Source organism: Enterobacter sp. CC120223-11 (assembly GCF_900215375.1).
Taxonomy (GTDB): domain Bacteria; phylum Pseudomonadota; class Gammaproteobacteria; order Enterobacterales; family Enterobacteriaceae; genus Scandinavium.
The window spans coordinates 57,672-147,275 of sequence record NZ_OBEF01000012.1 but is presented as its reverse complement, the minus strand read 5'-3'; the positions used below and the strand labels follow the sequence as shown (position 1 = coordinate 147,275).

Here is an 89,604-nt window from a genome sequence, read left to right as displayed (position 1 = left end):
CAAATTTTGGAGCGGGAAACGAGACTCGAACTCGCGACCCCGACCTTGGCAAGGTCGTGCTCTACCAACTGAGCTATTCCCGCAAATTTGTTGCTGTCGTAACGCGTAATTCTCTGTCGTTACGGGAGGCGCATTATACGAGAAATCCTTTGAGCTGCAACCCCCCTACAACCGATTTTTTTTGATTTTTGCTTAAGTGCTGAATTATTCGGCAAACTGCTTATTTTTACGGCGAATGCCCGGCAGTTCTACGTTTGCCGGGCCTGTGAAGCCATTTAACGCCGTTACAGCTTAATAAAATGCTCGCGGTAATAAGACAGCTCGGCCACGGATTCACGGATATCGTCCATTGCCTGGTGCGTGCCCTGCTTTTTAAAGCCGTCGAGAATTTCCGGCTTCCAGCGACGCGCCAGCTCTTTCAGCGTGCTGACGTCCAGATAACGGTAGTGGAAGTAGGCTTCCAGCTCCGGCATGTACTTAAACAGGAAGCGGCGGTCCTGGCCGATGCTGTTGCCACAGATAGGTGATTTACCTTCCGGCACCCACTGCTTCAGGAACTCAATCGTTGCCAGTTCAGCGGCGCGTTCGTCCTGAGTACTCGCCTTCACGCGATCGACAAGGCCGCTGCCGGTATGGGTACGCACGTTCCAGTCATCCATTAGCGCCAGCTGTGCATCCGACTGATGAACGGCAATGGTCGGCCCTTCTGCCAGGATATTGAGGTTCGCATCAGTCACCAGCGTGGCGATTTCAATAATGCGATCGCGCTCGGGATCGAGGCCTGTCATTTCCAGATCGATCCAAATGAGGTTGTTTTCATTTGCACTCATGCTATTTTCCACCCTTCTCGCGTCACAACGACAGTGACTATATTCATCTAAAATAGCGTGTATCATAGAGGTTTTGCCCCTTTTGGGCGACCAGGAGTCAGCACGATTGAGTAAAAATAAACTCTCCAAAGGTCAGCAGCGTCGGGTTAAGGCCAATCACCAGCGCCGTCTCAAAACCACTGCGGAGAAGCCCGATTTCGATGACAACCTGTTTGGCGAAACGGCTGAAGGCATTGTCATCAGCCGCTTTGGCATGCATGCCGATGTTGAATCCGCCGAGGGCAGCATTCACCGCTGCAACATCCGTCGCACTATTCGTTCCCTGGTAACGGGCGACCGCGTGGTCTGGCGTCCGGGTAAAACTGCAGCCGAAGGCGTAAAGGTCAAAGGTATCGTTGAGGCGGTGCATGAACGCACCTCCGTGCTGACGCGACCGGACTTTTACGACGGCGTGAAGCCGATCGCCGCGAACATCGATCAGATCGTTATCGTTTCTGCGATCCTGCCTGAACTGTCACTGAATATTATCGACAGATATCTCGTCGCCTGCGAAGCGCTGAGCGTTGAGCCGATCATCGTCCTGAACAAAATCGATCTGCTTGACGATGAGGGCATGGCCTTCGTCAATGAGCAGATGGATATCTACCGCAAAATTGGCTACCGCGTGCTGATGGTTTCCAGCCACACCCAGGACGGCCTCAAGCCGCTGGAAGAAGCGCTCACCGGGCGGATCAGCATCTTTGCGGGCCAGTCTGGCGTGGGCAAATCCAGCCTGCTGAACGCCCTGCTCGGCCTGCAGGAAGAAATTCTCACCAACGATGTCTCTGATAACTCGGGCCTCGGTCAGCACACCACGACCGCCGCACGCCTGTACCACTTCCCGCACGGCGGCGATGTGATTGATTCTCCTGGCGTGCGCGAATTTGGTCTCTGGCATCTGGAGCCGGAACAAATCTTCAATGGCTTTGTCGAATTCCACGACTATCTGGGCGCCTGCAAATACCGCGATTGCAAACACGACAACGATCCGGGCTGCGCCATCCGCGAAGCGGTGGAAAAAGGTGAAATCGCCGAAACGCGCTTTGAAAACTATCACCACATTCTCGAAAGCATGAAGCAGGTGCAGGTAAAAACGCGTAAAAGCTTTTCTGAAACCGACGACTGACAATTAAGCTGAACGTCGCTAGAATCAGCCCCTTTTTTGAAAAAGGCTCCGCCGAGAGCCTGAAACAATGAATATGGCCTGGAGGCTATCTTGTTAAATTCATTCAAACTTTCGCTGCAATACATTCTGCCGAAACTGTGGCTGACGCGCCTCGCGGGCTGGGGCGCAAGCAAACGAGCGGGCTGGCTGACAAAGCTGGTCATTGACCTGTTCGTGAAATACTACAAGGTCGACATGAAAGAGGCGCAGAAGCCGGACACCGCCAGCTACCGCACCTTTAACGACTTCTTTGTGCGCCCGCTGCGCGACGACGTGCGCCCGCTCGATACCGACCCGAGCGTACTGGTGATGCCAGCCGACGGGGTAATCAGCCAGCTTGGCAAAATTGAAGACGACAAAATTTTGCAGGCCAAAGGCCATAACTACAGCCTGGAAGCGCTGCTGGCGGGCAATTACCTGATGGCGGATCTGTTCCGCAACGGCTCTTTCGCCACCACTTATCTTTCCCCGCGCGACTACCACCGTGTACACATGCCTTGTAACGGTATTCTGCGTGAAATGATCTACGTGCCTGGCGATCTGTTCTCCGTCAATCACCTGACTGCGCAGAACGTCCCGAACCTGTTTGCCCGTAACGAGCGCGTTATTTGCCTGTTTGATACCGAATTTGGCCCAATGGCGCAGATTCTGGTGGGCGCCACCATCGTGGGCAGCATCGAAACCGTCTGGGCGGGCACCATCACGCCGCCGCGTGAAGGCGTGATCAAACGTTGGACGTGGCCTGCAGGCGAAAGCGAAGGCTCCGTGGCGCTGCTGAAAGGCCAGGAAATGGGCCGCTTCAAGCTGGGCTCCACCGTAATCAACCTCTTCGCGCCGGGCAAAGTGCAGCTGGTCGAAAAACTGGCGAGCCTGTCAGCAACTAAAATCGGTGAACCGCTGGCGCTCTCCACCGAGACGATCGTCACCCCGGAAGCTGAAGTTGTTCCCGCAGTAGAAGATGAAATCGTTGCTGCGGAAGTGATTACGCCGCAGGCTGACGATAAAACCGACCAGGTCTAACCACAAGGATCGCTGACGTGCGCCTGATTATCACTTTTCTGATGGCCTGGTGCCTCAGCATGGGGGCGTACGCAGCAAGCGCCCCCGACGCCAAACAGATCTCACAGGAGCTGGAACAGGCAAAAGCGGCCAAGCCCGCCCAGCCAGAAGCCGTCGAGGCGCTCCAGTCCGCGCTGAACGCGCTTGAGGAACGCAAAGGTTCTCTCGAGCGCGCCACGCAATATCAGCAGTCCATCGACAACTTCCCCAAGCTCTCACAAACTCTGCGCACGCAGCTTGCTCGCCTGAGCGATGAGCCACGCCAGGTGCCAACGGCCCTGACGACGGACGCACTTAATCAGGAGATCCTGCAGGTCAGCAGCCAGCTGCTGGAGAAGAGCCGTCAGGCGCAGCAGGAACAGGAGCGCGCCCGTGAAATCGCCGATTCCCTGAATCAGCTCCCGCAGCAACAGACCGACGCCCGCCGTCAGCTTAATGACGTTGAACGCCGCGTCGGCACCGCCACGGGCAACACGGCCCAGGCGCAAAACCTCAGTCTGCAGGCGGAATCCGCCAAGCTGAAAGCGCTGGTGAATGAACTGGAGCTTGCGCAACTTTCGGCGAACAACCGCCAGGAGCTGGCGAGAATGCGCTCGGAGCTGGCGCAGAAGCAGAGCGAACAGCTCGACACCTATCTGCAAGGCCTGCGCAATCAGCTCAACAGCCAGCGCCAGCGCGAAGCCGAAAAAGCGCTGGAAAGCACCGAATTATTAGCCGAAAACAGCGCTAACCTGCCGCCGGACATCGTGAAGCAGTTCACCGTCAACCGTGAACTCTCCCAGGCGCTGAACCAGCAGGCGCAGCGGATGGACCTGGTTGCTTCCCAGCAGCGTCAGGCCACCAATCAGACGTTGCAGGTGCGTCAGGCACTCAATACCCTGCGCGAGCAGTCGCAATGGCTGGGCTCCTCGAATCTGTTGGGCGAGGCACTTCGTGCCCAGGTCGCCCGTTTGCCGGAAATGCCGAAGCCGCAGCAACTCGACACTGAGATGGCCCAGCTGCGCGTGCATCGCCTGCGCTATGAAGATTTACTCAGCAAGCAGCCGCAGCTGCGTCAGGCCAACGGGCAGCCGCTGTCGGCGGAAGAAAACCGCATTCTGGATGCCCAGCTACGCACCCAGCGTGAATTGCTGAATTCTCTGCTGCAGGGCGGCGATACGCTTATCCTTGAGTTGACCAAACTGAAGGTGGCGAACGGCCAGCTGGAAGACGCGCTGAAGGAGATTAACGAAGCGACCCACCGCTATCTCTTCTGGACGTCAGACGTCAGCCCGATCACCTTCGCCTGGCCGCTGGAAATTGTGCAGGATCTGCGCCGCCTGATTTCACTGGATACCTTCAGCCAGCTCGGCAAAGCCTCGGTGATGATGCTGACCAGTAAAGAGACGCTGATCCCGCTGTTTGCCGCGCTGATTCTGGTGGGTTTCAGCATCAGCTCCCGCAAACACTTCACCCGCTTCCTCGAGCGCTCCAGTAACCGGGTGGGCAAAGTCACCCAGGATCACTTCTGGCTGACGCTGCGCACGCTGTTTTGGTCGATACTTGTCGCCTCACCGCTGCCGGTGCTGTGGATGACGCTCGGCTACGGTCTGCAGGAAGCCTGGCCTTATCCGCTTGCCGTCGCCATTGGCTACGGCGTGACAGCCACCGTACCGCTGCTGTGGGTGGTAATGATTTGCGCGACGTTTGCCCGGCCAAATGGCCTGTTTGTGGCCCACTTCGGCTGGCCTCGCAACCGCGTGGCGCGGGCGATGCGCTATTACCTGATGAGTATCGGGCTAATCGTGCCGTTGATAATGGCGCTGATCATGTTCGAGAATCTCAACGACCGCGAATTTTCGTCATCACTCGGCAGGCTCTGCTTTGTGCTGATCTGCGGCGCGCTGGCGATTGTCACGCTCAGCCTCAAGCGCGCAGGCATCCCGCTGTTCCTCGACAAAGAGGGCAGCGGCGACAACATGATTAACCGGATGCTCTGGAGCCTGCTGGCGGGTGCACCGCTGGTCGCCATTCTGGCCGCACTGGTGGGCTATCTGGCAACGGCTGAAGCCCTGCTGGCACGGCTGGAAACCTCCGTCGCCATCTGGTTCCTGCTGCTGGTTGTCTACCACGTGATCCGCCGCTGGATGCTGATTCAACGCCGCCGCATCGCTTTCGATCGTGCCAAACACCGTCGTGCCGAAATGCTGGCTCATCGTGCACGTGGTGAAGAAGATCCTCACCACACCACCAGTCTGGAAGGAACGCCGGAAGTAGACATCGCCGAAGTCGATCTCGACACGCTAAGCGCCCAGTCGCTGCGGTTGGTCCGATCGATTCTGATGCTGATCGCCCTCGTGTCGGTGATTGTACTGTGGTCAGAAATCCACTCGGCGTTTGGCTTCCTGGAAAACATCTCGCTGTGGGATGTGACCTCTACGGTGCAGGGCGTGGAGAGTCTGCAGCCGATTACGCTTGGCGCGGTGCTGATAGCCATTCTGGTGTTTATCATCACCACCCAGCTGGTACGTCACTTCCCTGCTTTGCTCGAGCTGGCGGTGCTGCAGCACCTCAGCCTGACGCCGGGCACCGGCTACGCCATTACCACCATCACCAAATATCTGCTGATGCTGGTCGGTGGCCTGGTGGGCTTCTCGATGATCGGGATTGAGTGGTCGAAGCTGCAATGGCTGGTGGCCGCCCTCGGTTTTGGCCTCGGCTTTGGTATGCAGGAGATCTTCGCCAACTTTATCTCCGGCCTTATCATTCTGTTCGAAAAACCGATCCGTATCGGCGACACGGTGACGATCCGCGATTTGACGGGCAGCGTCACGAAGATCAACACCCGTGCGACAACGATCAGCGACTGGGATCGCAAAGAGATCATCATGCCGAACAAGGCGTTCATCACCGAGCAGTTCATCAACTGGTCGCTGTCGGACTCCGTCACCCGCGTGGTGCTGAGCGTGCCGGCACCGTCCGATGCCAACAGCGAAGAGGTCACGCAGATCCTGTTGTCCGCTGCAGAACGCTGCTCGCTGGTTATCGACAACCCGGCGCCGGAAGTCTTCCTGGTGGATTTGCAGCAGGGCATTCAGATTTTCGAGCTGCGTATTTATGCCGCTGAGATGGGCCATCGTATGCCGCTGCGCCATGAAATTCACCAGCTGATTCTGGCGGGCTTCCGTGAACACGGCATTGATATGCCGTTCCCGCCTTTCCAGATGCGTCTGGAAAGCCTGGACGGGCGTAAGACGAGCAAAACGATGACGTCAGCAGGACGCGGGCGTACGGTGGGGAGTTTGTAATATTCAGGGGAGTGCGGCCTGATGCTCTCTCCCCCAGCCCCTCTCCCACAGGGCGAGGGGTGAAAATACTAAAAAACCCTCTTGATGAGGGTTTTTGCAGTTTACCTAGGCCCGATCGACCGTGAAGGCAATCACGTCACTTATTTGCTCTGCGCCCAGCGCCAGCATGACCAGGCGATCCACACCCAACGCCACGCCGGAGCAATCCGGCAAACCTGCCTTCAGGGCTTCAAGAAGATTCACGTCAATCGGCTGCTGCGGTAAATCACGGGCGGCGCGCTTGCGGTTGTCCTGCTCAAAGCGCTGCTGCTGCTCGCGGGCATCGGTCAGTTCGTGGAAACCGTTCGCCAGCTCCATGCCTTTGTAATAAACCTCGAAACGCTCCGCGACACGGTGATCTTCAGTGCTGATCTGCGCCAAAGATGCCTGACTTGCCGGGAAGTGATAGACGAAGGTCGGGCGATCTTTGCCGATGTGCGGCTCCACGCCAAACGCGAACAGCATCTGCAGCAGGGTGTCGCGATCTTCTTCGGTATCGGCAATGTTGCTGAGATCGAGCTTCGCCGCCGCTTCGCGCAGCAGTGTTTTATCCGCTGACAGTGGATCGATTTCCAGATGGCGCTGGAACGCCTGCTGATAAGAGAGGCTTTCCGCGGGCTGGCACTCGAGCACCTGCTGCAGCAAATCATCCACTTCGTTGATCAGGCGATACATGTCGTAGTGCGGGCGATACCACTCCAGCATGGTGAATTCCGGGTTGTGGTGACGCCCCATCTCTTCGTTACGGAAGCTTCTGCACAGCTGGAATACCGGACCACAGCCTGCGGCGAGCAGCCGTTTCATATGGTATTCGGGGCTGGTCATCATGTAGAGATTGATTCCCTGAGAGTGGCCCGGGCCGACAAAACGCGTCTCAAACGGCACCAGATGAATATCGGTGACCGTCGCCTGACTCATGCACGGCGTTTCCACCTCCAGCACGCCGCGGTCGGTAAAGAAGCGGCGGATCTCCGCCATAATGGCCGCGCGTTTTAACAGGTTGGGGATGGAGGCGCTCGGCTGCCAGGTGGCCGTTTCGCTCATGGTAACTCTCTCCGAATACAAACAAAGGCCCGAAGTCTACCCGCAAGCGCAGCACGAGACAAATTTTGCCCGGCAAAATCCGCCGTTTCCGGGGGAAAGCCAATTCCGTGACGCAGTCCATCAATTTCGATGATAAATGCGCAGACGGATCAGCAAAAAAATCGAACGCGTCAAATTTCCCCCCAGATCATAAGGCTATACTGCGATACCCATAAAGGAGCAGTGGAAAACGCTTTCGTCACCCCTCACCCCAACCCGGTGAACTACCTTTAGTCAGGCGGGTGATGAAATAACAACAATTCTGGAGGAATGTCGTGCAAACCTTTCATGCCGATCTGGCCGTTATAGGCGCTGGCGGGGCGGGATTACGGGCTGCCATTGCCGCAGCACAGGCCAATCCCAATGCCAAAATCGCACTGATTTCAAAAGTCTATCCCATGCGTAGCCATACCGTTGCCGCAGAAGGCGGTTCAGCGGCGGTCGCACAGGATCATGACAGCTTTGAGTACCATTTTCACGATACCGTTGCCGGGGGTGACTGGCTCTGCGAGCAGGACGTCGTGGACTACTTCGTCCACCACTGCCCGACAGAAATGACCCAGCTTGAGCAATGGGGATGCCCATGGAGCCGCCGCGAAGACGGTTCCGTGAACGTGCGCCGCTTCGGCGGAATGAAAATCGAACGTACCTGGTTTGCCGCGGACAAAACCGGCTTCCATATGCTGCACACCCTCTTCCAGACTTCCCTGCAGTTCCCGCAAATTCAGCGCTTTGACGAACATTTCGTCCTCGACATTCTGGTGGACGACGGCCAGGCCCGCGGCCTGGTGGCGATGAATATGATGGAAGGCGAACTTATCCAGATCCGCGCCAACGCGGTGGTCATGGCGACCGGCGGCGCGGGCCGCGTGTATCGCTATAACACCAACGGCGGCATCGTTACCGGCGACGGTATGGGCATGGCGCTGAGCCACGGCGTACCGCTGCGCGATATGGAATTCGTCCAGTATCACCCAACCGGTCTGCCAGGTTCCGGCATCCTGATGACCGAAGGCTGCCGCGGCGAAGGCGGCATTCTGGTCAACAAAGACGGCTACCGCTATCTGCAGGACTACGGCATGGGCCCGGAAACCCCGCTCGGCGAGCCGAAAAACAAATACATGGAGCTTGGCCCACGCGACAAAGTCTCGCAGGCTTTCTGGCACGAGTGGCGCAAAGGCAACACCATCCCCACGCCGCGCGGCGATGTGGTGTACCTCGACCTGCGTCATCTGGGCGAGAAAAAGCTGCTCGAGCGTTTGCCGTTCATCTGTGAACTGGCGAAAGCCTACGTCGGCGTGGACCCGGTCAAAGAGCCGATTCCGGTCCGTCCAACCGCGCACTACACCATGGGCGGGATTGAAACCGATCAGCAGTGTGAGAGCCGCATCAAGGGGCTGTTTGCCGTCGGCGAATGCTCCTCTGTCGGCCTGCACGGAGCGAACCGCCTGGGTTCCAACTCGCTGGCTGAGCTCGTTGTCTTCGGTCGCATGGCGGGTGAACGCGCCATGGAGCGTGCGTCAACGGTCGGCGAAGCCAACGGCGCCGCGCTGGATGCCCAGGTCGCCGATGTCGAAAAACGCCTGAAGGCACTGGTGAACCAGGAAGGCAACGAAAACTGGGCGAAGATCCGTGACGAAATGGGTATGTCGATGGAAGAAGGCTGCGGCATTTACCGTACGCCGGAGCTGATGCAGAAAACCGTCGACAAGCTGGCGGAATTGCAGGAACGCTTCAAGCGCGTGCGCATCACCGACACCTCCAGCGTCTTCAACACCGATCTGCTGTACACCATCGAACTGGGCCACGGCCTGAACGTCGCCGAGTGTATGGCGCATTCTGCCCTTGCGCGTAAAGAGTCTCGCGGCGCACACCAGCGTCTCGACGAAGGCTGCACCGAGCGCGATGACGTTAACTTCCTCAAGCACACGCTGGCGTTCCGCGACGCCGATGGCACCACGCGTCTTGACTACAGCGACGTGAAAATCACCACGCTGCCGCCGGCAAAACGCGTGTACGGTGCCGAAGCGGAAACAGCCGAGAAGAAGGAGACGACCCATGGCTGAGATGAAAAACCTGAAAGTCGAGATCGTGCGCTACAACCCGGAAGTGGACACGGCCCCGCACAGCGCGTTTTATGAAGTCCCTTACGATGAGCAAACGTCGCTGCTGGACGCGCTCGGCTATATCAAAGATAACCTTGCGTCGGACCTGAGCTACCGCTGGTCCTGCCGCATGGCCATCTGCGGCTCCTGCGGCATGATGGTCAACAAGGTGCCGAAGCTCGCCTGTAAAACCTTCCTGCGCGAGTACGAGAACGGCCTGAAAGTTGAGGCGCTCGCTAACTTCCCGATTGAGCGCGATCTGGTGGTCGACATGACCCACTTTATCGAAAGTCTGGAAGCGATTAAGCCGTATATTATCGGCAACCCGCGCACGCCGGATCAGGGTCCGAACACGCAGACGCCTGCGCAGATGGCGAAGTACCATCAGTTCTCCGGCTGCATCAACTGTGGCCTGTGCTACGCCGCCTGCCCGCAGTTTGGCCTCAATAAGGAATTTATTGGCCCGGCAGCCATAACCCTGGCGCATCGCTACAACGAAGACAGCCGCGACCACGGCAAAAAGGAGCGCATGGCGCAACTGAACGGCAAGAATGGCGTCTGGAGCTGTACCTTTGTCGGCTACTGCTCGGAAGTCTGTCCGAAGCACGTCGACCCGGCCGCCGCCATTCAGCAGGGCAAAGTGGAAAGCTCGAAGGACTTTCTTATTGCGACCCTGAAACCACGCTAAGGAGTGCATCATGACGACAAAACGCAAACCCTACGTGCAGCCAATGACCTCCACGTGGTGGAAAAAACTGCCCTTCTACCGTTTCTACATGATTCGTGAAGGGACGGCGGTGCCCACGGTCTGGTTCAGCATCGTATTGATTTATGGCCTGTTCGCGCTGAAGCACGGCGCTGAATCCTGGGCCGGGTACGTCGGCTTTCTGCAAAACCCGATCGTGGTGATCCTCAATCTCATCACGCTCGCTGCCGCGCTGCTGCACACCAAAACCTGGTTCGAACTGGCACCAAAAGCGGCAAACGTGATTGTAAAAGGCGAAAAAATGGGGCCAGAGCCGGTTATCAAGGCGCTGTGGGCGGTGACGATTTTGGCCACCCTGGTTATCCTGTTTGTCGCACTGTTCTGGTAAGGAGACCGAGATGATCAATCCAAATCCAAAACGTTCAGATGAACCCGTCTTCTGGGGCCTGTTTGGCGCAGGCGGCATGTGGGGCGCGATTATTGCGCCAGTGATGGTGCTGCTGGTCGGCGTGCTACTGCCGCTTGGCCTGGCACCGCATGATGCCTTCAGCTACGAGCGCGTGCTGGCCTTTGCCCAGAGCTTTATTGGCCGCGCGTTCCTGTTCCTGATGATCGTCCTGCCGCTGTGGTGCGGCCTGCACCGTATCCACCACGCTATGCACGATCTGAAAATCCATGTGCCGAACGGCAAATGGGTGTTCTACGGCCTGGCAGCTATCCTGACCGTTATCACGCTGGTTGGGGTGATTTTCATCTAAACCTGAGATGCCCGGCACACGCCGGGCATATTTATTTCCGCGGCCCGCACATTTTTCTCGCACGGTTCTACACTTACAAAAAATCCTGCAAGGACATTGCCATGCGTCTGCTGCCCATCATTGCGACTGTTGCTGCTGCGTTTTTGGTTGTTGCCTGTAGTAATCCTGTGCCGCCGTCCGGCGTCACCGTCGTTTCCCCTTTTGATGCCAATCGTTACCTCGGCACCTGGTATGAAATTGCCCGCCTGGACCACAATTTTGAAAGCGGCCTGGAGAAAGTCACCGCCACCTACAGCTCGCGCAGCGACGGGGGCATCAACGTGCTGAATAAGGGCTGGAATCCCGACCGCGGGATGTGGCAGAAGACCGACGGTGTGGCTTATTTCACAGGATCGCCCGACAGGGCCGCGCTGAAAGTTTCGTTCTTCGGCCCGTTCTACGGTGGCTATAACGTCATGGCGGTCGATAAAGAGTACCGCCACGCGCTGGTCTGCGGGCCGGATCGCGACTACTTGTGGATCCTCGCCCGCACGCCAACCATCTCCCCGGAAATGAAGCAGCAGATGCTGGACATCGCGACCCGGCAGGGTTTCCCCGTGCAGAAGCTGATTTGGGTGAACCAGACCTATCAGTGAGCGCTGAGCTTCAGGCCGATAATGCCGCAGACAATCAGCGCGAGGCTAAAAATTCGCGCTGCGCTGGCGGATTCGCCCAGCAGCAGAATACCGGTGATGGCGGCACCGACTGCACCGATACCGGTCCAGATAGCGTAGGCCGTACCGACCGGCAGCGTTTTCATCGCCCATGACAGCAGCGCGATGCTGGCTATCATTGCCGTCGCCGTAATCACGCTCGGTACGAGGCGCGTAAAACCATGGGTGTATTTCAGGCCGACAGCCCAGACCACTTCAAGAAGACCGGCAACCACCAGAATTAACCAGGACATTTTTGACTCCGTATTGGGGTCGTCCCCGGCTTTTGAGATACGCTTGCGGGTCGTCCCACAAGGTGATGAAGAGACTCTATTCTAGCTTCCCGCCTCGGGGATGCAAGAAATTTAGATTAAGTCACTTTTCTACGCTGATAGGGTGAATTAGGCGCATTTAACTGCGGAGATCGCCTTTTTATCCGCAGGTAACCTTCTCTATGATGGCTTCATGGCGTCTTGCCCCACAACTATGAAGTACTCATCGACCCGGCATGTATAAAATCCTGATTATTGATCGCTGTTGCTTTACCCGCCTCGGGCTGGAGAAATGGCTACAGCAGGTCAATGGCGATCCCTCGTCGTTTTTAGTCACCCATCTGAACAGCCTGTTACTGGCGAAAGCCCACATTGAAAGCTGGATGCCGCATCTGGTTATTGCCGATTTCGCCGGCTTTCAGGACGATATTCAGCAATCACATTTTCTGCCCGCACTGCTCGCCACCTGTGAACAACGCTCGCGCCTGATACGCTTTCAGAGTGGGCCACTGGCGTTCAAAAATGTCGGGCGGGAGGTCGCAAAGAAAGCTTCGCTCGAGGATCTGGATAGTCACATCATGGCGGTCTTAAACAGCGGCCCCGTGATTCACCCGACACGCTCCGCCACGCCTCTGCTGACGCGTCAGGAAGAAAAAGTGTTATCGCTGTGGATGGAGGGTGCCAGCAATCAAGCCATTGCCAGCGAAATGCAGATTACGGGGAAAACAGTCTATACCTACAAGCGTAATATTCGCGTGAAGCTCAACGTTGAAAATCGCTTTTCGCCTTTTATTCCGACAGCCGAGTGCGTGGAATAGCGGTACGGCCAGCAAGCCGTACCGAACAGCTTTAGTTCTGGGCTTTGGTTGCTGCACCTGAAATAGCCTGACCCCCACTGGAAATGTCTTCGCCCATACCCTTCGTCGTATTACAGGCAGTCAGAGCCGAAGAAAGCACCAGGAGAGTAAAAAACGCAGCAATGGTCTTCTTAATCATGATGTCATCCTTTTATTGCCAGAGAATAATTGTGTTGTAGCAACATAAGCATAGACAAGATCCCCGCGTATGGACGGAAAGGATCGACTTTTAAGACGATGGGAAATTATTTGCTGGCAGCGTGGGAGATTGAGTTGCCAAGATGTTCGACATCCTGACCAAAGCCGTGAAAGGTATTACAGCCGGAAAGCAGTACACTGCTGAACAGCAGCGCAAAGAAGAGTTTGAATAAACGGTTCATCATCCCTGCCCTTAAAGAAAAAACGGCACAGCATTATTGCCGTGCCGAATTTTATAGCATGAATTACTTCACGCGAGAAACGTATTCGCCAGAGCGGGTGTCAACTTTGATCACTTCGCCAATCTGCACGAACAGTGGAACTTTAACCACAGCGCCGGTGCTCAGGGTCGCTGGCTTGCCGCCGGTACCTGCGGTATCGCCTTTCAGGCCTGGATCGGTTTCAACGATTTCCAGCTCAACGAAGTTCGGTGGGGTGACGGCGATTGGGCGACCGTCCCACAGGGTCACGATGCACTCAGCCTGATCCAGCAGCCATTTGGCGTTGTCGCCGACGGCTTTCTCATCGGCAGCCAGCTGCTCGAAGGTTTCGTTGTTCATGAAGTGATAGAACTCACCGTCGTTGTAGAGGTAAGTCAGGTTCATGTCCACTACGTCTGCGCCTTCGGCGGAGTCGGTGGATTTGAAGGTTTTCTCAACGCGAGTACCGGTCAGCAGACGGCGCAGCTTAACGCGTGCGAACGCCTGGCCTTTGCCTGGTTTTACGAACTCGCTGGCTTCAACCGAGTACGGTTCGCCATCCATCATGATTTTAAGACCGGCACGGAAATCGTTGCTAGAATAAGTCGCCATAAGGCCCTCTAAATTTGTTAACTGGTAGCTAAGCCACAAAATGGCGCATATTGTAACCCTAAACACCCCATCCAGAGAAGATTGGTTATCGCAACTTGCCGATGTAATCACCGATCCCGATGAGCTGCTGCGTCTCTTAAATGTAGACGCTGATGAAAATTTGTCCGCTGGACGCGAAGCGAAGCGTTTATTCCCCCTGCGCGTGCCGAGAGCATTTGCCGCTCGCATGGAGAAAGGCAACCCGAACGATCCCTTGCTGCTGCAGGTGCTGACTTCACAGCAGGAGTTTGTTGCCGCTCCCGGTTTCAGCACCGACCCACTGGAAGAACAGCACAGCGTGGTGCCCGGCCTGCTGCACAAATACCGCAACCGTGCCCTGCTGCTGGTGAAAGGTGGCTGTGCGGTCAACTGCCGCTACTGCTTCCGCCGCCATTTCCCTTACGCCGATAATCAGGGCAACAAACGCAACTGGCAGGCGGCGCTGGATTACATCAGCGCTCACCCGGAACTGGATGAGATTATCTTCTCCGGCGGTGATCCGCTGATGGCGAAAGACCATGAATTGACCTGGCTACTCGACGCGCTGGAGGCCATTCCGCACATCAAACGCCTGCGTATCCACAGCCGCCTGCCGATTGTTATTCCGGCGCGCATTACGGATGTGCTGACGGAGCGTTTTACACGCTCTTCATTGCAAATCCTGCTGGTGAATCACATCAATCATGCCCAGGAAATTGATGATGAATTCCGCCAGGCAATGCGCAAACTGAAAACGGCTGGCGTAACGCTGCTGAACCAGAGCGTGCTGCTGCGAGGGGTGAACGACAATGCGCAGACGTTAGCCAACCTCAGCAATGCCCTGTTTGATGCTGGTGTGATGCCTTACTACCTGCACGTGCTCGATAAAGTGCAGGGCGCGGCGCATTTCATGGTGAGCGATGATGAAGCCAGAGCCATTGTGCGCGAGTTGCTGACGCTGGTTTCAGGCTATATGGTTCCCAAACTGGCCCGCGAAATTGGCGGCGAGCCGAGCAAAACGCCGCTGGATTTGCAGCTGCGGCAGAGCTGATGTCAGTGTACCGCAGATAACAAAACGCCCTCACAATGGAGGGCGTCATTATCACGATCGAGCGAAGTCACTCAGTTCGGGCATTTATAAACCTGGCCGATCATTTCGCTGTCGGTCGGAACGAAGCTGGACAGCATTCCCTGAGTCGGGCTGCTGACGCCGTAAATCACGTTGCCGCCCATGGCTGCCGCCTGGTTGCGCAGTGCGTTCGCCGCTCCGCGCATTGAACCGCCCTCTTCACCCTGCTGACCAGAGAGCCAGTTGCTCTGCTTGCCCGTTGCGGTGCCGACCAGCTGGCATTCAGTGCCCGGCTTATCTTCAACAAAGCGAACATTCTGCCCGCCCGCGGTCAGTTCATTACTGGAACTGCAGCCTGCCAGTACTAAAGCGGCACCGACGATCCCTGCACAGACTTTTACGCGCATGTTATTCCTCGTTATTAATGGGCTGGACACGACTTGTCCGTTTGAACGTTATACTAAAAAGATGACCAAAAGAAAAACCCCCGTGGCATGTTCTGCCACAGGGGTTTATTAATACATAACGTTTCCCTAAATCATTCTGGTTGCAGGAAGGCGGAAAGTTCGTGAATCCCCAGGAGCTTACTCAAGTAAGTGACTGGGGTGAGCGAACGCATCCAACGCGACTGCAGCCTGAAGGATGACGGGAAATTACATCATGCCGCCCATGCCACCCATACCACCCATACCGGCTGCGCCTAAGTCAGGTGCGTCGCCTTTTGGCAGGTCGGTAACCATGCACTCGGTGGTGATCATCAGACCAGCAACAGAGGCCGCATACTGCAGTGCAGAACGGGTCACTTTGGTTGGATCCAGGATACCCATGTCGATCATGTTGCCATACTCTTCGGTAGAAGCGTTGTAACCGTAGTTACCTTCACCGGCTTTAACGGTGTTAGCAACAACAGACGGCTCTTCACCGCAGTTCAGCACGATCTGACGCAGAGGCGCTTCCATCGCACGCAGGGCAACTTTGATACCCACGTTCTGATCTTCGTTCACGCCACGCAGGTCGCTAAGCTTGGAAGCTGCACGGATCAGCGCAACGCCGCCGCCTGCTACCACGCCTTCTTCGACCGCAGCACGGGTCGCGTGCAGGGCATCGTCAACGCGCGCTTTCTTCTCTTTCATTTCAACTTCAGTCGCCGCGCCAACTTTGATAACGGCTACGCCGCCAGCCAGTTTAGCAACGCGTTCCTGCAGTTTTTCACGGTCGTAGTCAGAAGTTGCTTCTTCGATCTGCTTACGGATCTGAGTCACACGACCCTGGATCGCCGCTTCTTCACCCACGCCATCGATGATGGTGGTGGTGTCTTTGTTGATCAGAACACGTTTCGCCTGACCCAGGTCTTCCAGCGTCGCTTTTTCCAGCTCCATACCGATCTCTTCAGAGATAACGGTACCACCGGTCAGAGTGGCGATGTCCTGCAGCATCGCTTTACGACGGTCGCCGAAGCCAGGTGCTTTAACCGCAGCCACTTTCACGATGCCGCGCATGGTGTTAACAACCAGAGTCGCCAGCGCTTCGCCTTCAACGTCTTCCGCGATGATAACCAGCGGCTTGCCTGCTTTCGCCACGGCTTCCAGAACTGGCAGCATTTCACGGATGTTAGAAATTTTCTTATCAGCCAGCAGGATGAACGGGCTTTCCAGCTCAACTGCACCGGTTTCCGGCTTGTTGATGAAGTACGGAGACAGGTAGCCGCGGTCAAACTGCATACCTTCAACCACGTCCAGTTCGTCTTCCAGACCGGTACCGTCTTCAACGGTGATCACGCCTTCTTTACCGACTTTATCCATCGCTTCAGCGATCAGTTTACCTACGGTTTCGTCGGAGTTAGCGGAGATAGTACCAACCTGTGCAATCGCTTTGGTGTCAGAGCATGGCACGGACAGGGTTTTCAGTTCTTCAACGGCCGCAGCGACAGCTTTGTCGATACCGCGCTTCAGATCCATTGGGTTCATGCCTGCCGCAACGGCTTTCAGACCTTCAGTGATGATCGCCTGAGCCAGTACGGTTGCAGTGGTGGTGCCGTCGCCCGCTGCGTCGTTCGCTTTGGAGGCCACTTCTTTCACCATCTGTGCGCCCATGTTCTCGAACTTGTCTTCCAGCTCGATTTCACGCGCTACGGATACGCCATCTTTGGTGATGGTCGGTGCACCGAAAGATTTATCCAGAACCACGTTACGGCCTTTCGGGCCCAGGGTCACTTTCACTGCATCTGCCAGTACGTTTACGCCGCGCAGCATTTTCACACGGGCGTCGTTACCGAATTTTACGTCTTTAGCTGCCATTGTTCTTTCCCTTAAATTCGTTTGTCAGTGTGCGAATGGATTACGCTTCAACAATTGCCAGGATGTCGCTTTCGGACATGATCAGCACTTCTTCGTTGTCGATTTTCTCGGACTTCACGCCGTAGCCGTCGTTGAAGATCACGATGTCGCCCACTTTAACGTCCAGCGGCTGCACGGAGCCGTTATCCAGGATGCGGCCTTTACCGACAGCGATGATTTCGCCACGAGTTGATTTGCCTGCTGCGCTTCCGGTCAGCACGATGCCGCCCGCAGATTTGGATTCAACTTCTTTACGTTTGACGATCACACGATCATGTAACGGACGAATACTCATTGATAGCTCTCCTTTGAGAAAGTCTTTATCAGTTATGGTGACGCCGGGCCGCGGTCGGTTTTCCGGCTAGTGACCAGAGAGATGGGGGTGGGGGCAAACCCCTTCAAGGGGCAAAATCAAAAAAAATTTTGAAATGGGCATTCGTCACAAAAGGTCGCCAACAACATCAATGCTACGATGATCGCTTTTGTGCAACAGGGTGAGGCGATGAGCGGTTTAAAACAGGAGCTGGGGCTGGCGCAGGGGGTAGGTTTATTGTCCACCTCGCTGCTGGGCACCGGCGTTTTTGCGGTTCCGGCGCTGGCCGCGCTGGTCGCGGGCGACAACAGCCTGTGGGCATGGCCCGTACTGATTCTTCTGGTGTTCCCGATAGCCATCGTCTTTGCGCTGCTGGGCCGCCATTATCCGAGCGCGGGCGGCGTGGCGCATTTCGTCGGCATGGCGTTTGGCCCTCGCCTGGAACGCGTCACCGGCTGGCTGTTTCTCTCGGTGATCCCGGTGGGTTTGCCTGCGGCGCTGCATATTGCCACCGGGTTCACTCAGGCGCTGTTTGGCTGGCACGACGAGCAGTTGCTGCTGGCAGAGCTCGGCACGCTGGCAATCGTCTGGTGGGTTGGCTCTCGCGGCGCCAGCACCAGCGCCAACCTGCAAACCCTTGTCGCTCTTCTTATCGTCGGGCTGATCGTCGTGCTTTGGTGGGCCGGCGGCATCACCCTTTCGGCGATCCCTTTCCCGCCGGTCGCAGAGGTTGACAGCTCACAGCTTTTCGCCGCGCTGTCGGTGATGTTCTGGTGTTTCGTCGGGCTGGAAGCCTTCGCACACATGGCCTCTGAGTTTAAACAGCCGGAGCGCGACTTTCCGCGTGCCCTTATGATTGGCCTGATGCTTGCCGGGGCAGTGTATTGGGCCTGTACCGTGCTGGTGCTGCATTTCCACGCCTTCGGCGCAGAGAAAGCCGCAGCGGCGTCGCTGCCTGAAATCGTCGTGATGCTGTTTGGCGTGAAGGCGCTGTGGGCGGCAAGCGTGGTGGGCTTTCTGGCCTGCTTCGCGAGCCTTAATATCTATATTCAAAGCTTCGCCCGCCTGGTGTGGTCCCAGGCGCAGTATCGTCCGCACGGTCGTCTGGCTCAGCTCACGGGCAGACAGATTCCGCTCAACGCGCTGAATGCGGTACTCGGCTGCTGCGTACTGAGCACGCTCTGTATTTATGCACTGAATATCAATCTCGAGGCGCTCATCATCTACGCCAACGGCATTTTCATTATGATCTATCTGCTGTGCATGCTGGCGGGCTGCCGGTTACTAAAAGGTCGCTTCAGGGCGCTGGCGATAGTGGGCGGAATATTGTGCCTGTTGCTGTTGGCAATGATCGGAGTGAAAAGCCTGTATGCCATCGTGATGCTGGCAGCACTGTGGCTATTTTTGCCTGAGCGGAAGAACAGCTGATGGTCGGATGCGGCCTATAAATGACCGCATAACTTCACGGGCCCGGCAAGCGGAGCGCCACCGGGCTGCAAGATTAATCGTGACGATTGTCTTTATCTTCTAAACGCTCAGGCCGTTCATCCTTACGCTGATACTCCCCTTCAAAGGTATCGCCGCCGACATCAGGCGAGGTGAAACCACCGCCCGGCGTGCGCGCAAAGCGCAGGTGCGGCATCAGCTTCAGCGTCAGGTGCTTTTGCACCGGCGGCAACAGCAGAAGCAGGCCGAGGAAATCGGTGAAGAAGCCTGGGATCACCAGCAGCAGGCCGGAAATAATCAGCGACACGCTCTTAATCATCTCTGCCGCCGGGCTTTCACCCGCCTGCATTTTCTGCTGCATCAGCAGGAAGTTTTTGAAGCCCTGATTACGAATCAGCGACATCCCGATTACCGAGGTGAAAATCACCAGCATCAGCGTCAGGAAGACGCCCAGCACGTGCGCAACCTGAATAAAAATCGAGATCTCGATGTAAACGTATAAAAAGATGGCAATGAGCGGTATCCAGCGCACTGGTTTCTCCTGTTGAAAACCGCCGCTCGTGGCGACGGTTTGAATGAGTTTGCGATTCGCGTGTTCAGGAGATGGAGGCTATTTCACCGTTTTCAATCCACCACATCACGCTTTTTTCCCGCACGGTTTTTGCGGTGATTCATTTCACAGATTAATAAATCTAATTCCTGTGGGCACATTTTAAGTGATCCAGATTACGGCAATTCGCTATGATCAGCATATGATCGTGGGCATCGGGCCGATTAAGGAAATTATCGTCGGTCAAAAAACACACATGACCTTACTCATCCTGTGTGTACGGTGAAATCATTGGCAGATTAATCAAGAAGGTTCACATGTTAAACAACATTCGTATCGAAGAAGACTTGTTGGGTACCAGGGAAGTTCCAGCGGACGCGTATTACGGTGTCCACACTCTGAGAGCGATTGAAAACTTCTACATCAGCAACAGCAAAATCAGCGACATTCCGGAATTCGTTCGCGGGATGGTGATGGTGAAGAAGGCCGCTGCGATGGCGAACAAAGAGCTGCACACCATTCCAAAAGGTGTCGCTAACGCCATTATCGCCGCATGTGATGAAGTCCTGAATAACGGCAAATGCATGGATCAGTTCCCGGTTGACGTCTATCAGGGCGGCGCGGGCACCTCCGTGAACATGAACACCAACGAAGTGCTGGCCAATATTGGCCTCGAGCTGATGGGCCATCAGAAGGGTGAATATCAGTATCTGAACCCGAACGATCACGTCAACAAATGCCAGTCCACCAACGACGCCTACCCAACCGGTTTCCGCATCGCGGTATACGCTTCCGTGGTAAAACTGATTGATGCCATCAATCAGTTAGGCGACGGCTTCCAGCGCAAAGCGGTCGAATTCCAGGACATCCTGAAGATGGGCCGCACCCAGCTGCAGGACGCGGTGCCAATGACCCTCGGTCAGGAATTCCATGCCTTCAACGTGCTGCTGAACGAAGAGACGAAAAACCTGCTGCGCACCTCTGAACTGCTGCTGGAAGTGAACCTCGGCGCGACGGCCATCGGTACTCGCCTGAATACCCCGGACGGCTATCAGCAACTGGCGGTACAGAAGCTGGCGGAAGTCTCCAACATGCCGGTGGTGCCTGCCGAAGACCTGATCGAAGCCACCTCCGACTGCGGCGCGTATGTGATGGTTCACAGTGCCCTGAAGCGCCTGGCGGTGAAGCTGTCGAAAATCTGTAACGACCTGCGCCTGCTCTCTTCCGGCCCGCGCGCTGGCCTGAACGAAATCAACCTGCCGGAGCTGCAGGCGGGTTCTTCTATCATGCCAGCCAAGGTGAACCCGGTTGTACCGGAAGTCGTCAACCAGGTGTGCTTCAAGGTTATCGGCAACGATACGACCGTCACCATGGCCTCCGAAGCGGGTCAGCTGCAGCTGAACGTGATGGAGCCAGTGATTGGCCAGGCGATGTTTGAATCCATCCACATCCTGACCAACGCCTGCTACAACCTGCTGGAAAAATGCATCAACGGCGTGACCGCCAACAAAGAAGTGTGTGAGAGCTATGTCTACAACTCCATCGGCATCGTCACCTACCTCAACCCGTTCATTGGCCACCACAACGGCGATATCGTCGGCAAAATTTGTGCGGAAACCGGCAAGAGCGTGCGTGAAGTAGTGCTGGAGCGCGGCCTGCTGACCGAAGCAGAGCTGGATGATATCTTCTCGCCACAGAACCTGATGCACCCGGCCTACAAAGCTAAGCGTTTTACCGATGAAAGCGAACAGTAATAATTCAGGTTAAAATCAGGCAAGGCACGTCGGCTGACGTGCCTTTTTTCTTTTCTGGAACATCAAAAAAATAACATTTAAGTATCCAACATCTAACAATCAAGGGAAGCGATCATGATAGTCATCGAACTTATCATTGTATTAGCGGCGATCTTTCTTGGCGCCAGGCTGGGAGGAATTGGTATAGGCTATGCGGGTGGCCTGGGCGTACTGGTTCTTGCCGCGATTGGCGTGGAGCCTGGCAAAATTCCATTCGACGTCATCTCCATCATCATGGCAGTGATTGCGGCGATCTCCGCGATGCAGATCGCCGGTGGTCTTGACTACCTGGTCAACCAAACGGAAAAGCTGCTGCGCCGTAACCCGAAATACATCACCATTCTGGCCCCGATCGTTACCTACTTCCTGACCATTTTTGCGGGTACCGGCAACATCTCGCTGGCCACGCTGCCGGTTATCGCTGAAGTGGCGAAAGAGCAAGGCGTCAAACCTTGCCGTCCGCTCTCCACCGCCGTTGTCTCCGCGCAGATTGCGATTACCGCTTCCCCGATTTCCGCTGCCGTGGTGTATATGTCCTCCGTTATGGAAGGCCACGGCGTCAGCTACATTCATCTGCTTTCGGTAGTGATTCCATCCACGCTGATGGCGGTGCTGCTGATGTCCTTCCTCGTCACAATGCTGTTTAACTCAAAGCTCTCTGACGATCCGGTGTACCTGAAGCGTCTGGAAGAAGGGCTGATTGAGCTGCGCGGTGAACGCCAGATGGAGATCAAACCGAAAGCAAAACTGTCGGTGTTTCTGTTCCTGCTGGGCGTGGTGTGCGTGGTGGCCTATGCCATCATTAACAGCCCCAGCCTCGGTCTGGTCGCCAAACCGCTGATGAACACCACCAACGCGATTCTGATCATCATGCTGAGCGTTGCCACCCTGACGACGATTATCTGCAAGGTCGAAACCGACAGCATTCTGAGCTCCAGCACCTTTAAGGCCGGGATGAGCGCCTGTATCTGTATTCTCGGCGTGGCCTGGCTCGGCGACACTTTCGTTTCCCACAATATCGACTGGATCAAAGAGACGGCGGGCAGCGTGATTCAGGGCCATCCGTGGCTGCTGGCGGTGATCTTCTTCTTCGCCTCCGCCCTGCTCTACTCCCAGGCGGCAACGGCGAAAGCCCTTATGCCAATGGCGCTGGCGCTGAACGTCTCCCCGCTGACCGCCGTGGCTTCGTTTGCTGCCGTATCGGGCCTGTTTATTCTGCCGACCTACCCGACGCTGGTTGCGGCGGTGCAGATGGACGACACCGGCACCACGCGCATTGGCCGCTTTGTGTTTAACCATCCGTTCTTCATTCCAGGCACCATGGGCGTGATTTTCTCAGTCTGCTTCGGTTTCCTGCTCGGCAGTTTTATTCTGTAAAATTACTTAAAGTCGGGCCGCTCAGCGGCCCGCGTCGTTCATGTCTCCTCCCCGCATCGTGCTATAGTGCCTTTTTTCGCCGATACGAGGTTGCCGATGACCCAGCCAGAAGCCGTTGTTGTTCTCTGTACCGCCCCGGACGAAGCCACTGCCCAGGATTTAGCGGCCAAAGTGCTGGCAGAGAAACTCGCCGCCTGCGTGACGCTGCTGCCCGGCGCGACCTCTCTCTATTACTGGGAAGGCAAGCTGGAGCAGGAGTATGAAGTGCAGATGCTGCTGAAATCTGACACCGCTCATCAGCAGACGCTGCTGGACTGCCTGAAGGCTCACCACCCGTATCAGACCCCGGAACTGCTGGTTTTACCCGTTTCTCACGGAGACAACGATTACCTCTCATGGCTCAACGCATCCTTACGCTGATCCTGCTGCTGTGCAGCACATCGGCCTTCGCCGGGTTGTTTGACGCCCCCGGCCGCTCAAACTTTATTTCTGCCGACCAGGCTTTCGCCTTCGATTTTCAGCAGAACGCGCACGACCTGAATCTGAGCTGGCAGATAAAAGATGGCTACTACCTGTATCGTAAGCAGGTGAGCATCACTCCCGCTCAGGCTTCCGTGTCGCCATTATTGATGCCAAAAGGCGAATGGCATGAAGATGAATTCTTTGGCAAAAGCGAAATTTATCGCCATCAGCTGACGCTGCCCCTCACGGTTGAACAGGCCAGTAAAGGCGCCACGCTGACGGTGACCTATCAGGGCTGCGCCGAGGCCGGTTTCTGCTACCCGCCTGAAACCAAAGTGGTGCCGCTGAGCGCGGTGACGGCTTCCCCTCAGTCCACCGAAGCATCACCTGCTGTTCCCCCTCTCCCCTCTGGGGAGAGGGCCGGGGTGAGGGGAGAAACCAACACCGAACTCCCCTTCTCCGCTCTCTGGGCGCTGCTGATCGGTATCGGCATCGCCTTCACGCCCTGCGTGCTGCCGATGTACCCACTCATCTCCGGCATTGTCCTCGGCGGCCAAAAGCGCCTGTCTACAGGGCGCGCGCTGCTGTTGGCATTTATCTACGTTCAGGGTATGGCACTGACCTACACGACACTGGGCCTCGTGGTCGCTGCGGCAGGTATGAAGTTCCAGGCAGCGCTCCAGCACCCTTACGTGCTGATTGGCCTCTCTGCGGTCTTTATTCTGCTGGCGCTCTCCATGTTTGGCCTGTTCAGCCTGCAGCTACCGTCATCGCTGCAAACCCGCCTGACGCTGATGAGTAATCGTCAGCAAGGCGGCTCCGCAGGCGGCGTGTTCGCCATGGGTGCCATCGCCGGGCTGATTTGCTCGCCCTGCACTACCGCGCCGCTGAGCGCCATTCTGCTATACATCGCCCAGAGCGGTAACCTGTGGCTCGGGGGCGGCACGCTCTATTTGTACGCACTCGGTATGGGCCTGCCGCTGATTTTGGTCACCGTCTTTGGCAACCGCCTGCTGCCGAAAAGCGGCCCGTGGATGGCGCAGGTCAAAATTGCCTTCGGGTTTGTCATTCTGGCGCTCCCCGTATTCTTACTGGAACGCATCATCGGTGACGTCTGGGGCTTACGCCTGTGGTCGATGCTCGGCGTCGCCTTCTTCGGCTGGGCCTTTATCACCAGCCTTTCGGCGAGCAAACCCTGGCTGCGGATGATGCAGATTATCCTGCTGGCCGCCGCGCTTATCAGCGCTCGTCCGTTGCAGGACTGGGCATTTGGCACCACGCAAACGCAGCAGCAGGCACACCTGAATTTCACGCGCATCAGCAATGTGGATGAACTCAATCAGGCGCTCATCGCGGCCAAAGGTAAACCGGTGATGCTCGATTTCTACGCAGACTGGTGCGTGGCCTGTAAAGAGTTTGAGAAATACACCTTTAGCGATCCGCAGGTGCAGCAGGCGTTAAAAGGCAGCGTTTTGCTTCAGGCCGACGTGACGCGTAACACAGCCCAGGATGCTGCTCTGCTAAAACAGTTGCACGTTCCGGGTCTGCCGACCATTCTGTTTTTTGATACCGCAGGTAAAGAGATCCCAGCCATGCGGGTTGCCGGATTTATGGATGCCGCCGCGTTTCATGCGCATTTGCAGAAACTGGCCCGGTAAACGACACTTTTAAAGGGATAAACGGAGGATAAAGCCGTGCAACGCGAAGACGTATTGGGGAAAGCCCTGCAATTACTTGAGATTAAAGGGATTGCCGACACAACGCTGGACATGGTGGCCGAAGAGGCCTGCATGCCGCTCGACGACCTGAAGCGCTTCTGGCCCGACAAAGAAGCGCTGCTGTATGACGTGCTGCGCTATCTCAGCCAGCAAGTCGATATCTGGCGTCGCCAGCTGATCCTCAATGAGGAGCTGAGCCACGAGCAAAAAATACTGGCCCGCTACGGCGCGCTGACCGAATGCGTCAGCAATAACCGCTACCCTGGCTGCCTGTTTATCGCAGCCTGTACGTTCTACCCGGACCCGGAGCACCCGATTCACCAGCTCGCGGATCTGCAGAAACGTGCCGCGCATGAGTTCACTCATGAGCTGCTGTCAAAGCTTGAAGTGGATGACCCGACGATGGTCGCAAGGCAAATGGAGCTGGTGCTGGAGGGCTGTCTGAGCCGCCTGCTGGTCAAACGCAGCCAGCAGGACGTCGACACCGCGCAGCGGCTGGCAGAGGATATTTTACGCTTCGCCCGTTGCCGTTCAGGTGGCGCACTCACCTGATTTCACGCTGACCGTCGCGAATAGCAGCCAATTTGCGCAAATTGCCGCAAACTTAAGCAAACGCGCCGGTTTTCGGTGATTTGGGTTGACGGGCTTCCCCCGATTAGGGTTTAATACGCCCCGTTGCCCGGATAGCTCAGTCGGTAGAGCAGGGGATTGAAAATCCCCGTGTCCTTGGTTCGATTCCGAGTCCGGGCACCACTATTTAGAGAAACCAGCCTACGGGCTGGTTTTTTGCTTTTGGCGTTTGGACTCTGCATCGAACGGGTTCGATGATTCGCCGCAAAGCGGCTCACCCCTTCGGGGCCAACGCGACGAGCGCGTTGTTCAAACTCCTTCGGCGTTAGTCCGAGTCCGGGCACCACTAATTTAAAGAAACCAGCCTACGGGCTGGTTTTTTACTTTTGTACTCCCCCATTTCCCCTCCCCCTTCCACAGGCGTATCCTACACTTACAACGTCAAGTTCTTCAGGGAACCTGCTCTGTTTGTGTCATTTACAAGAGATAATGCCATGGAATTAAAGGATTATTACGCCATCATGGGCGTGAAGCCGACGGACGATCTCAAGACCATCAAGACCGCCTACCGCCGCCTCGCCCGCAAATATCACCCTGACGTCAGCAAAGAGCCCGATGCCGAAGCGCGCTTTAAAGAAGTGGCTGAAGCCTGGGAAGTACTGAACGATGAACAGCGCCGCGCCGAGTACGATGCCATGTGGGCGCACCGCAACGATCCGCAGTTCCGCCAGCAGCCACATTCCGGCGGTCAGCAGCAGGGCTACAGCCAGGAAGATTTCGACGACATCTTCTCTTCTATATTTGGCCAGCGCGCTCAGCAGTCGCATCAGCGTCATTCGGCGCGTGGTCACGACGTGGAAATTGAAGTTGCCGTGTTCCTTGAGGAAACGCTCGAAGCCCACACGCGCCCCATCAGCTATAAACTGCCGGTGTACAACGTGTTTGGCATTGTCGAACAGGAAATCCCCAAAACGCTCAACGTCAAAATTCCGGCAGGCGTCGGCGACGGGCAGCGCATTCGCCTGAAAGGCCAGGGCACGCCGGGCGATAACGGCGGGCCTGCGGGCGACCTGTGGCTTATCATCCGCATCGCGCCGCATCCGCTGTTTGATATCGTCGGCCACAATCTGGAAATCGTGCTGCCACTTGCGCCGTGGGAAGCCGCGCTGGGGGCGAAAGTCACGGTACCGACGCTCAAAGACTCCATTCTGCTGACTATTCCGCCGGGCAGCCAGGCCGGGCAACGGCTGCGCATTAAAGGCAAAGGCCTGGTGAACAAACAGCACACCGGCGATCTGTTCGCGGTGATTAAAATCGTGATGCCACCAAAAGCGGATGAGAAAACCGCCGCGCTGTGGCAACGGCTGGCAGAGGCCCAATCCACCTTTGAGCCGCGCCAGCAGTGGGGTAAAAATCATGGCTAATGTGACCATTACTTTCACCGTAACGGAGTTTTGTCTGCATACCGGCGTCTCCAGAGAGGAGCTCGACGAAATCGTCGGGCTGGGCGTCATTGAACCTGATACGGGTGCCGACAAGGGCTGGCAGTTTGACGACCGTGCCGTGACCGTCGTGCATCGTGCGCTCCGCCTGCGCCGTGAACTGGCGCTCGACTGGCCGGGCATCGCCGTGACGCTGACCCTGCTGGATGAAAACGAACGCCTCAGGCAGGAGAACCGCCTGCTCCTCCAGCGGCTCGAGCGCTATCTGTAGCAGACACCCTTTGACACAAAGCCAGCCTGCGGGCTGGCCCCTTTTCGCCACCCTTCCCTTATACTTGCCCTATTCCTTTGCTGACGACGCATTCTGATTATGACGACTTCTGTTGCCCGGCGTGACTGGCGTATCCCCACGGCCATACTGCTTGCCGCCGTACTGCTGGCCTTTGCCTTCCAGCTGCATGCCCACTGGCCCGCCTTTATCCAGTGGTGCCTCGCCACCCAAATCACGCTGCACCGCTACCTGGTGATGTACCTGTTGCAGCTCAATAACCACCAGTACAGCGGTGGTCTGTGGCTGCTGGTCGGCTCCTTCATTTATGGTGTGCTGCACGCCATCGGCCCCGGTCACGGCAAATTTATTGTCACCACCTATCTCAGTACCCACGAAGAAAGTCTGCTTGCCGCGCGGGTGGTGCCGTTTATCGGCAGCCTTATGCAGGGCGTCAGCGCCATTTTGTTCGTGTTCATTCTCGCGGTGGGGATGAATCTGGCTTCCGGCGATCTCAGCGAAAGCCGTTGGTACATCGAAAAAATCAGCGCCGTGTTGATTGGCAGCTTCGGCGCGTTCGTTATCTGGCAAGCGCTCAAAAGCCTGAAACCGAAAGCAATGCGTATTCGCCGACTCACACCCGTGCAGGAGCACGCGCACGGCGCAGACTGTGGCTGTGGGCATCACGGCGTAGGTGCGGATATCACCCATGCCGACTGGAAAACTCGTGCGGGGATCGTGCTCGCTATCGGCGCACGCCCGTGCAGCGGTGCAATTATGATCCTGCTGTTCTCAAACGCACTCGGGATCGTCACCTGGGGGATAATGGCGGTCATGACGATGGCTTTTGGCACGGCGCTGTCGATTCTTGGCCTGTCGCTGGCGGTGCGCTACGCGCGCGAGCGTGCAGTGGCGTGGTTTGGTGAAGGCACCAGCCAGATCCGTTGGCTGATGCCTGCGGTGAAAATCATCGGCGGAGCGCTGATAATCCTGTTTGCCGTGGTGCTGTTTTTAACCGTCATCCCGATCAGCGCCAACGGCGATTACATTGCCGCCGGGTGCTAATCGGGCATAAAAAAACGCCTTCCGGCTGGAAGGCGTTTCGTCAGCTTCAAAACCCAATCTTATTCGTTAATGCGCGGATGCTGATCCACGAGGGTGGAACGCTTCGCCTGCAACGCTTCAATCTCCGCATCAATATCTTCGATTTTCTGTTCGATATTGTCGTGATGCTCGCGCAGAATTTCCTTCGCTTCCTGAATATCAGACGCGGCTGGCGTGGCGCCTTTCAGCGGTCGGTTAGCCGTTTCCTTCATGGTGATACCTGTCAGCAGGCCAATCACCGCGATGACCATCAGGTAATACGCAGGCATCATCAGGTTCTGAGTATACTCCACCAGCCATGCGGCCAGCGTCGGGGTCAGACCCGCAATCAGTACCGAAATGTTAAACGCACTTGCCAGCGCGCTGTAGCGGATATGGGTCGGGAACATCGCCGGCAGCGACGATGCCATTACACCGATAAAGCAGTTGAGGATCACCGCCAGCAGCAGCAGGCCGGAGAATATCAGAGCGATAACATCGCTGTTGATCATGATAAACGCCGGAATCGAGCACACAAACAGCAGCACGCTGCCGATCAGAATAAACGGACGGCGGCCAAAACGGTCACTCAGCATACCGATAATCGGCTGCACGAACAGCATCCCGACCATGATGGCGATGATAATCATCACACCGTGGTCTTCGGAATAATGCAGGTTGTGCGACAGGTAGCTCGGCATGTAGGTCAGCAGCATGTAGTAGGTGACGTTGGTAGAAATCACCATCCCCACGCAAACCAAGAGCGCACGCCAGTGTTTGGTGGCAATCTCTTTAAACGAAACCTTCGGCCCTTCCTGCAGGCCCTGACGATCGCCCTGCTCAAGCTTTTCGACGTGCTGCTGGAAGGCGGGTGTCTCTTCCAGCGCGTGACGCAGATACAAACCGATAATGCCTAATGGCAGCGCCAGGAAGAACGGCAGACGCCAGCCCCAGTCGAGGAAGTTGTCTTCGCCGACGATGGTGGAAATCAGCACCACCAGGCCCGCGCCAAGGACGAAGCCCGCGATCGAACCGAAGTCGAGCCAGCTGCCCATAAAGCCGCGTTTACGGTCAGGCGAATACTCGGCAACGAAGATAGAAGCCCCCGTGTACTCACCGCCCACCGAGAAGCCCTGCGCCATCTTACACAGCAGCAGCAGGATCGGTGCCCAGATGCCAATGGTGGCATACCCCGGGATCAGACCGATACAGAAGGTACTGAGCGACATGATGATGATGGTGATAGACAGGATTTTTTGGCGACCGTACTTATCGCCTAGCATTCCGAAAAACAGGCCGCCAAGCGGGCGGATCAGGAAGGGAACAGAGAAAGTCCCTAAAGCGGCAATCATCTGAACGCCGGGATCGGCATCCGGGAAGAAGACCTTACCAAGGGCGTAGGCCACAAAACCGTAAACGCCGAAATCGAACCATTCCATCGCATTACCGAGCGACGCGGCGGTGATCGCTTTGCGCAGCTTGCTGTCGTCGATGATGGTGACATCGCCCAGCGTAATCGGCTTAACTTTTTTCCTTTTTAGCATGTTGTCCTCGTTAACTATCGCCGTGAGCGCACGCCAGGGGTAACGAACGCAAAGGTTCGTGCGGGTGCGGTAGCGGGGCGGTAAAATGGCCGGGCCCCACATTTCAAGCGTAGCAGGTTTACTTACACTGGCTGCTCACAGCCTGTACAACCGAACCTGTTGACGCCTGCTCTGGCAGTAAAAGATTCTGACCAAAACCTCTGTGTGTAGTGATACTTTCTTTCTTACCCTAACAGCGTTTATATGTGTGATCAACTTCACGGAAAATATTGCTTACTGTTAAGTTGATTCATGAAACGTCAATAAGTTCAAATCGGATTTAGTCCCTTTCTTATATGCGGACTTGTCTCTGCGGCAGATAAAACCCTTTTCCATCCTCGATTTGCACATCATCCAGCCTGAATGTAATTGCTGTGCTAACGAATTTCACTCGACATTTATTTACATATAATTCACAGCCCCACTCATTATTAATGGCGGCCATCGCCTTTCCTCTGAATATGTGATCCACACAACTAAAACACCGTTTTATTTTCATTGAATCAATATTCCAATGATCGCATTATAACGCCAGAGCATCACCCCGCTGCGGACAGCAGCACACCAGACAGGCTACCTCTGCTTAGTTTTGCTCAGATAAACAAACAGATACCCGATTTTCTCATCGGCTAATTTGTTGAGACTCTTTTTCATGTCTTCCCGGTCTGCGGGCTTCAGGGAAGTGAGGATAGAAAATGAAAATTAAAGCCACGATTGAACGTATCCCCGGCGGGATGATGTTAGTCCCGTTACTGCTCGGTGCCGTATTAAATACCTTTGCGCCGGATACCGGGAATTATTTTGGTTCATTCACGAAAGGGATGATCGGCGGAACGGTACCTATTCTGGCGGTCTGGTTCTTCTGCATCGGGGCTTCCATTGATTTACGCGCCACCGGCACGGTTTTACGCAAATCAGGCACGCTGGTCATCACGAAAATTGCGGTTGCCTGGGTCGTGGCAATGATTGCAGCCTCCTTTATTCCTGACGAAGGTATTCAGACCGGTTTCTTCGCCGGACTCTCCGTACTGGCACTGGTGTCCGCCATGGACATGACCAACGGCGGCCTGTACGCCAGCCTGATGAACCAGTACGGTTCTAAAGAAGAATCGGGTGCGTTCGTGCTGATGTCGCTGGAATCCGGCCCGCTGATGACCATGGTTATCCTCGGTTCCGCAGGCCTCGCCTCTTTTGAACCACATCACTTCGTCGGGGCTGTGCTGCCGTTCCTGATTGGCTTTACGCTGGGTAACCTCGACCACGATTTCCGCGCCTTCTTCAGTAAGGCAACTCCGGTGCTGATTCCGTTCTTCGGCTTCGCACTCGGTAACACCATTAACCTGGGCGTCATCATGGACACCGGCCTGCTGGGTATCGTGCTGGGCGTGGCAGTGATTGTTATCACCGGTATTCCGCTGATTATTGCCGACCGTGTGATTGGCGGTGGGAACGGGACGGCAGGTGTGGCCGCGTCTTCAGCGGCAGGTGCTGCGGTGGCAAACCCGGTGATTATCGCGCAGATTAACCCAGCCTTTGAACCGGTTGCCGCTTCGGCAACGGCGCTGGTCGCAGCGAGCGTCATCGTCACCGCCATCCTGGTACCGATTATCACGGCACTGTATGCCAAACGTTTTGGTAAGGTTCAGGCAAAGCAGCCGGAGGCTGTGGCGGCAGAATCCCTGCACCATTAAGCAGACAAATGCCGGGCGGCATCTCGCCCGGCAATCAAACTTCATCCACGAACAACTCTTCAATCATCGCATCCACCAGCCTCGTTGCCGAACAAAGCCGCGGCATCCCCAGCGCCACCGGCTGCCAGGTTTGCGTCACCGACCAGCACACAGGCTGCAGCACCGCATCACAACGACTCCCGAGCCACGCCAGCATCTCTTTATGATCCATCAGGCCAACGGACGTCGGTGAGGCCAGCCACTGATGATAAAAATGCCGCGTTTCCTTTGCCGCGCCTATGCCCTCGCCAAGGTACTGGGAGGCCATTGAACGCAGACTGTCCTTCAGCAAGGTACGCACTTCGACGTTTGCCAGCCGCCACGCATCGCCGAAAGCGCCCCAACGCAACTCCTCCAGCACGATAAAACAGCGGCCCGCCAGCGACCACCCGTCATACTGACCGGCGTGCCAGCGGGTAAATACCTCATCACTGTGAATACCCGATTCCACCATGAGCCCGCGCTGCGTCAGCGCCCGCAGCTTGTACTCTGCACGCTGGCTGAACTGCTCACTGATAAGCACATACTGCTGTCGCAGCTCAGGCGAGCCCTGGCTTCTGGCCTGCAAAAGCCGCAAATAATGGCTCATGCGATCCAGCGCCAGATGGCCAGGATCGAACTGACTGGCGAGCTTCTCCGCAAGCCCGAGGCGCATGGCGGGATTATCGCTGAACAACCCCGCCACCGACCAGGGGCGCAGCTGCGTTTGTGCCAGAATTTCATTCATCAGGCGTTCGCGAAACTGTTGCTGTTGCGGGGCGAGCCTGTGCTGCCGGGGGTTTTCAATCCCCAGCACAAGATCCACTATAAATCGGGCATGGAGGGATTCCAGACAGCGGCCCGGCCCCTCCAGCAATCGCGTGTTCATCTTTGTTCAGCCGCAAAAAGGGTTTGAATGTCATCGCGCAAAAGGCGCGCATCCTCTTCAATCCAGCGCACCGTCGCGAGGCCCTGCGTGAGCTGCTGGCAGAGCGCGTTAACCGTGGATTGATGCTGCTGGCGTAACGTCAGGCTCTCCTGCAAACTTTTCTGTAGGCCGCTGAGGCTCTGCGAAAACTCTGCAAAGAAGGTCTCCATTCCCGCCGTAACAGAGACATCGACTTGCGTAGCCAAAGCTTTAAGGATTTGTGCACAGAAGGTCGACACGCTGTCGACAATTCGCCCCTTAATGGCATTTACATCAATGATATAACGCGTTTTGGTCAACACATAGTCGTCCCAACCCCAGTTGGGATTGTTCAGCCAGCGGCTGACGGTTTCCCGCATCCCGCCGCGCACGCTGCCCACCGGCAAATCTTCCGTCTCGATGGTGCCGTTAAACCAGTGCGGCATAGTGATTTGCAGTGCGCCGGACTGAAACACCGGCAGCGCGATCCGCGTGCGGAACCCGGCACGATGCAGCTCTTCCTTCACGTGAGATTCAATCGGCTTGAGGGCATCGTCCAGCGAACGGCTGAGCGACGTTTCCAGCTGGCTGAAGCGCAACGACAGCTCGCGGATAAGGGTCTGCTGGCAGGCAAACACCGTACTTTCGCAATCCGCACGGATGATATTGAGCAGGCGAGTGGCCTGCGCTTCGTCTTCAAGGATAAGCTCACCGCTGCCAGCCTGCTGCGACCAGTTGAGTTCCGCCCCGTGAGAAAGGCTCATCAACCTCAGGTTGTCGGGGCTGAAACTGCTGTCGATAAGCTGCAAAATCTCCTGCTGCTGCCCGGCGATAAAGGTTTCGGCGGCCTCCATCGCCTGGCCGACTTCGTGATGAATCTCTTCGCTGACCACCCGCTGACGCACGCCAAACTGCGCCATGTCCTCTTCCAGCCGCGCGATATTCTCCTGCAGCTGCCCGGCGGCCACCGTCAGCCCCTGCAGGCGGAACTCCAGAAAATCCCTCGCGTTTTGCGCATAATTGAGCAGCTTGTGCGAAGCGGAACGCAGCGCGAACAGGGAAGCATTGGCATGTGCCGCATGCAGCAACCTGTTAATCGGCTTTTCAAACAGCGAATCTTCCCACAGTAAATCCGCAGCGTGGCGAATGTGGGTGACGTCATCCAGATCGGCGGTGCGCCAGCGGCGGCCCAGCGCCGCCTCGGCAAAATCCTGCACCCAGCGCTGCTCCTGGTGATCGGGCAGTTTGCCGTGGATGTTCAGCTCATGGCGGGCGCGATTAGCCAGATAGCCCCACATCGACGACACCGGAAAAATCTGCCCCGGCGTAATAAAGCCCTTCATCAGGGTGCCGGAAATCATCGCCCGCACCTGATCTTCATCATCGCTGTTACGGTCCTTCTGATCGAACTTGTTGACCAGCGCGTAGAGCGGTACCGACTTGCTGACCGCGGCAATGGCCTGCCGCACTTCCTGATCGGAAATTGACTTCAACTGGGTGTAATCCATCACCGCCAGCACTGCCGACGCGCGGGCGAGCTGCTCATTGAGCATTTTTTGCAGATGCGGCTGTCCGGCCTCGTTAGGCCCCGGCGTGTCCAACAGCGTCAGCTGTCCGGCGTTTTCGCCCAGCCCCGCCAGATGAACAAACTCCACCTCAATCACCGGAATGTGCTCAATCGCGGCGTAGTCGGCGAAGGGAAAATCAACGTCCAACGCCCGGGAGAGCCGCACCAGATCGTTGAGGCTTTTCAGGCACTGAAATATCGGCTGTGCGCCGAGGTAATGTTTTTCAAACGCGACGCCGCCGATAATACGGTCGAGCAGCACGTTCATGTCTTTATCCATTTCCAGCCTGAGCGCCAGTTTTGCCCGATCGATACTGCAAAGCTTCTCCTGCAGTTCGTGCATTAAGCGCTCTATAGGTTCAACATGAATAAAATTCAGCACCGGCTCTTTTTGGCCCTGGGTGTGACGAATAAGGGTTGGTAATGCCGTCATCGGGCGATTGCGGTTCGGTAGAACCTCCGTCCCCACAATGGCATTAATGGTGGTCGATTTCCCGGCTTTCATTGTGCCGACAATTGCCAGCACCATTTCAAGGCGAGTAATTTTGCGCAGCTCGTTATTCAGCGTGCCCTGCTGGGTACTCAGTAAATGATTCCCCGGATGACGGCTATGCGCCCCCCCAGGCGCCTCCGACAAGGCCTGCAAATCGCTAAACGAGTGGCCCGGAAGCCCGTTCAGAGTAGCGAGATGTTGCAACGCCAGAGCGAGCAGGCGCTCGGCTTCCTGACTCAATTCAAATATTGTCTGTGTGTACATGGTTAAAGTATTCCCTTAACGCAAATTTTATAACTTTTATTAGTCAGACTTTTTTATTTCCCGATTTTAATTTCTTATATAATTATCGACCCACAACGGATTCCGCAGGGCTTAAAAAATCAGGAGATATACAGATTAGCGCCATAAGCAACATTCGACAGGATATATTGCATATAAATTTCCTGCCTGATTTAGTAGGGATAAGGTAGCGCCGGGTAATAATCAGATATGTGATCTTCACCATAACGTAAACTGCATTCATCGGCAATTTCGAAACGTCAAATTTGTACCGGCAGACGTTTGCTGTACAGGCTTATAGCAAATAGTCCCGACAAAATTGTGGACATGCAGTATAATGAGCCATACTTTTAGCGCTCAGCGGCGGTTTTCATGGTCTGTGGCGCATTTTCAATTATTACGAGGTTCCTATGTCTCTGCCACATTGCCCAAAATGCAACTCTGAATATACCTATGAAGATAACGGCGTATTTATCTGCCCTGAATGCGCCCATGAGTGGAACGATGCCGAGCCTGCGCAGGACAGCGACGCGCTTATTGTAAAAGATGCTAACGGCAACCTGCTGGCCGACGGCGACAGCGTCACCGTGGTGAAGGATCTGAAAGTCAAAGGCAGCTCTTCGATGCTGAAAATCGGCACAAAAGTGAAGAATATCCGCCTTGTAGAAGGCGATCACAACATCGACTGCAAAATTGATGGTTTTGGCCCGATGAAGCTGAAATCTGAGTTCGTGAAAAAGAACTGATTTCACCTTTTTTGCCCGGTGGTGGCTGCGCCTTACCGGGCCTACGAGGTAATGCTGGTTTTGTAGGCCCGGCAAACAACGTGCCGCCGGGCTATTTCCTCCCCCCCAACTCTTACCGCTTGGTTACTTTCACGCCGCGTAACTACACTTATCGGGTCAATTCAGACCGAGGTCATCGTTATGCCTTTAAGTCCCTACATCTCTTTTGCCGGTAACTGCAAAGAAGCCCACGCGTTTTATCAACAGGCGCTGAACGCAGAAGTCGGTTACACCATTACCTTTGGCGAAATGCCCAAATCAGAAAACAGCGAAGAAGGCTGCCCCTCAGGCATGAGCTTCCCGCCTGACGCCATCGCCCACTCTAACGTCCGTATTGCGGGCAGCGACATCATGATGAGCGACGGGATGACCAGCAGCGTCAGCTACTCCGGCTTCACGCTGGTGCTCGACACTCAGGACGTGAACGAAGGGAAGCGCTGGTTCGATGCCCTGGCGCAGGGCGGCAACGTCGAAATGGACTGGCAGGAAACCTTCTGGGCGCACGGGTTTGGCAAAGTCGCTGATAAGTTCGGCGTGCCCTGGATGATAAACGTCGTCAAACAGCCGCAGTAATCCCCTTCAGGGCGAGGCCACTCGCCCTGTCACACGACTCACCTCAACTCTTCATCTCTCAGTCACCGTGCCTTAACGGCGCTGTCATATTGCCTCGTCAGGATGTGGGCAGTTTCCCCTCACCCCGGCCCTCTCCCCTGAGGGGCGAGGGAGAAAAACCACTGCACCTTGTTATACCGAAGCGCCTTGCTGTTCCCTCTCCCTTACAGGGAGAGGGTTAGGGTGAGGGTTACAGGCGAGGCATACGTTGAAGAGGTCTACCTTATGATCCACCTGTCCAGACATCCGACCAGTTACCCGACGCGCTATGAGGAAATTGCCGCGAAGCTCGAACAGGAGTTGCGCAGCCAGTACCGCTGCGGAGACTACCTCCCGGCTGAGCATCAGCTGGCGGCCCGCTTTGAGGTCAATCGCCACACCCTGCGCCGCGCCATCGATCAGTTGGTGGAAAAAGGCTGGGTGCAGCGCCGTCAGGGCGTGGGCGTACTGGTGCTGATGCGGCCATTTGACTACCCGCTCAACGCTCAGACGCGCTTCAGCCAGAATCTGCTCGACCAGGGCAGCCATCCTACCAGCGAAAAACTGCTGTCGGTGCTGCGCCCGGCCTCCGGTCACGTGGCTGATGCGCTGGGTATCCAGGAGGGCGACAACGTTATTCATCTGCGCACCCTGCGCCGCGTCAACGGCGTCGCGCTGTGCCTCATCGACCACTACTTTGCCGACATGCAGTTCTGGCCTGCCCTGCAGCGCTTCAGCAGCGGCTCGCTGCACGATTTCCTGCACGCCGAGCTGGGCTTAAGCCTGACGCGCACCCAGACGCGCATCAGCGCCCGTCGCGCCCAGGCGAAAGAGAGCAAAGTTCTCGAGATCCCGAATATGGCGCCGCTGCTGTGCGTGCGCACCCTGAACCATCGTGAAGGCGAGGCCAATGCGGCGGAGTACTCCGTCAGCCTGACCCGCGCCGACATGATTGAATTCACCATGGAGCACTGAATGCCCTTCGATACCGCAACCCGCCAGCGCTGGATGTCGGCGCTGGCCCACAGCGAGCCCGCTACGCTCGCCGCACGCATGCAGGCCCTGAAGCTAGCGCCTGAATATGAAACCCTCCGTGCGCCCGAGAGCGGTCTGGTGCAAATTCAGGCCCGGATGGGCGCCACGGGTTCCCGCTTCTTCGCCGGAGATGCAACGCTGACCCGCGCCGCCGTGCGCCTGACCGACGGAACAATCGGCTACAGCTGGCTCCTCGGGCGTGACAAAGCACACGCTGAACGCTGTGCACTGGTGGACGCCCTGCTGCAAAACGACGCCCACTTTCAGACCCTGATGGAAACCTTAATTGCCCCGCTGGAAGCCGAACGCGAGGCGCGTATAAGCGCGCGTCAGGCTGAACTGAACGCCAGCCGGGTGGACTTCTTTACCTTAGTGCGTGGAGACAACGCATGACCCTACAGACCGCTTTCCCTCTTCCGGTGCAGGATGCCCAGCACAGTTTCCGCCGTCTGCTGAAGGCCATGAGCGAGCCCGGCGTGATTGTGTCCCTGCATCAGCACAAGCACGGCTGGCAGCCGCTCTCCCCCGCGTCCACCAGCGTGCTGCTGACGCTCGCCGACAACGACACCCCGGTGTGGCTGTCGGCGGCCATGGACAACGACATCGCCCGCCAGAACCTGCGCTTTCATACCAACGCCCCGCTGGTTGAGCAGCCGCACCACGCGCTGTTCGCCGTGACCGATGCCTCCATCAGCACCGAACAGCTGAACGCGCTCTGCGCTGGCAGCGCCATCGCCCCGGAAACCAGCGCCACGCTGATTGTCCAACTGAGCAGTCTGAGCGGTGGTCGCATGTTGCGCCTCACAGGCGCGGGCATTCTGGAAGAGCGAATGATCGCCCCGCAGCTGCCGGAATGCATCCTGCATGAGCTGACCGAACGCCCGCACCCGTTCCCGCTGGGCATTGACCTGATCCTGACCTGTGGCGACCGGCTGCTGGCCATCCCGCGCACCACTCACGTGGAGGTTTGCTGATGTACGTTGCCGTCAAAGGGGGCGAAAAGGCCATCGCCGCCGCGCACGCTTTGCAGGAGCAAAAACGTCGTGGCAATCCGGCTTTGCCGGAGATCGCCGTCGAACAAATCGACCAGCAGCTCAATCTCGCCGTTGACCGGGTGATGACCGAAGGCGGCATCGCCGATCGCGAACTGGCGGCCCTGGCGCTGAAGCAGGCGAGCGGCGATAGCGTCGAAGCCATCTTTCTGCTGCGCGCCTACCGCACTACGCTTGCAAAATTCGCCGTCAGCGAGCCGATTAACACCGCCGACATGCGCATCGAGCGCCGCATTTCCGCCGTCTACAAAGACGTGCCCGGCGGACAGCTGCTCGGCCCGACTTACGATTACACCCATCGCCTGCTGGATTTCACCCTGCTGGCTAACGGTGAAACGCCTGAAGTTCGCACCAGCGATGAACAACCTGCCGCCTCGCCGCATGTGTTCAGCCTGCTGACTCGCCAGGGACTGGCGAAGGCCGAAGAGGACACCGGCGACACGCCGGACGACATTACCCGTACGCCGCCGGTTTACCCGTGCTCGCGCGCCTCACGCCTGCAACAGCTGATGCGCGGCGACGAGGGCTATCTGCTGGCGCTGGCCTACTCCACGCAGCGCGGCTACGGGCGTAACCATCCGTTTGCCGGGGAGATTCGCAGCGGTCACGTTGACGTAGAAATCGTGCCGGAAGAGCTTGGTTTTGCGGTGAACGTCGGCGAACTGCTGATAACCGAATGCGAAATGGTCAACGGCTTTGTCGACCCGGAAGATGAAGCGCCGCACTTTACGCGCGGCTACGGGCTGGTGTTTGGCCTCAGCGAACGTAAAGCGATGGCGATGGCGCTGATGGACCGCGCGCTACAGGCACCAGAGTACAGCGAGCACATCGCGGGCCCGGCGCAGGACGAAGAGTTCGTGCTGGCCCACGCCGATAACGTCGAGGCCGCAGGCTTCGTCTCGCACCTCAAACTGCCCCACTACGTCGATTTCCAGGCCGAACTGGAACTGCTTAAACGCCTGCAACAGGAGCGCAACCGTGGCTAATCTCAGCGGCTATAACTTCGCGTATCTCGACGAACAGACCAAGCGCATGATTCGCCGCGCCATCCTGAAAGCCGTCGCCATTCCGGGCTATCAGGTACCCTTCGGCGGGCGTGAAATGCCGATGCCTTACGGCTGGGGCACCGGCGGCATCCAGCTCACCGCCAGCGTCATCGGCGAAGCGGACGTGCTGAAGGTGATTGACCAGGGCGCCGACGACACCACCAACGCCGTGTCGATCCGCAACTTCTTCAAACGCGTCACCGGCGTCAACACCACGGAAAAAACCGAAGATGCGACGCTTATCCAGACGCGTCACCGCATTCCCGAAACGCCGCTGGTTGAAGATCAGATCCTGATTTTCCAGGTGCCAATCCCTGAGCCATTGCGCTTTATCGAGCCGCGGGAAACCGAAACCCGCACCATGCATGCGCTGGAAGAGTACGGCGTGATGCAGGTGAAACTGTACGAAGACATCGCCCGCTTCGGCCACATCGCCACCACCTACGCCTATCCGGTAAAGGTCAACGAGCGCTACGTGATGGATCCGTCGCCAATCCCGAAATTCGATAACCCGAAAATGGACAACATGCCTGCGCTGCAGCTGTTTGGCGCCGGGCGCGAGAAGCGCATCTACGCCGTGCCGCCGTACACCCGCGTGGAAAGCCTCGATTTCGACGATCACCCGTTCACCGTGCAGCAGTGGGATGAGCCCTGCGCCATCTGCGGCTCGCGCCACAGCTACCTCGATGAAGTGGTGCTCGACGATTCCGGCAAACGGATGTTTGTCTGCTCCGATACCGACTACTGCCGCCAACAGAGTGAGGCGCTAAGCCAATGAATCAGCCGTTACTTTCGGTCAATAACCTGACCCACCTTTATGCGCCAGGCAAAGGCTTCACCGACGTCTCCTTTGAGCTGTGGCCGGGCGAGGTGCTCGGCATCGTCGGCGAGTCCGGCTCCGGCAAAACCACGCTGCTGAAGGCCATTTCCGCACGTCTCGCGCCGCAACAGGGCGAAGTCATTTACGAAAACCAGTCGCTGTACGGCATGAGCGAAGGCGAGCGCCGCCGCCTGCTGCGCACCGAATGGGGCGTCGTCCATCAGCACCCGATGGACGGCCTGCGCCGCCAGGTTTCGGCGGGCGGCAACATCGGTGAACGCCTGATGGCCACCGGCGCGCGCCACTACGGCAACATCCGCGAAACCGCACAGCAGTGGCTGGAGGCTGTGGAAATTCCACCCTCACGCATCGACGAACTGCCCACCACCTTCTCCGGCGGCATGCAGCAGCGTCTGCAAATCGCCCGCAACCTGGTGACCCACCCGAGGCTGGTGTTTATGGACGAACCGACGGGCGGGCTGGACGTTTCCGTACAGGCGCGCCTGCTCGACCTGCTCAGAGGCCTGGTGGTGGAACTGGATCTGGCGGTGGTGATTGTCACCCATGATTTGGGCGTCGCGCGCCTGCTGGCCGACCGCCTGATGGTGATGAAAGAGGGTCAGGTGGTGGAAAGTGGATTAACCGACCGCGTGCTCGACGATCCACATCATCCGTATACCCAGCTGCTCGTGTCATCCGTGTTGCAGAACTGATTTTTGTCGGGTGGCAGCTTTGCCTTACCCGACCTACAGCGGCGTGTTTTTGTAGGCCGGGTCAGCGAAGCGCCACCCGGCAACCGAACCAAGAGGCCAACATGATTCGCGTTGAAAACCTGAGTAAAACCTTCGTCCTGCATCATCAAAACGGCATTCACCTGCCGGTGCTCTGGAAAGCTGAGCTGACGGTCAACGCCGGGGAGTGCGTGGTGCTGCACGGCCATTCCGGCAGCGGTAAATCGACGCTCTTACGCTCGCTTTACGCCAACTATCTGCCGGACACCGGCCACATTCACGTGAAGCACGGCGAGGAGTGGGTCGATTTAGTCACGGCTCCGGCGCGCAAAGTGCTGGAAGTGCGTAAAAGCACCATCGGCTGGGTAAGCCAGTTCCTGCGCGTTATCCCGCGTGTTTCAGCGCTGGACGTGGTCATGCAGCCCTTGCTGGATCTCGGCGTGCCACGCGAAGAGTGCTATGTCAAAGCCGCGAGCCTGTTAACGCGCCTGAACGTGCCGGAACACCTGTGGCACCTCGCGCCTTCAACCTTCTCCGGCGGCGAACAGCAGCGCGTCAATATCGCCCGTGGGTTTGTTGTGGACTACCCGATTCTGCTGCTTGATGAACCCACCGCCTCGCTGGATGAAAAGAACAGTGCCGCCGTGGTTCAGCTTATCGATGAAGCCAAAGCGCGCGGCGCGGCGATCGTCGGTATTTTCCATGATGAAGCGGTGCGCACCCGCGTCGCCGACCGTCTGCACCCGATGGGAGCCGCAGCATGATTATCAACAACGTGAAGTTAGTGCTTGAAAACGAAGTGGTTCACGGCTCAATCGACATTCAGGACGGCGTCATCCGCACCTTCGCCGAAACCCAAAGCCAGAACCCACAGGCGATGGACGGCGAAGGCGGCTGGCTGCTGCCCGGTCTTATCGAATTGCACACCGATAACCTCGATAAGTTCTTCACCCCACGCCCGAAAGTGGACTGGCCCGCACACTCCGCCATGAGCAGCCACGACGCATTGATGGTGGCGAGCGGCATCACCACCGTGCTGGACGCAGTGGCGATTGGTGACGTGCGTGACGGCGGCGACCGGCTGGAAAACTTAGAGAAGATGATCAACGCCGTCGAGGACACGCAAAAGCGCGGCCTTAACCGCGCCGAACACCGTCTGCACCTGCGCTGCGAGCTGCCGCATTTCACCACCCTGCCGCTGTTTGAAAAGCTGGTCGACCGTGAACTGGTGTCGCTGGTGTCGCTGATGGATCACTCGCCGGGCCAGCGCCAGTACGCTGACCGTTCCAAATACCGCGAGTATTATCAGGGCAAATATCACCTGACCAACGAGCAGATGGAACGCTTCGAGGCCGAACAAACCGCGCTGGCGGAGGAGTGGTCGTATCCGAACCGGATGGCGATTTCCGAAGCCTGCCGCGCACGCGACATCGCCCTGGCAAGCCACGACGACGCGACTCATGCACATGTGCTGGAATCGCATCAAATTGGCAGCGTGATCGCCGAATTTCCCACCACGTTTGAGGCAGCGGAATCTTCCCGCCTGCTGGGAATGAACGTGCTGATGGGCGCGCCGAACATCGTGCGCGGCGGCTCGCACTCCGGCAACGTAGCGGCTCACGAACTGGCCTCAAGAGGCCTGCTCGATATTCTCTCGTCTGACTATTACCCGGCGAGCCTGCTGGATGCCGCCTTCCGCATCGCAGACGACGATCGCAACGCGTTCAGCCTGCCGCAGGCGATTCACCTTGTGACGCGCAACCCGGCGCGGGCGCTAAACCTGGATGACCGTGGCGTGATTGCCGAAGGCAAACGCGCAGACCTGGTGCTGGTGCACCGCAAAGGCGAGCACGTCCATATCGACCACGTGTGGCGCCAGGGCAAGAGGGTGTTCTGATGACGGGAAGGCTTATCTGGTTAGTCGGCCCTTCCGGGTCAGGGAAAGACAGCCTGCTGGCAGCGCTGCGCCAGCGGGAGCACGCACGCATGCTGGTCGCGCATCGCTACATCACCCGCCCGGCCAACGCCGGAAGTGAAAACCATATCGCGCTCAGCGAGCATGAATTTTTCACCCGCGCCGAGCGTCAGCTTTTTGCCCTGAGCTGGCACGCTAACGCACTGTATTACGGCGTCGGCATTGAAATCGACGTCTGGCTGCACGCCGGGTTTGACGTGGTGGTGAACGGCTCGCGGGCGCATCTCCCGCAGGCCAAAGCACGCTACGCCGAGGCTCTGCTGCCGGTGTGCCTGCAGGTTTCACCCGACGTGCTGCGCAGCCGCCTCGAACAGCGCGGGCGGGAAACGCAAAAAGAGATAGCCCAGCGCCTGGACCGCGCCGCTCGCTACACGCCAGACAACTGTTTAATGCTGAACAACGACGGCAGTCTGCTACAGTCTGTGGACATCTTTTTGCAGATGATCCTCACCCATGGCAATCAGAAAGAGAATCAGCATGTCCTGTAACCTTCGTCCCGCAAGCCTCGCCGATACTGAAGCGGTTTATGGCCTGATATGTGAACTGAAACAGAAAGCGTATGACCGGCACACCTTCGCGGCGGGCTTTGCCGCCAACCTCAGTCACCTGCAGCAGCGCTATCAGCTGGCCGAGGTGAACGGCGAAATCGTCGGACTTATCGGCATCCAGATCATGTTCCCGCTGAACCTCAACTGCTGGATTGGTGAGGTTCAGGAACTGGTCGTTCTGCCACAGATGCGCGGCCTGAACGTCGGGAAAGCGTTGCTGGAGTGGGCCGAAGAGGAGGCCCGCAATCGCGGCGCAAGCCTGATGGAGCTGTCCAGCGGCAAGGTGCGCACCGATGCGCACCGTTTCTACCAGCGCGAAGGGTACGAGCAGAGCCATTTTCGGTTTAAGAAAGCGCTGTGAACAATTGCCCGGCGGCACTGCGCTTGCCGGGCCTACGGTTTTGTAGGCTGGGTAAGGCGAAGCCGCCACCCGGCGCACCCTGACGAGGAAAACCATGAACCTGTCCATCCGCCTTACTGGCACCGGCGGCGCGCAGCTGGTGCCCGCTTTTGGCTGCGAATGCAAAGCCTGCCAGCGTGCCCGACTCAACCCCGATTTTCGCCGTCGCCCGTGCAGCGCTGAAGTGCGCTACAACGACGCCGTCACTCTGCTGGATGCGGGCATTCCGGACCTGATGGACCACCATTCGGCGGGCAGCTTCCGCCAGTTTTTACTCACCCATTACCATATGGATCACGTCCAGGGCCTGTTTCCGCTGCGCTGGGGCGTGGGCGAGAAAATTCCCGTTTACGGCCCGCCAGACGAACAGGGCTGCGACGATCTCTTCAAGCACCCTGGCCTGCTCGATTTCAGCTTCACCGTCGAGCCGTTTGTAGCATTTGAGCTACAGGGCTTGCGGGTCACACCGCTGCCGCTCAACCACTCAAAGCTCACTTTCGGCTACCTGCTGGAATCCGCCCACAGTCGCGTCGCCTGGCTCTCAGACACGGCCGGGCTGCCGGAGAAAACGCTGAAATTTTTACTCAACAATCACCCGCAGGTGATGATCATCGACTGCAGCCATGAGCCGCGCGCAGAGCCGCCGCGCAATCATTGCGATCTGAACACAGTGATAAAGATCAACGAGATCGTCCGCTGCCCGCGCGTGGTACTGACGCATATCAGCCATCAGTTCGACTCGTGGATGATGGACAATCCACTGCCGGAAGGGTTTGAAGCGGGGTTTGACGGGATGGAGATTGCGCTTGAATAGCGCCAGGGATCGGCTTCAATATGGATTGTTTAACAAATCTTATTCTCTCTTAAATGTTTCACCAATGATTTTTATAGCTATTTTTATCGGCTCTGTGGGATTGCCATACCAGAATAAAACCAGCATTAGGATGCAATAACCAGATGACTAAGAAATACCTCCTATAGCCTAAGATGTGTCTTGCATACCTATCATATCTAATTCCCTGGCATATAAGTTAAAAAGTATCCCTGATATTATTGAGGCATCATCCCTTCCAACTATAGTTGGTGTTATGGTTAAAACTGTACTTATTGCGGACGATCATCCTGTTTGCTTACTTGGACTCAAGACATTGTTAAATACAAGGAAAGATCTTTACAATGTTGTTCATGAATCGATGAATTCGGATGACGTAATGATGAAGCTGGCGATTCAACCGGTCGATATTATTATTACCGATCTGTGCATGCCTGGAATTCATTTTCCTGATGGGATTACCATGGTGCGGAAGCTAGTGAGGGATTACCCGCAATGCATAATTGTGGTGGTAACCATGATATCCAATCCAGGGCTGCTGGCAACTATACGAAGTTTTGGCGTTAAGGTGTTGAGTAAAAACAGCATGTTGACCGATCTGCTGAAAATCCTGCGCTGTTCTTCGCGCAGTATGAAAATGGCGGAAAAACCTATAACCCAACTCACGCAGAGGGAAACTGAAGTGGTTCGTTTGTTACTGAGTGGCATGACCGTCAATGAGATAAGCGGCTATTTTAACCGAACTAAACAGACAATCAGTGCGCAAAAGAAGAGCGCGATGTGCAAACTGGGGGCGGCAAATGATTTCGAGCTTTTTCAGTGTGCTCAGACTGCCGGGCTGGGTACTGAGGTTAGCATGTCGTCTACCACCAAGAGCACTGTATTGCTGCCATAGCGCGGCGGCAGTATTTGAACAGAAACTCGCGATTATGCAGACTCAGTACCCTAAGGTTCGGCATCAACGAAATAAGTGCCTGGCCAAGACCTGGATTCTTGCCGAGCTCTGTCAGGAGGGTATCTCCAGAATTTAGTCATTTCTTAAAACTGTCCCCGGAAGGGGTTTTTAAAAAAGAGATCCCTGGTAAGATTTTAAGGAACTTCTTAGTAAGTGGTTAGCACATCCTATTGTTTTGTATGGCTTTGTTGGCAAAAATCGCTTTCATCAATCCAAAATAGAATAATACCAAACAAGGGATGTTATGAAACCAATAATGATAATGGATCATTGCTGCTATACTAAGAGTGGAATTATCAATCAAATAGGGAAAATAAAGTCCAGAGATATCATTCTCGATATCAGCTCAACAAACACCCTTGGTGATTTATTTAAAAACATAACTCCCCGTATCGTAGTGATTAATGAAGATATTATTAATGAGAACATCCCTTGTTTAAATGAAATTAAGAAAATAATATCAGAACATGTTGATGTTTTATTTGTCATCTTCGTTACCTCTTTTAACTTACGCTATCAGGAACTGGTATTGCTTGATGACAACGTGATTATTTGCTCTAAAGAGATTGATACTTTGACGCTGAACGCCCTGTTTTCCTCCAATTTTTTCAGTACCCCTGTCGCCGATAATATCTGCAAATTTATTCTGAGTCCAAAGGAGCGCATGCTGGTGAGTTTATGGATGGCAGGCATGAACACATCTGACATTAGCAAGGCTCTCAGTATTTGTTCAAAAACAGTTTCCACCCATAAAGGGAATATCAAGAAGAAACTAAGAACCCATAATATGCAGGTCATTTATAATGTGATGCGTATGTCGAAACTCCTGTTACTGACACCCTAGTCATATCACATCAACTTGCATGGATGGTTTAAGGTGCAATTACCCTAACCCACTGGGTTATCTCGCCTGATTGCAACTCTGATGACCGCCCTGCTCATTACCTTTCTCAATCAGGCAATCCGGAATGACACCCCAGTTAAACGCTAACGGTCGTAATCATCCCGCAGACGATTTTCTTCATCGTCCAGCTGACGGCGCTCCTGGTCGAGCTGGCGCTGCCTGTCATCTAACTGACGACGCCGGTCTTCAAGCTGACGGTAGCGGTCATCGTATTGACGGCTGCGCTCAGTATTTTGCGGACGATCGCTGTCATCGTCGTCGCGGTCGTCGTGATAAACGCGGTCGTTATCCGGTTTGTAAGCGTCATTGATCGCCTGCTGAATATTGCCGATCGCATCATCAATGATATCGGCATGGGCCAGCTGGCTTAACAGGGAGAGCGTACAAAACAGCAGCGCCGTTGCGGGTCGTTTCATCGGGTCAAACTCTGGAGTGAACTGACCTCAGCGTAATCAACGCCCACACCGGCGGGTAGCGGACGAATCTCAATTGCGCTGCTGCTCAATCGCAGCAATTGCCTCCACGCGCTTCTGGTGACGCCCGCCTTCAAACTCCGCATCAAGCCACGCGTCCACGATCATTTTTGCGAGCTCCGCGCCTATCACCCGCGAGCCAAATGCCAGCACGTTGGTGTTATTGTGCAGGCGCGAAAGCTGCGCCGAATAAGGCTCGCTGCACACCACCGCGCGGATCCCTGGAAACTTGTTCGCCGTAATGGAGATCCCAACTCCTGTGCCGCAGATCAGGATCCCGCCGTCCACTTCGCCGCGGCCAATCGCCTGAGCTACCGCACTGGCGTACTCCGGGTAATCGGTTCGCTCAGCAGAGTCCGTTCCCTTATCTATTACCTCAACGCCCCGTCCCTGCAGATGCGCGAGGATCTCCGCTTTGAGCTGAAATCCCACGTGATCGCACCCGAATGCAATTTTGTTCATGATTCGCCTCGTTGTCAGGTTAACTTTACGAACCCGGCGACTTCTGTGATTTCAGACCGGTTCACTGCCCATTTTGTCGGCAAAATCGCCGGGTTCGAGCTCACTTCTACACCGTTCAACTTTACGGAGCAACGCATTTATTCCGTAAACATGCTAAACACCAATCGCATGTTTGACGCCCATCAATAACATAACAACATGTTTTATAACGATAAAGTCAAAATATCGTCAACACATAAACTTCACAAAAAATAAAACTTTATGAATTTATAGTTTTTGTGAAGTTGCCAGCATATTTTCTGTCCGACCTGTGGTGATATAGTGTCGTCTTCATTTCAAGGACAAGAGAACCAGATGAGTCAGTCAGAAAGTGATGCACAACTGCCTAACGGGATCGGCCTCGCCCCCTGGCTGCGCATGAAGCAGGAAGGGATGACGGACAATGAAAGCCGGATCGTCGACTGGCTCCTGAAGCCCGGCAACCTGAGCGATGCCCCGGCAATTAAAGACGTGGCCGAAGCACTGGCGGTGTCGGAAGCGATGATCGTCAAAGTATCGAAGCTGCTCGGGTTCAGCGGTTTTCGTAATCTGCGCAGCGCGCTGGTGGCCTATTTCTCTGAATCAGAGCAGGTGCTGCCAACGGAGCTGGCCTTTGACGAAGCGCCGGAAGACGTGGTCAACAAGGTGTTCAACATTACGCTGCGCACCATTATGGAAGGCCAGTCGATCGTTAACGTCGACGAAATTCATCGGGCGGCCCGCTTTTTTGCCCAGGCCAACCAGCGGGATCTGTACGGCGTCGGCGGCTCGAACGCCATCTGTGCCGATATTCAGCACAAGTTTTTACGCATCGGCGTGCGCTGCCAGGCTTATCAGGACGCGCACATTATGATGATGTCCGCCTCGCTGCTCAAAGAGGGCGATGTGGTGCTGGTGGTCTCCCACTCCGGGCGCACCAGCGATTTGAAAGCGGCGGTTGAGTTAGCGAAAAAGAACGGGGCGAAAATCATCTGTATCACCCACAGTTACCATTCGCCGATTGCCCGCCTTGCAGATTTTATTATTTGTTCGCCAGCACCAGAGACCCCTTTATTAGGGAGAAACGCCTCCGCGCGTATATTACAATTAACATTATTAGATGCCTTATTTGTTTCCGTGGCTCAGCAAAATATTGAACAGGCTACTTTAAATATGCAAAAGACTGGCGCAATTGTGGATTTCTTCTCCCCGGGCGCGCTGAAGTAAAAAACAGGTGGCGCTGATATTCAGCGTCGCCGCTCTCACCCTACATTGAGAATATGACCATGAATAAATATCTGAAATATTTCAGCGGTGCGGCTGTGGGTATGATGTTGTCCGCCAATGCCTTTGCCGCCGCCGATTATGCCGTGGTGTTAAAAACCTTATCCAACCCGTTCTGGGTGGATATGAAAAAAGGGATTGAGGACGAAGCGAAAACGTTAGGCGTCACCGTCGACGTATTTGCCTCACCGTCGGAAGGGGATTTCCAGTCGCAATTGCAGCTTTTTGAAGACCTGAGCAATAAAAATTACAAAGGCATCGCCTTTGCGCCGCTCTCGTCGGTGAACCTGGTGATGCCCGTTGCCCGTGCGTGGAAAAAGGACATTTACCTGGTCAACCTCGATGAAAAAATCGATATGGATAACCTGAAAAAAGCGGGCGGCAACGTCGAAGCTTTCGTCACCACCGATAACGTGGCCGTCGGCGCAAAAGGCGCGGACTTCATTATCGACAAGCTCGGCGCTCAGGGCGGCGAAGTGGCTATTATTGAAGGAAAAGCGGGTAACGCCTCCGGTGAAGCACGCCGCAACGGTGCGACGGATGCCTTCAAGAAAGCGAGCCAAATCAAGCTGGTGGCAAGCCAGCCCGCCGACTGGGACCGCATTAAGGCACTCGACGTGGCCACTAACGTCTTACAGCGCAACCCGAACCTGAAAGCCTTCTACTGCGCCAACGACACCATGGCAATGGGTGTGGCTCAGGCCGTGGCCAACGCGGGTAAAACCGGCAAAGTGCTGGTTGTAGGAACCGACGGTATTCCGGAAGCACGCAAGATGGTGGACGCCGGGCAGATGACCGCCACGGTCGCGCAAAACCCGGCAGACATTGGTGCAACCGGCCTGAAGCTGCTGGTGGACGCAGCCAAAACCGGCAAGGTTATTCCGCTTGATAAAGCACCGGAGTTCAAGCTGGTGGATTCGGTGTTAGTGACGAAGTCATAGTTCAGTATCCCCTCTCCCCGGCCCTCTCCCGGAGGGAGAGGGAGATGACCAAACCTGCTCCGTTCTGTTCCCTCTCCCTTTGGGAGAGGGTTAGGGAGAGGGCGAATTACAACATGAGGTTCAGCTATGCTCACGCCATATATCTCCATGGCGGGGATCGGCAAATCCTTTGGCCCGGTTCACGCATTGAAGTCGGTTGATTTAACCCTTTACCCGGGCGAAATACACGCGCTGCTCGGGGAAAATGGGGCCGGTAAATCAACCTTAATGAAAGTGTTGTCGGGGATTCATGAACCGACCAAAGGCACCATCGTTATTAATGATATTTCCTACGACAAACTTGATCATAAGTTAGCGGCGCAATTAGGCATTGGCATTATTTATCAGGAACTCAGCGTCATTGATGAATTAACGGTGCTGGAAAATCTCTATATTGGCCGCCACACCACTAAAAAAGTGCTCGGCCTGAATATTATCGACTGGAAAGAGATGCGTATTCGCGCGGCAATGATGTTATTGCGCGTCGGCTTAAAAGTGGATCTCGATGAAAAGGTGGCGAATTTATCCATCAGCCATAAACAAATGCTGGAAATCGCCAAAACCTTAATGCTCGACGCCAAAGTGATCATTATGGATGAGCCCACGTCTTCGCTGACCAATAACGAAGTGGACTATCTGTTTCTGATCATGAATCAGCTGCGTAAAGAAGGCACGGCGATCGTCTACATCTCCCACAAGCTCGCCGAAATTCGCCGCATCTGCGACCGCTACACGGTGATGAAGGACGGCAGCAGCGTGTGCAGCGGCCAGGTCAGCGACGTCACCAACGACGATATCGTGCGCCTGATGGTGGGCCGCGAGCTGCAAAACCGCTTTAATGCCATGAAAGAGAGCACCGGCAACGTGGAGCGCGACACGGTCTTCGAGGTGAAAAACGTCACCAGCCGCGACCGCAAAAAGGTGCGCGATATTTCGTTCAGCGTAAACCGTGGTGAAATTCTCGGCTTCGCAGGCCTCGTCGGCAGCGGGCGCACCGAACTGATGAACTGCCTGTTCGGTATCGACAAACGCGCCAGCGGGGAGATTCACCTCAACGGCAAAAACATCTCTCCGCGTTCGCCGCTCGACGCGCTGAAAAAAGGCATGGGCTACATTACCGAAAGCCGCCGTGAGAACGGCTTCTTTCCGAATTTTTCCATCGCCCAGAACATGGCGCTCAGCCGCAGCCTGAAAATGGGCGGTTACAAGGGCGCGATGGGGTTGCTCGCCGAGGCGGAAGAACGCAAAACCGCCGAGGCGCAGCGCCAGCTGCTGGGGCTGAAGTGCCACAGCGTCGATCAGAACATCACCGAGCTTTCCGGCGGCAATCAGCAGAAGGTGCTGATTTCCAAATGGCTGTGCTGCAACCCGGAAGTGGTGATTTTTGACGAACCGACGCGCGGCATCGACGTCGGCGCGAAGGCTGAAATCTACAAAGTGATGCGCCAGCTAGGCGATGACGGAAAGGTCATCCTGATGGTGTCGTCCGAACTTCCTGAAATCATCGCCGTCTGCGACCGCATCGCCGTGTTCTGCGAGGGGCGACTGACGCAAATTCTGACCAATCGCGACGACATGAGCGAAGAGGAGATCATGGCATGGGCATTACCACAAGAATGAAGGCCGAACCGGGCGACAAAAAGCCGTTCAACTTCGCGCTGTTCTGGGATAAATACGGCACCTTTTTTATCCTCGCGATCATCGTCGGCATCTTCGGCACCCTGTCGTCGGAGTACTTCCTGACCGCCAACAACATCAGCGCCATCTTTGTACAAAGCTCGGTGACGGTGCTTATCGGCATGGGGGAATTCTTCGCCATTCTGGTGGCGGGGATTGACCTGTCGGTTGGCGCGATCCTCGCCCTTTCCGGGATGGTCACCGCCAAGCTGATGCTCGCCGGAATGGACCCGATTCTGGCCGCACTTATCGGCGGCGTGCTGGTCGGTGGCCTGCTCGGGGCGATCAACGGCTGCCTGGTGAACTGGACGGGGCTGCATCCGTTCATCATCACGCTCGGCACCAACGCCATCTTCCGCGGCGCAACGCTGGTGATTTCCGACGCCAACTCGGTGTACGGCTTTGACTTTGGCTTTGTGAATTTCTTTGCCGCCGCCCCGCTCGGCATTCCGGTGCCGGTAATTTTCGCCCTGCTAATCGCGCTGATTCTGTGGTTCATCACCACCCGCACGCGGCTCGGACGCAACATCTACGCGCTCGGCGGCAACAAAAACTCGGCGTTCTATTCCGGCATCGACGTGAAGTTTCACATTCTGGTGGTGTTCATCATCTCCGGGATCTGCGCGGGGCTAGCGGGCGTGGTGTCGACGGCGCGTTTAGGCGCGGCAGAGCCGCTGGCGGGCATGGGCTTTGAAACCTACGCCATTGCCAGCGCCATTATCGGCGGCACCAGCTTCTTCGGCGGCAAAGGGCGCATTTTCTCGGTCGTCATTGGGGGTCTTATCATCGGCACCATCAATAACGGCCTCAATATTCTCCAGGTACAAACCTACTACCAGCTGGTGGTGATGGGCGGGCTGATTATCGCCGCCGTAGCCCTGGACCGGTTAATCAGTAAATAAGGATCCCATGATGAAAATTTCCCCCTCTCTGATGTGCATGGATCTGGCGAAGTTCCAGGAGCAGATCGCCTTTATCGACCAGCACGCGGACTACTTTCACATCGACATCATGGACGGCCACTTTGTGCCGAACCTGACGCTGTCGCCGTTTTTCGTCGGCCAGGTGAAGAAGCTCGCCAGCAAGCCGCTCGACTGCCACCTGATGGTGACGCGCCCGCAGGACTACATCAGTCAGCTGGCACAGGCCGGGGCCGATTACATCACCCTGCACCCGGAAACCATCAACGGCCAGGCGTTTCGCCTGATTGAAGAGATTCGCCGCCACGGCATGAAGGTGGGGCTTATTCTCAACCCGGAAACCCCGGTCGAGGCGATGAAGTACTACATTCATAAGGCGGACAAAATTACGGTGATGACCGTGGACCCGGGCTTTGCCGGCCAGCCGTTCATTCCCGAAATGCTCGACAAGGTGGCGGAGCTTAAAGCCTGGCGCGAACGCGAAGGGCTGGAGTATGAAATTGAAATCGACGGCTCCTGTAACGCCGCCACCTATGAACGCCTCATGAACGCCGGGGCGGATGTGTTTATCGTCGGCACCTCCGGGCTGTTTAACCACGCTCAGAACATCGACGACGCCTGGCAGGTGATGAGTGAGCAGATCCTGGCGGCCCGAAACGAGGTCATGCCTCATGCTAAAAGCGCTTAACGTGGTGGCAGGTATTGATATGGGCGCAACCCATATCCGCCTGTGCCTGATGGATGACAACGGCGAAGTGCTGCACTGCGAAAAGCAGCGCACCGCCGAGGTGATTACAGGCGGCGTGGTCTGCGGCATTGCTGCGCTGCTCGGCGCCCCGCTGGCACGGCTGAAAGCGCGCTGTCGGGGCCTGGTGATGGGCTTCCCGGCGCTGGTCGGCAAAGACAAGCGCACCATTATCTCCACGCCCAATCTGCCGCTGCGGGCCGAGGAGCTGAACGAACTGGCGGGCAAGCTGGAAGACGCACTCGGCTGCCCGGTGGAATTTTCCCGCGATGTGAATTTGCAGCTCTCGTTCGACGTGGCGCAGAACGGCTTGCAGGAGAGTCAGGTGCTTGGCGCCTATCTCGGCACCGGAATGGGCTTTGCGGTCTGGCTCAACGGCGCGCCCTGGACCGGGGCGCACGGCGTGGCGGGCGAGCTTGGCCACATTCCGCAGGGCGATATGTCGCTCACCTGCGGCTGCGGTAACGCGGGGTGCCTCGAAACCGTCTGCTCCGGCATTGCGCTGAAGCGCTGGTATGACTCAGCGCCGCGCGACTATGAAATGGGCGAGCTGTTTGTCTTTGCGCAGAACGAGCCCTTCGTTACCGCGCTGCTTTCCCACGCCGCCCGCGCCATTGCCACCAGCGTGAACCTGTTCGACCCCGACGCGGTGATCCTCGGCGGCGGTGTAATGGACATGGCAGACTTCCCGCGCGAGGCGCTGATTGCGCAGATAAAACAGCATCTTCGCCGCCCGCTGCCGCATGACGCGGTGCGCTTTATCGCCGCCTCCTCTTCCGCCTTCAACGGCGCACAAGGCGCGGCGACGCTTGCCCGGAGCCAGCACCTGCCTGCGCCTGCCGTAGCGCCTGTGCGAGCTGCGTTCGGGTGAAAGGCTTTCGCAGCAGCTCCACGTCCGGCAGCTGAGGATTGTTTGCCGGACGCAAATCCTGACCGCTGATCATTAATACGGCTACCTGTGGATGATACGTGCGCGCGTGATTCACCACCTCCGCACCGCTCAGTTTGCCCGGCAGCATCAGGTCGCTTATCAGCATCGCTATCTCATCTGTTGCATCGAGCAGCGCGATGGCCTGCTCACCGTCGGCGGCCTCCAGCGTCAGCCAGCCCAGCTGGTGCAGCTGTTCACATAAGGTCTGGCGCACGTCGGCTTCGTCTTCCAGCACCAGTGCCAGACGCTCCTCGGGTACTTCATCGGCCACCACCGCTTCCGGCAATCGCTCCACCGCCTGAAGCGAAGAGCGTGGCAGCTGTAGACGTACCGTCGTGCCCTGCCCCGGCGCGCTCTCAATCTCTACCCGCCCGCCGGACTGGCGCACAAACCCGTACACCATCGACAGGCCGAGCCCGCTGCCGCTACCGGTCTGCTTGGTGGTGAAGAACGGCTCGAACACCTGCGCCTTCACCTCCTGCGACATGCCGCTGCCATGGTCAATCACCTCAATCGCCACCATGTCCTGCCTGCGCCCGTCGCTACGGGTGACGCGCTGGTTCCAGGTGCGGATTTTAATGACGCCGGACTGCCCGTCCATTGCATCGCGGGCGTTCATCACGAGGTTGATGATGGCGTTTTCCAACTGGCCGACGTCGATCCATGCCGACCACGCCGGGGTCTGGGCCTCAAGCTCCAGCGTGAGCGTCGACGGCAAAGAGTGGCGCATCAGCTCGCCGAGGTTCTCCAGCAGCCCTTTCATCTCCACGGCGTGCGGGTGTAGCGACTGCTTACGCGAGAACGCCAGCAGGCGTTGGGTGAGCATCGCCCCGCGCTCGGCGGCCTTCAGCGCCCTGGAGATGCGCGCCTCATCGGATTCATTCGGTTTTACCAGTTCGAGGCTGCCGATAATCACCGCCAGCAGGTTGTTGAAATCATGGGCCAGGCCGCCGGTCAGCTGCCCGACCGCCTTCATCTTCTGGCTGTGCAGCAGGGCATCTTCCAGCCCCTGGCGCTCAATGCGATCGAGCTCCATCTGCGTCGTTTTTTCTTTCAGCAGGCGCGAGGCATGTTCCAGCGAAGCCGTGTTGCGCGCGAATACGCTAAACGAGCGAGCCAGCTCCCCGAGTTCGTCGCGCCGCTGAAGCGCAGGCACGGAAACATCCTGCTCGCCGTGCGCCAGCCGCGACATCGCCGAAGAAATGGCGTTCAGATTCGAACCCAGATTGCGATAGATATACCAGCCTGCGAAGCCAGTGATGATCAGCGCAAGCAGGGCAAAGCTGACTATCAGATCGACAATTGAGCCCAGCTCACGATGGCTTTGGGCCACGCGCTGTTCGGAGGAGCGCGCCACCTGCGTCACGTACTGGTTAATGTCGTCGTTCAGGATGGCGACTAACGCCTTGATGTGGAACATGTACCAGCTGATGGCGAGGTCGCTTTGCTCAAGCTTCACGGAGAGCGGGGCCAGCTTGCGCAGTTCGGCGTTAAAGTCCGGCAGGATGAAGGCGACGGGCGGATCGGCGCTTTCGGCAGGCACGCCCGCCATCACCACGTCTAACTGGCGTACTGCCGAACGTGGTGTGGGCGTTTCAATCGCGGCGGTGATTAGCCTGTCCATTTCCAGCAGCAGACGTCCGTCGAGCGCGCCTTCACCGGGCCGCTGGTTGATGGCTTCCAGATGACGCAGATAGCTCTGGTTCTGATAGAGCGAACTCAACAGCGCGTTGCGTTCCAGATGACGCTGCTGCCCGCGTTGCAGCATACCCGCCACGCTTTGCTGAAGTTCATTGCTACGCTGGATGATGCGCTGCACCAGCTCCGGTTCATGGCTGGCGAGAGGGGCCGCCGCCAGCTGCTCGAGGGAATGTTTGAGCGCTTTTTGCGTCGCCTGTAAACGCTCCGCTTCGCCTTTGTACTCCAGCGCGCCCACCACCTGCGAAAGCCGCACTGCCGCCGTCGCCACGTTCGCCGTGTCGCGCGCCAGGTTCATGCTGCTGGTGACGTCATCGAAGGTTTGCTGCTGCACCTGCTCCTGAATTTGACTGGCGTTACGAAACCCCAGCACCGCTGCCGCGCTCACCATTAGCGTCACCGCCACCACCAGCAGATTGAAGAACAGCAGGCGGCCGCGGGCGCTCACGAAAAATGACGGTCGGCGTAGTGGCATGGTGTCTCCTGTGGTTTGCGGTGATTACCCTCTCCCGTAGGGAGGAGGAACGGTTCAGAGCAGTCCTTCGGGCACGGTTACAAAGTTCACGATAAGGCAGCTTTTATCTTATTGAAAGGCCTTACATTTCAAAAACACTGCTCACCAGACGCATCCGTTCAGGGGAGCACCCTAATAAAAAGGTGAAGAATGGCCTTTACCCGGCACACGCATCACTTCAATACCTTTGATTGTGGATGGTTTCTGGACAACAGGCGGTATTTGTCCATAGCTGTGGTGAGAGTTTTATTTTACACCCGCATGCTTCATCAGGAATTTTTTCGCTTCAAGAAGAACGGCTCCATCTGCTTGTTTTCTCAAAGTCATAGAGTCCGTTTCCAGTGTAGTCCCTTCATACGTTACGACTACATTGCCGGAGAAAACGGTAGCGCCGTTATTTTTTGATGTTTTATCCGCGGAAATTTCGAATTTTTCACCCGGCTTAAACACGATTCGGGCATTTCCATTGTATTCCTGAAGGGTCTGAGTCGCATCAGCGGAAACCTCCATGGAATACGCAGGAACGGCGAAAAAAAGAGCGGCAGAGACAACTGACAAAGTGAGTAGATTTTTCATAAAAACCTCTGGTGGGTAACGGTGAATTTAGCTTTGTATAGGGTGCTGCTTTCCAGCTTTATGTTTATTACAATTTTGTTATCAGATAATTAATCCCCCTCTGTTTAAATAAGAAATGAAGAGAATAAAACTACAGAGGTGTTTTATCGACATAAAAAAATGACCTCTTTTCTTGAAAACTAATAATTGGCAAATGTTGATGTTTTTTTAATTATCTAACTAATTGTTTTATTTAGACTTGCAATAAAAAACAAAAAATCACTCCAGGTCAATCCCTGCAATGACTTAACAAACAACAAGACGTCGCTTATAAAGGCTCAACGTTACAAGATAAGGCTTTGGTCGATGGCTGAAAAACAGCAGGTGGCCGCGAGCGCTGGCGAAAATGAGGGTCGGCGTAGTGGCATGGTGTCTCCGTTGGTTCAAATAGTGGTTGCCCTCTCCCTAACCCTCTCCCGGGGGGAGAGGGAACCGTTCAGCGCGATCTTGTTTTCACCCTCTCCCTTTGGGAGAGGGCCGGGGAGAGGGGAAACTCACGATCAAGTTCAAATTTCACGCACTATGACAAATATGAACGGCCTCTGACATTTTGCATTTACTTTCCTGTGATGGACTGCTGATATCGACCATCCCTCAGGAGTTGCGCCATGAATCAGACGCCGGTACTTGAGATGCGCAATATTGCCAAAGCGTTCGGCAAATTTTATGCGCTGAAGGGGGTGGACTTAACGGTGTTCCCCGGCGAAATCCACGCCCTGATGGGGGAGAACGGCGCGGGCAAAAGCACGCTGATGAAAATTCTTGCCGGGGCGTATACCGCCACCAGCGGTGAGATCCTGATTGACGGCAAGCCGCACGCCATCAAAGGCCCAAAAGACGCGCTGGCGGCAGGCATCACTCTGATTTATCAGGAGATGCAGCTGGCCCCGAATCTGACCGTCGCCGAAAACATTTTCCTCGGCAGCGAGCTCTCTCGCGGCGGTCTGGTGCAGCGCAAAACCATGGTCGCCCAAGCCCAGGAGGTCATTAACCGCCTCGGCGCGCAGTTCAAAGCCACCGATCTGGTGATGAAGCTGACCATCGCCGAACAGCAGCAGGTGGAAATTGCCCGCGCGCTGCACCGCAACAGCCGCATTCTGGTGATGGACGAACCCACCGCCGCCCTCTCCTCCCGTGAAACCCACCGCCTGTTCGAACTCATTCTGCGCCTGCGCGACGAAGGGATGGCCATCATCTACATCAGCCACCGCATGGCGGAGGTGTATGAGCTGTCCGACCGCGTCAGCGTGCTGCGCGACGGGCAGTACGTCGGCAGCCTGATGCGCGACAAGCTCAACGCCTCCGAACTGGTGCGCATGATGGTGGGCCGCCCGCTGAGCGATCTGTTCAACAAGGAACGCGACATTCCCCACGGCCAGGCGCGCCTCAACGTCCATCATCTGACGGACGGCGGCAAAGTCCAGCCATGCAGCCTGCTGGTGCGTTCGGGGGAAATCGTCGGTCTGGCAGGTTTAGTCGGCGCGGGCCGCTCCGAGCTGGCGCAGTTGATATTCGGCGTACGCAAGGCCACCGGCGGCGTGATTGAAGTGGACGGCGAACCCGTACTCATTCACTCCCCGCGCGAGGCCATTGATTTAGGCATCGGCTTCCTCACTGAAAACCGCAAAGAGCAAGGGCTGTTTCTCGAACTGGCGGCGCAGGAAAACATCACTATGGCGACGCTCGAGCGCGATGCGCACTACGGCATGCTCGACCGCAAAAAGGCGCAGACCATCTCCGACGACGCCATCAAGCTGCTGAATATCCGCGTACCACATTCTCAGGTGCGGGCGGGCGGTCTGTCCGGCGGTAACCAGCAGAAGCTGCTGATCTCCCGCTGGGTGGCGATTGGCCCGCGCATTCTGATCCTTGATGAACCCACGCGCGGCGTGGACGTCGGCGCGAAAAGCGAGATTTACCGCATCATGAACCAGATGGCGCGTCAGGGCGTGGCCATCCTGATGATCTCCAGCGAGCTGCCGGAAATCGTTGGCATGAGCGACCGCGTGTACGTCATGCGCGAAGGCAGCATTGCCGGAGAGCTGCTGAACCACGACATCACCCAGGAAAATATTATGACGCTGGCAACCGGCGTGAACGAATCCCATCACCAGGCGGTGCAACCATGACCACGCAAAACGCGCCACAGCAGGTGGCAAAGGCCTCAGCCCGTAAAATGCTGATGGGCGATCTGATGCAAACGGTCGGGATCTTACCGATCCTGATCCTGATAGTGGCGGTCTTTGGCTTCGTTGCGCCAAACTTCTTCACTGAAAGCAACCTGCTGAACATCACCCGCCAGGCGTCGATCAACATCGTGCTGGCAGCAGGGATGACCTTCATCATCCTGACCGGCGGGATCGACCTCTCCGTAGGCTCGATTCTCGGCACCACGGCGGTGGCAGCGATGGTGGTGTCGCTGATCCCGGAATTCTCCATGCTGTCCATTCCCGCCGCGCTGATGCTCGGCCTGCTGCTCGGGCTGTTCAACGGCGCACTGGTGGCTTTCGCGGGGCTACCGCCGTTTATCGTCACCCTCGGCACCTACACGGCGCTGCGCGGTGCGGCATACCTGCTGGCGGACGGCACCACGGTGATCAACTCCAACATCAGCTTTGAGTGGATAGGTAACAACTACCTCGGGCCGATTCCGTGGCTGGTGGTGATCGCGCTGGCGGTCATTGCGGTGTGCTGGTTCATTCTGCGCCGCACCACGCTTGGCGTTCATATTTACGCGGTGGGCGGCAACATGCAGGCGGCGCGCCTGACCGGCATCAAGGTGTGGCTGGTGCTGCTGTTCGTGTACGGCATGAGCGGCCTGCTCTCCGGGCTTGGCGGCGTGATGAGCGCCTCGCGGCTTTACAGCGCCAACGGCAACCTCGGCATGGGCTACGAGCTGGACGCCATCGCGGCGGTCATACTCGGCGGTACCAGCTTCGTCGGCGGCATTGGCACCATCACCGGCACCCTGGTCGGGGCGCTGATTATCGCCACCCTCAACAACGGCATGACACTGATGGGCGTCTCCTACTTCTGGCAACTGGTGATCAAAGGGGCGGTGATCATCATTGCGGTACTGATCGACAAATACCGTACCCGACACCATCAAAGTGCATAACAACAACACCCTACGACAGAGGATCACAACATGCGTTTAAAGCCACTCGTCCTCGCACTCTGTGCAGGCACCCTGCTCGCCGCCGCGCCATTTGTGCAGGCCAAAGAGCTGAAATCCATCGGCGTGACGGTCGGCGATCTCGCCAACCCGTTCTTCGTGCAAATCACCAAAGGGGCTGAGCTGGAAGCCCGTAAGCTTGCGGGCGACAACGTGAAGGTGACGCTGGTCTCCAGCGGGTACGATCTCGGCCAGCAGGTGGCGCAGATCGATAACTTTATCGCCGCGAAGGTCGACATGATCATCCTCAATGCCGCCGATTCGAAAGGCATTGGCCCGGCGGTGAAGCGGGCGAAAGAGGCAGGCATCGTGGTAGTGGCGGTTGACGTGGCGGCCGAAGGGGCCGATGCGACCATCACCTCCAACAACACCCAGGCGGGCGAAATGGCCTGTAAATACATCACCGACCGCCTGAAAGGTAAAGGCAACGTGGTGATCATCAACGGACCGCCGGTCTCTGCTGTGCAAAACCGTGTGGAAGGCTGTCAGACCGAATTCAAAAAACACCCGGATATCAAGGTGCTCTCTGACAACCAGAACGCCAAAGGCAGCCGCGAAGGCGGGCTGGAGGTGATGACCTCGCTGCTGGCGGCGAATCCGAAGATCGACGGCGTGTTCGCGATTAACGATCCGACGGCGATCGGGGCCGATCTGGCGGCGAAGCAGGCGCAGCGTAAAGAGTTCTTTATCGTTGGCGTCGACGGCAGCCCTGACGGTGAAGAAGCCCTGAAGCGTGAGAACTCGCTGTTTGTGGCGACCCCTGCGCAGGATCCACAGGTAATGGCGGCCAAAGCGGTGGAAATCGGCTATGACATTTTACAGGGCAAGCCCGCGCCGAAAGAGCCGGTGCTGATCCCGGTGACGATGATCGACAAGAAAAACGTCGGAACTTATAAGGGCTGGACGGTTAAGTAAGGATTGCACTCGCCCTCTCCCTAACCCTCTCCCGGAGGGAGAGGGAACTGGTTCTGTGCGGCTTTCCGATGACTGCACCGGGTCTGGTTTTCTCCTTCTCAATAGGGCGAAGGAACTGGCCACTGCGGTTTTTGCTCCTGGTTTTCTCCCTCTCACAGGGCGAGAGAACTGGCCGCTGCGATTTTTGAACCTGATTTTCTCCCTCTCACAGGGCGAGAGAACTGGCCGCTGCGATTTTTGAACCTGATTTTCTCCCTCTCTCAGGACGAGGGAACTGGCCGCTGCGGTTTTTGAACCTGATTTTCTCCCTCTCCCTTCCGGGAGAGGGCCGGGGAGAGGGCCTTCCACCGACTTCAAGGAGATTCCATGAAACGCTCCGACATCAACAACATGCTCGGTCAGACGCGGCAATTTTTCTCGATGCACGACGTGCACCTGCCGCCGTTTGCCAGCTTCCCGCCGACGAAGTGGCAGCAGCTCGATCCTGACACCTGGCATGAAGTGTTTGCCCTGAAGCTCGGCTGGGACGTGACCGCCTTTGGCGGCAGCAATTTTCTGGCGCAGGGGCTGACCCTCTTCACCCTGCGCAACGGCTCGCCCAACGCCATGCCCTATGAAAAGAGCTATGCGGAGAAAATCATGCACGTGCGCGACGGACAGGTGACGCCGATGCATTTCCACTGGCGCAAGCGGGAAGACATTATCAACCGCGGCGGCGGTAATCTGATTATCGAGCTGTGGAACGCCGACGCGCATGAACAAACCGAAAACACCGACGTCACCGTCACGATTGACGGCTGTCGGCAAACCCATGCCGCAGGCAGCCAGCTTCGGCTGTCACCGGGCGAGAGCATCTGCCTGCCGCCGGGGCTTTATCACAGCTTCTGGGGCGAGCGTGGCTTTGGTGACGTGCTGGTGGGCGAAGTGTCGACGGTCAACGACGACGACCACGACAACCACTTCCTCTACCCGCTTGACCGCTACAACAGCATTGAAGAAGACGAGCCAGCGCATCTGGTGCTGTGCAACGAATACCGCCTTTTCATCAACCATACCCTATAGATTTCAGGTTGCAGAAAGGCGGCAAGAGAGCAAACCCCGATGAGCTTACTTCAGCAAGTGATTCGGGTTTGTGAACACCGCCAACGCATCTGCAGCCTGAAAGATGACGGGTATGAAGGAGAAGATAATGCCTCTGATCTCCCTTGCCGACGGCCTCGCCCACGCCCGCGAGCATCGCTACGCGCTGGGGGCGTTCAACGTCCTCGATTCCCACTTCCTGCGTGCGCTGTTTGCCGCCGCCGAGCAGGAGCGTTCGCCATTTATCATCAACATCGCCGAGGTGCATTTTAAGTACCTGTCGCTTGAGTCGCTGGTGGAAGCCGTGCGCTTTGAGGCCGCGCGCCATGACATTCCAGTGGTGCTGAACCTCGATCACGGCCTGCATTTTGAGGCGGTCGTGCGCGCCCTGCGTCTGGGCTTCAGCTCTGTGATGTTCGATGGCTCAACGCTCGACTATGACGAAAACATTCGCCAGACCCGCGAAGTGGTGAAGATGTGCCACGCGGTGGGCGTGTCGGTGGAAGCGGAACTCGGCGCAGTCGGTGGCGATGAAGGTGGCGCGCTGTACGGCCACGCTGACGAGGCGTTCTTCACCGATCCGAATCTGGCCCGTGAATTCGTCGACAGAACGGGCATTGACGCCCTCGCCGTCGCCATCGGCAACGCCCACGGCAAATACAAAGGCGAGCCAAAACTCGACTTCACGCGCCTCGATGCCATTCGCGAACAAACCGGCCTGCCGCTGGTGCTGCACGGAGGCTCCGGCATCAGCGATGCAGATTTCCGCCGCGCCATCGAGCTCGGCATTCACAAAATCAACTTCTACACCGGCATGTCGCAGGCGGCGCTCGGCGCGGTAGAGCAGCGCATGGCGAACCGTCAGCCGATTTATGACGAATTTGCCGAACTGCTGCTCGGCATCGAAACCGCTATTACCGATACCGTCGCCGAACAGATGCGTATCTTCGGCAGCGCGGGGAAAGCCTGATGGAGCGCGTCGGCATTATTGCCGCCGGGAATATGCTGGTCGATCACGTGCATAAAATCGTGCAGTGGCCGGAGCGCGGCTGGCTCGCGGAGATCACCCACAGCGAACGCTCCACCGGCGGCGCACCGCTGAACGTGCTGCTGACGCTCGCCAAAATGCGCAGCCATCTTCCCTTGCAGGCTGTCGGGCTGGTGGGCGAGGACAGCGACGGCGACTACATCATGGCAATGCTCGACCAGTATCACGTCAACCGCCAGCACGTGCAGCGCACCAGCTTTGCGCCAACGTCGATGTCGCAGGTAATGACCGATCCCAGCGGTCAGCGGACGTTTTTCCACTCGCCTGGCGCGAACCGCCTGCTGGACCTGCCCGCCTTCGACAGGCTGGAAGGATCGATGAAGATCTTCCATCTCGGTTATCTGCTGCTGCTCGACAGCCTCGATCTGGCGGACAAAGAGTACGGCACCCGCGCCGCTCGCCTGCTGGCGCAGATGCGTGACAAAGGCTACGAAACGTCGCTGGATTTGGTGTCGCGTAAAGGCGACCCGCGCTATCAGCCGCTGGTGCGCCCGGCTTTGCAGCACCTTGATTACTTAGTGATTAACGAACTGGAGGCGGGCGAATTCAGCGAATTGGTGATTCGGGCCGAAGAAGGCGAACCGCTTGTCGACAATATCGCCGCTGCCGCCGCGCTGTTGTTAAAAGCGGGCGTCCGGCAGCGGGTGGTCATTCACTGCCCGGAAGGCGCGTGGTGCCAGACGCCAGAGGACAAAGGGCAATGGGTGCCGTCGTGGCGGCTGGAGCAACGTGAGATTGTCGGCAGCGTCGGGGCCGGAGATGCCTTCTGTGCCGGATTCCTCTACGGCTGCCACGAAGGCTGGGGATTAAAAGAGAGCGTGCAGCTCGCCCACGCCTGTGCCCGCGCCAGCCTGCTGTGCGCCAATGCGATTGACGGCGCGAAGTCCCTCGATGAGCTGCAGCTGTTTATCCGTGAGAACGGAGTTTAGATTGTCGGGTGGCAGACTATTTGCCTGGGTTACGGATTTTTGTAGGTCAGGTAAGCGCAGCGCCACCTGACAAGGCATTGCCCGGCGGCGCTTCGCTGGCGCGGGCCTACAGTTTTTGTAGGCCGGATAAGCGTCAGCGCCATCCGGCAAAACTACGCAGCTTTATCGCCATGAACCACGTCGGCAGCAAACACATATCCCAGCCCACGCAGGGTTTTAATCAGCGTCGGCTGGTGTGGATTGGTTTCGATTTTGCGGCGCAGGCGCATGATCAGCACGTCGATGGTGCGGTCAAACACCTCGATGCTTTCGCTGTGGGTTAGCTCCAGCAGCTGCTCGCGGCTCAGCACTCGCCGGGCGTTTTGCGCCAGCGCCAGCAGCAGACCGTATTCACCCTGCGTCAGCGCCACCGCCTGCTGAGTGGGGGCGAACAGCTCGCAGCGTTCGGTGTCCAGCCGCCAGCCGTTAAAACTCATGCCGCTTCCCTGCCCGCTGCGCGCTTCAACCGCCAGCGCGCCGCTGCGGCGTAATACTGCCTTCAGGCGAGCCACCACGATGCGCGGGTTGAACGGCTTACCGATGTAGTCGTCAGCGCCCATTTCCAGCCCCACCACCACGTCGGACTCGCTGCCCATACCGGTCAGCATCACCACCGGCAGCTCCGGGCGCAGCCGCTGGATCTGCGTCAGCACCTGTAAACCGTTAATGTCGGGTAGCATCATGTCGAGCAGCACCAGCGCGATATCAGGCCGCTGCGCCACCGTTTCTACGCCAGACTGCCCGAGATGGCACACTGCCACATCAAACACGTGTTCGGCGAGCACGTCCCGCAGGAGTTCGCAGATTGCCGCGTCGTCATCAATCACCAGTATGACCGGTTTCATCGCCATTCCCCTGCCTGGTTCGCCATGGAGTAAGTCTGGATGATTCTGCGGCGCACTCCAGCCAATGCCAGCATCCAATGATGAATCTTTAACCGCCGTCACATCACGGCGTTTTTCGACACGTCAAAACTGTCGAGTCGTCCGGTTTCGTCATGCCGATGCCCGCCAGACCCCGCCAATACCCACACAGTAAAGAGTGGCATAAAACCTGCATTAGCGGGTGCTGAACGCATTGTTAACTGGAGCGAAACCGATGAAAAAAGTCGTCACGGTTTGCCCTTACTGCGCATCGGGCTGCAAGATAAACCTGGTGGTGGATAACGGCAAAATAGTCCGGGCGGAAGCGGCGCAGGGGAAAACCAACCAGGGCACGCTGTGCCTGAAGGGTTTTTACGGCTGGGATTTTATCAATGATACCCAAATCCTTACCCCACGCCTGAAAACCCCGATGATCCGTCGCGAGCGCGGCGGCAAGCTGGAAGCGGTGTCCTGGGATGAAGCGCTGAACTACGTGGCCGACCGTCTGAGCGCTATCAAGGCCAAATACGGCCCGGACGCTATTCAGACCACCGGTTCCTCACGCGGAACGGGCAACGAAACCAACTACATCATGCAGAAATTTGCGCGCGCCGTTATTGGAACCAATAACGTCGACTGCTGCGCACGCGTCTGACACGGCCCTTCGGTTGCAGGTCTGCACCAGTCGGTCGGTAACGGCGCTATGAGCAATGCCATCACGGAGATTGATAACACCGATCTCGTGTTTATTTTCGGGTACAACCCGGCAGATTCACACCCTATTGTGGCGAACCACGTGATCAACGCCAAACGCAATGGGGCGAAGATTATCGTCTGCGATCCGCGCAAAATTGAAACCGCGCGCATTGCCGACATGCATATCGCACTGAAAAACGGCTCGAACATCGCGCTGCTGAACGCCATCGGCCACGTGATCATCGAAGAGAATCTCTACGACCAGGCGTTTGTTGCCAGCCGTACCGAGGGCTTCGAGGAGTATCGCAAAATCGTCGAAGGCTATACGCCGGAGTCGGTGGAAGCCATTACCGGCGTGAGCGCGCAGGAAATTCGTCAGTGTGCACGGATGTACGCGGCCGCGAAATCTGCCGCTATCCTGTGGGGCATGGGCGTGACCCAGTTCTATCAGGGCGTGGAAACCGTGCGCTCGCTGACGAGCCTCGCAATGCTGACCGGCAACCTCGGTCGTCCAAGCGTGGGCGTGAACCCGGTGCGTGGGCAGAACAACGTGCAGGGCGCGTGCGACATGGGCGCGCTGCCGGACACCTATCCGGGCTATCAGTACATCAACAACCCGGCCAACCGCGAAAAATTCGCCAAAGCCTGGGGCGTCCCAAGCCTGCCTGAACACACTGGCTATCGCATCAGCGAGCTGCCGCACCGTGCGGCGCATGGCGAAGTGCGCGCGGCGTACATCATGGGCGAAGATCCGCTGCAAACGGACGCCGAACTCTCTGCGGTACGCAAAGGGTTTGAAGATCTCGAACTGGTTATCGTGCAGGACATCTTTATGACCAAAACCGCTTCGGCGGCGGATGTCATTTTGCCGTCCACCTCCTGGGGCGAGCACGAAGGCGTTTACACCGCCGCTGACCGTGGCTTCCAGCGCTTCTTCAAGGCGGTAGAGCCGAAGTGGGATCTGAAAACCGACTGGCAAATCATCAGCGAAATCGCCACCCGCATGGGCTACCCGATGCACTACAACAACACCCAGGAAATCTGGGATGAGTTGCGTAACCTGTGCCCGAGCTTCAAAGGGGCCACTTACGAAAAAATGGGTGAGCTGGGCTATGTGATGTGGCCGTGCCGCGATGAGTCCGACGAAGATCAGGGCACGTCCTATCTCTTCAAAGAGAAGTTCGACACGCCGAACGGACTCGCACAGTTCTTCACCTGCGACTGGGTGGCACCTATTGATAAGCTCACCGAAGAGTATCCGATGGTGCTCTCCACCGTGCGCGAGGTAGGCCACTACTCCTGTCGTTCGATGACCGGTAACTGTGCGGCGCTGGCAGCATTAGCCGACGAACCAGGCTACGCGCAAATCAACACTGCGGATGCCGCAAGGCTCGGCATTGAGAACGAAGCGCTGGTGTGGGTGAATTCGCGTAAGGGCAAAGTCATCACCCGTGCGCAGGTCAGCGATCGTCCGAACGTCGGGGCGGTGTACATGACCTACCAGTGGTGGATTGGCGCCTGTAACGAGCTGGTGACCGAGAACCTGAGCCCGATAACCAAAACGCCGGAATACAAATATTGCGCCGTTCGGGTGGAGCGTATCGAGGATCAGCATGCCGCAGAGCAGTACGTGATCGACGAATACAACAAGCTGAAATCCCGTTTACGTGAGAGTGCGCTGGGTTGAAGCTGATTCGTTGATGGCTTTAGGGGTGAATTTATTTCACCCCTTTTTTTGGTACCGATGCGCCATTTCAATCTTTTTGGTCGCCCTTTATACTGCGTGTCCTTCCTTACAGATGAAAAATGATGATGAAACGCAGCACCTGGTTGCTTTTATTCCCATTGCTGGCTCACGCCGATGAGATTGGCTCACAGTATAAAGAGCAGGCCGAAGCGGGCGACAGGCGCGCGCAGTATTATCTCGCCGATACCTATTACAGCTCCGGTGATGAGCAGCACGCTCGTTTCTGGGCAGAGAAAGCGGCGCAAAACGGCGAACCGGATGCCGTTGCTCTGCTGGCGCAGATGATGATGAAAACCAGCCTGCCCGATGCGCGTAAGCTTGCCGAACAGGCCACGCTTGCGGGAAGTACCAACGGTGAAATCACCCTCGCCCACACTCTGGTGAACAGTCAGGCGGGCAAAACTGATTACCCACGAGCCCTTTCGCTGTTGGAAAAAGCGGCAGAGAAGACCGACGACGACGCCGCCGTGGATGCACAGATGCTGCTCGGGCTGATTTACGCCAACGGCAGTGAGATCAAAGAGGATGACGCGAAGGCGACAGAGTACTTCAAAAGTAGCTCAATGCTGTCGCGCTCTGGCTATGCCGAATACTGGGCGGGCGAGATGTTCCGCGTGGGGGAAAAGGGCTTTATCGAACCCAACAAGCAGAAGGCACTGAGCTGGTTTAATGTCAGCTGTCTGGAAGGGAATGATTCAGGCTGTGAAGCGCTGGATGCGCTGAGCGGGGAGTAACATCCCTCCTGACGGAGGGATGTTTTCAAACATTAACGGTCCGCGGTCCTGTCAAATTTGCCCAGCATTTCGCGCTCGTAAGCCTGCGCTTTTTTGTGGTCGAATTTGTGTTCCCATTTGGCAATCACCAGCACCGCCAGTGCGTTACCCACCACGTTCAGCGCGGTACGCGCCATGTCGAGGATACGATCGACGCCGGCAATAAACGCCAGGCCTTCCAGCGGAATACCCACGCTGCCCAGGGTCGCCAGCAGTACCACGAATGACACGCCAGGCACGCCTGCAATCCCTTTTGACGTGACCATCAGCGTCAGCACCAGAATGATTTCCTGACCGAGCGACAGATCAATGCCGTAAAGCTGCGCGATGAAAATTGCCGCGATGCTCTGGTACAGCGTTGAGCCATCGAGGTTGAAGGAGTAGCCCGTCGGCACCACGAAGCTGGTAATCGACGAAGGCGCGCCGTAGGCTTCCATCTTCTCAATAATACGCGGCAGCACGCTCTCGGAGCTTGCCGTGGAGTACGCCAGAATCAGCTCGTCCTTCAGGATGCGAATCAAAATCCAGATACTCAGCCCACACATTTTCGCGACCGCGCCAAGCACCACCAGCGCAAAGAACAGGATCGCGACGTAGACCAGAATCACCAGCTTGGCGAGCGGCCACAGTGAAGCAAAACCGAAGTTAGCAACGGTCACCGAGATCAGCGCGAACACGCCAATCGGCGCATAGCGCATCACCATGTGCGTCACTTTGAACATCGTTTCAGACACGGAGCGGAACACGGTGACCAGCGGTTCACGATGCGCTGACGGCAGTGACGACAGACCAAGGCCAAACAGCACCGAGAAGAAGATAATCGGCAGCATTTCGCCTTTCGCCATCGAGGCGAAAATGTTGGTCGGCACCAGCGACAGGATCGTGCCCATCAGGCCATGCGCGTGGCTGGCCACTTCGGCGGTGGTGTTCTGGTATTTAGAAATATCGACCGTGGCCAGCGTCGACATATCAATGCCCGCACCCGGCTGGAATACGTTCGCCAGCGTAATGCCGAGAATGATGGCAACGGTGGTAATGATTTCAAAATAGATGATGGTTTTTGCGCCGATACGCCCCAGCGATTTGGCATCGCCCACGCCCGCAATCCCGACAACCAGCGTCGAAATAACAATCGGCACCACAATCATTTTGATCAGGTGAATAAAGATATCGCCGGCAGGTGACAGCAGGTTGGCAATCAGCCATTCGCGGCTGTCACTTTGGTAATGCAGGTAGCTTCCCAGGAGAATACCCAGCACCAGCGCCAGCAGAATCTGCCAGGCCAGGCTGACTTTCGCTTTTTTCATAATTACAGACTTCCTCAATGCACAGCGGCATTCATGTTAATGAATGTCACTCACTGAAAGGGGGATGATTTGTGTTGCGTATTTAAGTGGAGTTTTTTAACGCGGCGTATCAGTACCACCTGCACGGCATGTCGTGCAAGCCTTTCAGAACGGGGCTTTGGGCTGACAAAAGCGAGATTAGTGCGAATTAAGTTCGGTTACGGAAATTAACCTTTTGTTATAGAAAACTTTTCTCATCGTAAAAAACTATAAATTCATTGTCGTTATTATTTGCCTTCAAAGATTCATTTGGCGATTTTTCATACTCTACAAACAATGCGTGATCTGTCGCCCAAATAATAAACAAAGCCTGTGATAACTCTATTATTAACGATTGTTTGACATATATTTAACATTCTAATAAGGAGAGCAAAAGCCATGAGCCAGGTACACAAACACTCCATTCCCGCAAACATTGCGGAAAACTGCCTGATTAACCCGGAACAGTACAAGACGAAGTATCAACAGTCGGTCAGCGACCCGGACGCCTTCTGGGGCGAGCAGGGGAAAATCCTCGACTGGATGAAACCCTACAATACCGTGAAAAACACCTCCTTCGCGCCGGGCAACGTCTCCATTAAATGGTATGAGGACGGCACCCTGAACCTGGCAGCGAACTGCCTTGACCGCCATCTGGCGGAGCGCGGCGACCAGACTGCCATCATCTGGGAAGGCGACGACGCCAGCCAGAGCAAGCACATTACCTATAAAGAGCTGCACCGCGACGTGTGCCGCTTCGCCAACGTCCTGACCGATCTGGGCATTAAAAAAGGCGACGTGGTGGCGATTTACATGCCGATGGTGCCGGAAGCCGCTGTGGCGATGCTCGCCTGCGCACGCATTGGCGCAGTGCATTCGGTGATTTTCGGGGGCTTCTCACCGGAAGCGGTTGCCGGGCGTATTATCGACTCCAGCTCCCGGCTGGTGATCACCGCCGATGAAGGCGTGCGCGCCGGGCGTTCGATTCCGCTGAAGAAGAACGTCGACGACGCGCTGAAGAACCCGAACGTCAAAACCGTTGAGCACGTCGTGGTGCTCAAGCGCACCGGCGGCAAAACCGAGTGGCACGAAGGCCGCGACCTGTGGTGGAGCGACCTGACCGAAAAAGCCAGCGACCAGCACCAGCCAGTGGAAGTGGGCGCGGAAGATCCGCTGTTCATCCTCTACACCTCCGGCTCCACCGGCAAGCCAAAAGGCGTGCTGCACACCACCGGCGGCTATCTCGTTTATGCGGCCACCACCTTCAAATACGTCTTTGATTATCATCAGGGTGATATCTACTGGTGCACCGCCGACGTGGGCTGGGTCACCGGCCACAGCTATCTGCTGTACGGCCCGCTGGCCTGCGGCGCAACCACGCTGATGTTCGAAGGCGTACCAAACTGGCCGACGCCTGCGCGCATGAGCGAGGTGGTCGACAAACATAAGGTCAATATTCTCTACACCGCACCAACCGCTATCCGCGCGCTGATGGCCGAAGGCGACAAAGCCATTCAGGGCACAGACCGCTCAACTCTGCGCATTCTGGGCTCTGTCGGCGAGCCGATTAACCCGGAAGCCTGGGAGTGGTACTGGAAGAAAATCGGTAACGAGAAGTGCCCGGTGATGGACACCTGGTGGCAGACCGAAACCGGCGGCTTTATGATCACCCCGCTGCCGGGCGCGACTGAACTGAAAGCAGGCTCGGCAACGCGTCCATTCTTTGGCGTGCAGCCTGCGCTGGTCGATAACGAAGGCAACAAGCTGGAAGGCGCGACCGAAGGCAATCTGGTTATTACTGACTCCTGGCCGGGCCAGGCGCGCACGCTGTTTGGCGACCATGAGCGTTTCGAGCAGACCTACTTCTCCACCTTTAAAAACATGTACTTCAGCGGCGACGGCGCGCGCCGTGACGAAGACGGTTACTTCTGGATCACCGGCCGTGTGGATGACGTGCTGAACGTCTCCGGTCACCGTTTGGGTACCGCTGAAATTGAGTCTGCACTGGTGTCGCACCCGAAAATCGCCGAGGCGGCGGTGGTCGGCATTCCGCACAGCATCAAAGGCCAGGCGATTTATGCCTACGTCACCCTGAACCACGGTGAAGAGCCGAGCCCGGAGCTGTACACCGAGGTGCGTAACTGGGTGCGCAAAGAGATTGGCCCGCTGGCAACGCCGGACGTGCTGCACTGGACCGACTCGCTGCCGAAAACCCGCTCCGGCAAAATCATGCGCCGTATTCTGCGCAAGATTGCTGCCGGGGATACCAGCAACTTTGGCGATACCTCGACGCTCGCCGACCCGGGCGTGGTGGAAAAACTGCTCGAAGAGAAGCAGTCCATTTCGGTGCCGTCTTAACAAGCGTTTTCCCCCTCTCCCTGTGGGAGAGGGCCGGGGAGAGGGCATCAGACCGCTCTTTCCCCCTCTCCCTAACCCTCTCCCTCAGGGAGAGGGAATAAAACCAAAAACCTCTACCCTCGCTTTACCCTCTGGAGACTCTGTGATGAATCAAGATATCTGTCAGCAGATAGAAGACAGCGCGCATTTCAGGGAGTTAGTCGATAAACGGCAACGGTTTGCCACCATTCTGTCCATTATCATGCTTATCGTGTACGTCGGTTTTATTCTGCTAATCGCCTTCGCGCCCGGCTGGCTTGGTACGCCGCTGCATGCGGGCACCAGCGTCACCCGCGGCATTCCCATCGGAATTGGCGTGATCGTTATCTCTTTCCTGCTGACCGGCGTGTACGTCTGGCGGGCCAACGGGGAGTTCGACAAGCTGACCAAAGCGGTGATGCGTGAGGTGAAAGCATAATGAAAAAGCTACTGACGGCGCTGGCCGCCACTCTTCCGCTGGCGGCAAACGCTGCCGACGCTATCACCGGCGAGGTGCAGCGTCAGCCGACGAACTGGGAAGCAATCATCATGTTCCTGGTGTTCGTGCTGCTGACGCTCTACATCACTTATTGGGCCTCCAAGCGCGTGAAATCGCGTAACGATTACTACACCGCGGGCGGCAACATTACCGGTTTCCAGAACGGGCTGGCGATTGCCGGGGACTTTATGTCCGCCGCATCGTTCCTCGGGATTTCTGCACTGGTTTACACCTCTGGCTACGACGGGCTGATTTACTCCCTCGGCTTCCTCGTCGGCTGGCCAATTATTCTGTTCCTGATCGCCGAACGTCTGCGCAACCTCGGGCGCTACACCTTTGCCGACGTGGCGTCCTACCGCCTGAAGCAGGGGCCAATCCGCACCCTTTCCGCCTGCGGTTCGCTGGTGGTTGTGGCGCTGTACCTGATTGCGCAGATGGTGGGTGCGGGCAAGCTTATCGAGCTGCTGTTCGGCCTCAACTACCACGTTGCCGTGGTGCTGGTCGGCGTGCTGATGGTGATGTACGTGCTGTTCGGCGGCATGCTGGCCACCACCTGGGTGCAGATCATCAAAGCGGTGCTGCTGCTGTTCGGCGCAAGCTTTATGGCGTTTATGGTGATGAAGCATGTCGGCTTCAGCTTCAATAACCTGTTCACCGAGGCAATGGCGGTGCATCCGAAAGGGGCAGCGATCATGAGCCCTGGCGGCTTAGTGAAAGACCCGATTTCCGCGCTCTCACTGGGCCTCGGCCTGATGTTCGGCACCGCCGGGCTGCCGCACATTCTGATGCGCTTCTTCACCGTCAGCGACGCCCGTGAAGCGCGTAAGAGCGTCTTCTACGCCACAGGCTTTATGGGCTACTTCTACATCCTGACCTTTATCATCGGCTTCGGGGCGATCATGCTGGTCGGCGCGAATCCTGCGTTTAAAGACGCGGCGGGCCAGCTGATTGGTGGCAATAATATGGCAGCGGTGCATCTGGCGGACGCGGTGGGCGGCAGCCTCTTCCTCGGCTTCATTTCCGCCGTAGCCTTTGCCACCATTCTGGCGGTGGTTGCAGGTCTGACGCTGGCAGGCGCGTCGGCGGTGTCTCACGACCTCTATGCCAACGTGTTCCGCAAAGGTGCTTCAGAGCGTGACGAACTGCGGGTGTCGAAAATTACCGTGCTGATTCTGGGCGTGGTGGCAATCCTGCTGGGCATTTTGTTCGAGAAGCAGAACATCGCCTTCATGGTGGGCCTGGCGTTCTCCATCGCCGCGAGCTGTAACTTCCCTATCATTCTCCTGTCGATGTACTGGTCGAAGCTGACCACGCGCGGGGCGATGATTGGCGGCTGGCTTGGCCTGCTGACGGCCATCATTCTGATGATCCTCGGCCCGACCATTTGGGTGCAGATCCTCGGCCACGAAAAAGCCGTGTTCCCGTACGAATACCCGGCGCTGTTCTCCATCGCCGTGGCGTTTATCGGGATCTGGTTCTTCTCGGCAACGGACAATTCAGAAGCCGGACTGCGCGAACGCGAGCAGTTCCGCGCCCAGTTTATCCGTTCCCAGACCGGGCTTGGCATCGAGCAGGGCCGCGCGCACTAAAGAAATGCCCGGTGGCGCTGATTGCCAGGTGGCGGCTAACGCCTGACCTGGCCTACAAACCAGACCTGCAATCAGGTAGGCCGGGTTAGCGCAGCGCCACCCGGCAATGAGGGCTTTCAGAACATCACCCACGCCACCAGCGGCGCTGCCAGTACCGTGGCGACGCCAGAAAGCATCATCACCAGGCTTGCGACAACCCCTTCCTGCGGCCCTAACTCATAAGAACGTGCCGTCCCGGCACCGTGCGAGGCAGCACCAAACCCGGCCCCTTTTGCCATTCCTTCACGAATCGCCAGACGCATAAACAGCGCATCGCCCACTGCCATGCCGAACACGCCCGTGATCACCACAAACAGCGCCACCAGCTCCGGCTGACCGCCAATCGGTTTAGCTGCCGCAAGGGCGAAGGGTGTGGTGATAGAACGCACCGCGAGGCTGCGCTGAATTTCATCAGGGAGCGTGAACAGGCGCGCCAGCCAGACGGAACTGGTCACCGCAACGACCACAGCCGTCGTCACGCCTGCGGTGAGCGACATCCAGTGACGCTTGATCACCGCCAGGTTGTCGTACACCGGCACCGCAAAGGCGATGGTCGCCGGGCCGAGCAGCCACAGCAACCAGTGCGCTTCGCCCATGTAGTTCTGATAAGAGATATGGCCGAACACCAGCATCAGCACCAGCAGGATCGGCGTGAACACCAGCGGCATCAGCGGCAGTTTGCGAAAGCGTCGATACAGACGTTTATTGGCGTAATAAAGCCCGAGGGTGATCGCCAGGCAGAGCAGGCTCAGCGTTAAGCTACTCATGCTTCATCCTGCGTATTTCATAGCGATAGACTTTATCCACCACCCAGGCCGTCGCGCCCAGCACCAGCAGCGTGCTCAGCGCAATCACCAGAAAGATTTTCCAGCCGTCAACCATCAGCAACTGGGCGTAATTCACCACCGCCACCACGGCAGGCACGAAGAACAGCAGCATTTCCGCTAACAGCCAGCGGGAGCCCGCGCGCACCCAGTTAAGAGGCAAAACGCGGCAGACAATCAGCGCCAGCATCAGCACTAAACCCACCAGGTTGGCGGGCAGCGGCAGATGTCCCCACGCCACAAGATGCTCCGCCAACACAAACAATCCGGCATACAGAACCACCTGCACCGGAACCTGAAGATGATGCAGGACAGCAGGCGTTACGCGCCCTAAGGCCACAGCCATGAAAGGAATTCCTGAAAAAAGTGAAGGCGCTCAGTATAGTGAGCCGCCGACTGCGACTGAAATGAATTAAAATCATTGAAGGTATAGTTCCGAGGAATAATCATGGATATCAGAACGCTGCGCTATTTCGTGGAAGTGGTTCGCCAGCAGAGCTTCACCCGCGCGGCTGAGAAGCTGTTCGTCACCCAGCCCACCATCAGTAAGATGCTGAAAAATCTGGAAGATGAGCTCAACTGTACCCTGCTCATTCGCGATGGCCGCAAGCTACTGCTGACCGATACCGGGCGCGTGGTGTTCGAGCGAGGCGTGGCTATCCTGACTGAATTTCGTCAGCTGGAAGCCGAACTCAGCGACATCAATCACCTGCACAAAGGCCTTTTGCGTCTCGGAATACCTCCCATGGTTGGCATGCTGATGGCGGGACCTATTAGCCTGTTTCGTCAAAGCTACCCCGGCGTGGAGCTGAAAATTTCCGAGTTTGGCGGCCTGACCGTGCAGCAGGCGGTGGTCAACGGCGAGCTGGATGTGGCAATGACCGCTCTGCCCGTGGATGAAGAGAGCGGCCTCGCCACGCTGCCGCTGTTCAGCCATCCGCTCTGCGTGCTGGTGCCACGCTCCGGCGAGTGGCTGAATGTGGAAACCATCAGCCCCGAGCAGCTCGCCGCGCATCCGCTATTGATTTACAACGAAGATTTCGCCCTCAGCCGCCAGCTGATGCAGCTCTTTTCCGAACACGACGTCAAACCGCGGATTGCGGTGCGCAGCGGTCAGTGGGATTTCCTGGCGGCGATGGTGCAGGCGGGCGTGGGCGTGGCGATTTTGCCGGAGCCGATTTGCCAGCGGCTCGATAAAAACACCCTGCGCTGGATCCCACTCGACAGCCCGCTGCTCTGGCAGCTCGGGCTTATCTGGCGTGAAGGCACTTACCTCTCCCACAGCGCCCATGCGTGGCTTAAATGCTGCGAGGGATTCTGGCCGCCGAAGGCCTGATTTAAGATAGCTGGCGCGTGGTGTTTCCACCGTCAGCAGCTTTGGGTTTCTGGCCTCCGATGTTTTCCCCTCTTCGCCATTCCCCTGTTCTGCCTGCAACGTTTAAAGCTTATCCACCAGTATCCGGCTCTCGGAAACCAGTTGACGACGTCCGGCATCCCCCTGCTGAAGCAAGCAGACGAAAAGCAGGTCGATCAACGTATGCTGCGCCGTGCGCACGGAAATTGACGAACTGTGGGTTTTGCTGCCGTCGGCAAGGGTGTCGAGAGTGAGATCCGCCACCTGACGCAGCGGCGAGTGCTGGAGCGACGTCAACGCAACCACTTTTGCCCCGCGCGCTTTCGCGGCTTCCGCCGCAACCTGCACCTCACGGCGGTTACCGGAGAACGAAATGGCAATCTGCAAATCGGCCGCCGTGAGCGACTGCGCCACGGTGATCTGCACATGGCTGTCCATCTCATGCATCACCGGATAGCCGATTTTCATCAGCTTATAGGCGAGGTCTTTGGCGATAAGCGAGGAGCCCCCGATGGCCGTGATTTGCACGCGTCCGGCAACGCGGATCAAATCCACAACCTGAGTCAGCGTAGTAAAATCAAGCGCGCTCGTGGTGTCACGCAGCGCCTGCTGTTTCTCCAGCAGCAGCTTTTCCGCAATCTGTGGGAAGGTATCTTCGCTGCTGATTTCATTGTGGATCCAGGCGACATCGTTTTTACGCTCGGTGCTCTGCTGACCCCACTCTTCCACCAGCGCCATTTTGAAATTGGTGTAGCCCTTGAAGCCGAGCTTCTGGGCGAATTTAATGATGCTCGACTGGCTGATGCCGAGCACCTGCGCCAGCTCCGGCGAAGAGAACTGCTTCACGCGGCCGGGGTTATCAAGAATGAAATCCGCAATCTTGCGCTCGCCGGGGGTAAACAGCGCTTTGTTATGCAGGATGGTGTTGATGTGTTTCATAAAACGCTCGGTTTTGCAGGCTCAGCCGGGAGTAAAATGATAAGTCATCCCCGGGCGTATTACACCTCTTCATCCTGTTTCAGGCTGTAACACCATCAGGGTGACAAAGATCACAGAACCGCCTTTGGGATAAAATATTACTTCTATCATTTTTTTAAGGAATATATTATTCCATCCATTAAGCACGTTATTCATCGAGGTCGTTATGAAAATTGATTTATCCGCCCTGACCACCGAAAGCCGCAACCAGGCGAGCGAAAACATCGATAACCTCTCCACCCTGGAGATGCTGAAAGTCATCAACGCGGAAGACCAGAAGGTCGCGCTGGCGGTGGAAGCACAGCTGCCCGCTATCGCGCAGGCCGTCGATGCGATAACCAAAGCATTTGCCTGCGGCGGCCGCCTGATTTACTGCGGCGCGGGCACCTCGGGCCGTCTGGGTATTCTGGATGCCAGCGAATGCCCGCCAACCTACGGCACGCCTCGCGAAATGGTAGTCGGCCTGATTGCTGGCGGTCACACCGCGATTCTTCAGGCGGTTGAAAACGCCGAAGATAACGTCCAGCTCGGCGAGCAGGATCTGCGTGACCTGGCGCTGAACGAGCGCGACGTGGTCGTCGGCATCGCCGCCAGCGGCCGTACTCCGTACGTTATTGGCGCGCTGAACTATGCCCGCAGCGTGGGCGCAACCACAGGCGCAATCGCCTGCAACCGCGGCAGCGAAATTGGCAAACTGGCCGACATCGCCATGGAGCCGCTGGTCGGCGCAGAAGTGGTGACCGGTTCTTCCCGCATGAAAGCAGGCACCGCGCAAAAACTTATCCTGAATATGCTGACCACCGGCGCGATGATCCGCTCCGGCAAAGTGTTCGGCAACCTGATGGTCGACGTGGAAGCCACCAACGCCAAGCTGCTCCAGCGCCAGGTGAATATCGTGGTACAGGCGACCGAGTGCGATCCCGCCACCGCAGAAGCTGCGCTGAGTGCCTGCAACCGCCACTGTAAGACCGCTATCGTGATGATTCTGGCCGGCCTTAACGCAGCAGAAGCCAGCGAAATACTCACCAAAAACAACGGCTTTATTCGCAGCGCCATTCAGGGCATCGGGGGCAACTAATCATGGCGAAAATCACAGCCCCAATGGTTGAGCAACTGCTCCGGCTGGCAGGCGGCAAGGCCAACATCAGCGTCTGCGGTAACTGCATGACGCGCCTGCGCCTGACGCTTGTCGACCGCGATATTATCGATATCGATCAGCTGAAAGCCGTGCCTGGCGTGATGGGCGTTATCAACGGCGACGACCAGCTGCAAATCATCCTCGGCCCTGGCAAAGCACAGACCGCCAGCGAAATGATGAATGAGATGATCAAAGCCGATGGTGAGGATATCGCCCCGGCGGCAGGTGCCGATCTGAAATCACAGGCCAGCGAAAACAAGGCGAAGATGAAAGGCAAGCAGAACAGCGCGGTGCACAACTTCCTCACCAAATTCGCGACCATCTTCACCCCGCTGATCCCCGGTTTTATCGCCGCGGGCCTGCTGCTGGGTATCGCCACGCTGCTGCAGCAGATCTTTGTGGTTGACGGTGCAACCCCGGCCGCCTGGCTGGTGCATCTGATTGCCTATATGAAGGTGTTCAGCATTGGCCTGTTTACCTTCCTCAGCATTCTGATTGGCTTCAACACCCAAAAAGCCTTCGGCGGTTCGGGCGTGAACGGCGCGATCATCGCCTCGCTATTTATTCTGCGCTACGTGCCGGAAGGCAAAGTGGGCTACTACGCCGGGATGCAGGACTTCTTCGGCCTGGCGATTGACCCGCGTGGCAACATCATCGGCGTGCTGCTGGCCTGTATTCTAGGGGCATGGATTGAGCGCCAGGTGCGCCGTTTTATCCACGACTCGCTGGATATGATCCTGACCTCCGCCATCACGCTGCTGATCACCGGGGCCATTACCTTCACCGTCATCATGCCGATTGGCGGCGAGCTGTTCAAAGGGATGTCCTGGCTGTTCCTGCACCTCAACGGCAACCCGTTTGGCACCGCGGTGCTGGCTGGCCTGTTCCTGATTGCGGTGGTGTTCGGTATTCACCAGGGCTTCGTGCCGGTGTACTTCGCGCTGATGGACGCCCAGGGCTTCAACTCCCTGTTCCCGATTCTGGCGATGGCCGGTGCCGGACAGGTAGGCGCATCGCTTGCCCTGTACTTCCGCGCCAAACACGGCTCCGTGCTGCGCACGCAGATTAAAGGCGCCATCTTCCCGGGCCTGCTCGGCATCGGCGAACCGCTGATTTACGGCGTCACCCTGCCGCGCCTGAAACCGTTCGTGACAGCCTGTATCGGTGGCGCGGTCGGTGGATTCTTTATCGGTCTGGTGTCCTGGATGGGCTTGCCTATTGGCCTGAACACCGTGTTCGGCCCGTCTGGCCTGGTGTCGATTCCGCTGATGACCTCATCACAAGGCATCTTTGCCGGGATGGCGGTTTACGTGGCGGGCATCCTGATTTCTTATGCTGCTGGTTTTGTGCTGACCTGGTTCTTTGGCAGTAAAGACGTCGACCTGCAATAGCGGTTGATTGTTCCCCCCTTTGAGCCGCCCTGGAGGCGGCTCTTTTTTTGGGGAAATTACTGATCTTCTATCAGCAGCGCTTCCAGCAAATCGAGGTCGTGCAGCAACTTTTGCAGCGTTTCGTTGCTGATTTGGCGGGTGGCGCGCAGATGGTACAGCTCACCACGCTCGGAGCGCAGCGCCGCAAGGCGGAAACGGCGTTCGAGGCTCTCTTCCAGCATGGAGGTTTCCACATCGTTACGCCCGTCGGCACGGCGGCGCAGGTTACCGATTACGCGGGAACTGACCTCCGTCAGCAGCTGGTTATCGATGTTCTCTTTGGTGTCCTGCGCCAGACGCTCTTCCATCTTCTGGATGGCGACAATCGCCACGTCCGCCGTTGCGGCACGCGCCAGACGCTCCTCTTTGTGCTGCTGCGAGTGGTCAGCCACTTCAATATGACGCAGCAAAATCGGCATCAGTATTACCGCCACAAACAGCGAGAACAGGATCACACCCGCCGCCAGGAACACCAGTTCGTAGCGGGCCGGGAAGACGTTGCCATCGGAAAGCAGCAGCGGAATCGACAGCACACCGGCCAGGGTAATTGCCCCACGCACACCCGCAAACGTGGCAATCAGCAGTTCACGCGTGGTCCAGCTGCCAAACTCCATCGGTTTCTTTTTCAGGAAGCGCTGGCTGAAGCGCTGCATGGTCCACAGCCAGCCAAAGCGCACCAGCATCAGCGCCGCATAAATCAGGATGATGTCGGCAAACAGCATCCAGGTTTCCACGTTCGGATCGGCTTCGGCCGCCACCAGCGAGGACTCAAGAATGCCCGGCAGCTGCAAGCCGAGCAGCAGGAACACCATGCCGTTGAACACAAACTCCAGCATCGCCCAGGTGCTGTTCGCACGCAGGCGCATTGCCAGCGGCGCGGTACGCATCACGCCTGAACGGGTAATGGTCATCCCGGCGGCGACAGCGGCGAGAATGCCCGACACGCCGATGTGTTCGGCAATCAGGTATGAAGCGAACGGCAGCAGGAACAGCAGCACAATCTGCGTGGCCGGTTCGTCACCGCCCCAGCGGCTGAGGAATCGCAGGGAACGCCCATAGAGCCAGCTGACGATAAAGCCTGCCAGAATGCCGCCAGTCGCGACTTTGAAAAATTCGAGCGTGGCCCCACCAACGGTAAAGATCATCGTCCCCATCACCACGGCGACGGCAAACTTCAGCGACACCAGGCCGGAGGCGTCGTTCATCAGCGCCTCGCCCTGCAAAATGCCCATAATTTTTTTCGGGATGCGCCCTTCGCCTACGATGCCGGAGAGCGCCACCGCATCGGTCGGCGACAGCACCGCCGCCAGCGCAAACGCCGGGATCAGCGGAATGCCTGGCACCACCCAGTAAATCAGAAAACCAATCCCGACCACCGTCACCAGGACTAACGCCAGCGCCAGGCCAAAAATCTCTCGTCCGTGCTCGATAAACTCGCGGGTCGGCGTCTTCCAGCCGTCGGCAAACAGCAGCGGTGGAATGAAGAGGACGAGGAACAACTCCGGGTCAAACTCAACGTGCAGGCCAAAGGTCGGCCACGCCAGCGCCGCCCCGATGAAGATTTGCATCAACGGCAGCGGAACCTGAAAGGGCAAGACGCGGGTAACGACCCCGGAGAGAGAGACCACGAGGGTCATGATCAGTATTGTGAAGAAAATTTCCATGCTATCCCTGTATGCGTTGTCTTAACTCTTATGCTGTGTCTGATAATACGCCTTTCAGCTTATCGCAAAGCACAACAGGATGTTCCCTAAAATAGCAAAGGTTAAACAATTCATTGAGTTGAATGACTTATCGTGCGCTCTCAGTCGCAGCGCTTCTGCCCTGAACGCATCTGAAAAAACAAAAACGGGCGGCCGAAGCCACCCGTTTTTATGCACAGCCGGAGGGCTTAAATCGCCCAGCCGCCTGCATAGAAGGCTACCAGTGCCAGGGCAATCACCACGGTGCCGATGTTCAGCTTGCGCCACTCACCGGAGACCACGCGGCCAATCACCAGGGTCGCGAAACCGATCATGATGCCGGTAACGATGTTACAGGTCAGGACGATAAATACCGCCGTGATCAGGCCAGACATCGCGTCAACGAAGTCAGCGAAGTCGATTTTCGCCACGTTGCTCAGCATCAGCAGACCCACGTACATCAGCGCCGGAGCGGTGGCGTAGGCAGGCACCAGGTAGGAGAGCGGGGAGAGGAACAGGATCAGCAGGAACAGTACGCCGACGGTGATCGCCGTCAGGCCGGTTTTGCCGCCTGCCGCCGTACCCGCTGCGGATTCGATGTACACCGCCGCCGGGGCCGCGCCCACCAGGCCAGAGAACACGCTGCTCAGGGAGTCGGTGGTCAGCGCTTTACCGCCGTTGATGATCTGCCCGTCTTTATCCAGCAGGTTCGCCTGACCGGCTACCGCACGGATGGTGCCCGTGGCGTCAAACACCGCGGTCATCACCAGCGCCAGCACGCTTGGCAGAACAACCGGGTTCAACGCACCCATGATATCCAGGCTGCCAATCAGCGAGTTGCCGTGCTCATCGCTGAGAGAAGGCATAGCGAAGATGCCGGAGAAATGCACGCTCGGATCAAAAATCAGGCCGACGACGGAGACGCCGATAATGGTCAGCAGAATGCCGCCCGGCACTTTCATTTTTTCCAGACCGATGATCACCGCCAGGCCAATCAGCGACATGATCACCGGGAAGCTTGCGAAGTGGCCGAGAGCCACCGGCAGGCCGTCCAGCGGGTTTTTAACAACCAGGCCCACGCCGTTCGCCGCAATCAGCAGCAGGAACAGGCCGATACCGATGCCGGTCCCGTGCGCAACGCCCTGCGGCAGGTTGCGCAGGATCCAGCTACGGATGCCGGTGGCGGAAATCACCGTAAACAGCACACCCATCAGGAACACGGCGCCCAGGGCAACAGGAATACTGATGTGCTGACCAAGTACCAGGCTGAATGCGGTAAACGCGGTCAGCGAGATGGCGCAGCCAATGGCCAGCGGTAAGTTGGCCCACAGACCCATCACCAGTGAACCCACACCCGCGACCAGGCAGGTTGCCACGAAGACGGCGGCTGGCGGGAAGCCCGCTTTGCCGAGCATGCCCGGCACGACGATAACGGAGTAGACCATCGCCAGGAAGGTGGTTAAACCGGCAACAATCTCCTGACGTACGGTACTGCCACGAGCTGAAATTTTGAACCAGGCGTCCAGACCGCCGGTACGCGCTGAAGGCGTAGACATAGAAAACATCCCCTGAGAGTTTTTATCATTCGTCCGTCTGCGTGAGGGACAATCCACTGCCAGCTAAGCGTCATCTCCCTGTGCTACATCGCGGCTAAGGGGAGCCACAAAAAAGCAAACGATTAACTCCGCGCAGACAAAAACGGTATTCAATGTGACCTGCCCTGCGGTTTATCCATAAGAAAACCAGGGCGGGCAAAAAAGGCAAACGATTATCTGGCTTTTGCGCTGCCCTTTTCAACTGATGTTTGCGTCATTTCGCTAAATTTCGCTTATGACGGCGAAGAAATCGCCAACGTATGCGCAAACGATATCGTCCCTGCGCAATCTGGCAACAATTTTATGGCAGATTATTTTCATTTCGCCCGGTCATCGCTTTTTATGATGATGAATCACCCTCCGGGAAAGTCGAGCGGGCCACCCTGCTGAATGGCCCGCTGCCAGGCCGGACGCATTTCGACGCGTTTTTTCCACGCCGTCAGATGCGGTAAATCACCCTGACCGCCTCTCGCCAGCAGTGCCATCGCCGGATAGCTCATCTGGATGTCGGCCATGCTCAGTTGCTCCCCGGCAAACCAGGTGTTTTGCGCCAGATGCTCTTCAATAAAGGCCGCGTGGGTTGCCAACTGCTTGTTGAGGTACGCCTTCTGTACGCCCTGCCCGAGAATTTTTCCCACCGTTCGCAGCCCGATGGGCACCGGTGGCTTGCCGAGGCTGCCGAACACCAGCTTCATCAGCAGCATCGGCATCAGTGAACCTTCGGCATAGTGGAGCCAGAAGCGATATTGAATGTTGTCCTGCGGGCTCTGCGGCTTCAGGCGCTGTTCCGGGTCGCGCGTTTCCTGAATATATTCCAGAATCGCCCCGGACTCGGCGAGGATCGTACCCTCGTCTTCCAGCACCGGTGACTTGCCCAGAGGGTGCACCTTTTTCAGCGCTTCAGGTGCCAGCATCGTTGGCTCACGCTGATAGCGCACAATCTGGTAGGGCAGCTCCAGCTCTTCTAAAGCCCAGAGCACGCGTTGGGAACGCGAAAGATTCAGATGATGCACGGTCAGCATGGAGATCTCCTGTGAGTTGTTCAAAATAACTATAGGAACTGTGGTGCAAGGCGGGAAAAATTTCGGCGAAAAAATCACCCTTTCAGGTGGCAAAAAAAGGGGTTCGGCATAGACTTAAAGTGTCAGTACAAACCGGAACCTCCAACCACTTTTGATCGACTGAGGCGTACTGATGTCGGGGGAAACCCTCCCGTGTACCAGCGGGATAGAGAGAAAGACAAAGACCGGAAAACAACTAAAGCGCCCAATTGTGGCGCTTTAGTTTTTTCAGTCGTTCTCATCCGGGAAATGCGCCCCTGGCCCTTTCTCACTCAGCATATCGCCGGGGTTGCGCAGCGGACAATCACGATGAGACAGGCAGCCACAGCCGATGCAGCCATCCAGTTGGTCGCGCAGCGCGGTCAGCGTATGGATACGCTCGTCCAGTTCTTCACGCCATTTTGACGACAGCTGTTTCCAGGCTTTGGGGCTGAGATTATGCCCTTCTGGCAATACCCCCAGCGCATCGCTGATGGTGGAAAGCGGAATGCCGATACGCTGGGCAATCTTAATGATCGCCACATAACGCAGCACATCACGCCGGTAACGGCGCTGATTGCCGCCGTTGCGCGTGCTTTCAATGAGTCCTTTGCTTTCATAGAAATGCAGCGCCGAGACGGCCACGCCGCTGCGTTTTGCCACTTCGCCCGGCGTCAGCAGCGATTTTATGCGGGGGGATTTCTTTTCCATAAAGCGCTTTACCTCAAGTTAACTTGAGGAATTATACTCGCCCGCAGACCAAACGACGAATCGAAAATGTGAGAGAGAGGCCGCTTATGTCCCATCACGACATCATTGAAACCCTGACTGAATGGATTGATGATCATATTGATCAGCCGCTTAACATCGACGTGGTGGCAAAAAAATCAGGCTATTCGAAGTGGTATCTGCAGCGGATGTTTCGCACGGTGATGCACCAGACGCTGGGGGATTACATTCGTCAGCGCCGGTTACTGATGGCCGCAGAAGCGCTGCGCACCACCAAGCGGCCGATTTTTGATATTGCGATGGATTTAGGTTACGTGTCGCAGCAGACCTTTTCGCGGGTCTTCCGCCGGGAGTTCGACCGCACGCCGAGCGACTATCGCCATCAGATTTCGGCGTGAGCCACCTGCGGCTTCGCCCCCTGCGCTGAGCCCTGTTGCCACTGAACAAACTCCTGCGGCGGCATGGCTTTCGCAAAGTGCCAGCCCTGACAGTACTGCACCCCACGCTTGAGCAGCCAGTTAACCTGCTCGGCGGTTTCCACCCCTTCCGCGATCGTTTTCAGCCGCAGGCTTTGCGCCATATCGATGATATGCTCGGCAATCAGGTGGCTGGTGCTGTTGGTGGTGAGCGTGTCGACAAAGGATTTATCAATTTTCAGAATGTCGACATTCAGGGAATAGAGATTGTGAAGGTTGGAGTAGCCGGTGCCAAAATCATCGATCGCCACCTCGTAACCCGCCTGGCGGAATGCCTGAATCACCGGCGTGGTTTTCGCCACATCAATAAATCCTCGCTCCGTCACTTCGATTTTGATCTGCTGGGCGCGCACTCTGTGCTCCTGAGCTTTATCAGAGATCATCGCGATCAGGCGTGAAGAGTGAAAGTCTGAGGCCGACAGATTAATGGAGACATACAGCTTCGGGTTGTTCTGCAGAAAATCACCTAAATCGGCAAACACGGCCTCCACCACGTAATCCGTCACCTGTTCAATTAAGCCTTCTTTCTCCGCCAGCGGAATAAATTCGGCCGGGCTCATCACCGGGCCATCAAACCCGGGCCAGCGAAGCAATGCTTCCGCCCCCACGCATTCATTATGTTTGATATCAATAATGGGCTGATAGTGCAGCCTCAGCTGCTGCCTGTTCAGCGCACGCTGTAAAAGCCGCTTCGGTGAATTAAAGCGTCGACGTGAACGGCTCCAGACCAGCAGCAACAAAATGCTGCAAATTAACCCAAGCGGCAGCGTCAGCGTCGTCTGATGACGCAGGTTCTGGTAATAGCGTGAATCTGAAGATGAAACAATAACGGCAACAGGGCGGCGCTCAGAACGTGCAATGGTGTAAAACCGGCCATCACTCTGGAAGGCATAATCCACATCACGTATAAGCGGCTTTAACGTCTGTGGATTAGTGTTTTCACTAACAGAGAAAAAGGCATTGGTTTTAGTGTCATACACGCCAAACGCCAGGCTGCTATCGTCGGTAACGATTTCTCCCCACGAGAGAGGATTAATCACCGCCACATAATTCCTACGCTGCATGTAGGTCATTTGGTAGCCGGGATAAAAAGGCGTGTCGCGGTAATAATAAATGGCAACCGCAGGGCCTCGCCGGTAATTCGGTGCAGGCATTGACCAGCGCTGAGCGGGACGCACAGAGGTCGAACAGATAAACTGGTTATTCTCAGCGTAAATTAAATCTTCAACATATAGCCGCCCGCGAACAATATTTAACATCTGCTTTTGATGTTCTGGCGAGCAAATAGCACCGGTGTAACGCTCAGCGGCATCCCGGGCAAGATCGGCCTGATGTATCACCGATTCCGTTTTATTCAGTGCAATACGGGCATAGGTTCGAAGCTGGTTATGGGTTTCAGACTCGGCACGGAGCTGCGAAAACCAAAGCGCAAGCATCACCGGCAAGAGCACGACGATGATCACCCCCAAGCCCCTCAGCACGTTGCTTCGCGCACTCTGATTCATATTCAGCCTGATATCCCTGCATTTTATGTGCCTGACATTCAGGCTGGACGCTTTCTGACAGGTGATTACGTTGCATGAATCATTCAACATTAGCAACCGTCTTTTACCTTCAAAAATCGAATATTTAGTTATGACGATAATATTTTCCCGTAAGGCAAACTAAAAGTCGTGCCGACGTTTTTATTAAGTCCACTATTTATTAAACGTTTGGTGATATTGCTGTGTAAAACACAGGCAAAATGAAAATCAGTGAAGCCCGATAAAATTAGCAGGCGGAGAGGCAATACCGCCCACATTCCGCATTAAGCTGTTGGCAAGGCAATCACCGTTTTACCACGACCGGTACGTTTGGCATCATAAAGTGCATTATCCACGAGGGTTAATAAAACCGCCCGCTCATGGTTATTTCGCGCCACCACAATGGCACCGGCGCTAAAAGAGAGCGTGACTGCCGCTTCCCCAATCATGAAGGGTTCTGCACAAAGTTGCGCACGAAGCTTGTCGGTGAACGCAAGCGCTTCGCCGCTATCAGCAATGGGAAGTAACAGAAGAAACTCTTCTCCCCCCAGTCGCCCCAGTCTGGGTGCCCCTTCGCACTGTTGGCGAATGTTCTGACAGAAATAGACCAGTACGTCATCGCCAACGAGATGGCCCCAGCGGTCATTGATCTGCTTGAAGTGATCCAGGTCGATCATCAGCATCACAAAATGCGAGTCATGCTGTTCAGAGTGGCAGTTATCCAGGCAGTGCTGAAGGTGATCGAGGATAGCCAGCCGGTTGTAGCAGCGGGTTAGCGCATCGGTGGTCGCCTGCAACGCCAGCAGATTTTCCGCCCGTTTGCGTTCGGTAATATCCACCCCAATATTCATGATTTCGCCATCCGGTAACAGGATATTAGACCACAGCGTCGCCAGCACCGTGCCGTCGCGGCGATGGGGATACCATTCATGCATTTCGAGGGTGGGGGTGACATTAACAGACTCGCGCACGCGCCGACGCACATCGGGGTCGGGATAAAACAGCGCCAGCGGATCGGGCTGACGATTTAATTCTTCCAGCGTCCAGCCAAATACCCGTTCACATTCACCGTTCCATAATGTACAGCGGTTATGTTTATCAAACGAATTCATTAATACCGGTGCTCTGTCGAAAAGCATTCGGTATTGATTAATGATGTTTTTTAATTCTACGGCGGTGCGTTCCCGGGAAATAATCTCCGTCATGGAATCATGGAGTTTTTCGGCAATTATCTGCGCCACGCTGCGCAGCACAGCCGGTGCCAATAATGGTTGATCGAATGCGAGAAAAAGGAAAGCGCGCGCATCGTCCTGCATCGGGAATATTCGGCAAAGTACACCACACTTTAATTCCTCAGCCAGCGGATGACCTTCGGAATAGAGCAGTTTGCCCACGTCCCGGTGCCAGCACTTTACCCGCCACGGCGTCTGATGCAGACGCAAAGCGGCCAGAAGCCCCTCAGCCCTGCCGCTCTCCAGCCGATCGCCCAAAACTTCTAAATGGCGCAGTTCGTCCGTCTCCAGCATGATCCAGGAGAGGCGCGCGCCAAAGACGTCATGAATCAGCTGCAGGACATCAGCCAGCGTCCGGTGTGCAGACAACCCGGGCATAAGCTTCGCCAGGCGATGCAGGCAAAGCTCAGCATCGTTGATTGCTGTGTGTAGTTTCTCTTTTCTCATTTTTCGATCACAGGTTCGTTAATGAATGACAAAACCCGCAATGAATAAATCAGACACTGATTTGCATGATTAAGCAGAGGTTAATCATAAGCTGTAAGCTAAAACTAACAAAAATGAGTGTATTGTCTAAAAAGAAGTACAAAATATTAAAATAGCCAATAAAATCAATAACTGATTAATTGATCGCAAGTAAAATATATTGTCCAGAAAGCATAAGCCAACTATTTCACAATGTAAATATTGTACAAATACTTAACTTTCGTCACACTTTGCTATCTTACTGAATTGTCAAACAACCCCTCTCTGCATCCGTGAAGAATATATTCTTCAGATGAATGTTATCCACACTGACCCGGCCTTCAACTGATGGATTTTTTTACCATACCAGTGGCGAATAAAAAGACAAACGTGATATAGTTCACATTATCTTGTGAAACACAAAACGGTGTTTCATTGCATTGGTCGATGCCTGCCGATAGCCAGAGTGTGTTGCAACTGAGCCACGCCGCGCTATTCCTGGCTCCGTTCTCTGAGGGTTCATTTAATGGTTTCTGTCACTACCGGCATGGTTCTCCTGCGCTGGCCGCTCGTGAGCGCCGTGCTGATGTTTCTTGCCAGCACGCTGAAAATTCAGTTCCGTAAATCTGATTATGCCGGTCTGGCGGTGATCTCCAGCCTGCTTGGCGTCGCTGCCGCCTGCTGGTTTGCTACTGGCCTGTTAGGCATCACCCTCGTCGATATGGCGCTGGTCTGGAACAACATCAAAGATGTCATGATTGAAGTGATGAGTCAGACCCCGCCGGAGTGGCCGGTGATGGTGAGTTGAGTCTCACACAACATCTGAATACCCAATAAAAAAGCGCTTCCCGAAGGTAAGCGCTTTTTTTATGCGACATTTCTGTCAGACAAGGTTCGCCGTTATCAGAACGGGATGTCGTCGTCGAAGTCCATCGGCGGTTCGTTAGACGGAGCCGGTGCAGAAGAAGGCTGCTGCGGGCGAGACTGCGCGCCGCCGCTGAACTGGTTGCCGCCGCCCTGAGGCTGCTGTGGCTGGCCCCAGCCACCCTGCTGCTGACCACCACCTGCCGGTGCACCGCCGCCCTGACGGCCGCCGAGCATCTGCATGGTGCCGCCAACGTTCACCACAACTTCGGTGGTGTATTTTTCAGCGCCGGACTGATCGG

General features: G+C 56.6%; 86 protein-coding genes and 2 tRNA genes (1 of these 88 cut by a window edge). 58 read left to right on the top strand and 30 right to left on the bottom strand.

The genetic code is table 11. The features are described from left to right. Positions 1–7 precede the first annotated feature (7 nt). Both CRO87_RS15110 and orn read right to left on the bottom strand, forming a co-directional pair. Positions 8–83, bottom strand: a tRNA-Gly gene (locus tag CRO87_RS15110). A gap of 201 nt (positions 84–284) precedes the next feature. Next, the gene (gene orn / locus CRO87_RS15105; RefSeq protein ID WP_097163765.1) at positions 285–830 is read right to left on the bottom strand and encodes an oligoribonuclease; all 546 of its coding nucleotides are present in this window, start codon (positions 828–830) and stop codon (positions 285–287) included. Between the two features lie 106 nt (positions 831–936). Here orn and rsgA point away from each other — a divergent pair, with 106 nt between their 5' ends. The 3 genes from rsgA (at position 937) to mscM (ending at position 6,380) form a co-directional block, all read left to right on the top strand. Then, positions 937–1,995 (top strand): small ribosomal subunit biogenesis GTPase RsgA, encoded by a 1,059-nt coding sequence (gene rsgA / locus CRO87_RS15100; RefSeq protein ID WP_176504317.1) that lies wholly within the window; start codon positions 937–939, stop codon positions 1,993–1,995. 90 nt (positions 1,996–2,085) lie between these two features. Continuing rightward, positions 2,086–3,054, top strand: a complete 969-nt coding sequence (gene asd / locus CRO87_RS15095) for an archaetidylserine decarboxylase (RefSeq protein WP_097163763.1) — start codon at positions 2,086–2,088, stop codon at positions 3,052–3,054. Positions 3,055–3,071: 17 nt separating this feature from the next. After that, the gene (gene mscM / locus CRO87_RS15090; RefSeq protein WP_097163762.1) at positions 3,072–6,380 is read left to right on the top strand and encodes a miniconductance mechanosensitive channel MscM; all 3,309 of its coding nucleotides are present in this window, start codon (positions 3,072–3,074) and stop codon (positions 6,378–6,380) included. A 105-nt stretch (positions 6,381–6,485) separates the two neighbouring features. Here the strand turns inward: mscM and epmA are convergent, their stop codons facing one another. Further along, the gene (gene epmA / locus CRO87_RS15085) at positions 6,486–7,463 is read right to left on the bottom strand and encodes an elongation factor P--(R)-beta-lysine ligase (protein WP_097163761.1); all 978 of its coding nucleotides are present in this window, start codon (positions 7,461–7,463) and stop codon (positions 6,486–6,488) included. Positions 7,464–7,777: 314 nt separating this feature from the next. Here epmA and frdA point away from each other — a divergent pair, with 314 nt between their 5' ends. From frdA to CRO87_RS15060, 5 genes are all read left to right on the top strand, one after another. Continuing rightward, positions 7,778–9,568, top strand: coding sequence for a fumarate reductase (quinol) flavoprotein subunit (gene frdA, locus CRO87_RS15080; protein WP_097163760.1), 1,791 nt, complete (start codon positions 7,778–7,780; stop codon positions 9,566–9,568). Continuing rightward, positions 9,561–10,295, top strand: coding sequence for a succinate dehydrogenase/fumarate reductase iron-sulfur subunit (locus CRO87_RS15075; protein ID WP_097163759.1), 735 nt, complete (start codon positions 9,561–9,563; stop codon positions 10,293–10,295). The genes frdA and CRO87_RS15075 overlap by 8 nt, the downstream gene beginning before the upstream one ends. Before the next feature lie 10 nt (positions 10,296–10,305). After that, positions 10,306–10,701, top strand: a complete 396-nt coding sequence (frdC, locus tag CRO87_RS15070; RefSeq protein WP_097163758.1) for a fumarate reductase subunit FrdC — start codon at positions 10,306–10,308, stop codon at positions 10,699–10,701. Positions 10,702–10,711: 10 nt separating this feature from the next. Beyond that, positions 10,712–11,071 (top strand): fumarate reductase subunit FrdD, encoded by a 360-nt coding sequence (frdD, locus tag CRO87_RS15065; protein ID WP_097163757.1) that lies wholly within the window; start codon positions 10,712–10,714, stop codon positions 11,069–11,071. Between the two features lie 101 nt (positions 11,072–11,172). Continuing rightward, the gene (locus CRO87_RS15060) at positions 11,173–11,706 is read left to right on the top strand and encodes a lipocalin family protein (protein WP_097163756.1); all 534 of its coding nucleotides are present in this window, start codon (positions 11,173–11,175) and stop codon (positions 11,704–11,706) included. Here CRO87_RS15060 and sugE read toward each other — a convergent pair. Continuing rightward, the gene (gene sugE / locus CRO87_RS15055; RefSeq protein ID WP_097163755.1) at positions 11,700–12,017 is read right to left on the bottom strand and encodes a quaternary ammonium compound efflux SMR transporter SugE; all 318 of its coding nucleotides are present in this window, start codon (positions 12,015–12,017) and stop codon (positions 11,700–11,702) included. The two genes, CRO87_RS15060 and sugE, sit on opposite strands and share 7 nt — an antisense overlap. Positions 12,018–12,271: 254 nt before the next feature. Between sugE and CRO87_RS15050 the strand changes: the two genes are divergently transcribed. After that, complete coding sequence (locus CRO87_RS15050) at positions 12,272–12,853, top strand: LuxR C-terminal-related transcriptional regulator (RefSeq protein WP_097163754.1); 582 nt, start codon at positions 12,272–12,274, stop codon at positions 12,851–12,853. 31 nt (positions 12,854–12,884) lie between these two features. On the opposite strand, the gene ecnB is transcribed toward CRO87_RS15050, so the two are convergent. The 3 genes from ecnB to efp form a co-directional block, all read right to left on the bottom strand. Then, on the bottom strand, positions 12,885–13,031 hold the full coding sequence (ecnB, locus tag CRO87_RS15045) for a lipoprotein toxin entericidin B (protein ID WP_097163753.1): 147 nt from the start codon (positions 13,029–13,031) through the stop codon (positions 12,885–12,887). A gap of 106 nt (positions 13,032–13,137) precedes the next feature. Next, positions 13,138–13,275, bottom strand: a complete 138-nt coding sequence (locus tag CRO87_RS15040; protein WP_097163752.1) for an entericidin A/B family lipoprotein — start codon at positions 13,273–13,275, stop codon at positions 13,138–13,140. A gap of 60 nt (positions 13,276–13,335) precedes the next feature. Continuing rightward, on the bottom strand, positions 13,336–13,902 hold the full coding sequence (gene efp, locus CRO87_RS15035) for an elongation factor P (RefSeq protein ID WP_097163751.1): 567 nt from the start codon (positions 13,900–13,902) through the stop codon (positions 13,336–13,338). Positions 13,903–13,942: 40 nt separating this feature from the next. Between efp and epmB the strand changes: the two genes are divergently transcribed. After that, entirely contained in the window at positions 13,943–14,971 is a 1,029-nt protein-coding gene (epmB, locus tag CRO87_RS15030; RefSeq protein WP_097163750.1) for an EF-P beta-lysylation protein EpmB, read from the top strand. Between the two features lie 71 nt (positions 14,972–15,042). Here the strand turns inward: epmB and CRO87_RS15025 are convergent, their stop codons facing one another. The 3 genes from CRO87_RS15025 to CRO87_RS15015 all read right to left on the bottom strand — a co-directional run bounded on the left by CRO87_RS15025 (position 15,043) and on the right by CRO87_RS15015 (position 17,620). Continuing rightward, positions 15,043–15,396, bottom strand: coding sequence for a DUF4156 domain-containing protein (locus CRO87_RS15025; protein ID WP_097163749.1), 354 nt, complete (start codon positions 15,394–15,396; stop codon positions 15,043–15,045). Between the two features lie 246 nt (positions 15,397–15,642). Continuing rightward, a complete protein-coding gene (gene groL, locus CRO87_RS15020) occupies positions 15,643–17,286 on the bottom strand; it encodes a chaperonin GroEL (RefSeq protein WP_097163748.1) in 1,644 nt (547 codons plus the stop codon). A 40-nt stretch (positions 17,287–17,326) separates the two neighbouring features. Then, complete coding sequence (locus tag CRO87_RS15015; RefSeq protein ID WP_005120976.1) at positions 17,327–17,620, bottom strand: co-chaperone GroES; 294 nt, start codon at positions 17,618–17,620, stop codon at positions 17,327–17,329. A 207-nt stretch (positions 17,621–17,827) separates the two neighbouring features. On the opposite strand from CRO87_RS15015, the gene yjeH reads away from it, so the two are divergent. After that, a complete protein-coding gene (gene yjeH / locus CRO87_RS15010; RefSeq protein WP_097163747.1) occupies positions 17,828–19,066 on the top strand; it encodes an L-methionine/branched-chain amino acid transporter in 1,239 nt (412 codons plus the stop codon). Positions 19,067–19,139: 73 nt separating this feature from the next. Here yjeH and CRO87_RS15005 read toward each other — a convergent pair whose 3' ends face one another. Then, on the bottom strand, positions 19,140–19,616 hold the full coding sequence (locus tag CRO87_RS15005; RefSeq protein WP_097163746.1) for an FxsA family protein: 477 nt from the start codon (positions 19,614–19,616) through the stop codon (positions 19,140–19,142). A 335-nt stretch (positions 19,617–19,951) separates the two neighbouring features. Between CRO87_RS15005 and aspA the strand changes: the two genes are divergently transcribed. The 9 genes from aspA to CRO87_RS14955 all read left to right on the top strand — a co-directional run bounded on the left by aspA (position 19,952) and on the right by CRO87_RS14955 (position 28,329). After that, positions 19,952–21,388 carry an aspartate ammonia-lyase gene (gene aspA, locus CRO87_RS14995; protein WP_097163745.1) on the top strand — a complete coding sequence of 479 codons (1,437 nt, stop codon included), beginning with the start codon at positions 19,952–19,954 and terminating at the stop codon, positions 21,386–21,388. Positions 21,389–21,502: 114 nt separating this feature from the next. Next, positions 21,503–22,804: an anaerobic C4-dicarboxylate transporter gene (locus CRO87_RS14990; protein ID WP_097163744.1), complete on the top strand. Its 1,302-nt coding sequence runs from the start codon at positions 21,503–21,505 to the stop codon at positions 22,802–22,804. A gap of 96 nt (positions 22,805–22,900) precedes the next feature. Beyond that, positions 22,901–23,224, top strand: coding sequence for a divalent cation tolerance protein CutA (cutA, locus tag CRO87_RS14985; RefSeq protein ID WP_097163743.1), 324 nt, complete (start codon positions 22,901–22,903; stop codon positions 23,222–23,224). Beyond that, on the top strand, positions 23,200–24,924 hold the full coding sequence (locus tag CRO87_RS14980) for a protein-disulfide reductase DsbD (RefSeq protein ID WP_097163742.1): 1,725 nt from the start codon (positions 23,200–23,202) through the stop codon (positions 24,922–24,924). Before cutA ends, CRO87_RS14980 begins: the two co-directional genes overlap by 25 nt. 36 nt (positions 24,925–24,960) lie before the next feature. Next, positions 24,961–25,536 carry a transcriptional regulator gene (locus CRO87_RS14975; protein ID WP_097163741.1) on the top strand — a complete coding sequence of 192 codons (576 nt, stop codon included), beginning with the start codon at positions 24,961–24,963 and terminating at the stop codon, positions 25,534–25,536. Between the two features lie 125 nt (positions 25,537–25,661). Then, positions 25,662–25,737, top strand: a tRNA-Phe gene (locus tag CRO87_RS14970). 311 nt (positions 25,738–26,048) lie between these two features. Further along, positions 26,049–26,978, top strand: coding sequence for a curved DNA-binding protein (cbpA, locus tag CRO87_RS14965; protein ID WP_097163740.1), 930 nt, complete (start codon positions 26,049–26,051; stop codon positions 26,976–26,978). Beyond that, complete coding sequence (gene cbpM, locus CRO87_RS14960; protein ID WP_097163739.1) at positions 26,971–27,267, top strand: chaperone modulator CbpM; 297 nt, start codon at positions 26,971–26,973, stop codon at positions 27,265–27,267. The genes cbpA and cbpM overlap by 8 nt, the downstream gene beginning before the upstream one ends. A gap of 99 nt (positions 27,268–27,366) precedes the next feature. Then, positions 27,367–28,329, top strand: a complete 963-nt coding sequence (locus CRO87_RS14955) for a nickel/cobalt transporter (RefSeq protein ID WP_097163738.1) — start codon at positions 27,367–27,369, stop codon at positions 28,327–28,329. 59 nt (positions 28,330–28,388) lie between these two features. Here CRO87_RS14955 and proP read toward each other — a convergent pair whose 3' ends face one another. Beyond that, the gene (gene proP / locus CRO87_RS14950) at positions 28,389–29,891 is read right to left on the bottom strand and encodes a glycine betaine/L-proline transporter ProP (protein ID WP_097163737.1); all 1,503 of its coding nucleotides are present in this window, start codon (positions 29,889–29,891) and stop codon (positions 28,389–28,391) included. Positions 29,892–30,625: 734 nt separating this feature from the next. Between proP and kdgT the strand changes: the two genes are divergently transcribed. Continuing rightward, a complete protein-coding gene (kdgT, locus tag CRO87_RS14945; protein ID WP_097163736.1) occupies positions 30,626–31,621 on the top strand; it encodes a 2-keto-3-deoxygluconate transporter in 996 nt (331 codons plus the stop codon). 34 nt (positions 31,622–31,655) lie between these two features. Here kdgT and CRO87_RS14940 read toward each other — a convergent pair whose 3' ends face one another. Together CRO87_RS14940 and crfC are read right to left on the bottom strand one after the other, a co-directional pair. After that, complete coding sequence (locus CRO87_RS14940) at positions 31,656–32,528, bottom strand: diguanylate cyclase regulator RdcB family protein (protein ID WP_097163735.1); 873 nt, start codon at positions 32,526–32,528, stop codon at positions 31,656–31,658. After that, on the bottom strand, positions 32,525–34,870 hold the full coding sequence (gene crfC / locus CRO87_RS14935; protein ID WP_097163734.1) for a clamp-binding protein CrfC: 2,346 nt from the start codon (positions 34,868–34,870) through the stop codon (positions 32,525–32,527). The genes CRO87_RS14940 and crfC overlap by 4 nt, the downstream gene beginning before the upstream one ends. Before the next feature lie 428 nt (positions 34,871–35,298). Here crfC and CRO87_RS14930 point away from each other — a divergent pair, with 428 nt between their 5' ends. The 15 genes from CRO87_RS14930 to CRO87_RS14860 all read left to right on the top strand — a co-directional run bounded on the left by CRO87_RS14930 (position 35,299) and on the right by CRO87_RS14860 (position 46,502). Beyond that, on the top strand, positions 35,299–35,634 hold the full coding sequence (locus CRO87_RS14930) for a zinc ribbon domain-containing protein YjdM (protein ID WP_097163733.1): 336 nt from the start codon (positions 35,299–35,301) through the stop codon (positions 35,632–35,634). A 180-nt stretch (positions 35,635–35,814) separates the two neighbouring features. Continuing rightward, entirely contained in the window at positions 35,815–36,246 is a 432-nt protein-coding gene (gene yjdN / locus CRO87_RS14925) for a VOC family metalloprotein YjdN (protein WP_097163732.1), read from the top strand. 267 nt (positions 36,247–36,513) lie between these two features. Then, the gene (gene phnF / locus CRO87_RS14920) at positions 36,514–37,239 is read left to right on the top strand and encodes a phosphonate metabolism transcriptional regulator PhnF (protein WP_097163768.1); all 726 of its coding nucleotides are present in this window, start codon (positions 36,514–36,516) and stop codon (positions 37,237–37,239) included. Beyond that, positions 37,240–37,692 carry a phosphonate C-P lyase system protein PhnG gene (gene phnG, locus CRO87_RS14915; RefSeq protein WP_097163731.1) on the top strand — a complete coding sequence of 151 codons (453 nt, stop codon included), beginning with the start codon at positions 37,240–37,242 and terminating at the stop codon, positions 37,690–37,692. Continuing rightward, positions 37,689–38,273: a phosphonate C-P lyase system protein PhnH gene (gene phnH / locus CRO87_RS14910; protein WP_097163730.1), complete on the top strand. Its 585-nt coding sequence runs from the start codon at positions 37,689–37,691 to the stop codon at positions 38,271–38,273. The genes phnG and phnH overlap by 4 nt, the downstream gene beginning before the upstream one ends. Beyond that, positions 38,273–39,337: a carbon-phosphorus lyase complex subunit PhnI gene (locus CRO87_RS14905; RefSeq protein ID WP_097163729.1), complete on the top strand. Its 1,065-nt coding sequence runs from the start codon at positions 38,273–38,275 to the stop codon at positions 39,335–39,337. The genes phnH and CRO87_RS14905 overlap by 1 nt, the downstream gene beginning before the upstream one ends. Beyond that, positions 39,330–40,175: an alpha-D-ribose 1-methylphosphonate 5-phosphate C-P-lyase PhnJ gene (phnJ, locus tag CRO87_RS14900; protein WP_097163728.1), complete on the top strand. Its 846-nt coding sequence runs from the start codon at positions 39,330–39,332 to the stop codon at positions 40,173–40,175. Before CRO87_RS14905 ends, phnJ begins: the two co-directional genes overlap by 8 nt. Then, complete coding sequence (gene phnK, locus CRO87_RS14895; RefSeq protein WP_097163727.1) at positions 40,172–40,930, top strand: phosphonate C-P lyase system protein PhnK; 759 nt, start codon at positions 40,172–40,174, stop codon at positions 40,928–40,930. Before phnJ ends, phnK begins: the two co-directional genes overlap by 4 nt. Positions 40,931–41,031: 101 nt before the next feature. After that, entirely contained in the window at positions 41,032–41,712 is a 681-nt protein-coding gene (gene phnL / locus CRO87_RS14890) for a phosphonate C-P lyase system protein PhnL (protein WP_097163726.1), read from the top strand. Beyond that, positions 41,709–42,845: an alpha-D-ribose 1-methylphosphonate 5-triphosphate diphosphatase gene (gene phnM, locus CRO87_RS14885; protein ID WP_097163725.1), complete on the top strand. Its 1,137-nt coding sequence runs from the start codon at positions 41,709–41,711 to the stop codon at positions 42,843–42,845. Before phnL ends, phnM begins: the two co-directional genes overlap by 4 nt. Further along, a complete protein-coding gene (gene phnN, locus CRO87_RS14880; RefSeq protein ID WP_097163724.1) occupies positions 42,845–43,411 on the top strand; it encodes a ribose 1,5-bisphosphokinase in 567 nt (188 codons plus the stop codon). Before phnM ends, phnN begins: the two co-directional genes overlap by 1 nt. Next, a complete protein-coding gene (gene phnO / locus CRO87_RS14875; RefSeq protein ID WP_097163723.1) occupies positions 43,401–43,832 on the top strand; it encodes an aminoalkylphosphonate N-acetyltransferase in 432 nt (143 codons plus the stop codon). Before phnN ends, phnO begins: the two co-directional genes overlap by 11 nt. Before the next feature lie 94 nt (positions 43,833–43,926). Beyond that, the gene (gene phnP, locus CRO87_RS14870) at positions 43,927–44,685 is read left to right on the top strand and encodes a phosphonate metabolism protein PhnP (protein WP_097163722.1); all 759 of its coding nucleotides are present in this window, start codon (positions 43,927–43,929) and stop codon (positions 44,683–44,685) included. Positions 44,686–44,959: 274 nt separating this feature from the next. Then, the gene (locus CRO87_RS14865) at positions 44,960–45,598 is read left to right on the top strand and encodes a response regulator (protein WP_097163721.1); all 639 of its coding nucleotides are present in this window, start codon (positions 44,960–44,962) and stop codon (positions 45,596–45,598) included. 304 nt (positions 45,599–45,902) lie between these two features. Next, the gene (locus CRO87_RS14860; protein WP_097163720.1) at positions 45,903–46,502 is read left to right on the top strand and encodes a LuxR C-terminal-related transcriptional regulator; all 600 of its coding nucleotides are present in this window, start codon (positions 45,903–45,905) and stop codon (positions 46,500–46,502) included. A gap of 143 nt (positions 46,503–46,645) precedes the next feature. Here the strand turns inward: CRO87_RS14860 and yjdP are convergent, their stop codons facing one another. Further along, positions 46,646–46,978: a DDRRRQL repeat protein YjdP gene (gene yjdP, locus CRO87_RS14855; protein ID WP_097163719.1), complete on the bottom strand. Its 333-nt coding sequence runs from the start codon at positions 46,976–46,978 to the stop codon at positions 46,646–46,648. A gap of 69 nt (positions 46,979–47,047) precedes the next feature. Further along, on the bottom strand, positions 47,048–47,497 hold the full coding sequence (gene rpiB, locus CRO87_RS14850) for a bifunctional allose-6-phosphate isomerase/ribose-5-phosphate isomerase RpiB (RefSeq protein ID WP_097163718.1): 450 nt from the start codon (positions 47,495–47,497) through the stop codon (positions 47,048–47,050). Positions 47,498–47,851: 354 nt separating this feature from the next. On the opposite strand from rpiB, the gene alsR reads away from it, so the two are divergent. The 6 genes from alsR to alsK all read left to right on the top strand — a co-directional run bounded on the left by alsR (position 47,852) and on the right by alsK (position 53,992). Continuing rightward, positions 47,852–48,742 (top strand): D-allose utilization transcriptional regulator AlsR, encoded by an 891-nt coding sequence (gene alsR, locus CRO87_RS14845; protein ID WP_097163717.1) that lies wholly within the window; start codon positions 47,852–47,854, stop codon positions 48,740–48,742. A 59-nt stretch (positions 48,743–48,801) separates the two neighbouring features. Next, positions 48,802–49,740 (top strand): D-allose transporter substrate-binding protein, encoded by a 939-nt coding sequence (gene alsB, locus CRO87_RS14840; RefSeq protein ID WP_097163716.1) that lies wholly within the window; start codon positions 48,802–48,804, stop codon positions 49,738–49,740. Positions 49,741–49,866: 126 nt separating this feature from the next. Then, positions 49,867–51,399, top strand: coding sequence for a D-allose ABC transporter ATP-binding protein AlsA (alsA, locus tag CRO87_RS14835; RefSeq protein WP_097163715.1), 1,533 nt, complete (start codon positions 49,867–49,869; stop codon positions 51,397–51,399). Next, complete coding sequence (gene alsC / locus CRO87_RS14830) at positions 51,378–52,358, top strand: D-allose ABC transporter permease (RefSeq protein ID WP_097163714.1); 981 nt, start codon at positions 51,378–51,380, stop codon at positions 52,356–52,358. The genes alsA and alsC overlap by 22 nt, the downstream gene beginning before the upstream one ends. Before the next feature lie 10 nt (positions 52,359–52,368). Then, positions 52,369–53,064, top strand: a complete 696-nt coding sequence (gene alsE / locus CRO87_RS14825) for a D-allulose 6-phosphate 3-epimerase (RefSeq protein WP_097163713.1) — start codon at positions 52,369–52,371, stop codon at positions 53,062–53,064. Further along, positions 53,048–53,992, top strand: coding sequence for an allose kinase (gene alsK, locus CRO87_RS14820; RefSeq protein WP_097163712.1), 945 nt, complete (start codon positions 53,048–53,050; stop codon positions 53,990–53,992). Before alsE ends, alsK begins: the two co-directional genes overlap by 17 nt. Here alsK and CRO87_RS14815 read toward each other — a convergent pair. Further along, positions 53,904–56,225, bottom strand: coding sequence for an ATP-binding protein (locus tag CRO87_RS14815; protein ID WP_097163711.1), 2,322 nt, complete (start codon positions 56,223–56,225; stop codon positions 53,904–53,906). The two genes, alsK and CRO87_RS14815, sit on opposite strands and share 89 nt — an antisense overlap. A 285-nt stretch (positions 56,226–56,510) precedes the next feature. Further along, positions 56,511–56,840, bottom strand: coding sequence for an LptA/OstA family protein (locus tag CRO87_RS14810; protein WP_097163710.1), 330 nt, complete (start codon positions 56,838–56,840; stop codon positions 56,511–56,513). Positions 56,841–57,487: 647 nt separating this feature from the next. On the opposite strand from CRO87_RS14810, the gene CRO87_RS14800 reads away from it, so the two are divergent. The 6 genes from CRO87_RS14800 to CRO87_RS14775 all read left to right on the top strand — a co-directional run bounded on the left by CRO87_RS14800 (position 57,488) and on the right by CRO87_RS14775 (position 64,026). Next, positions 57,488–59,008, top strand: coding sequence for a sugar ABC transporter ATP-binding protein (locus CRO87_RS14800; protein ID WP_097163708.1), 1,521 nt, complete (start codon positions 57,488–57,490; stop codon positions 59,006–59,008). After that, entirely contained in the window at positions 59,005–59,997 is a 993-nt protein-coding gene (locus CRO87_RS14795) for a ribose ABC transporter permease (RefSeq protein WP_097163707.1), read from the top strand. The genes CRO87_RS14800 and CRO87_RS14795 overlap by 4 nt, the downstream gene beginning before the upstream one ends. Before the next feature lie 30 nt (positions 59,998–60,027). Further along, the gene (locus CRO87_RS14790) at positions 60,028–60,969 is read left to right on the top strand and encodes an ABC transporter substrate-binding protein (protein ID WP_097163706.1); all 942 of its coding nucleotides are present in this window, start codon (positions 60,028–60,030) and stop codon (positions 60,967–60,969) included. Positions 60,970–61,335: 366 nt separating this feature from the next. Beyond that, positions 61,336–62,031, top strand: a complete 696-nt coding sequence (locus tag CRO87_RS14785; RefSeq protein WP_097163705.1) for a D-lyxose/D-mannose family sugar isomerase — start codon at positions 61,336–61,338, stop codon at positions 62,029–62,031. Positions 62,032–62,158: 127 nt separating this feature from the next. Further along, the gene (locus CRO87_RS14780; protein ID WP_097163704.1) at positions 62,159–63,019 is read left to right on the top strand and encodes a ketose 1,6-bisphosphate aldolase; all 861 of its coding nucleotides are present in this window, start codon (positions 62,159–62,161) and stop codon (positions 63,017–63,019) included. Beyond that, positions 63,016–64,026: a carbohydrate kinase family protein gene (locus tag CRO87_RS14775; protein WP_097163703.1), complete on the top strand. Its 1,011-nt coding sequence runs from the start codon at positions 63,016–63,018 to the stop codon at positions 64,024–64,026. The genes CRO87_RS14780 and CRO87_RS14775 overlap by 4 nt, the downstream gene beginning before the upstream one ends. A 152-nt stretch (positions 64,027–64,178) precedes the next feature. Here the strand turns inward: CRO87_RS14775 and CRO87_RS14770 are convergent, their stop codons facing one another. Then, a complete protein-coding gene (locus CRO87_RS14770) occupies positions 64,179–64,910 on the bottom strand; it encodes a response regulator (RefSeq protein WP_097163767.1) in 732 nt (243 codons plus the stop codon). Positions 64,911–65,163: 253 nt separating this feature from the next. On the opposite strand from CRO87_RS14770, the gene fdhF reads away from it, so the two are divergent. Further along, positions 65,164–67,311: a formate dehydrogenase subunit alpha gene (gene fdhF, locus CRO87_RS14765; RefSeq protein WP_097163702.1), complete on the top strand. Its 2,148-nt coding sequence runs from the start codon at positions 65,164–65,166 to the stop codon at positions 67,309–67,311. Positions 67,312–67,433: 122 nt separating this feature from the next. Then, the gene (locus CRO87_RS14760; RefSeq protein WP_097163701.1) at positions 67,434–68,105 is read left to right on the top strand and encodes a tetratricopeptide repeat protein; all 672 of its coding nucleotides are present in this window, start codon (positions 67,434–67,436) and stop codon (positions 68,103–68,105) included. Between the two features lie 32 nt (positions 68,106–68,137). Here the strand turns inward: CRO87_RS14760 and gltP are convergent, their stop codons facing one another. Beyond that, on the bottom strand, positions 68,138–69,451 hold the full coding sequence (gene gltP, locus CRO87_RS14755; protein WP_097163700.1) for a glutamate/aspartate:proton symporter GltP: 1,314 nt from the start codon (positions 69,449–69,451) through the stop codon (positions 68,138–68,140). Between the two features lie 417 nt (positions 69,452–69,868). On the opposite strand from gltP, the gene acs reads away from it, so the two are divergent. The 3 genes from acs (at position 69,869) to actP (ending at position 73,933) form a co-directional block, all read left to right on the top strand. Next, positions 69,869–71,827: an acetate--CoA ligase gene (gene acs / locus CRO87_RS14750; RefSeq protein WP_097163699.1), complete on the top strand. Its 1,959-nt coding sequence runs from the start codon at positions 69,869–69,871 to the stop codon at positions 71,825–71,827. Positions 71,828–71,972: 145 nt separating this feature from the next. After that, positions 71,973–72,284 (top strand): DUF485 domain-containing protein, encoded by a 312-nt coding sequence (locus CRO87_RS14745; RefSeq protein WP_097163698.1) that lies wholly within the window; start codon positions 71,973–71,975, stop codon positions 72,282–72,284. After that, positions 72,284–73,933, top strand: coding sequence for a cation/acetate symporter ActP (gene actP / locus CRO87_RS14740; RefSeq protein WP_097163697.1), 1,650 nt, complete (start codon positions 72,284–72,286; stop codon positions 73,931–73,933). Before CRO87_RS14745 ends, actP begins: the two co-directional genes overlap by 1 nt. A gap of 116 nt (positions 73,934–74,049) precedes the next feature. On the opposite strand, the gene CRO87_RS14735 is transcribed toward actP, so the two are convergent. Next, a complete protein-coding gene (locus tag CRO87_RS14735) occupies positions 74,050–74,739 on the bottom strand; it encodes an LrgB family protein (protein ID WP_097163696.1) in 690 nt (229 codons plus the stop codon). Then, on the bottom strand, positions 74,732–75,142 hold the full coding sequence (locus CRO87_RS14730) for a CidA/LrgA family protein (protein ID WP_097163695.1): 411 nt from the start codon (positions 75,140–75,142) through the stop codon (positions 74,732–74,734). Before CRO87_RS14730 ends, CRO87_RS14735 begins: the two co-directional genes overlap by 8 nt. Positions 75,143–75,244: 102 nt before the next feature. Between CRO87_RS14730 and CRO87_RS14725 the strand changes: the two genes are divergently transcribed. After that, entirely contained in the window at positions 75,245–76,132 is an 888-nt protein-coding gene (locus CRO87_RS14725) for a LysR family transcriptional regulator (protein WP_097163694.1), read from the top strand. Between the two features lie 102 nt (positions 76,133–76,234). On the opposite strand, the gene CRO87_RS14720 is transcribed toward CRO87_RS14725, so the two are convergent. After that, complete coding sequence (locus CRO87_RS14720; RefSeq protein ID WP_097163693.1) at positions 76,235–77,089, bottom strand: SIS domain-containing protein; 855 nt, start codon at positions 77,087–77,089, stop codon at positions 76,235–76,237. 205 nt (positions 77,090–77,294) lie between these two features. Here CRO87_RS14720 and murQ point away from each other — a divergent pair, with 205 nt between their 5' ends. Both murQ and murP read left to right on the top strand, forming a co-directional pair. Next, entirely contained in the window at positions 77,295–78,206 is a 912-nt protein-coding gene (gene murQ, locus CRO87_RS14715; RefSeq protein WP_097163692.1) for an N-acetylmuramic acid 6-phosphate etherase, read from the top strand. Positions 78,207–78,208: 2 nt separating this feature from the next. Beyond that, complete coding sequence (gene murP / locus CRO87_RS14710) at positions 78,209–79,657, top strand: PTS N-acetylmuramic acid transporter subunit IIBC (RefSeq protein WP_097163691.1); 1,449 nt, start codon at positions 78,209–78,211, stop codon at positions 79,655–79,657. Between the two features lie 56 nt (positions 79,658–79,713). Here murP and CRO87_RS14705 read toward each other — a convergent pair whose 3' ends face one another. The 4 genes from CRO87_RS14705 to soxR form a co-directional block, all read right to left on the bottom strand. Next, positions 79,714–81,360 (bottom strand): Na+/H+ antiporter, encoded by a 1,647-nt coding sequence (locus CRO87_RS14705; RefSeq protein WP_097163690.1) that lies wholly within the window; start codon positions 81,358–81,360, stop codon positions 79,714–79,716. A gap of 227 nt (positions 81,361–81,587) precedes the next feature. Beyond that, the gene (gene ghxP / locus CRO87_RS14700) at positions 81,588–82,934 is read right to left on the bottom strand and encodes a guanine/hypoxanthine transporter GhxP (RefSeq protein WP_097163689.1); all 1,347 of its coding nucleotides are present in this window, start codon (positions 82,932–82,934) and stop codon (positions 81,588–81,590) included. Positions 82,935–83,326: 392 nt separating this feature from the next. Next, positions 83,327–83,995: a glutathione S-transferase family protein gene (locus CRO87_RS14690; RefSeq protein WP_097163688.1), complete on the bottom strand. Its 669-nt coding sequence runs from the start codon at positions 83,993–83,995 to the stop codon at positions 83,327–83,329. Positions 83,996–84,262: 267 nt separating this feature from the next. Continuing rightward, positions 84,263–84,724, bottom strand: a complete 462-nt coding sequence (gene soxR, locus CRO87_RS14685) for a redox-sensitive transcriptional activator SoxR (protein ID WP_097163687.1) — start codon at positions 84,722–84,724, stop codon at positions 84,263–84,265. 86 nt (positions 84,725–84,810) lie between these two features. Here soxR and soxS point away from each other — a divergent pair, with 86 nt between their 5' ends. Further along, a complete protein-coding gene (gene soxS / locus CRO87_RS14680; protein WP_097163686.1) occupies positions 84,811–85,140 on the top strand; it encodes a superoxide response transcriptional regulator SoxS in 330 nt (109 codons plus the stop codon). Here soxS and CRO87_RS14675 read toward each other — a convergent pair. Both CRO87_RS14675 and CRO87_RS14670 read right to left on the bottom strand, forming a co-directional pair. Continuing rightward, a complete protein-coding gene (locus CRO87_RS14675) occupies positions 85,125–86,723 on the bottom strand; it encodes an EAL domain-containing protein (protein ID WP_097163685.1) in 1,599 nt (532 codons plus the stop codon). The two genes, soxS and CRO87_RS14675, sit on opposite strands and share 16 nt — an antisense overlap. A gap of 302 nt (positions 86,724–87,025) precedes the next feature. Continuing rightward, entirely contained in the window at positions 87,026–88,420 is a 1,395-nt protein-coding gene (locus tag CRO87_RS14670) for a sensor domain-containing diguanylate cyclase (protein ID WP_097163684.1), read from the bottom strand. Between the two features lie 544 nt (positions 88,421–88,964). Here CRO87_RS14670 and CRO87_RS14665 point away from each other — a divergent pair. Beyond that, a complete protein-coding gene (locus CRO87_RS14665) occupies positions 88,965–89,246 on the top strand; it encodes a YjcB family protein (RefSeq protein WP_097163683.1) in 282 nt (93 codons plus the stop codon). 95 nt (positions 89,247–89,341) lie between these two features. On the opposite strand, the gene ssb1 is transcribed toward CRO87_RS14665, so the two are convergent. Continuing rightward, positions 89,342–89,604 carry the end of a single-stranded DNA-binding protein SSB1 gene (gene ssb1 / locus CRO87_RS14660; protein WP_097163682.1) on the bottom strand. Its footprint extends 268 nt past the window's final position, so the window shows 263 of its 531 coding nt (coding positions 269–531); its start codon lies beyond the right edge, outside the window — the gene reads right to left on this strand; the stop codon is at positions 89,342–89,344.

Bases quoted from the DNA above. Each gene is read 5' to 3' on its own strand.
- CRO87_RS14690 (WP_097163688.1), bottom strand. From the start codon at position 83,995: ATGCTGACCGTGCATCATCTGAATCTTTCGCGTTCCCAACGCGTGCTC.
- phnO (WP_097163723.1), top strand. From the start codon at position 43,401: ATGTCCTGTAACCTTCGTCCCGCAAGCCTCGCCGATACTGAAGCGGTT.
- frdD (WP_097163757.1), top strand. From the start codon at position 10,712: ATGATCAATCCAAATCCAAAACGTTCAGATGAACCCGTCTTCTGGGGC.
- murP (WP_097163691.1), top strand. From the start codon at position 78,209: ATGGCGAAAATCACAGCCCCAATGGTTGAGCAACTGCTCCGGCTGGCA.
- phnP (WP_097163722.1), top strand. From the start codon at position 43,927: ATGAACCTGTCCATCCGCCTTACTGGCACCGGCGGCGCGCAGCTGGTG.
- CRO87_RS14730 (WP_097163695.1), bottom strand. From the start codon at position 75,142: ATGGCTGTGGCCTTAGGGCGCGTAACGCCTGCTGTCCTGCATCATCTT.
- soxR (WP_097163687.1), bottom strand. From the start codon at position 84,724: ATGGAAAAGAAATCCCCCCGCATAAAATCGCTGCTGACGCCGGGCGAA.
- CRO87_RS14940 (WP_097163735.1), bottom strand. From the start codon at position 32,528: ATGAACACGCGATTGCTGGAGGGGCCGGGCCGCTGTCTGGAATCCCTC.
- phnL (WP_097163726.1), top strand. From the start codon at position 41,032: ATGATTCGCGTTGAAAACCTGAGTAAAACCTTCGTCCTGCATCATCAA.
- gltP (WP_097163700.1), bottom strand. From the start codon at position 69,451: ATGAAAAAAGCGAAAGTCAGCCTGGCCTGGCAGATTCTGCTGGCGCTG.
- CRO87_RS15025 (WP_097163749.1), bottom strand. From the start codon at position 15,396: ATGCGCGTAAAAGTCTGTGCAGGGATCGTCGGTGCCGCTTTAGTACTG.
- CRO87_RS14760 (WP_097163701.1), top strand. From the start codon at position 67,434: ATGATGAAACGCAGCACCTGGTTGCTTTTATTCCCATTGCTGGCTCAC.
- CRO87_RS14865 (WP_097163721.1), top strand. From the start codon at position 44,960: ATGGTTAAAACTGTACTTATTGCGGACGATCATCCTGTTTGCTTACTT.
- groL (WP_097163748.1), bottom strand. From the start codon at position 17,286: ATGGCAGCTAAAGACGTAAAATTCGGTAACGACGCCCGTGTGAAAATG.
- phnG (WP_097163731.1), top strand. From the start codon at position 37,240: ATGCCCTTCGATACCGCAACCCGCCAGCGCTGGATGTCGGCGCTGGCC.
- CRO87_RS14905 (WP_097163729.1), top strand. From the start codon at position 38,273: ATGTACGTTGCCGTCAAAGGGGGCGAAAAGGCCATCGCCGCCGCGCAC.
- ghxP (WP_097163689.1), bottom strand. From the start codon at position 82,934: ATGTCTACGCCTTCAGCGCGTACCGGCGGTCTGGACGCCTGGTTCAAA.
- CRO87_RS14990 (WP_097163744.1), top strand. From the start codon at position 21,503: ATGATAGTCATCGAACTTATCATTGTATTAGCGGCGATCTTTCTTGGC.
- rpiB (WP_097163718.1), bottom strand. From the start codon at position 47,497: ATGAACAAAATTGCATTCGGGTGCGATCACGTGGGATTTCAGCTCAAA.
- acs (WP_097163699.1), top strand. From the start codon at position 69,869: ATGAGCCAGGTACACAAACACTCCATTCCCGCAAACATTGCGGAAAAC.
- kdgT (WP_097163736.1), top strand. From the start codon at position 30,626: ATGAAAATTAAAGCCACGATTGAACGTATCCCCGGCGGGATGATGTTA.
- crfC (WP_097163734.1), bottom strand. From the start codon at position 34,870: ATGTACACACAGACAATATTTGAATTGAGTCAGGAAGCCGAGCGCCTG.
- yjeH (WP_097163747.1), top strand. From the start codon at position 17,828: ATGAGCGGTTTAAAACAGGAGCTGGGGCTGGCGCAGGGGGTAGGTTTA.
- CRO87_RS14745 (WP_097163698.1), top strand. From the start codon at position 71,973: ATGAATCAAGATATCTGTCAGCAGATAGAAGACAGCGCGCATTTCAGG.
- CRO87_RS14795 (WP_097163707.1), top strand. From the start codon at position 59,005: ATGACCACGCAAAACGCGCCACAGCAGGTGGCAAAGGCCTCAGCCCGT.
- CRO87_RS14780 (WP_097163704.1), top strand. From the start codon at position 62,159: ATGCCTCTGATCTCCCTTGCCGACGGCCTCGCCCACGCCCGCGAGCAT.
- phnM (WP_097163725.1), top strand. From the start codon at position 41,709: ATGATTATCAACAACGTGAAGTTAGTGCTTGAAAACGAAGTGGTTCAC.
- cbpA (WP_097163740.1), top strand. From the start codon at position 26,049: ATGGAATTAAAGGATTATTACGCCATCATGGGCGTGAAGCCGACGGAC.
- actP (WP_097163697.1), top strand. From the start codon at position 72,284: ATGAAAAAGCTACTGACGGCGCTGGCCGCCACTCTTCCGCTGGCGGCA.
- efp (WP_097163751.1), bottom strand. From the start codon at position 13,902: ATGGCGACTTATTCTAGCAACGATTTCCGTGCCGGTCTTAAAATCATG.
- phnH (WP_097163730.1), top strand. From the start codon at position 37,689: ATGACCCTACAGACCGCTTTCCCTCTTCCGGTGCAGGATGCCCAGCAC.
- CRO87_RS14785 (WP_097163705.1), top strand. From the start codon at position 61,336: ATGAAACGCTCCGACATCAACAACATGCTCGGTCAGACGCGGCAATTT.
- soxS (WP_097163686.1), top strand. From the start codon at position 84,811: ATGTCCCATCACGACATCATTGAAACCCTGACTGAATGGATTGATGAT.
- CRO87_RS14725 (WP_097163694.1), top strand. From the start codon at position 75,245: ATGGATATCAGAACGCTGCGCTATTTCGTGGAAGTGGTTCGCCAGCAG.
- CRO87_RS14675 (WP_097163685.1), bottom strand. From the start codon at position 86,723: ATGAATCAGAGTGCGCGAAGCAACGTGCTGAGGGGCTTGGGGGTGATC.
- alsK (WP_097163712.1), top strand. From the start codon at position 53,048: ATGCTAAAAGCGCTTAACGTGGTGGCAGGTATTGATATGGGCGCAACC.
- CRO87_RS14860 (WP_097163720.1), top strand. From the start codon at position 45,903: ATGAAACCAATAATGATAATGGATCATTGCTGCTATACTAAGAGTGGA.
- yjdP (WP_097163719.1), bottom strand. From the start codon at position 46,978: ATGAAACGACCCGCAACGGCGCTGCTGTTTTGTACGCTCTCCCTGTTA.
- CRO87_RS14735 (WP_097163696.1), bottom strand. From the start codon at position 74,739: ATGAGTAGCTTAACGCTGAGCCTGCTCTGCCTGGCGATCACCCTCGGG.
- CRO87_RS14815 (WP_097163711.1), bottom strand. From the start codon at position 56,225: ATGCCACTACGCCGACCGTCATTTTTCGTGAGCGCCCGCGGCCGCCTG.
- CRO87_RS14720 (WP_097163693.1), bottom strand. From the start codon at position 77,089: ATGAAACACATCAACACCATCCTGCATAACAAAGCGCTGTTTACCCCC.
- phnN (WP_097163724.1), top strand. From the start codon at position 42,845: ATGACGGGAAGGCTTATCTGGTTAGTCGGCCCTTCCGGGTCAGGGAAA.
- CRO87_RS14705 (WP_097163690.1), bottom strand. From the start codon at position 81,360: ATGGAAATTTTCTTCACAATACTGATCATGACCCTCGTGGTCTCTCTC.
- alsC (WP_097163714.1), top strand. From the start codon at position 51,378: ATGGGCATTACCACAAGAATGAAGGCCGAACCGGGCGACAAAAAGCCG.
- epmB (WP_097163750.1), top strand. From the start codon at position 13,943: ATGGCGCATATTGTAACCCTAAACACCCCATCCAGAGAAGATTGGTTA.
- proP (WP_097163737.1), bottom strand. From the start codon at position 29,891: ATGCTAAAAAGGAAAAAAGTTAAGCCGATTACGCTGGGCGATGTCACC.
- yjdN (WP_097163732.1), top strand. From the start codon at position 35,815: ATGCCTTTAAGTCCCTACATCTCTTTTGCCGGTAACTGCAAAGAAGCC.
- cutA (WP_097163743.1), top strand. From the start codon at position 22,901: ATGACCCAGCCAGAAGCCGTTGTTGTTCTCTGTACCGCCCCGGACGAA.
- CRO87_RS15060 (WP_097163756.1), top strand. From the start codon at position 11,173: ATGCGTCTGCTGCCCATCATTGCGACTGTTGCTGCTGCGTTTTTGGTT.
- CRO87_RS14670 (WP_097163684.1), bottom strand. From the start codon at position 88,420: ATGAGAAAAGAGAAACTACACACAGCAATCAACGATGCTGAGCTTTGC.
- alsB (WP_097163716.1), top strand. From the start codon at position 48,802: ATGAATAAATATCTGAAATATTTCAGCGGTGCGGCTGTGGGTATGATG.
- aspA (WP_097163745.1), top strand. From the start codon at position 19,952: ATGTTAAACAACATTCGTATCGAAGAAGACTTGTTGGGTACCAGGGAA.
- CRO87_RS14800 (WP_097163708.1), top strand. From the start codon at position 57,488: ATGAATCAGACGCCGGTACTTGAGATGCGCAATATTGCCAAAGCGTTC.
- sugE (WP_097163755.1), bottom strand. From the start codon at position 12,017: ATGTCCTGGTTAATTCTGGTGGTTGCCGGTCTTCTTGAAGTGGTCTGG.
- CRO87_RS14955 (WP_097163738.1), top strand. From the start codon at position 27,367: ATGACGACTTCTGTTGCCCGGCGTGACTGGCGTATCCCCACGGCCATA.
- cbpM (WP_097163739.1), top strand. From the start codon at position 26,971: ATGGCTAATGTGACCATTACTTTCACCGTAACGGAGTTTTGTCTGCAT.
- alsR (WP_097163717.1), top strand. From the start codon at position 47,852: ATGAGTCAGTCAGAAAGTGATGCACAACTGCCTAACGGGATCGGCCTC.
- frdC (WP_097163758.1), top strand. From the start codon at position 10,306: ATGACGACAAAACGCAAACCCTACGTGCAGCCAATGACCTCCACGTGG.
- ecnB (WP_097163753.1), bottom strand. From the start codon at position 13,031: ATGATTAAGAAGACCATTGCTGCGTTTTTTACTCTCCTGGTGCTTTCT.
- CRO87_RS14665 (WP_097163683.1), top strand. From the start codon at position 88,965: ATGGTTTCTGTCACTACCGGCATGGTTCTCCTGCGCTGGCCGCTCGTG.
- phnK (WP_097163727.1), top strand. From the start codon at position 40,172: ATGAATCAGCCGTTACTTTCGGTCAATAACCTGACCCACCTTTATGCG.
- CRO87_RS14980 (WP_097163742.1), top strand. From the start codon at position 23,200: ATGGCTCAACGCATCCTTACGCTGATCCTGCTGCTGTGCAGCACATCG.
- CRO87_RS14810 (WP_097163710.1), bottom strand. From the start codon at position 56,840: ATGAAAAATCTACTCACTTTGTCAGTTGTCTCTGCCGCTCTTTTTTTC.
- CRO87_RS14930 (WP_097163733.1), top strand. From the start codon at position 35,299: ATGTCTCTGCCACATTGCCCAAAATGCAACTCTGAATATACCTATGAA.
- CRO87_RS15015 (WP_005120976.1), bottom strand. From the start codon at position 17,620: ATGAGTATTCGTCCGTTACATGATCGTGTGATCGTCAAACGTAAAGAA.
- alsA (WP_097163715.1), top strand. From the start codon at position 49,867: ATGCTCACGCCATATATCTCCATGGCGGGGATCGGCAAATCCTTTGGC.
- murQ (WP_097163692.1), top strand. From the start codon at position 77,295: ATGAAAATTGATTTATCCGCCCTGACCACCGAAAGCCGCAACCAGGCG.
- CRO87_RS15050 (WP_097163754.1), top strand. From the start codon at position 12,272: ATGTATAAAATCCTGATTATTGATCGCTGTTGCTTTACCCGCCTCGGG.
- CRO87_RS15075 (WP_097163759.1), top strand. From the start codon at position 9,561: ATGGCTGAGATGAAAAACCTGAAAGTCGAGATCGTGCGCTACAACCCG.
- alsE (WP_097163713.1), top strand. From the start codon at position 52,369: ATGAAAATTTCCCCCTCTCTGATGTGCATGGATCTGGCGAAGTTCCAG.
- CRO87_RS14770 (WP_097163767.1), bottom strand. From the start codon at position 64,910: ATGAAACCGGTCATACTGGTGATTGATGACGACGCGGCAATCTGCGAA.
- epmA (WP_097163761.1), bottom strand. From the start codon at position 7,463: ATGAGCGAAACGGCCACCTGGCAGCCGAGCGCCTCCATCCCCAACCTG.
- CRO87_RS15040 (WP_097163752.1), bottom strand. From the start codon at position 13,275: ATGATGAACCGTTTATTCAAACTCTTCTTTGCGCTGCTGTTCAGCAGT.
- CRO87_RS14790 (WP_097163706.1), top strand. From the start codon at position 60,028: ATGCGTTTAAAGCCACTCGTCCTCGCACTCTGTGCAGGCACCCTGCTC.
- orn (WP_097163765.1), bottom strand. From the start codon at position 830: ATGAGTGCAAATGAAAACAACCTCATTTGGATCGATCTGGAAATGACA.